The sequence below is a fragment of the Sphingopyxis sp. 10G20-10 genome (genome assembly GCF_057365075.1).
This window is the reverse complement of sequence record NZ_CP195117.1, coordinates 395,276-506,860: the sequence shown is the minus strand read 5'-3', so window position 1 is coordinate 506,860 and position 111,585 is coordinate 395,276. Positions and strand designations below refer to the sequence as shown.

At 60.9% G+C, this 111,585-nt stretch carries 118 protein-coding genes and 1 tRNA gene (2 of these 119 only partly in view); 71 read left to right on the top strand and 48 right to left on the bottom strand.

Annotated features, from left to right (window positions below; translation table 11 throughout):
- A protein-coding gene (ppc, locus tag ACR3XE_RS02480; protein WP_473699161.1) for a phosphoenolpyruvate carboxylase crosses the window boundary here: on the top strand, positions 1–127 show its 3' end. Its footprint begins 2,552 nt before the window's first position; only the last 127 of its 2,679 coding nucleotides appear in the window; its start codon lies beyond the left edge, outside the window; it ends in the stop codon at positions 125–127.
- Between the two features lie 9 nt (positions 128–136).
- Here ppc and ACR3XE_RS02475 read toward each other — a convergent pair whose 3' ends face one another.
- From ACR3XE_RS02475 to ACR3XE_RS02460, 4 genes are all read right to left on the bottom strand, one after another.
- Positions 137–664, bottom strand: a complete 528-nt coding sequence (locus ACR3XE_RS02475; RefSeq protein WP_473699162.1) for a hypothetical protein — start codon at positions 662–664, stop codon at positions 137–139.
- A gap of 102 nt (positions 665–766) precedes the next feature.
- Positions 767–1,570: an SDR family oxidoreductase gene (locus ACR3XE_RS02470; protein WP_473699163.1), complete on the bottom strand. Its 804-nt coding sequence runs from the start codon at positions 1,568–1,570 to the stop codon at positions 767–769.
- Between the two features lie 153 nt (positions 1,571–1,723).
- Positions 1,724–2,842 (bottom strand): acyl-CoA dehydrogenase family protein, encoded by a 1,119-nt coding sequence (locus ACR3XE_RS02465; RefSeq protein WP_473699164.1) that lies wholly within the window; start codon positions 2,840–2,842, stop codon positions 1,724–1,726.
- 1 nt (position 2,843) lies between these two features.
- The gene (locus ACR3XE_RS02460; RefSeq protein WP_473699165.1) at positions 2,844–4,025 is read right to left on the bottom strand and encodes an acyl-CoA dehydrogenase family protein; all 1,182 of its coding nucleotides are present in this window, start codon (positions 4,023–4,025) and stop codon (positions 2,844–2,846) included.
- Between the two features lie 172 nt (positions 4,026–4,197).
- On the opposite strand from ACR3XE_RS02460, the gene ACR3XE_RS02455 reads away from it, so the two are divergent.
- The 10 genes from ACR3XE_RS02455 (at position 4,198) to ACR3XE_RS02410 (ending at position 15,703) form a co-directional block, all read left to right on the top strand.
- Complete coding sequence (locus ACR3XE_RS02455; protein ID WP_473699166.1) at positions 4,198–5,055, top strand: SDR family NAD(P)-dependent oxidoreductase; 858 nt, start codon at positions 4,198–4,200, stop codon at positions 5,053–5,055.
- A 2-nt stretch (positions 5,056–5,057) separates the two neighbouring features.
- A complete protein-coding gene (locus ACR3XE_RS02450) occupies positions 5,058–6,512 on the top strand; it encodes an MFS transporter (RefSeq protein WP_473700261.1) in 1,455 nt (484 codons plus the stop codon).
- Between the two features lie 113 nt (positions 6,513–6,625).
- Positions 6,626–7,915: an acyl-CoA dehydrogenase family protein gene (locus tag ACR3XE_RS02445; protein ID WP_473699167.1), complete on the top strand. Its 1,290-nt coding sequence runs from the start codon at positions 6,626–6,628 to the stop codon at positions 7,913–7,915.
- Positions 7,916–8,026: 111 nt separating this feature from the next.
- Positions 8,027–9,118, top strand: a complete 1,092-nt coding sequence (locus ACR3XE_RS02440; RefSeq protein ID WP_473699168.1) for a Zn-dependent alcohol dehydrogenase — start codon at positions 8,027–8,029, stop codon at positions 9,116–9,118.
- A gap of 148 nt (positions 9,119–9,266) precedes the next feature.
- Positions 9,267–10,334, top strand: coding sequence for a phosphotransferase family protein (locus tag ACR3XE_RS02435; protein WP_473699169.1), 1,068 nt, complete (start codon positions 9,267–9,269; stop codon positions 10,332–10,334).
- Complete coding sequence (locus ACR3XE_RS02430; RefSeq protein ID WP_473699170.1) at positions 10,331–11,092, top strand: SDR family NAD(P)-dependent oxidoreductase; 762 nt, start codon at positions 10,331–10,333, stop codon at positions 11,090–11,092. Before ACR3XE_RS02435 ends, ACR3XE_RS02430 begins: the two co-directional genes overlap by 4 nt.
- The gene (locus ACR3XE_RS02425) at positions 11,089–11,895 is read left to right on the top strand and encodes an SDR family NAD(P)-dependent oxidoreductase (protein ID WP_473699171.1); all 807 of its coding nucleotides are present in this window, start codon (positions 11,089–11,091) and stop codon (positions 11,893–11,895) included. Before ACR3XE_RS02430 ends, ACR3XE_RS02425 begins: the two co-directional genes overlap by 4 nt.
- 128 nt (positions 11,896–12,023) lie before the next feature.
- Positions 12,024–13,253: a serine hydrolase domain-containing protein gene (locus ACR3XE_RS02420; RefSeq protein WP_473699172.1), complete on the top strand. Its 1,230-nt coding sequence runs from the start codon at positions 12,024–12,026 to the stop codon at positions 13,251–13,253.
- 20 nt (positions 13,254–13,273) lie between these two features.
- The gene (locus tag ACR3XE_RS02415; RefSeq protein WP_473699173.1) at positions 13,274–15,307 is read left to right on the top strand and encodes a 3-hydroxyacyl-CoA dehydrogenase NAD-binding domain-containing protein; all 2,034 of its coding nucleotides are present in this window, start codon (positions 13,274–13,276) and stop codon (positions 15,305–15,307) included.
- A 153-nt stretch (positions 15,308–15,460) separates the two neighbouring features.
- The gene (locus ACR3XE_RS02410) at positions 15,461–15,703 is read left to right on the top strand and encodes a hypothetical protein (protein WP_473699174.1); all 243 of its coding nucleotides are present in this window, start codon (positions 15,461–15,463) and stop codon (positions 15,701–15,703) included.
- Here ACR3XE_RS02410 and mmsB read toward each other — a convergent pair.
- The 8 genes from mmsB to ACR3XE_RS02370 all read right to left on the bottom strand — a co-directional run bounded on the left by mmsB (position 15,700) and on the right by ACR3XE_RS02370 (position 22,612).
- On the bottom strand, positions 15,700–16,578 hold the full coding sequence (gene mmsB, locus ACR3XE_RS02405) for a 3-hydroxyisobutyrate dehydrogenase (RefSeq protein WP_486186041.1): 879 nt from the start codon (positions 16,576–16,578) through the stop codon (positions 15,700–15,702). The two genes, ACR3XE_RS02410 and mmsB, sit on opposite strands and share 4 nt — an antisense overlap.
- Positions 16,579–16,813: 235 nt before the next feature.
- Positions 16,814–17,596 (bottom strand): enoyl-CoA hydratase-related protein, encoded by a 783-nt coding sequence (locus tag ACR3XE_RS02400; RefSeq protein WP_473699176.1) that lies wholly within the window; start codon positions 17,594–17,596, stop codon positions 16,814–16,816.
- On the bottom strand, positions 17,593–18,636 hold the full coding sequence (locus tag ACR3XE_RS02395) for an enoyl-CoA hydratase/isomerase family protein (RefSeq protein WP_473699177.1): 1,044 nt from the start codon (positions 18,634–18,636) through the stop codon (positions 17,593–17,595). Before ACR3XE_RS02395 ends, ACR3XE_RS02400 begins: the two co-directional genes overlap by 4 nt.
- A gap of 5 nt (positions 18,637–18,641) precedes the next feature.
- Complete coding sequence (locus ACR3XE_RS02390) at positions 18,642–19,787, bottom strand: acyl-CoA dehydrogenase family protein (RefSeq protein WP_473699178.1); 1,146 nt, start codon at positions 19,785–19,787, stop codon at positions 18,642–18,644.
- Positions 19,784–20,179 (bottom strand): RidA family protein, encoded by a 396-nt coding sequence (locus ACR3XE_RS02385; RefSeq protein ID WP_473699179.1) that lies wholly within the window; start codon positions 20,177–20,179, stop codon positions 19,784–19,786. Before ACR3XE_RS02385 ends, ACR3XE_RS02390 begins: the two co-directional genes overlap by 4 nt.
- A 4-nt stretch (positions 20,180–20,183) precedes the next feature.
- Entirely contained in the window at positions 20,184–20,720 is a 537-nt protein-coding gene (locus tag ACR3XE_RS02380) for a hypothetical protein (protein ID WP_473699180.1), read from the bottom strand.
- Between the two features lie 79 nt (positions 20,721–20,799).
- The gene (locus ACR3XE_RS02375; protein WP_473699181.1) at positions 20,800–21,102 is read right to left on the bottom strand and encodes an I78 family peptidase inhibitor; all 303 of its coding nucleotides are present in this window, start codon (positions 21,100–21,102) and stop codon (positions 20,800–20,802) included.
- Positions 21,103–21,112: 10 nt separating this feature from the next.
- Positions 21,113–22,612, bottom strand: coding sequence for a CoA-acylating methylmalonate-semialdehyde dehydrogenase (locus tag ACR3XE_RS02370; RefSeq protein ID WP_473699182.1), 1,500 nt, complete (start codon positions 22,610–22,612; stop codon positions 21,113–21,115).
- A 97-nt stretch (positions 22,613–22,709) separates the two neighbouring features.
- Here ACR3XE_RS02370 and ACR3XE_RS02365 point away from each other — a divergent pair, with 97 nt between their 5' ends.
- The gene (locus tag ACR3XE_RS02365) at positions 22,710–23,603 is read left to right on the top strand and encodes a LysR family transcriptional regulator (protein WP_486185887.1); all 894 of its coding nucleotides are present in this window, start codon (positions 22,710–22,712) and stop codon (positions 23,601–23,603) included.
- 24 nt (positions 23,604–23,627) lie between these two features.
- On the opposite strand, the gene hutC is transcribed toward ACR3XE_RS02365, so the two are convergent.
- Entirely contained in the window at positions 23,628–24,344 is a 717-nt protein-coding gene (hutC, locus tag ACR3XE_RS02360) for a histidine utilization transcriptional repressor HutC (protein WP_473699184.1), read from the bottom strand.
- Complete coding sequence (locus tag ACR3XE_RS02355; protein ID WP_473699185.1) at positions 24,341–25,696, bottom strand: formimidoylglutamate deiminase; 1,356 nt, start codon at positions 25,694–25,696, stop codon at positions 24,341–24,343. Before ACR3XE_RS02355 ends, hutC begins: the two co-directional genes overlap by 4 nt.
- Before the next feature lie 91 nt (positions 25,697–25,787).
- On the opposite strand from ACR3XE_RS02355, the gene hutI reads away from it, so the two are divergent.
- From hutI to hutU, 4 genes are read left to right on the top strand one after another with little or no spacing between them, the layout of a single operon-like run.
- A complete protein-coding gene (hutI, locus tag ACR3XE_RS02350; protein WP_473699186.1) occupies positions 25,788–26,993 on the top strand; it encodes an imidazolonepropionase in 1,206 nt (401 codons plus the stop codon).
- On the top strand, positions 26,990–28,513 hold the full coding sequence (gene hutH, locus ACR3XE_RS02345; RefSeq protein ID WP_473699187.1) for a histidine ammonia-lyase: 1,524 nt from the start codon (positions 26,990–26,992) through the stop codon (positions 28,511–28,513). The genes hutI and hutH overlap by 4 nt, the downstream gene beginning before the upstream one ends.
- Positions 28,510–29,331, top strand: coding sequence for an N-formylglutamate deformylase (gene hutG / locus ACR3XE_RS02340; protein WP_473699188.1), 822 nt, complete (start codon positions 28,510–28,512; stop codon positions 29,329–29,331). Before hutH ends, hutG begins: the two co-directional genes overlap by 4 nt.
- Complete coding sequence (hutU, locus tag ACR3XE_RS02335; RefSeq protein ID WP_473699189.1) at positions 29,328–30,995, top strand: urocanate hydratase; 1,668 nt, start codon at positions 29,328–29,330, stop codon at positions 30,993–30,995. The genes hutG and hutU overlap by 4 nt, the downstream gene beginning before the upstream one ends.
- Before the next feature lie 70 nt (positions 30,996–31,065).
- Here the strand turns inward: hutU and ACR3XE_RS02330 are convergent.
- Positions 31,066–31,142, bottom strand: a tRNA-Arg gene (locus tag ACR3XE_RS02330).
- 159 nt (positions 31,143–31,301) lie between these two features.
- Between ACR3XE_RS02330 and ACR3XE_RS02325 the strand changes: the two genes are divergently transcribed.
- On the top strand, positions 31,302–32,339 hold the full coding sequence (locus ACR3XE_RS02325; RefSeq protein WP_473699190.1) for a YeiH family protein: 1,038 nt from the start codon (positions 31,302–31,304) through the stop codon (positions 32,337–32,339).
- Positions 32,336–33,853 (top strand): glycerol-3-phosphate dehydrogenase, encoded by a 1,518-nt coding sequence (locus tag ACR3XE_RS02320; RefSeq protein WP_486185886.1) that lies wholly within the window; start codon positions 32,336–32,338, stop codon positions 33,851–33,853. Before ACR3XE_RS02325 ends, ACR3XE_RS02320 begins: the two co-directional genes overlap by 4 nt.
- Here ACR3XE_RS02320 and ACR3XE_RS02315 read toward each other — a convergent pair.
- Positions 33,828–34,619 (bottom strand): zinc-ribbon domain-containing protein, encoded by a 792-nt coding sequence (locus ACR3XE_RS02315; protein ID WP_473699192.1) that lies wholly within the window; start codon positions 34,617–34,619, stop codon positions 33,828–33,830. The two genes, ACR3XE_RS02320 and ACR3XE_RS02315, sit on opposite strands and share 26 nt — an antisense overlap.
- Positions 34,620–34,812: 193 nt before the next feature.
- Here ACR3XE_RS02315 and ftsE point away from each other — a divergent pair, with 193 nt between their 5' ends.
- From ftsE to ACR3XE_RS02295, 4 genes are read left to right on the top strand one after another with little or no spacing between them, the layout of a single operon-like run.
- Positions 34,813–35,544: a cell division ATP-binding protein FtsE gene (gene ftsE / locus ACR3XE_RS02310; protein ID WP_486185885.1), complete on the top strand. Its 732-nt coding sequence runs from the start codon at positions 34,813–34,815 to the stop codon at positions 35,542–35,544.
- Positions 35,545–35,546: 2 nt separating this feature from the next.
- Positions 35,547–36,452: a cell division protein FtsX gene (locus tag ACR3XE_RS02305; RefSeq protein ID WP_473699193.1), complete on the top strand. Its 906-nt coding sequence runs from the start codon at positions 35,547–35,549 to the stop codon at positions 36,450–36,452.
- The gene (locus ACR3XE_RS02300) at positions 36,449–36,979 is read left to right on the top strand and encodes a YdcF family protein (protein ID WP_473699194.1); all 531 of its coding nucleotides are present in this window, start codon (positions 36,449–36,451) and stop codon (positions 36,977–36,979) included. Before ACR3XE_RS02305 ends, ACR3XE_RS02300 begins: the two co-directional genes overlap by 4 nt.
- Positions 36,980–36,992: 13 nt before the next feature.
- Positions 36,993–37,730 (top strand): lysophospholipid acyltransferase family protein, encoded by a 738-nt coding sequence (locus ACR3XE_RS02295; protein ID WP_473699195.1) that lies wholly within the window; start codon positions 36,993–36,995, stop codon positions 37,728–37,730.
- A gap of 41 nt (positions 37,731–37,771) precedes the next feature.
- Here ACR3XE_RS02295 and ACR3XE_RS02290 read toward each other — a convergent pair whose 3' ends face one another.
- Positions 37,772–38,677, bottom strand: a complete 906-nt coding sequence (locus tag ACR3XE_RS02290) for a prephenate/arogenate dehydrogenase family protein (protein WP_473699196.1) — start codon at positions 38,675–38,677, stop codon at positions 37,772–37,774.
- Between the two features lie 6 nt (positions 38,678–38,683).
- Positions 38,684–39,790 carry a histidinol-phosphate transaminase gene (gene hisC, locus ACR3XE_RS02285; RefSeq protein WP_473699197.1) on the bottom strand — a complete coding sequence of 369 codons (1,107 nt, stop codon included), beginning with the start codon at positions 39,788–39,790 and terminating at the stop codon, positions 38,684–38,686.
- Between the two features lie 90 nt (positions 39,791–39,880).
- On the opposite strand from hisC, the gene metX reads away from it, so the two are divergent.
- Both metX and metW read left to right on the top strand, forming a co-directional pair.
- Complete coding sequence (metX, locus tag ACR3XE_RS02280) at positions 39,881–41,008, top strand: homoserine O-acetyltransferase MetX (RefSeq protein WP_473699198.1); 1,128 nt, start codon at positions 39,881–39,883, stop codon at positions 41,006–41,008.
- Positions 41,005–41,595, top strand: a complete 591-nt coding sequence (metW, locus tag ACR3XE_RS02275) for a methionine biosynthesis protein MetW (protein WP_473699199.1) — start codon at positions 41,005–41,007, stop codon at positions 41,593–41,595. The genes metX and metW overlap by 4 nt, the downstream gene beginning before the upstream one ends.
- A 5-nt stretch (positions 41,596–41,600) precedes the next feature.
- On the opposite strand, the gene ACR3XE_RS02270 is transcribed toward metW, so the two are convergent.
- The gene (locus ACR3XE_RS02270; RefSeq protein WP_473699200.1) at positions 41,601–42,248 is read right to left on the bottom strand and encodes a TetR/AcrR family transcriptional regulator; all 648 of its coding nucleotides are present in this window, start codon (positions 42,246–42,248) and stop codon (positions 41,601–41,603) included.
- A gap of 247 nt (positions 42,249–42,495) precedes the next feature.
- Here ACR3XE_RS02270 and ACR3XE_RS02265 point away from each other — a divergent pair, with 247 nt between their 5' ends.
- Positions 42,496–44,850 carry a TonB-dependent receptor gene (locus tag ACR3XE_RS02265; protein WP_473699201.1) on the top strand — a complete coding sequence of 785 codons (2,355 nt, stop codon included), beginning with the start codon at positions 42,496–42,498 and terminating at the stop codon, positions 44,848–44,850.
- A 60-nt stretch (positions 44,851–44,910) separates the two neighbouring features.
- Here ACR3XE_RS02265 and ACR3XE_RS02260 read toward each other — a convergent pair whose 3' ends face one another.
- Genes ACR3XE_RS02260 through hemC form a run of 4 tightly spaced genes read right to left on the bottom strand, consistent with a single transcriptional unit; the run spans position 44,911 to position 48,736 of the window.
- The gene (locus tag ACR3XE_RS02260) at positions 44,911–46,113 is read right to left on the bottom strand and encodes an acyl-CoA dehydrogenase (RefSeq protein ID WP_473700262.1); all 1,203 of its coding nucleotides are present in this window, start codon (positions 46,111–46,113) and stop codon (positions 44,911–44,913) included.
- Between the two features lie 43 nt (positions 46,114–46,156).
- Positions 46,157–47,071, bottom strand: a complete 915-nt coding sequence (locus tag ACR3XE_RS02255) for a mitofilin family membrane protein (RefSeq protein WP_473699202.1) — start codon at positions 47,069–47,071, stop codon at positions 46,157–46,159.
- 10 nt (positions 47,072–47,081) lie between these two features.
- Positions 47,082–47,789 (bottom strand): uroporphyrinogen-III synthase, encoded by a 708-nt coding sequence (locus tag ACR3XE_RS02250; RefSeq protein ID WP_486185884.1) that lies wholly within the window; start codon positions 47,787–47,789, stop codon positions 47,082–47,084.
- Positions 47,786–48,736 (bottom strand): hydroxymethylbilane synthase, encoded by a 951-nt coding sequence (gene hemC, locus ACR3XE_RS02245; protein WP_473699204.1) that lies wholly within the window; start codon positions 48,734–48,736, stop codon positions 47,786–47,788. Before hemC ends, ACR3XE_RS02250 begins: the two co-directional genes overlap by 4 nt.
- 63 nt (positions 48,737–48,799) lie before the next feature.
- Between hemC and tsaD the strand changes: the two genes are divergently transcribed.
- The 3 genes from tsaD to ACR3XE_RS02230 all read left to right on the top strand — a co-directional run bounded on the left by tsaD (position 48,800) and on the right by ACR3XE_RS02230 (position 52,449).
- Positions 48,800–49,834 (top strand): tRNA (adenosine(37)-N6)-threonylcarbamoyltransferase complex transferase subunit TsaD, encoded by a 1,035-nt coding sequence (tsaD, locus tag ACR3XE_RS02240; protein WP_473700263.1) that lies wholly within the window; start codon positions 48,800–48,802, stop codon positions 49,832–49,834.
- Positions 49,831–50,826: an NAD(P)H-dependent glycerol-3-phosphate dehydrogenase gene (locus ACR3XE_RS02235; protein ID WP_473699205.1), complete on the top strand. Its 996-nt coding sequence runs from the start codon at positions 49,831–49,833 to the stop codon at positions 50,824–50,826. Before tsaD ends, ACR3XE_RS02235 begins: the two co-directional genes overlap by 4 nt.
- Before the next feature lie 90 nt (positions 50,827–50,916).
- Positions 50,917–52,449 carry a lipopolysaccharide biosynthesis protein gene (locus tag ACR3XE_RS02230; protein ID WP_473699206.1) on the top strand — a complete coding sequence of 511 codons (1,533 nt, stop codon included), beginning with the start codon at positions 50,917–50,919 and terminating at the stop codon, positions 52,447–52,449.
- Here ACR3XE_RS02230 and ACR3XE_RS02225 read toward each other — a convergent pair.
- Positions 52,446–53,444, bottom strand: coding sequence for an adenosine kinase (locus tag ACR3XE_RS02225; protein WP_473699207.1), 999 nt, complete (start codon positions 53,442–53,444; stop codon positions 52,446–52,448). The two genes, ACR3XE_RS02230 and ACR3XE_RS02225, sit on opposite strands and share 4 nt — an antisense overlap.
- Before the next feature lie 65 nt (positions 53,445–53,509).
- On the opposite strand from ACR3XE_RS02225, the gene ACR3XE_RS02220 reads away from it, so the two are divergent.
- Together ACR3XE_RS02220 and ACR3XE_RS02215 are read left to right on the top strand one after the other, a co-directional pair.
- Entirely contained in the window at positions 53,510–54,250 is a 741-nt protein-coding gene (locus ACR3XE_RS02220; RefSeq protein ID WP_473699208.1) for an EI24 domain-containing protein, read from the top strand.
- Positions 54,251–54,274: 24 nt separating this feature from the next.
- Entirely contained in the window at positions 54,275–54,649 is a 375-nt protein-coding gene (locus ACR3XE_RS02215; RefSeq protein ID WP_473699209.1) for a hypothetical protein, read from the top strand.
- Here the strand turns inward: ACR3XE_RS02215 and queG are convergent.
- A complete protein-coding gene (queG, locus tag ACR3XE_RS02210) occupies positions 54,638–55,690 on the bottom strand; it encodes a tRNA epoxyqueuosine(34) reductase QueG (RefSeq protein WP_473699210.1) in 1,053 nt (350 codons plus the stop codon). The two genes, ACR3XE_RS02215 and queG, sit on opposite strands and share 12 nt — an antisense overlap.
- A 79-nt stretch (positions 55,691–55,769) precedes the next feature.
- Between queG and ACR3XE_RS02205 the strand changes: the two genes are divergently transcribed.
- The 4 genes from ACR3XE_RS02205 to msrB all read left to right on the top strand — a co-directional run bounded on the left by ACR3XE_RS02205 (position 55,770) and on the right by msrB (position 59,898).
- Positions 55,770–56,723: an ABC transporter ATP-binding protein gene (locus ACR3XE_RS02205; protein ID WP_473699211.1), complete on the top strand. Its 954-nt coding sequence runs from the start codon at positions 55,770–55,772 to the stop codon at positions 56,721–56,723.
- Entirely contained in the window at positions 56,720–57,994 is a 1,275-nt protein-coding gene (locus ACR3XE_RS02200) for an ABC transporter permease (RefSeq protein ID WP_486185883.1), read from the top strand. Before ACR3XE_RS02205 ends, ACR3XE_RS02200 begins: the two co-directional genes overlap by 4 nt.
- 111 nt (positions 57,995–58,105) lie before the next feature.
- A complete protein-coding gene (locus ACR3XE_RS02195) occupies positions 58,106–59,362 on the top strand; it encodes a cytochrome P450 (protein WP_473699214.1) in 1,257 nt (418 codons plus the stop codon).
- A 53-nt stretch (positions 59,363–59,415) separates the two neighbouring features.
- Positions 59,416–59,898, top strand: a complete 483-nt coding sequence (msrB, locus tag ACR3XE_RS02190) for a peptide-methionine (R)-S-oxide reductase MsrB (RefSeq protein WP_473699215.1) — start codon at positions 59,416–59,418, stop codon at positions 59,896–59,898.
- Here the strand turns inward: msrB and ACR3XE_RS02185 are convergent.
- The 12 genes from ACR3XE_RS02185 to ACR3XE_RS02130 all read right to left on the bottom strand — a co-directional run bounded on the left by ACR3XE_RS02185 (position 59,895) and on the right by ACR3XE_RS02130 (position 74,524).
- Positions 59,895–61,697 (bottom strand): hypothetical protein, encoded by a 1,803-nt coding sequence (locus ACR3XE_RS02185; RefSeq protein ID WP_473699216.1) that lies wholly within the window; start codon positions 61,695–61,697, stop codon positions 59,895–59,897. The two genes, msrB and ACR3XE_RS02185, sit on opposite strands and share 4 nt — an antisense overlap.
- 6 nt (positions 61,698–61,703) lie before the next feature.
- Positions 61,704–62,129 carry a GtrA family protein gene (locus ACR3XE_RS02180; RefSeq protein ID WP_473699217.1) on the bottom strand — a complete coding sequence of 142 codons (426 nt, stop codon included), beginning with the start codon at positions 62,127–62,129 and terminating at the stop codon, positions 61,704–61,706.
- Position 62,130: 1 nt separating this feature from the next.
- On the bottom strand, positions 62,131–63,651 hold the full coding sequence (locus ACR3XE_RS02175; protein WP_486185882.1) for an NAD(P)/FAD-dependent oxidoreductase: 1,521 nt from the start codon (positions 63,649–63,651) through the stop codon (positions 62,131–62,133).
- Positions 63,652–63,917: 266 nt separating this feature from the next.
- Complete coding sequence (locus ACR3XE_RS02170; protein ID WP_473699218.1) at positions 63,918–66,704, bottom strand: MSCRAMM family protein; 2,787 nt, start codon at positions 66,702–66,704, stop codon at positions 63,918–63,920.
- Between the two features lie 33 nt (positions 66,705–66,737).
- Complete coding sequence (locus ACR3XE_RS02165; RefSeq protein WP_473699219.1) at positions 66,738–67,562, bottom strand: fimbrial biogenesis chaperone; 825 nt, start codon at positions 67,560–67,562, stop codon at positions 66,738–66,740.
- Positions 67,563–67,784: 222 nt separating this feature from the next.
- On the bottom strand, positions 67,785–68,291 hold the full coding sequence (locus tag ACR3XE_RS02160) for a DUF4402 domain-containing protein (RefSeq protein ID WP_473699220.1): 507 nt from the start codon (positions 68,289–68,291) through the stop codon (positions 67,785–67,787).
- A gap of 272 nt (positions 68,292–68,563) precedes the next feature.
- A complete protein-coding gene (locus ACR3XE_RS02155; protein ID WP_486185881.1) occupies positions 68,564–69,523 on the bottom strand; it encodes a ParB/RepB/Spo0J family partition protein in 960 nt (319 codons plus the stop codon).
- The gene (locus ACR3XE_RS02150; protein ID WP_473699221.1) at positions 69,524–70,306 is read right to left on the bottom strand and encodes a ParA family protein; all 783 of its coding nucleotides are present in this window, start codon (positions 70,304–70,306) and stop codon (positions 69,524–69,526) included.
- Positions 70,303–70,974 carry a 16S rRNA (guanine(527)-N(7))-methyltransferase RsmG gene (gene rsmG / locus ACR3XE_RS02145; protein WP_473699222.1) on the bottom strand — a complete coding sequence of 224 codons (672 nt, stop codon included), beginning with the start codon at positions 70,972–70,974 and terminating at the stop codon, positions 70,303–70,305. Before rsmG ends, ACR3XE_RS02150 begins: the two co-directional genes overlap by 4 nt.
- Positions 70,971–72,833: a tRNA uridine-5-carboxymethylaminomethyl(34) synthesis enzyme MnmG gene (gene mnmG / locus ACR3XE_RS02140; RefSeq protein WP_473699223.1), complete on the bottom strand. Its 1,863-nt coding sequence runs from the start codon at positions 72,831–72,833 to the stop codon at positions 70,971–70,973. The genes rsmG and mnmG overlap by 4 nt, the downstream gene beginning before the upstream one ends.
- A gap of 66 nt (positions 72,834–72,899) precedes the next feature.
- A complete protein-coding gene (gene mnmE, locus ACR3XE_RS02135) occupies positions 72,900–74,207 on the bottom strand; it encodes a tRNA uridine-5-carboxymethylaminomethyl(34) synthesis GTPase MnmE (RefSeq protein ID WP_486186040.1) in 1,308 nt (435 codons plus the stop codon).
- A 23-nt stretch (positions 74,208–74,230) separates the two neighbouring features.
- Complete coding sequence (locus ACR3XE_RS02130) at positions 74,231–74,524, bottom strand: DUF6489 family protein (protein ID WP_473699225.1); 294 nt, start codon at positions 74,522–74,524, stop codon at positions 74,231–74,233.
- Between the two features lie 95 nt (positions 74,525–74,619).
- Between ACR3XE_RS02130 and ACR3XE_RS02125 the strand changes: the two genes are divergently transcribed.
- Genes ACR3XE_RS02125 through ACR3XE_RS02115 form a run of 3 tightly spaced genes read left to right on the top strand, consistent with a single transcriptional unit; the run spans position 74,620 to position 77,316 of the window.
- On the top strand, positions 74,620–75,327 hold the full coding sequence (locus tag ACR3XE_RS02125; protein WP_486185880.1) for a dienelactone hydrolase family protein: 708 nt from the start codon (positions 74,620–74,622) through the stop codon (positions 75,325–75,327).
- Positions 75,324–75,722 (top strand): nuclear transport factor 2 family protein, encoded by a 399-nt coding sequence (locus ACR3XE_RS02120; protein ID WP_473699226.1) that lies wholly within the window; start codon positions 75,324–75,326, stop codon positions 75,720–75,722. Before ACR3XE_RS02125 ends, ACR3XE_RS02120 begins: the two co-directional genes overlap by 4 nt.
- A gap of 16 nt (positions 75,723–75,738) precedes the next feature.
- Positions 75,739–77,316, top strand: coding sequence for an FMN-binding glutamate synthase family protein (locus ACR3XE_RS02115; RefSeq protein WP_473699227.1), 1,578 nt, complete (start codon positions 75,739–75,741; stop codon positions 77,314–77,316).
- A gap of 20 nt (positions 77,317–77,336) precedes the next feature.
- On the opposite strand, the gene ACR3XE_RS02110 is transcribed toward ACR3XE_RS02115, so the two are convergent.
- The 7 genes from ACR3XE_RS02110 to hemE form a co-directional block, all read right to left on the bottom strand.
- Positions 77,337–77,744, bottom strand: a complete 408-nt coding sequence (locus ACR3XE_RS02110) for a DUF1489 family protein (protein WP_473699228.1) — start codon at positions 77,742–77,744, stop codon at positions 77,337–77,339.
- Between the two features lie 40 nt (positions 77,745–77,784).
- Positions 77,785–78,174, bottom strand: a complete 390-nt coding sequence (locus tag ACR3XE_RS02105) for a c-type cytochrome (protein ID WP_473699229.1) — start codon at positions 78,172–78,174, stop codon at positions 77,785–77,787.
- A complete protein-coding gene (locus ACR3XE_RS02100) occupies positions 78,171–79,166 on the bottom strand; it encodes a Vgb family protein (RefSeq protein WP_486185879.1) in 996 nt (331 codons plus the stop codon). Before ACR3XE_RS02100 ends, ACR3XE_RS02105 begins: the two co-directional genes overlap by 4 nt.
- Positions 79,167–79,237: 71 nt before the next feature.
- Positions 79,238–79,960 carry a TerC family protein gene (locus ACR3XE_RS02095; RefSeq protein ID WP_473700265.1) on the bottom strand — a complete coding sequence of 241 codons (723 nt, stop codon included), beginning with the start codon at positions 79,958–79,960 and terminating at the stop codon, positions 79,238–79,240.
- Positions 79,961–80,111: 151 nt separating this feature from the next.
- On the bottom strand, positions 80,112–81,368 hold the full coding sequence (gene rho / locus ACR3XE_RS02090; protein ID WP_473699231.1) for a transcription termination factor Rho: 1,257 nt from the start codon (positions 81,366–81,368) through the stop codon (positions 80,112–80,114).
- A 193-nt stretch (positions 81,369–81,561) separates the two neighbouring features.
- Positions 81,562–82,008, bottom strand: a complete 447-nt coding sequence (locus tag ACR3XE_RS02085; protein ID WP_473699232.1) for a CopD family protein — start codon at positions 82,006–82,008, stop codon at positions 81,562–81,564.
- A gap of 8 nt (positions 82,009–82,016) precedes the next feature.
- Positions 82,017–83,066 (bottom strand): uroporphyrinogen decarboxylase, encoded by a 1,050-nt coding sequence (gene hemE / locus ACR3XE_RS02080; RefSeq protein WP_473699233.1) that lies wholly within the window; start codon positions 83,064–83,066, stop codon positions 82,017–82,019.
- Between the two features lie 315 nt (positions 83,067–83,381).
- On the opposite strand from hemE, the gene ACR3XE_RS02075 reads away from it, so the two are divergent.
- The 12 genes from ACR3XE_RS02075 to ACR3XE_RS02020 all read left to right on the top strand — a co-directional run bounded on the left by ACR3XE_RS02075 (position 83,382) and on the right by ACR3XE_RS02020 (position 91,740).
- Positions 83,382–84,200: a pyruvate, water dikinase regulatory protein gene (locus ACR3XE_RS02075; protein WP_473699234.1), complete on the top strand. Its 819-nt coding sequence runs from the start codon at positions 83,382–83,384 to the stop codon at positions 84,198–84,200.
- Positions 84,197–84,802, top strand: a complete 606-nt coding sequence (locus tag ACR3XE_RS02070) for a Maf family protein (protein WP_473699235.1) — start codon at positions 84,197–84,199, stop codon at positions 84,800–84,802. Before ACR3XE_RS02075 ends, ACR3XE_RS02070 begins: the two co-directional genes overlap by 4 nt.
- Positions 84,799–85,617: a shikimate dehydrogenase family protein gene (locus ACR3XE_RS02065; protein ID WP_473699236.1), complete on the top strand. Its 819-nt coding sequence runs from the start codon at positions 84,799–84,801 to the stop codon at positions 85,615–85,617. The genes ACR3XE_RS02070 and ACR3XE_RS02065 overlap by 4 nt, the downstream gene beginning before the upstream one ends.
- A complete protein-coding gene (coaE, locus tag ACR3XE_RS02060; RefSeq protein ID WP_473699237.1) occupies positions 85,614–86,237 on the top strand; it encodes a dephospho-CoA kinase in 624 nt (207 codons plus the stop codon). Before ACR3XE_RS02065 ends, coaE begins: the two co-directional genes overlap by 4 nt.
- Before the next feature lie 19 nt (positions 86,238–86,256).
- Positions 86,257–86,955, top strand: a complete 699-nt coding sequence (dnaQ, locus tag ACR3XE_RS02055) for a DNA polymerase III subunit epsilon (protein WP_473699238.1) — start codon at positions 86,257–86,259, stop codon at positions 86,953–86,955.
- A gap of 44 nt (positions 86,956–86,999) precedes the next feature.
- A complete protein-coding gene (hpf, locus tag ACR3XE_RS02050; protein WP_473699239.1) occupies positions 87,000–87,569 on the top strand; it encodes a ribosome hibernation-promoting factor, HPF/YfiA family in 570 nt (189 codons plus the stop codon).
- 150 nt (positions 87,570–87,719) lie between these two features.
- Positions 87,720–88,184 (top strand): PTS sugar transporter subunit IIA, encoded by a 465-nt coding sequence (locus ACR3XE_RS02045; protein ID WP_473699240.1) that lies wholly within the window; start codon positions 87,720–87,722, stop codon positions 88,182–88,184.
- A 24-nt stretch (positions 88,185–88,208) separates the two neighbouring features.
- Positions 88,209–88,547, top strand: coding sequence for a DUF1491 family protein (locus tag ACR3XE_RS02040; RefSeq protein WP_473699241.1), 339 nt, complete (start codon positions 88,209–88,211; stop codon positions 88,545–88,547).
- A gap of 193 nt (positions 88,548–88,740) precedes the next feature.
- Positions 88,741–89,424 (top strand): cell wall hydrolase, encoded by a 684-nt coding sequence (locus ACR3XE_RS02035; protein ID WP_473699242.1) that lies wholly within the window; start codon positions 88,741–88,743, stop codon positions 89,422–89,424.
- Positions 89,425–89,519: 95 nt separating this feature from the next.
- Positions 89,520–90,158 (top strand): DUF4136 domain-containing protein, encoded by a 639-nt coding sequence (locus ACR3XE_RS02030; protein ID WP_473699243.1) that lies wholly within the window; start codon positions 89,520–89,522, stop codon positions 90,156–90,158.
- The gene (locus ACR3XE_RS02025; protein WP_473699244.1) at positions 90,155–91,276 is read left to right on the top strand and encodes a M14 family metallopeptidase; all 1,122 of its coding nucleotides are present in this window, start codon (positions 90,155–90,157) and stop codon (positions 91,274–91,276) included. The genes ACR3XE_RS02030 and ACR3XE_RS02025 overlap by 4 nt, the downstream gene beginning before the upstream one ends.
- A complete protein-coding gene (locus ACR3XE_RS02020; protein ID WP_473699245.1) occupies positions 91,273–91,740 on the top strand; it encodes a GNAT family N-acetyltransferase in 468 nt (155 codons plus the stop codon). The genes ACR3XE_RS02025 and ACR3XE_RS02020 overlap by 4 nt, the downstream gene beginning before the upstream one ends.
- A 50-nt stretch (positions 91,741–91,790) precedes the next feature.
- On the opposite strand, the gene ACR3XE_RS02015 is transcribed toward ACR3XE_RS02020, so the two are convergent.
- Positions 91,791–92,249 (bottom strand): Hsp20 family protein, encoded by a 459-nt coding sequence (locus ACR3XE_RS02015; RefSeq protein WP_473699246.1) that lies wholly within the window; start codon positions 92,247–92,249, stop codon positions 91,791–91,793.
- Positions 92,250–92,461: 212 nt separating this feature from the next.
- Between ACR3XE_RS02015 and gpmA the strand changes: the two genes are divergently transcribed.
- The gene (gene gpmA / locus ACR3XE_RS02010) at positions 92,462–93,148 is read left to right on the top strand and encodes a 2,3-diphosphoglycerate-dependent phosphoglycerate mutase (RefSeq protein ID WP_486185878.1); all 687 of its coding nucleotides are present in this window, start codon (positions 92,462–92,464) and stop codon (positions 93,146–93,148) included.
- Between the two features lie 13 nt (positions 93,149–93,161).
- On the opposite strand, the gene ACR3XE_RS02005 is transcribed toward gpmA, so the two are convergent.
- The 3 genes from ACR3XE_RS02005 to ACR3XE_RS01995 form a co-directional block, all read right to left on the bottom strand.
- The gene (locus tag ACR3XE_RS02005) at positions 93,162–95,258 is read right to left on the bottom strand and encodes a TonB-dependent receptor plug domain-containing protein (RefSeq protein WP_473699247.1); all 2,097 of its coding nucleotides are present in this window, start codon (positions 95,256–95,258) and stop codon (positions 93,162–93,164) included.
- Positions 95,259–95,414: 156 nt separating this feature from the next.
- Positions 95,415–96,257: a 2,3,4,5-tetrahydropyridine-2,6-dicarboxylate N-succinyltransferase gene (dapD, locus tag ACR3XE_RS02000; protein WP_473699248.1), complete on the bottom strand. Its 843-nt coding sequence runs from the start codon at positions 96,255–96,257 to the stop codon at positions 95,415–95,417.
- Positions 96,254–96,934, bottom strand: coding sequence for a pyrimidine 5'-nucleotidase (locus tag ACR3XE_RS01995; RefSeq protein ID WP_473699249.1), 681 nt, complete (start codon positions 96,932–96,934; stop codon positions 96,254–96,256). Before ACR3XE_RS01995 ends, dapD begins: the two co-directional genes overlap by 4 nt.
- Positions 96,935–97,086: 152 nt before the next feature.
- Here ACR3XE_RS01995 and ACR3XE_RS01990 point away from each other — a divergent pair, with 152 nt between their 5' ends.
- From ACR3XE_RS01990 to rpsH, 21 genes are all read left to right on the top strand, one after another.
- A complete protein-coding gene (locus ACR3XE_RS01990; protein WP_473699250.1) occupies positions 97,087–99,522 on the top strand; it encodes a S8 family peptidase in 2,436 nt (811 codons plus the stop codon).
- A gap of 292 nt (positions 99,523–99,814) precedes the next feature.
- Entirely contained in the window at positions 99,815–100,186 is a 372-nt protein-coding gene (rpsL, locus tag ACR3XE_RS01985; RefSeq protein ID WP_089216050.1) for a 30S ribosomal protein S12, read from the top strand.
- 77 nt (positions 100,187–100,263) lie between these two features.
- On the top strand, positions 100,264–100,734 hold the full coding sequence (gene rpsG / locus ACR3XE_RS01980) for a 30S ribosomal protein S7 (RefSeq protein ID WP_473699251.1): 471 nt from the start codon (positions 100,264–100,266) through the stop codon (positions 100,732–100,734).
- 60 nt (positions 100,735–100,794) lie between these two features.
- Positions 100,795–102,867 carry an elongation factor G gene (fusA, locus tag ACR3XE_RS01975; protein WP_486185877.1) on the top strand — a complete coding sequence of 691 codons (2,073 nt, stop codon included), beginning with the start codon at positions 100,795–100,797 and terminating at the stop codon, positions 102,865–102,867.
- Positions 102,868–103,041: 174 nt separating this feature from the next.
- Positions 103,042–104,232: an elongation factor Tu gene (tuf, locus tag ACR3XE_RS01970; RefSeq protein ID WP_473699252.1), complete on the top strand. Its 1,191-nt coding sequence runs from the start codon at positions 103,042–103,044 to the stop codon at positions 104,230–104,232.
- A gap of 148 nt (positions 104,233–104,380) precedes the next feature.
- Entirely contained in the window at positions 104,381–104,692 is a 312-nt protein-coding gene (rpsJ, locus tag ACR3XE_RS01965) for a 30S ribosomal protein S10 (RefSeq protein WP_011543089.1), read from the top strand.
- A gap of 277 nt (positions 104,693–104,969) precedes the next feature.
- On the top strand, positions 104,970–105,746 hold the full coding sequence (gene rplC, locus ACR3XE_RS01960; RefSeq protein WP_473699253.1) for a 50S ribosomal protein L3: 777 nt from the start codon (positions 104,970–104,972) through the stop codon (positions 105,744–105,746).
- A gap of 2 nt (positions 105,747–105,748) precedes the next feature.
- A complete protein-coding gene (rplD, locus tag ACR3XE_RS01955; protein ID WP_473699254.1) occupies positions 105,749–106,375 on the top strand; it encodes a 50S ribosomal protein L4 in 627 nt (208 codons plus the stop codon).
- Positions 106,368–106,676: a 50S ribosomal protein L23 gene (locus ACR3XE_RS01950; RefSeq protein ID WP_473699255.1), complete on the top strand. Its 309-nt coding sequence runs from the start codon at positions 106,368–106,370 to the stop codon at positions 106,674–106,676. Before rplD ends, ACR3XE_RS01950 begins: the two co-directional genes overlap by 8 nt.
- 22 nt (positions 106,677–106,698) lie before the next feature.
- Positions 106,699–107,535, top strand: coding sequence for a 50S ribosomal protein L2 (rplB, locus tag ACR3XE_RS01945; protein WP_473699256.1), 837 nt, complete (start codon positions 106,699–106,701; stop codon positions 107,533–107,535).
- Between the two features lie 3 nt (positions 107,536–107,538).
- Positions 107,539–107,814 (top strand): 30S ribosomal protein S19, encoded by a 276-nt coding sequence (rpsS, locus tag ACR3XE_RS01940; protein WP_473699257.1) that lies wholly within the window; start codon positions 107,539–107,541, stop codon positions 107,812–107,814.
- A complete protein-coding gene (rplV, locus tag ACR3XE_RS01935; protein ID WP_473699258.1) occupies positions 107,814–108,194 on the top strand; it encodes a 50S ribosomal protein L22 in 381 nt (126 codons plus the stop codon). The genes rpsS and rplV overlap by 1 nt, the downstream gene beginning before the upstream one ends.
- Position 108,195: 1 nt before the next feature.
- Entirely contained in the window at positions 108,196–108,903 is a 708-nt protein-coding gene (gene rpsC, locus ACR3XE_RS01930) for a 30S ribosomal protein S3 (protein WP_473699259.1), read from the top strand.
- Positions 108,904–108,914: 11 nt separating this feature from the next.
- Complete coding sequence (gene rplP / locus ACR3XE_RS01925; protein WP_473699260.1) at positions 108,915–109,346, top strand: 50S ribosomal protein L16; 432 nt, start codon at positions 108,915–108,917, stop codon at positions 109,344–109,346.
- Positions 109,347–109,350: 4 nt separating this feature from the next.
- Positions 109,351–109,554 (top strand): 50S ribosomal protein L29, encoded by a 204-nt coding sequence (gene rpmC / locus ACR3XE_RS01920; protein ID WP_473699261.1) that lies wholly within the window; start codon positions 109,351–109,353, stop codon positions 109,552–109,554.
- A 10-nt stretch (positions 109,555–109,564) separates the two neighbouring features.
- Positions 109,565–109,858 (top strand): 30S ribosomal protein S17, encoded by a 294-nt coding sequence (rpsQ, locus tag ACR3XE_RS01915; RefSeq protein ID WP_473699262.1) that lies wholly within the window; start codon positions 109,565–109,567, stop codon positions 109,856–109,858.
- Positions 109,859–109,918: 60 nt separating this feature from the next.
- Positions 109,919–110,287, top strand: coding sequence for a 50S ribosomal protein L14 (gene rplN / locus ACR3XE_RS01910; protein ID WP_473699263.1), 369 nt, complete (start codon positions 109,919–109,921; stop codon positions 110,285–110,287).
- 2 nt (positions 110,288–110,289) lie between these two features.
- Complete coding sequence (gene rplX, locus ACR3XE_RS01905) at positions 110,290–110,613, top strand: 50S ribosomal protein L24 (protein ID WP_473699264.1); 324 nt, start codon at positions 110,290–110,292, stop codon at positions 110,611–110,613.
- Entirely contained in the window at positions 110,606–111,184 is a 579-nt protein-coding gene (gene rplE / locus ACR3XE_RS01900) for a 50S ribosomal protein L5 (RefSeq protein WP_473699265.1), read from the top strand. The genes rplX and rplE overlap by 8 nt, the downstream gene beginning before the upstream one ends.
- A 53-nt stretch (positions 111,185–111,237) precedes the next feature.
- The gene (gene rpsN / locus ACR3XE_RS01895; RefSeq protein WP_473699266.1) at positions 111,238–111,543 is read left to right on the top strand and encodes a 30S ribosomal protein S14; all 306 of its coding nucleotides are present in this window, start codon (positions 111,238–111,240) and stop codon (positions 111,541–111,543) included.
- Between the two features lie 12 nt (positions 111,544–111,555).
- Positions 111,556–111,585, top strand: the start of a protein-coding gene (gene rpsH, locus ACR3XE_RS01890) for a 30S ribosomal protein S8 (protein WP_473699267.1). Its footprint extends 375 nt past the window's final position; only the first 30 of its 405 coding nucleotides appear in the window; its start codon is at positions 111,556–111,558; its stop codon lies off the right edge, out of view.

Here is a 111,585-nt window from a genome sequence, read left to right as displayed (position 1 = left end):
GCCGCTCAATCTGTTGCAGATCGAGCTGATGAAGCGCCATCGTACGGGCGAAACCGACCCGCGCATCGCCGAAGGAATCCAGCTGACCATCAACGCCATCGCAACCGCGCTACGCAACAGCGGTTAGGCTTCCTAGCTAGGTCGAAATCATCAGGACTTCCCCCTTGGTCGCCTTGCCATCGGGGGTGAATGTGATCGTGAAATGATCGCCATCCTTGTCGGTGCCGGTCAGCACATCGCCCGACCGCGATACCTTCATGTCTTTTTTGGCAAACTCGGCGGCCATCCAGTCGGCGGCGGTGGACGCCGTCGCGGGCGAAGTGAAGCCGAAGCGCACGGTCGCTTTTTCCTTATCTTTCTTGCCATTGGCGTCGACGTTGACGTTGGTGACATGGCTTCCCGGATAGAGTTTGACGCCGTCGATATCGAAATCGCTGTCGATGCTGACCTTGGCAAAATCGGGGAGGTCAAAGCTGATGTTCACCCCGTCTCCGTCGAGGGTGAATTTTCCGCCATCTTTGCCCGACGTGATGCGGACTTTACCGCCATCATCACCTTTGGCGTTGATAACAACTTCGGTCGTGTCTTGCTTATCTTTATTGCTGTCATGCTGTCCGCAGGCGGCGAGTAGCATCAGCGGCAGGATCAGAATCGAACGGCTCATCGCAAATCTCCTTGGTGAGTTATATCAATAATACACCAAGGAGATGAGGAGTCAATTGTTGAGGGTTTCCGCAGCGGCCCGCTCCCCCGTCAGGCGAGAAAATCACGCGTCGATGCTGGTCCGCACATCGGCATGGGCCAATCCGCCATCGACGGTCAGCGTCTCACCGACAACATAATCGCCCGCCTTTGACGCAAGGAAGATGGCGGCGCCTGCCATATCTTCGGGCACCCCGATCCGCTTGGTCGGAATTGAGTGTGCGACGGCATCGCCATGGTCGCGCGCGGCCTTGTTCATCTCCGACTGGAAGGCGCCCGGCGCGATAGCTGTGGCGATGATGTTGTCGCTGACAAGCCGCGCCGCCATCCGTTTGGTGAGCCACAATATCGCCGCTTTCGACGCATGATAGCTATAAGTTTCCCACGGATTGAGCCGCATCCCGTCGATCGAACCAATGTTGATGACCTTCGCTGGATGGTCGCCCGCGCCACCCGCCTTGAGCAGATTGTGCAAGGCTTGGGTCAGGAAAAAGGGCGATTTAACATTGAGGTCCATCACCTTGTCCCAGCCCGCTTCGGGGAAGGTTTCAAACGGCTCGCCCCATGCCGAACCGGCATTGTTGACGAGAATGTCGAGCTTGTCCTCGCGCTTGCCGATTTCTGCGGCGAGCGCGCGGCAGCCGTCGACGGTCGACAAGTCGAACGGCAGGCCGATGACCTTGCCCGGATAGCGGCTGTCGAAATCGGCAACCGCCGCATCAACCTGTGCCACTTTCCGCGCCGAAATATAAACGCGCGCGCAGCCCGCGGCGAGATAGCCTTCGACGATCATCGCGCCGATACCGCGCGATCCGCCGGTCACCAGCGCGACGCGGCCATCGAGGGAGAAAAGGTCTTTGAGATTCATGGGCTTTGTCCTTCTAATCCCTCCCCTTCAGGGGATGGGTTGGGGGTGGGGTTTGCGAGTCAGGGCTGGGTCATCGGCCCACCCCGCTGCGGCTAGGCAGCAAGCTGCCAAGCCTCACGGCCCCTCCCCTAAAGATGGAGGGGATAAGAAAATTTAATACCCGTTCATCCGTGCCACGGCATCAATATGAAAATGGGCGTCGCCCATATATTCGGCGAGCGCACGATCGCGTTTCATATAAAGGCCGATGTCATATTCGTCGGTCATGCCGATTCCGCCGTGCATTTGCACGCCTTCGCGCACCGCCAGATTGGCGACGCGGCTGGCTTTGGCTTTCGCAACCGAGACCATCAGCTTGGCTCCGTCATTGCCTTCATCAAGCAATTGCTGCGCCTTCATCACCGTCGCGCGTGCGACTTCCAACTCACCATAAAGGTGCGCGGCGCGATGTTGCAGCGCCTGAAATTCACCGATCAGCTTGCCGAACTGTTTGCGTTCCTTGAGGTAGGTGACGGTCATGTCCATCGCGCCCTGCCCCACACCGACCAGCTCTGCCGAGGCGCCGGTGCGCGTGGCGGCAAGCAGCGTGTCGAGCAGTTCCTGCCCCTGATCCAGTTCACCAATCACGGCATCGGCATCAACCTCGACCCCGTCGAATGTCATAATGCTGGCAAGGCTGGAATCGACAAGGCGGCGCGGGTCAGCGGTCAGGCCCTTGGCATCTTGCGGCACCGCGAACAACGTCAGCCCGCCCTCGGTCTTGGCGGCCACGATGCTCATGTCGGCGACATGGCCGTGCAGCACGAAGCATTTTTTCCCGTCGAGGCGAAAGCCGTTGCCGCTGCGCGTCGCGGTGGTCGCGATGCGGTCGGGGCGATGCTTGCTACTCTCGTCGATGGCGAGCGCGATGATCGCCTTGCCCGCGGCAATGACCGGCAGCCAGCGCTCGGATTGCGTCCCACCCGCCTTCGCCAGCGCAGCGACCGCGCCGACACTGGTCGACAAAAAGGGCGAGGGGGTCAGGTTGCGGCCGATTTCTTCGAGCACGATGCCCGCTTCGGTATGACCCATGCCCAGCCCGCCATGCGCCTCTGGCACCAGCATGCCGGGCAGGCCCATTTCACCAAATTCGGCCCAAAGCTCGCGCGAAAAGCCGGTGGCGTCGGCGCTGTCACGCAGCTGACGCAGATGTTTGACCGGCGCCTTGTCTGTCATAAAGGGAGCGACGCTGTCCTTGAGCATCGCCTGGTCGTCATTGTGGTAAAGCGGCATATCAGGCTCCCGGAAGGTCGAGGATGCGTTTGGCGACGACGTTGAGCATGACTTCGCTCGTCCCGCCTTCGATCGAATTGGCTTTGGTGCGCAGCCAGCCACGTGCGCGGGCACCGCCCTTGCTGTCGTCGCTATCCCATTCGAGCGCATCGCTGCCACCGCCCGCCATCACCAGTTCGTGACGGCGTTTGTTAAGTTCGGTGCCGACATATTTCATCATGTTCGAGCTCGCAGGATGCGCGCGTCCGGTTTTCCACATATCCATGAACCGCTCGCCCATCGCGCGATAGGCAAAGACATCGACGTCGAATTCGGCCATTTCGGCGCGCAGGATCGGATCATCCAGCTCGCCCGCGTCATTGCGGCCGATCGCCTTGGCAAAAGCGCTGCCGATGCTGATCATGTCACCCCCCGCGCCGCCGCCCGAAATCATTTCGCGTTCATGGCCGAGCAGATATTTGGCGACATCCCAGCCGCGGTTCACTTCACCGACGAACTGGTCTTTGGGCACCTTCACATCGTCAAAGAAAGTTTCGCAAAAAGGACTGTTGCCGCTGATGAGCAGGATCGGTTTGGTCGTCACGCCGGGGCTTTCCATGTCGAACAGCATGAAAGTGATACCCTGATATTTATTCGCCTTGTCGGTGCGGACGAGGCAGAAAATCCAGTCGGCCTGATCGGCATAACTGGTCCAGATTTTCGATCCGTTGACCACCCAATGGTCGCCTTCGTCAGCACCAAAGGTTTGTAGGCTGACAAGGTCGCTGCCCGAGCCGGGTTCGCTATAGCCTTGGCACCAGCGAATCTCGCCGCGCGCGATCTGGCCCAGATAATGAACCTTTTGTTCTTCGGTTCCGAATTTGAGCAATGCGGGGCCGAGCATCCAGATGCCAAAGCTGTTGAGCGGCGAGCGCGCTTTGATTCGCGCCATTTCCTGCTTGAGGACCTTGGCCTGTTCAGCCGACAGTCCGGCACCGCCATAAGCCTTGGGCCAATCGGGAACCGTATAGCCCTTGGCGACGCACGCCTCGAGCCATTGTTTCTGGGCGTCATTTTTGAAAACCCAATGGCGTCCACCCCAACAGATATCATCCTCGTCGCGGATCGGTTCGCGCATTTCGGCGGGGCAATTTGCTTCTAGCCAGGCGCGGGTTTCGGCGCGGAAAGCGTCCAGATCGCTCATATTTAGGCTCCTCTTTTATGGCGCGAACCTAGGACCGTTGGACAGGTTTACGCAAGCGTCAACTTTGAGCGTTCCGCCTTCCGCTACGGCGCCGTAGCGTCATATCGAGCGGCGTTGACGCGCTGTGTCGTGCGCCTAAGCTGGGTGGCAAATCAAAACGGGAGTTGAGGATATGCGATTCGCAGGAAAGGTGGCCGTGGTCACCGGCGCAGCGTCAGGAATTGGAAAAGCGGCTGTGCTAAAACTGGCCAGCGAAGGCGCGCATGTCTTTGCATCCGACATTGACGAAGCGGGTGGACGAGCACTCGCCGCACAATCCAACGGCACCATCGATTTCATCGCCTGCGACGTGTGCAAGCCCGAACAGATCGAGGCGTTGATGGATGCCGTTGCCGATCAGGCCGGCGGCATCGATATCGTTTTCAACAATGCCGGCGCCGGCGGCGACCGCGCGCCGATTGACGAGATCAGCCCCGAAGGCTGGGACGCGACGATGAACCTGCTTTTGCGCTCGGTCGCAATGGGCATCCGCTATGCCGCGCCGCATATGAAGGGACGCAAGGGTGCGTCGATCATCAACACCGCAAGTGTTGCCGCGCTGGGGGCGGGATATTCGCCCACCGCCTATGCCGTCGCCAAGATGGGAGTGCTCCATCTGTCGAAAATCGCCGCGACCGATCTGGCCCAATATGGCATTCGCGTGAACGCCATTTGCCCCGGCTTTATCAACACCAATATCTTCACATCGTCGCTGGAAGTTCCCGAGAAAAACAAGGACGAGGCCAAGGCAATTATTGCTGGGATGAGCGAAGCCGCACAGCCCGTCGCACGCGGTGGCCAGCCCGATGACATTGCCAACGCCGTCGCCTTTCTCGCTAGCGAGGATTCGGGCTTTATGACCGGCACGCATTTGCTCGTCGACGGCGGTTTGACCATCGGTGAACGCCACGCATGGGACCCCGAAACGCCGGGCCTGTTCGATGCCCTGATTGCGATGGAGGATGCCGCCAAGGCCGGGGCATCCGCGTGACCATGACTGCCACAACGGCGGCTCCCCCCAAACATTTGCCCGTCTGGCTCAAAATGGCGCATGGCATGGGCAGCATTGCCTATGGCGTCAAAGACAATGGTTTTTCGACATTTTTGCTGTTGTTTTACAATCAGGTGGTCGGGCTTGATGCCGGAATCGTCGGCACCGCGATCATGGTCGCGCTGATTGCCGATGCTTTTGTCGACCCCGTAATCGGCGAATTGTCTGATCGCACGCGCAGCCGCTGGGGCCGCCGTTTGCCCTGGCTTTATGCCGCACCGCTTCCTTTGGCGATTATGTGGATGCTGCTCTGGAATCCCCCCGCCATGAGCGATTCGATGACCGTCGTCTGGCTGATCGGATTCGCCGTCATCGTGCGTGCTCTGGTCTCGATGTGCGAAGTGCCGTCGGTCGCCCTAGTGCCCGAACTGACCCCCGATTATGACGAGCGCACCATCGTCATGCGTTATCGCTATTTGTTCGGCTGGGGCGGCGGTCTGCTGATCATGCTGCTAGCCTATGGCGTATTTTTTGGCGGCGAGAAGGGACTCACCGATCCGGCCGGCTATTTTGGTTATGCGCTTACCGGCGCGCTATTGATGGCGGGGGCCGTGCTGTTGTCGGCGGCGGGCCAGCATCGCCGCATTGCCCGGCCCAGTGTCGCCCGTGCCGAAACCGCGACGGGGCTGCGCGCGATCCTTCACGAAATGAAGCGCACCCTGTCCAACAGCGCCTTTTTGTGGCTCGTTGCGGCGGCCCTGTTCGGGTACATCAATCAGGGCATCACCTTTGCGATGACCAATTATCTGCTCGGCTTTTTCTGGCAACTCAACCAGATCGAACTGATCGGCTATGTCGTGATGTTGTTTGGCACCATGATCGTCGCCTTCCTGCTCGTCGCCCCGCTGTCGGCGCGACTCGGCAAACGCGACGCCGCCATCTTGTCGGGGTTTCTGTCGCTGGCCATCAACAGCGGAATCTATTTCGCCTATATCGCCGATATTTTCCCCGGCCTGCCCGGAAAGCCCAGCATCGTCTGGATGTTCAGCCTGGTATTTTTCGCCAATATTTTTGCCATCCTGTTGATGATCCTGTCTGCTTCGATGATGGCCGATGTGGTCGAGGCATCGCAAAGCGAAACCGGGCGGCGGTCCGAAGGCCTGTTCTTTGCCGGATATTTCTTCATGCAGAAACTGGCGACGGGGATCGGCATTTTCATCGCCGGGCAGATTTTATCCTGGGCCGCCTTTCCATCCGACGCCAAGCCGGGGCAGGTCAGCGCCTTGGTGCTCGACGATCTGGCGTGGGGCTATATGATCTCGATCCTTATCATCGGCCTCATCGGGCTGGCGATCATGCGCAAATTCCCGATTTCGCGCGACGATCATCAGGCGCGACTCGAACTGCTGGGCGACGCCGCCCGGCTCGACACCGACGCAACCGGCGCGCATCCCTAACGGAAAAGAAGAATTGCGACCCGAAAGTCGCAATTTTCCTTCACGCAGGGGTTGGCAAGCGAGGGTGAATCGGTCCAAAGGTTTACGCGAACGTAAAGGGAAAGGAAGTTTCGATGGATTTCGACCTCACTGACCGGCAGGTCTATTGGCGCGACCGGGTGCGCGATTTCATCGAGCGCAAGGTCCGCCCCGCCGTGCCAACCTATAAGGCTCAAGACGGCGCTGGCGAACGCTGGAAAGTCATCCAGATTGTCGAGGATCTCAAGGCCGAGGCCAAGGATGCCGGTATCTGGAACCTATTCATGCCGCCGCGCAGCGCCGCACATCACCATGTCGAAGAGACGTTCGAGTTTGAAGGCCCCGGCCTCACCAACCTTGAATATGCGCTTTGTGCCGAAGAAATGGGCCGCGTTGGCTTTGCCAGCGAAGTCTTCAACTGCTCGGCACCCGACACCGGTAATATGGAAGTGTTCCATCGCTATGGCACCGCCGCGCAAAAGGCGAAGTATCTCAAACCGCTGATGAACGGCGAAATCCGTTCGGCCTTTTTGATGACCGAGCCGGCGGTTGCGTCATCCGATGCCACCAACATCGAAACCCGCATCGAACGCGATGGCGATGATTATGTCATCAACGGCACCAAATGGTGGTCGTCGGGGGCCGGTGATCCGCGCTGCAAGGTCGCGATCGTCATGGGCAAGACCGATTTCGCCGCCAAGCGGCACCAGCAACAATCGATGGTGCTGATGCCGCTCGACGCGCCGGGCGTGAACATTCTGCGCCACCTGCCTGTCTTTGGGTATGACGATGCGCCGCACGGTCATATGGAAATCGAGCTCAAAGATGTTCGCGTCAACGCCGAAGAGGCAATGCTGCTGGGCGAGGGTCAGGGCTTTGCCATCGCGCAGGGACGCCTCGGGCCGGGCCGCATCCATCACTGTATGCGCACCATCGGCACCGCCGAGGAAGCGATCACCAAAATGGCCAAACGGCTGCAATCGCGCGTCGCTTTCGGCAAAACTATCGCCGAATATAGCATCTGGGAACATCGCATCGCTCGGGCGCGCATCGACATTGAAATGACGCGCCTGCTCTGCCTCAAAGCCGCCGACATGATGGACAAGGTTGGCAACAAGGCGGCGGCGGCCGAGATTGCCATGATCAAGGTGCAGGCACCAAATATGGCGCTGAAGATCATCGATGATGCAATTCAGGCGCATGGCGGTGGTGGCGTTTCAGAAGATTTCGGCCTCGCTTCAGCCTATGCTCACCAGCGCACACTGCGGCTAGCCGATGGCCCAGACGAGGTGCATGAACGCGCCATCGCCCGCATCGAATTTGCCAAGCATAGCGAAGCGAGCGAACCCGGCTTTTCATCGGGGGATGTTGGCGCCTCGCGCTAGACAAAATGCCGTTTGTGCTGAGCTTGTCGAAGCACCGCCCTTCATTCTTCACGCAAGAAGGAACGGCCCTTCGACAGGCTCAGTGCGAACGGCCAGAGAGGATCGTTTTTCATGACCAAAGCCGCCCTGTTGATCGAACCCGGCAAACCGCTGCAGATCGAAGATGTGGTGATTGCCGATTGCGGTCCGCACGAAGTCCGCATCCGCACTGCCGCGTGCGGGCTATGCCATTCGGACCTTCACTTTATCGACGGCGCCTATCCGCATCCCCTGCCCGCCATTCCGGGACATGAAGCCGCCGGGATTGTCGAGGCTGTCGGCAGCGAAGTCCGCACGGTCAAAGTCGGCGACGCAGTCGTATCTTGCCTGTCGGCCTTTTGCGGGCATTGCGAATTTTGCGTCAGCGGGCGCATGTCGCTGTGCATGGGCGGCGACACACGGCGCGTCGCGGGCGACGCCCCTCGCATCACCCGTCCCGACGGCAGTACCGTCAACCAGATGCTCAACCTCAGCGCTTTTGCCGAAACCATGCTGATCCACGAACATGCCTGTGTGCGGATCGACCCCGACATGCCGCTCGACCGCGCCGCCGTCATCGGCTGCGCCGTAACCACCGGCGCGGGCACCATCTTTAACGCCTGCAAAGTGACGCCGGGCGAAACCGTCGTTGTCGTCGGTTGCGGCGGCGTTGGGCTGGCGACGATCAACGCCGCCAAAATTGCCGGTGCGGGGCGCATTATCGCCGCCGATCCGGTTCCCGAAAAGCGCGCGCTGGCACAAAAACTAGGTGCGACTGATGTGATCGATGCGCTGGCTGACGGAGCGGCCAAACAGATTGTCGAGATGACCAAGGGCGGCGTCGACCATGCCATCGAAGCGGTCGGACGTCCGGCTTCGGCGGCGCTGGCTGTCGCCACTCTGCGCCGCGGCGGCACGGCGACCATATTGGGCATGATGCCGCTCGCCGAGAGGGTCAGTCTGTCGGCAATGGATCTGTTGTCGGGCAAGAAATTGCAGGGCGCGATCATGGGCGGCAACCGCTTCCCCGTCGACATTCCGCGCCTCGTCGATTTTTATCTGCGCGGGCTTCTCGACCTTGATAGCATCGTCGCCGAAACCATCCCGCTCGAACAGATCAACGCAGGGTTCGACAAGATGAAGAAAGGCGACGCCGCGCGGTCGGTGATCGTATTCGATCAATGACGCGTGCGCGCGCCTCTTTCGCCCTCTCCTTCAGGGGAGGGCAGCGAGACTTGGGAGCTTGTTCCCTAGTCGCAGCGGGTGGGGGCCATCGGCCTAACGCCACCTCGCGACACCCCACCCCCACCCCTCCCCTGATGGGGAGCGGCTTATGACGCTCGATGCCCAAAAAGCCTTTAGCGGCACCGTCGCGCCCGAAGGCGCGGACATATTGGACGAGGCTAGGCTGACGGCATGGATGGAAGCGAATGTCGAAGGATTCACCGGCCCGCTGACCCAAAGCAAATTTGCCGGCGGTCAATCGAACCCGACCTATAAAATCAGCGCGCCGTCGGGCGACTATGTTCTGCGCCGCAAACCCTATGGCCCGCTCCTCCCCTCTGCCCATGCGGTGGATCGCGAGTTTAAGGTGCAGGCCGGACTTCATAAAATGGGTTTCCCGGTGGCGCGCCAATATGGACTATGCACCGATGACGATGTCGTCGGCAGCTGGTTTTACGTCATGGGCATGGTCGACGGCCACACTATCTGGGACGGCGCGATGCCGGGGTCGACCCCCGCCAATCGCCGCGCCACATACGAAGCGATGATCGACACACTGGCACAACTCCACAAAGTTGACGTCACGGCGGCGGGGCTGTCCGATTATGGCAAACCCGGCAATTATTTCGGGCGACAGGTCGATCGCTGGACCAAGCAATACCGCCTCGCCGAAACCGAAGTGATGGACGAGATGGAACGGCTCATCGCCTTTCTGCCGACCAGCATTCCCGAACAGACACGCACCAGCATCGTCCATGGCGATTATCGCATCGACAATATGATCTTTGCCAAGGATCGGCCCGAAGTGCTGGCGGTGCTCGACTGGGAACTATCGACGCTGGGCGATCCACTCGCCGATTTCACCTATGTCGCCATGGCGTGGGTCACCGAAAATGGTGGCCGGTCGGGCGTCATGGACATCGACCGCAAAGCACTGGGGATTCCGGAACTAGACGCGATGGTCGAGCGTTATTGTGCTGCGACCGACCGCGACGGCGTTCCCGACATGAACTGGTATTTCGCTTATAATTTCTTCCGCCTTGCGGGCATCATCCAGGGCATCAAAAAGCGCGTCATCGAGGGCACGGCGTCTTCACAGCACGCCAAAGACATGTCCACGCGTGTCCAGCCGCTGGCGGAAAAAGCATGGCAATTTGCACAGAAAGCAGGCGTATGAATTTATTCGATATGAGCGGCAAGGTCGCGATCATCACCGGCTCGTCGCGCGGCATTGGCCAAGCGATTGCCGAGGAATATGCCGATCATGGCGCGAAGGTCGTGATCACCAGCCGCAATATCGGACCATGCGAAGAGGTGGCGGCGGCAATCAACGCCAAGCATCCCGGCGCGGCTCTGGCCATTTCGTCGAGCCTGTCGTCGAAAGAATCGCTGCAAGCGATGATCGACGCCACGCGCACCGCCTTTGGTGCGATTGACATCTTGGTCTGCAACGCCGCATCGAACCCCCATTATGGTCCGATGGAAACGATCACCGACGAGGCGCTACGCAAGACGCTCGACCATAATATCGTCGCCCAGCACTGGCTGATTTCGATGGTCGCCCCAGAAATGCGCGAACGGCAGTCGGGATCAATCATCCTCGTGTCGTCCATCGGAGGCTTGCGCGGCTCGGCCATATTGGGCGCTTATGCGATCACCAAGGCCGCCGACATTCAACTGGTCAAAAATCTGGCGCGCGAATATGGTCCGTCCAATGTCCGCATCAACGCGATTGCCCCCGGGTTGGTCAAAACCGATTTCGCCCGCGCCTTGTGGGATAACCCCGACAATCTGAAAGCATCGACGGCGAATGCCTGTCTTGGCCGTATCGGCGAACCGCGTGAAATTGCGGGTGCTGCGGTATTCTTGGGGTCGGGAGCGTCAAGCTTTATGACCGGACAAACGGTCGTTGTGGATGGAGGTGTAGTCGTATGAGCGGAGCATTGGACGGCAAAGTCGCCATCATTACCGGCGCGGGCAGCGGGATCGGTCGCGCCAGCGCGCTACGCTTTGCCGCAGAGGGCGCGAAAGTCGTTCTGGGCGACAAGACAGAGGCGGTGCACGACACCGCCAAATCGATCATCGATGCGGGTCACGCCGCCATGGCATTGGAAATCGACGCCGGTACCGAAGCCGATGTTGCCAAGCTGGTTGCGGTCGCCATCGAAACCTATGGCGGGCTCGACATCGCCTTTGCCAACGCCGGGGTCAGCGGCGGCATGACCGGCATATTCGACCTCGGCCCCGAAGAATGGGCAGAGATATTGCGCGTCAATTTGATCGGGCCGTTCCTGATGGTCAAACATGCCGGTAAAGCAATGGCGGATCAGGGACGCGGCGGGTCGATCATCATGACCGCCAGCGTCGCGGGAATTCGTTCGGGCGCGGGCGGACCGCCCTATTCGGCTTCCAAGGCAGGGGTCATCAACCTGACCAAAGTGTCGGCGCAACAGATGACCGGCACCGGCGTGCGCGTCAACGCCATCTGCCCCGGCCTGACCGAAACCGGCATGACCAAACCGACCTTCGATTATGCCAAGGCCAAGGACGTGATGCACAAGGTCGGACGGCTCAACCCGCTCCAGCGCGCCGCGCAGCCCGAAGAACTCGCCAATGTCGCGCTGTTCCTCGCCAGCGATCAGGCAAGCTATGTCAACGGACAGGCGATTGCCGTCGATGGTGGCCTCTCGTCATCGCATCCGGTCACGCGCCAACTCACCGGCCAGACAGCCGTATAGGCCAAACCGCAGTATAGGAACGCAAACATGCAATTTCGCGAGCTGGGCGACAGCATCAAGGTTATAGAAAATGGCTGCGGCGGCTGGTCGGCCTATGCGGTCACCATTTTCAAAGGAGCGCGCATATCATGATGCATGGTCGCAGCGGACACAGCCTATTGGCGGGGATGTCAAAGAAGCGGCTCGACCGCATCCCGGCGTTTCTTGCCGCCAAATATGTCGACACCGGACGTTTGCCCCACGCCGCAACTTTGGTGTCGCGGCGCGGCGAAATCGTCCATCAAAGCTGCGTCGGCGACGCGCGGCCCGGCGAGGCGTTAAAGGATGACGCCATCTTCCGCATCGCCAGCATGACCAAACCGATTACCTCGATCGTCTTTATGATGCTGGTCGAAGAGGGCAAGGTCGCGCTCAGCCACCCGCTGATCAAATACTGCCCCGAATTTGCCGACACCGGCGTATTCGTCGCGGGCGGCGGCAATGTCCCGTTTCTGACCCGGCCACCGCTGACGCCAATTTTGATGGTCGACATTTTGCGCCACACATCGGGCCTCACCTATGGTTTTCAGGAACGCACGCCGGTCGATGCCGCCTATCGCAAGGCCAAAATTGACGATTTCGACGCCGATTATACGATGGACAGCTTCCTCGCCGGTCTCGCCAAAATCCCGTTGCAGTTCGACCCCGGCACGCATTGGAATTATTCGATGGCGACCGACGTTCTGGGCGCGGTGATCGAACGGATCGAGGGCAAGCCCTTTGCCCAGGTGCTTCAGGAACGCTTGTTCGATCCGCTCGGCATGGTCGATACCGGATTCAAGGTTTCTGCGGACAAACAGCATCGGCTGACCGACTGCTATGCCTTTCATCCGACCGAAAAAATGAAGCCGTTCGACAATGGCGACAAGAGCCGCTGGGCCAAGGACCGCAGCTTTCATTCTGGCGGCGGCGGGCTGGTATCGACGCTCGCCGATTATCATCGTTTCTGCCTGATGCTGCTCGGCGGCGGCGTGCTCGGCGGCACCCGAATCATCAGCCGCAAGACGCTCGATCTGATGACCGCCAACCACCTGCCCGGCGGCGGCGATCTGGTTCAGCACAGCATCGGCATTTTTTCCGAAGCCGAAAATGCAGGCGTCGGATTCGGGCTTGGCTTTGCGGTGACCGAAAGCCCGGCGCAAACGCTGACCCCCGGGTCGGCGGGCGATTATTATTGGGGCGGCATGTTCTCGACCGGATTCTTTGTCGACCCGGTCGAAGATCTGGCGATGGTCTTTATGACCCAGCTCATGCCCTCCTCCACCTATCCCGTGCGGCGCGAGGTCAAGACTTTGGTCCACGCCGCCATCGACGATTGAACCCATAAGAGGAAACCAAAATGTCCGAAGAAACTCCCAACTCCGTAACCCTTGAAAAGGACGGCAACGTCGCCGTCATCATCGTCAACAATCCGCCGGTCAACGCGTTGTCGTGGCACGTCCGTCAGGGCCTTTCCGATCATTTTGCCGCCGCCATCGCCGATGATGGTGTCGAGGCGATTGTGCTGCGCTGTGATGGCGCGACCTTCATCGCAGGAGCCGACATCACCGAATTTGGCAAGCCGCCCAAGGGACCGGACTTTAACGCCGTGCTCAACAGCATCGAAGCGTCGCCCAAGCCGGTCGTTGCCGCAATTCACGGCACAGCGCTCGGCGGCGGGTTAGAGACCACGCTGGTTTGCCATTATCGCGTCGCCGTTCCCTCGGCCAAATTGGGCGTGCCAGAGGTCAAGCTCGGCCTGCTGCCCGGTGCGGGCGGCACCCAGCGCCTACCGCGTGTCGTCGGTATCGAAGCCGCCGCGCTGATGACCTCGACCGGCGATCCCGTCCCCGCCGCCAAGGCCAAGGACATGGGCCTCGTCGATGCGCTGGCGGGCGAGGACAGCCTTGCCGCCGACGCCATTGCCTTTGCACGCAGTAAAATCGCCGACGGCCCGCGCCCGACGCGAGACCGGGAAATCTTTGGCGACGTCGCCGCGATCGAAGCCCTCAAGTCCAAATATGCCCGCAAATGGCGCGGCTTTGAAGCGCCCTATGCCAACCTCGCCTGCGTCGAAGCGGCCACCCGTCTGCCGTTTGAAGAGGGCATGGTTTTCGAGCGCGAACAATTTATGAAACTGATGTTCGGCAGCCAGTCGGCCGCCCAACGCCACCTGTTCTTTGCCCAGCGTCAGGCCGCCAAGATCGACGGCCTGCCCAAGGACATCAAATTGCGCGACATCAAGAAAGTCGGCGTCATCGGCGCTGGTACGATGGGCGGCGGCATTTCGATGAACTTTCTGCAAAAAGGCATCCCCGTCACCATCGTCGAGATGAAGCAGAAGGCGCTCGATCACGGGATCGGCGTCATCCGCAAAAATTATGACGCGAGCGCCGCCAAGGGTCGCTTCAAGCCCGAACAGGTCGATGCGATGATGGGCGCGCTCAGCGGCACCCTCAATCTCGACGACCTCGCCGACTGCGACCTCATCATCGAGGCGGTTTATGAAAATATGGATGTCAAAAAGGATATTTTCGGCAAGCTCGACAAAATCGCCAAGCCCGGCGCCATCCTCGCGTCGAACACCAGCTACCTCGATATTGACGAAATTGCGACCGCGACCAGCCGCCCCGGCGACGTGCTGGGGATGCACTTTTTCTCCCCCGCCAATGTCATGAAACTGCTCGAAGTCGTGCGCGGCGAAAAGACCGCCCCCGACGCGCTGGCCACCGCCATGGCAATCGGCAAGAAGATCGGCAAAGTCGCCGTGGTCGCGGGCGTATGCGATGGCTTCATCGGCAACCGCATGCTCAAACCGCGCCAGGTCGAGGCGATGAACCTGTTGATGGAAGGCGCAACGCCGCAACAGATCGACAAGGTCCATGTCGAATTCGGTATGCCGATGGGCCCGTTCCAGATGAGCGATCTGGCGGGCGTCGACATCGGCTGGCACCGCGACGAAACGCGCATCGAAAGCATCCGTGATGCACTATGCGCCGTCGGGCGCTGGGGGCAAAAGACCGGCAAGGGCTTTTACGACTATGACGCCAAGCGCCAGCCCACCCCCAGCGAAGAGGTGGCGGCGATCATCGAGGATTTCCGTTCCAAATCGAACAAGGCAAAGCGCGATATCAGCGATCAGGAAATCATCGAGCGCACGCTCTATCCGATGGTCAACGAGGGCGCACTGATCCTGGCCGAAGGCAAAGCCCAGCGCGCGTCGGACATCGATGTCGTATGGATTTTTGGCTATGGCTGGCCGGTCTATCGCGGCGGCCCGATGTTCTGGGCCGGGCTGGAAGGCACCGACAAGATTGTCGCCGCGCTGGAGAAGCATGGTTTCGACATCGCGCCGCTACTGAAAGAAAAAGCAGAGGCCAAAACGGGCTTCTGACCCCATAGATATTGAGCTTTCAAAGGCCGCCTGTCCCATTGCGGGGCGGGCGGCCTTTTCTTTGCCAATAGCGGACGATCTGCTGCGTGGCGGACCCCCGAAACAGGGTTAATGCGCTGGTAAGACCTGGCGCGCGCCGCCACCCTGACGACCATGACGCTGATCGCCGCCCTGATCCTGACCTCCGCCTCCGCCGCAGCACCCGCCGCGCCGCCGCCTGCCAACACGCGTCCGCACGCGACGGCTACCGCCACGGCCCGCGCGCGCATCCTCGCCCCCGCCCAGGTGCGGCGTATCAATGGCAGGCTCGTCGTGCAGACAGGCAGCGACCGCGCCCCGACGCAGGTGCATCGGACCAAACGCCCCGACGGCGGCGAGACGGCGGACTTTTACTAAAGCGTCTGGATGATAGCCGAAAAGTCGCGGCCGTCGCTGTCGGCGGCGACAAACTCCTCATACATGGCCCGCGCCTTCTCGCCCATCGGGACATGGGCATCGACACTTGCCGCTGCCTCCATCGCAAGGCGCAGATCCTTGAGCATCAACGCGGCGGCAAAGCCCCCCGCATAGCCATTATCGGCGGGCGAGGTCGGCCCGACACCGGGCAGCGGGCAATAACTGGTCATCGACCAGCACTGGCCCGACGAAACGCTGGCAATATCGACAAACTTCTGCGGATCGAGCCCTAGTTTCTGGGCCATTGTCAATGTCTCACAGGTCGCGATCATCGACGCGCCGAGCAGCATATTGTTACAGATTTTCGCCGCCTGCCCCGCGCCGCTGTCGCCCGCATGGATGACCGCTTTGCCCATATCCTTGAGCACCGTCTCGGCACGGGCAAAGCCTTCGTCACTGCCGCCGACCATGAAGGTCAGCGTGCCGGCATTGGCCGCCGCGATGCCGCCCGATACCGGCGCATCGACGGCCAGAAGTCCAGCCTCTGTGGCAGCGGCGGCATTGCTTCGCGCGGTGGCCACGTCGATGGTCGAACAATCGAGCAGCACGATACCCTTGTCGGCATTGGGAAAGACATCGTTCGTATAGACCGCTGCGACATGCTTGCCCGCCGGCAGCATCGTTACCACGGCTTCGGCCCCGCGCACGGCTTCGCCAGCGCTCGCCGCGCGCGCGCAACCCGCCGCGACTGCCTTGTCGAGCGCCTCGGCCGACAGATCGAAAGCGCGGACTTCATGTCCTGCCTTCGCCAGATTCGCGGCCATCCCGCCGCCCATATTGCCAAGTCCAATAAATGCGATTTTCACTGTTCTTATTCCCTCTTTTTGTGTGACCGCTGCTTCAACCACGTTCGAAAGTCGTCAATCGTATAGGAGACCAATATGATGAGGCTGATGATTGGCAGTATCCACAGAGCGACAACCCACCAAAGCAATTGCTCAAGTCCGCTGGAATCATAAGTAGCCCCGGTCTCCAAAACCATGACCCAAAGAGCCAAGTGCAAGCCGATCATTGCCCCAGCTGGACCAAGCGCTTGTCCGGCAAATAATCTCACCGCCCCTTCCACTTGCCTTCGCGTTTCTCGATAAACGCCGCCATGCCTTCGGCCCGATCCTCGGTCGCGGCCAAAATTTGGAACAAACGCCGTTCGTGGAGCAGGCCCTGATCGAGCGACATTTCAAAGGCCGTATTGACCATTTCCTTGTTCACCATCGCCGCCATCGGCGGCATAGCGGCAATGATTGTGGCCGTTTTCAGGGCTTCGTCGAGCAGGCTGTCATGCGCCACAACGCGCGCGACGAGGTCCGACCTTTCGGCCTCGTCGGCATCCATCATCCGTCCGGTCAGGCACATTTCCATCGCCTTGGCTTTGCCGACCGCACGGGTCAGCCGCTGCGACCCGCCCATACCCGGCGCAACGCCCAGCTTGATTTCGGGCTGGCCGAATTTTGCCTTTTCGGACGCGATGATAAAGTCGGCCATCATCGCCACTTCACACCCGCCGCCCAAAGCAAAACCATTGACCGCCGCGATCCACGGCTTGCGCGTCGCCTTGACGAAATGGCTCGTCCATTTGGCAAAGAAATCTTCGAGAAAAAAGTCGGCCGCCGGCTTGTCGGCCATTTCCTTGATGTCGGCCCCCGCCGCAAAGGCTTTATCACCCGACCCGGTCAGCACCAGACAGCGCTGGCTATCGTCGGCTTCATAAGCGGCAAAGGCGGCGATCAAATCGTCAAGCACCTGACTGTTCAGCGCATTGAGCGCCTGTGGGCGATTGAGCGTCACCAAAGTGACGGCGCCCTTTTGTTCAACAAGGATGGTTTCGTAACTCATAGCGGGGTCCATTTCTCATCTTCGGGAAGCGGCGCGAAAATGGCGTCGATCCATTCTTCGCTGACTGCTTCGGGGGTTGGCGGGTCCCATTTCGGGCTATTGTCCTTGTCGACAATCAGAGCGCGAACGCCCTCCAGAAAATCATGCATCGCGACGACACGTGCCCCGATGGCATATTCCTGTACCATCTCGGCGGCAAAGTCGGGCATTTTGGCCCCCTCTGCCAGCTGGCGCAGCGCGACCTTGCACGTCTGGGGCGATTTGGTGCCCAGCGTGTCGCGTTCCTTCATCGCCCATTCGCTGCCATCAGCGTCGAGCGCGGCAAGAATGTCTTCATAGCGGTCGCTGGCGAACAGCCGGTTGATCTTGTCAATATTGGGCGCAATGCGCGCTGGCGGCGCAGTAACCGAAAGCTCGCCCAAAATTCCGCCGATCCGGTCGGGGTGCGCGGCGATGCGCGCCTTGGCCTCTTCCAGATTGGCGGCAGGAAGATAATGGGTCGCCAGACCCAGCGCGAGGCATTCGGCACCGTCGAGCCGCGCCCCGGTCAGCGCCAGAAACACGCCGACGCGCCCTTCGATGCGCGGCAGGTACCAGCCGCCGCCAACATCGGGAAACAGACCGATTCCGGTTTCGGGCATCGCAAAGCGCGTGTTTTCGGTGGCAACGCGATATTTGGCGGGCTGCGATATGCCGACCCCGCCGCCCATGGTGATGCCGTCCATAAAGGCGACAACCGGCTTGGGATAAGTGAACAACAAATGGTTGAGCCGATATTCGGTGTGGAAAAAGGCGCGCGCCTCGACCCCGTCCTTCGCTCCGCTTTCCGCCAACATGCGGATATCGCCGCCAGCGCAAAAGCCGCGCCCCTCGCTATGGTCGATGGTCACAGATTCGACGCTATCATCATCGCGCCAGTCGAGCAGCGCCGCAATCATCGCGTCGCACATCGGATGATTGAGCGCGTGAATGGCCTTGGGCCGGTTCAGACTGATCCGGCCGATGCGACCGTCCTGCCCGGTGATGAGATCGTCGGTCATAGGGGTCACTGCCTCAACAAATCACGGCCAACGATCATCCGCATCACCTGATTGGTGCCTTCGAGGATCGAATGGACGCGCAGATCGCGCCAGAAGCGCTCGATCGGATAATCTTTCAAATAGCCATAGCCGCCGAACAATTGCAGCGCGTCGTTGACAATGGCGCTGCCGCTGTCTGTCGCAAGCCGCTTTGCCATCGCTGAAAAGCGCGACTTGTCGGGCGCGCCCGCCGTCACCTTGGCCGCCGCCAGATAGAGCAGCGCGCGCGCCGCCTCTAGGTCGGTGGCCATATCGGCGAGCATGAACTGGGTGTTCTGGAAATCGGCGATCGGCTGACCAAATTGCTGACGATCCTTGGTATAGCCAATCGCTTCGTCGAGGCACCGCTGTGCCCCGCCCAGGCTGCACGCCCCGATATTCAGCCGCCCGCCGTCGAGCCCCGCCATGGCAAAGCGAAAACCGTCGCCCTCCGCCCCGACGCGGTTCGCCACCGGCACCTGCACATTGTCGAGGATAACCTGCGCGGTGGGGGAGGCATTCCAGCCGAGTTTGCGCTCTTTCGCGCCAAAGCTGACGCCGTCCATGTCTTTTTCGATGACAAGGCAGCTAATGCCCTTTGCCCCCGGTCCGCCCGTCCGCACCATCGTCACATAGATGTCATTGACCCCGGCGCCCGAGATGAATTGTTTGGTGCCGTTGACGATATAGTGGTCGCCCTCCAGCCGCGCCGTCGTCTTGAGCGCCGCCGCGTCCGACCCGCTGCCCGGTTCGGTCAGGCAATAGCTTGCCATCAAATCCATCGTCACCAGTTGCGGCAGATAGCGCACCTTGATGGCGTCGTCGCCGAAACAATCGATCATCCATGACGCCATATTGTGGATCGAGATGAACGAGCTGGTCGCGGGACAGCCATAGGCCATCGCCTCCATAATCAGCGCAGCCTCCAGCCGCCCAAGCCCGATGCCGCCCGATTCTTCGGACACATAGATCGATGCAAAACCCAGCTCTGCCGCCGCCTTGATCACATCCTTGGGGAAATGCTGTTTCTCGTCCCAATCACCCGCGTGCGGCGTAATCGCATCGACGGTGAATTTGCGCGCCAGATCCTGGATCGCAATCTGGTCGTCGGTCAGTTGAAATTGGTCGGTCATTCCATGGTTCCTATTATGGCATCAGCCTCTATCTCCACCTTCCATTCGGGGCGAATCAAGGCCGACACAACCACCATTGTCGCGGCGGGGCGAATATTGGCAAAGACCGCGCCATGCGCGCGGCCCACGGCATCGGCGTCGGCAGGGTCGGTGATAAACATGCGGGTTCGCACCACATCCTCGACCCGTCCGCCCAGAGCCCTCAGCGATTCGTCGATGATAGTCAGGCATCGCGCCGCCTGCACGCCGGCATCGCCCACCGTCGAGCTTCCATCGGGGTCTATCGGGGCACAGCCGGCCACGGCGATCTGCTGTCCGACACGCGTCGCGCGGCTATACCCATAAAGTGGTTCAAAGGGAGAGGCTGAGGCGTGGCGCTGGCGGTCGGTCACAGCATCAGGCCTTGCAGCGCATATATTGGAATGGACCGGGCACCGCGCCTTCGCCATTTTCGCGGCGGATCAGCATCTGCCCCTCGACATCGAGAGTCATGACGCGGTTCCAGTTTAAGCCTTCGCCGCTGAACGCAAATTCGCCGACGATATGGCTCGCATCGCGCTCACGCACGCGTGTCAATTTGCCCACCGATTCATAGAATCGCAGGCTCGTCGCATCGATCGTTAGCAGCCCCTTGGCGTCACCATGCGTTGAGGTGCAATCGGCGACGACCAATCCCCACCGCCCCTGCACCGATGGCGGAATCTGGTTGGCGCTGCTTACAATATCGGGTTCAGCCGATGTTGGCGACGCAGGCGCAGACGAGACGTCGGCGGCACTGTCATCCCGTTCCTTCGCGTCCCAGGGAGCGGCGGGTTCGGGGTGCGCGGGGGTCGCCGTTTGCGCTGTGCCAGCATCCTCGGACTTCTTCTCGCTGCTGCACGCGCCGAGCGGCAATAGCAGCAAGACGAGCGTCATTTTAAAGCGATGGGTCATGGCAAGGCTCCTGTTCGACGCGGCCTGCCCGCGTCGGCTCCTTCTATCAATTCGCCTAACCTATCCGGGTTGCCACGCATCAACCGCAAGTGATGGTCGTGACACGATAATCATCGTCATAACCAACGGTCAGCCGGTCGGGCCGAAAGTCCATCGTCATGGCGCTGCGTGGCGGTGCCCAGCGCAGCGTCGCAGCACCGGTTTCGCGTAACAATTGCGTGCCAAGGGCGGCATTGGCGGTCTGACCGATCATCGACTGGGCGCCATCGGCCCGACAGGCGTCAGCAGGCATGGTGGCGGGAGCATCCGGCCCCGCCGCCATACCAGCACAACCCGCCAGCGAAAGGGCCAGACCTGCGGCCCCGGTCCATTTGGCAATCACCGGCTTCTCCTTATCCCATCGTCGGAATGACGAAGGCGTTGCTGCCATCGGGCGACCCGTCGGGCCAGCGCGATGTGATGGTCTTGACCTTGGTCCAGAATTTGACGCCTTCCATACCATGCTGGTTGGTATCGCCAAAACCCGACCGCTTCCAGCCACCAAAGCTATGATAGGCGACCGGCACCGGAATCGGCACATTGATGCCAACCATTCCGACATTGACGCGCGCGGCAAATTCGCGGGCGGCATGGCCGTTGCGGGTAAAGATGGCGACGCCATTACCATATTGATGCTGGCTGGGCAGCGCGAGTGCGGTTTCAAAATCGGGCGCGCGAACAATCTGAAGCACCGGCCCGAAAATTTCTTCCTTATAGCTTTGCATGTCGGGGGTCACATGATCGATCAGCGTCGGACCGACGAAAAAGCCCTTTTCATGCCCTTGCAGCGTAAAGCCGCGACCATCGATAACCAGCTCGCCGCCTTCATCGACCGCAGTCTGGATCCAGTTCTCCACCCGCTGCTTGTGCGCGGCGTTGACCACCGGACCATAATGCGCGTCATTATCGGTCGACACGCCGACGCGCAGCGCGTTGATCGCCGGAATCAGCTTTTCCTTGAGCCGCTCGGCGGTGTCTTCGCCGACGGGGACAACGACCGGCAACGCCATGCAGCGTTCGCCAGCCGAGCCAAATGCGGCACCCGACAGGTCATTGACGACCTGATCCAGGTCGGCGTCAGGCATGACGATGCCATGGTTCTTGGCTCCGCCCATCGCCTGCACCCGCTTACCGGCGGCTACGCCGCGGTTATAGACATAATGGGCAATGTCCGATGATCCGACAAAGCTCACGGCCTTGATATCCGCATGGTCCAGGATCGCGTCGACCATTTCCTTGTCGCCATGGACGACCTGCAAAATGCCTTCGGGCAATCCTGCCTCCAGCATCAGTTCGGCGAGCCGCACCGGCACAGAGGGGTCGCGCTCGCTGGGTTTGTGGATGAAGGCATTACCCGTCGCAATCGCTGGTCCGAACATCCACATCGGAATCATCGCGGGAAAGTTGAACGGGGTGATTCCGGCGACGACGCCCAGCGGCTGGCGCATCGAATAAACATCAATGCCGGGTCCGGCGCCTTCGGTATATTCGCCCTTCAGAGCATGCGGGATGCCGCAACAAAATTCGATCACATCCAACCCGCGCTGCACATCGCCGCGCGCATCGGCAATCACCTTGCCATGCTCGCTCGACAACAGATGCGCGAGCTCTTCCATATTGGCTTCGACCAAACGTTTATACTCGAACATCACCCGCGCGCGCCGTTGCGGATTGGTCGCCGCCCATGTCGGCTGCGCCGCCTGCGCCGCCGCAACCGCTTTATCAAGCAGCGCCGCATCGCCCATCGAGACCTGCGCCTGAACGCCGCCATTATTGGGGTCAAAAATTTCGCCAAAGCGCGCACCGGCACCGGCACCGGCACCGGCAACAATATGATGGTCAATCTGTCGCATGGTCATTCATCTCCACTTCCGTTGGCGCAGCAACAGACCAAATGCCCCGTCAATGCAAGGGCTAGACTCGCAGCATAGACCTGCATATTTGCAGGGGGTGAACTGGGATAACCTGCAAATCTTCTTGTCTGTCGCCCGCGAAGGCACACTCGCCCGCGCCGCCCGACAGCTGACAATCGACGCGACGACGGTCAGCCGGCGGATCGGCGCGCTCGAATCGTCGCTGCAACAAACCTTGTTCGAACGCGCCAGTGACGGCTTTCTGCTGACCGCCGCAGGCCGCGCACTGGTGCCCCATGCCGAAGCGATGGCATCGGTCGCCGCAAAAATCGACGTGGCCAGCGAAAGTGGCTCGGCGCTTTCGGGCCAGTTGCGCGTCAGCGTATCCGAAGGCTTTGGCAGCAGCTTCATCGCGCCGCGCCTTGCCTCTTTCACCGACGCGCACCCAGAACTGGAGGTTGATCTGGTCGCCTCCAGCGGCTTCCTCAATCCCTCGCGGCGCGAGGCCGAAATGGCGGTGCTGCTGGCGCGACCGCGCAAAGGCCCGCTCATCACGCGCAAGCTCGCCGACTATCGGCTCGGTCTTTACGCCCCGGCAAACCGGCCCGACTGGGCCGCGCAGACCGGCGAGGGCTTACTCGCATCGGCAGGCGTTCCGGTGATCGGTTATGTCCCCGACATTCTTTACGCCCCCGAACTCGACTATCTGGACGAGATTGAACCGGGTCTGCGCGCCACCATCCGCAGCTCGAGCATTCTCGCGCAGCGGCGGATAATCGCGGGGGGCGCGGGCATCGGTGTGCTGCCCTGTTTTCTAGCCAATGATGACCCAGACCTCGTGCGCATCCGACCCGACCAACGCATCGCGCGCAGCTTCTGGCTGGCGTTGCACCGCGACGTGGTGAGTCAACCGCGCGTCCGTGGCTTTATCGATTGGCTGGTGGCCGAGGTTCATGCCGGACGCGACATTTTGGTGCCGCCAACGGCCTGACCGACGCGCCGTAACGTCTGAGGCTCAGGCGTGGAAATGGGCGATCAAGGCGTGACGATTGCCGGGGTAAATCAGCCGCGCATAGGTGATCCGGTCAACCCCGCGCCACGTCCAGCGCTCCAACCCGATGCACGCCGTCCCCGTTTCCAATCCTAATAGACCGGCGGTTTGAGCGGGTGCATTGAGCGCCGTGATGCGATGTTCGGCCTCGGTCCAGGGCACATGCGCCAGCAACCACGAACCGGGCGGTTCCTGCGAAAAGTCAATGCTCTCCGCCTTGGGAACGGCGTCCAGATTGATCAACCGATGTTCGAGCGCATAGGGCGTTTCGTCCGCCATATGGCGGCAGTCGAGCGCCAATATTTCGCCTTCGGCACCTTTGAGAAGCAACTGGTCATCAGGCGTCGCGGTTCTGCGGACACTGGACAGGAGGTCGAGCCGATAGGCCTTGCCCTGCGCCTCCACATCCGATCGCATGTCGGGAATCTCCAGCGCAGCGCGGTGCTGCTGCGGCGTTGCGACAAAGGTTCCGGCGCGCTTGCGGCTTTCCAGCATTCCGGCCTGTACCAACGCGCGCAACGCCTTGTTCACCGTCATGCGCGAGCAGGAATATTCGGTCATCAGTTCCTGTTCGACCGGAATGCGATGCCCTGCCGGCCATTCACCCGACATGATGCGCTGTTCAATGTCGCTGCGTATCTGGCGGTGCAAAACCGGCTTGATGGGGAGCGGCTTGGTCACGCCATCAGCTTTCTGATGGTCTGCACATAGCGCGCTTCGATCGCTTCGCGCGCATGGTGGCGACCGCCGCTGACCTGCTTCACCCCTGCGCGCCACACATGATCCACCGCCTCGCGTCCGCCCGCAAAAATCATGGCATCAAGGATCTGATCACCCGTCGTCGCCGCCAGCGCCGGATGGTCAGGCCGCAGCGACAGAAGGTCCGCCGATGCGCCAACACGCAATCCCGTCTCGCCTACGCCGAGCACCTGCGCCCCGCCATCCAAAGCCGCCCGCCACAGCGTTCCTCCGGTCGACTCACCCGGTCCAGAGGCCAGGCAATTGCGCGACCGATGCGTCAGGCGCTGGCCATATTCGAGCAGCCGCAATTCTTCGCACGCATCGATGCGGACATTGGAATCAGAGCCAATGCCAAAGCGTCCACCACCCTTTTGAAAAGCGGCGGCAGGAAAGATTCCGTCGCCCAGATTGGCCTCGGTGACCGGACACAGCCCGACAACCGCGCCAGACGTGGCGATCATCTGCCACTCCTGCGTCTCGACATGGGTGGCGTGGACAAGGCACCAGCGCGGATCGACATCGACCGCATCGAACAACCATTCGACCGGACGCTTGCCGCTCCACGCCAGACAGGCCTCGACCTCGGCGACCTGTTCGGCAATGTGGATATGCAGCGGACCATCGCCTGCCAGTCCCACCAGAGCCCGCAACTGTTCGACGCTGATCGCGCGCAGGCTGTGCGGAGCAACCCCGACGCGCGCGTCGGGCAGCGAGGCAACACAGGCACGCGCGCCTTCGAGCAAATGCGCAAAACCGTCGACATCGTGGATGAAGCGGCGCTGGCCGTGTGTCGGCGGCGCGGCACCAAATCCGGAATGGGCATAAAAGACCGGCAGCAGCGTCAGGCCGATTCCGGTCTCCTGCGCCGCCTCGGCAATCGCCGCCGTCATGACCGCGGGCTCGGCATAGGGCGCGCCATCGCGGTCATGATGCAGATAATGAAATTCACCGACGCGGGTAAAACCACACTCCAGCATCTCGGCATAGGCGAGCGCCGCAATGGCGTTCAGTCCTTCGGGGTCGAGTCGGTCGACAAAGCGATACATGATGTCGCGCCAGGTCCAGAAATTGTCGTCACCCTCGCCCGCGCATTCGGCGAGCCCCGCCATCCCGCGCTGAAAGGCATGGCTGTGGAGATTGGGAAGTCCGGGCAGCGCAATGGCATGGCGCTCGTCATCGGGCTGTGGCGGCTGATTGCAGGCGATTTCCGCGATCCGGCCGTCGGTGATGGTAAGGCGCACCTCTTCGCGCCAACTGTCCGCTGTCAGCGCTTTTTCGAACCAAAGTCGCATTTATTGCCTCCAGCCTCTGGACAGATTGCCGCGCCGCGATAATTATGTATATACTTTATTGAGTCGACCCCAAAGTCAATCGGAGAAAGCGATGCGTTGCGACCGCCTGTGGATCAATGCCCGCATCGCAACCATGCGCCCCGACCGCGAAGGTTTGGGCGTCATCGAACAGGGTGCGATAGCCGCGCTAGACGGCCAGATCATCTTTGCCGACAGCATGGAGAATATGGGGCCTTTCGAGGCGGCGGAAATGATCGATTGCGACGGGCGCTGGATTACGCCCGGCCTCATCGATCCGCACACCCACCTGATCTATGCTGGCAACCGGGCGCATGAGTTTGAAATGCGGCTGGAGGGTGCGAGCTATGAAGACATCGCCCGTGCTGGCGGCGGCATCGTCTCGACCATGCGCGCCACACGCGAGGCCAGTGAAGCCGATCTGGTCGCCGCAACCCTACCCCGCCTCGATGCGCTGATTGCTGAGGGGGTCACCACAGTCGAAATCAAATCGGGCTATGGGCTGACCATAGATGATGAAATCAAGATGCTGCGCGCCGCAAAGAGGCTGGGCGAAGAACGCCAGATAAGCGTGCGCACGACCTTCCTCGGCGCCCATGCACTGCCGCCCGAATATGCCGACCGACCCAACGCTTATGTCGATCTGGTTTGCGACGAGATGATCCCGGCGGTTGCCCGCGAGGGGCTGGCCGATGCGGTCGATGCCTTTTGCGAGGGGATCGGATTTTCGCGCAAACAAGTTGCGCGGGTCTTTGCCGCCGCCCAGAAACATGACCTTCCGGTCAAGCTCCATGCCGAGCAATTGTCGAACCTGCACGGCAGCACGCTCGCCGCTGACCATGGCGCGCTTTCGGCCGACCATCTGGAGTTTCTGGATACAGACGGCATTGCCGCCATGGCCAAGGCCGGAACCGTCGCGACGCTGTTGCCCGGGGCCTTTTATTTCGTCCGCGAAACACAGCTGCCGCCGGTTCAGGCGCTCCGCGATGTCGGCGTCGCGATCGCGATCGCGACCGACTGCAACCCCGGCACCTCACCACTGACATCGCCGTTGCTGGTGATGAACATGGGAGCGACTTTGTTTCACCTGACGGTCGACGAATGTCTGCTCGGTGTGACGCGCCACGCCGCGCGCGCACTGGGGCTCCACAATCGCATCGGAACCATCGAAACCGGCAAGCAATGCGACCTCGCCATCTGGGACATCGACCGTCCCGCCGACCTTGTTTACCGCATGGGGTTCAACCCGCTCCATGCCCGCATCTGGAGTGGTCAATGACCGACATCATCCTGTCCCCCGGCGCTGTGTCGCTGGCGCAATGGCGCAATGTGTATCGGGGCGCGGCGGTCAGACTAACCCCCGACTGCGCGCCCGCCATAGCCGAAAGCGCCGCCGCCGTTGCGTGTATCCTTGCGCGGCACGAACCGGTGTACGGGATCAACACCGGCTTTGGGAAACTCGCCAGCGTGCGGATCGACGATGAGGATCTGGCGACGCTTCAACGCAACATCGTGCTCAGCCATGCCGCCGGAACCGGCGAGCCCAGCCCGGTGCCGATCATCCGCCTGATGATGGCGCTCAAGCTGGCCAGCTTTGGCATGGGCGCATCGGGCGTCCAGCCCGCCACCGTCGCGATGATCGAAGCGATGCTAGTCCACGGTCTGACACCCGTCATCCCCTCACAAGGATCGGTCGGAGCCAGCGGCGACCTCGCCCCGCTCAGCCATATGGCGGCGGCGATGATCGGGGTGGGAGAGATTTTCGTCAACGGCAAAGCAACGCCTGCCAAGGCGGCGCTGGCGGGGGCGGGGCTGACCCCGCTGACCCTCGGCCCCAAAGAAGGGCTGGCGCTGCTCAACGGCACCCAATTTTCGACTGCCAACGCGCTCGCCGGACTGTTCGAAGCGGACTTGCTGTTCCGCTCGGCTCTGGTCACGGGTGCGCTATCGACCGAGGCCGCGAAAGGATCGGACGCCCCCTTTGATCCGCGCATCCATGCACTGCGTCGTCATGCCGGACAGATGGCCGTGGGCGCTGCGCTGCGCGACCTGATGACCGGTTCGGCGATCCGCGCTTCGCATCAGGTCAACGACCCGCGCGTGCAGGACCCTTATTGCCTGCGCTGCCAGCCACAGGTGATGGGCGCGGTGCTCGACCTGCTGCGCCAGGCGGCCACAACATTGGAGGTCGAGGCCAATGGCGTGTCGGACAATCCACTGATTTTTGCCGACAGTGACGAGGCGCTGTCGGGCGGCAATTTCCACGCCGAACCCGTTGCCTTTGCCGCCGATATGGTCGCCATGGCGATCTGCGAAATCGGATCGATTGCCGAACGGCGCGTCGCGATGCTGGTCGATCCGGCCTTGTCGGGCCTGCCCGCTTTCCTGACCCCGCGTCCGGGGCTGAATTCGGGCTTTATGATTCCACAGGTGACCGCGGCGGCGCTGGTCAGCGAGAACAAGCAATGCGCCTATCCCGCCAGCGTCGATTCGATCCCCACCTCGGCCAACCAAGAGGATCATGTGTCGATGGCGGCGCATGGCGCGCGGCGGCTGGCCGCGATGGCGCGCAACGCCACCGCAGTCGTCGGCATCGAATGGCTCGCCGCGGCGCAAGGCTGTGACTTCCACGCCCCGCTCACATCGTCAGCTGCGCTCGAACGCGCCCGCGCGCTGCTCCGCGCCACCGTACCGACGCTCGACGAAGACCGTCATTTCCATCCCGACATGGAGGCTGCAACCGCGCTCGTCCGGTCGGGCGATCTGGTCGCGGGCCATGATTTGCCGGGTATCTTATGAACGATTGGCTGAGCGTCATACGCGGCGATGCGCCGTTGGTCGTTGCCTTCCCGCATACGGGAAGCGACCTTGCCGATGTCGAACACCAGTTCCGCTCGCCTTGGCTTGCACGCCGCGATGCCGACTGGTGGGTCGATCGCCTCTATGCTTTCGCAACGGACCTTGGCGCCACCATCGTGCGAACCGACATTTCGCGCAGCGTCATCGACGTCAACCGCGACCCCAAAGGGGTCTCGCTCTACCCCGGCCAAGCGACCACCGGTCTTTGTCCCATCACCACATTTGACGGTGAGCCGCTCTATGCCGATGCCGAACCCGACGAGGCCGAAATTGCACGGCGGCGCGCAGCTTGGTTCACCCCCTATCATGCGGCGCTGAGCCAAGAGATTGCGCGGCTTCGCTCGCATCATCCGCGCGTCGTGCTTTACGATGTCCATTCGATCCGCAGCCATGTCCCGCGCCTGTTCGACGGCGAATTGCCGCAATTCAACATAGGCACCGACGGTGACCGGACCTGCGACCCCGCCCTCACCAGCACGGTTGCGAAACTATGCGCCGACAGCGGCGACAGCCATGTCGTCAACGGGCGTTTTCGCGGCGGCTGGACAACGCGCCATTACGGGCGTCCCGAACAGGGCATTCACGCCATCCAGATGGAACTCGCCATGCGCGGCTATATCGACGAACCACAAACGGCCGACGAGACCAACTGGCCCACACCATTTGCCCCCGCACGGGCCGATAATATCACCACCACGCTTTCCGCCATTTTGACCGCGTGCCTGAATTTTGCAGCGCGCCCGAAAGGATCATTATGAACCGCCTCGACAACAGCCGCATCATCAAGCCCGCCACCGGAACCGAGCTGTCGGCAAAAAGCTGGCTAACCGAAGCGCCGTTGCGGATGCTGATGAACAATCTCCACCCCGACGTGGCAGAGAGGCCAGAGGAACTGGTGGTCTATGGCGGCATCGGCCGCGCCGCGCGCGACTGGAACAGCTATGACAAGATTGTTGAAACGCTCAAACGGCTGGAAGCCGACGAAACCTTGCTCGTCCAATCGGGCAAGCCCGTCGGCGTGTTCCGTACCCATGCCGACGCCCCGCGCGTGCTGATCGCAAACAGCAATCTCGTCCCGCACTGGGCAAATTGGGATCATTTCAACGAGCTCGATAAGCGCGGACTCGCCATGTACGGCCAGATGACGGCGGGCTCATGGATCTACATCGGCACGCAAGGCATTGTGCAGGGCACGTACGAAACCTTTGTCGAAATGGGTCGCCAGCATTATGGCGGCGACCTGTCGGGCAAATGGCTGCTCACCGCCGGCTTGGGCGGTATGGGCGGCGCGCAGCCACTGGCGGCGGTGATGGCTGGCGCATCGTGCCTCGCAATTGAATGCCAGCCAAGCCGCATCGAAATGAGGCTGCGCACCGGCTATCTCGACGTCGCCGCTTCGACCATCGACGAAGCCATGGCGCTGATCGAAAAAAGCTGCGCCGAAAAGAAGCCGCTGTCGGTCGGGCTGTTGGGCAACGCTGCGGAAATTCTGCCAACCATGTTCGCGCGCGGCATCCGCCCTGACCTTTTGACCGATCAGACGAGCGCGCATGATCCGGTGAACGGCTATCTGCCCGCCGGTTGGACGGTCGCCGAATGGATCGAGAAACGCGAGAGCGCGCCCGACACCGTCGCCACCGCCGCCAAGGCATCGATGGCCACACATGTGCGCTCCATGCTCGACTTTCAGGCGGCTGGGGTTCCGACCGCCGATTATGGCAATAATATAAGGCAGGTCGCCAAGGATGAAGGCGTCACCAATGCCTTCGACTTCCCCGGCTTTGTCCCCGCCTATATACGCCCGCTCTTTTGTCGCGGCGTTGGCCCCTTCCGCTGGGTCGCCCTGTCCGGCGATCCGGAAGACATCTATAAAACCGACGACAAGGTCAAAGAGCTGCTGCCCGACGATATGCACCTCCACAACTGGCTCGATATGGCGCAGGAGAATATCCAGTTTCAGGGCCTGCCAGCACGCATTTGCTGGGTCGGGCTGGGCGACCGCCACCGGCTGGGGATGGCGTTCAACGAGATGGTGGCGAGCGGCGAATTGAAAGCCCCCATCGTCATTGGCCGCGACCATCTCGATTCAGGATCGGTCGCCTCCCCCAATCGCGAGACTGAGGCGATGCGCGACGGCAGCGATGCCGTGTCGGACTGGCCGCTGCTCAACGCGCTGCTCAACACCGCCAGCGGCGCGACCTGGGTGTCGCTGCACCATGGCGGCGGTGTCGGCATGGGCTTTTCGCAGCATAGCGGCATGGTGATCGTCGCCGATGGCACGGCGGAAGCCGCAAAACGGCTGGAACGGGTGCTGTGGAATGACCCCGCCACGGGGGTGATGCGCCATGCCGATGCCGGTTATGACGACGCCCTCGCCTGCGCTGCTGACAAGGGCCTCGACCTGCCCGCCATTCTTGGCTGACAAAAAATAGTCGCCGCAGGCAAATCTCTTGATAGGAAATTCGCTAAATATCAAAGAGTTATAATGGAAATGGTGCACCCGACAGGATTCGAACCTGTGGCCTCTGCCTTCGGAGGGCAGCGCTCTATCCAGCTGAGCTACGGGTGCCGGTGAAGGCGGCCTCTAGCAAGCTGGTGGCTTGCCAGCAATGGCCTATCGCAGCGACGCGAGATCGGCCATTGCGCACGAGCCGCACTTTGTGCGAAGCGGACGCCGGAAATGCAGCGAAGGGTTCCAGCGGTGAAGCTGTCCGAAGCAAATTGGCCCATGGCCGCCGATCTATATGGCGAGATGCAGCTGGAAGCGAGCCCGCCGGCGCGACATCGCTGGCGCGATTACTTGCCCGGAATGCTCGTCACCACCGCCGCAGCGCTCGCCGCCGCTTGGCTGGCCGACCATTATGCCGCACCGCTGGTGTTGATGGGGCTGCTCATCGGCCTGTCACTCAGCTTTATATCGCAGGATCCGCGCACCCACGCCGGCCTTGATCTGATGTCACAAACGGCGTTGCGGATCGGTATCGTGCTGGTCGGCGCACGCATTACCGCCGGACAGTTGATCGATCTTGGCCCACTGCCCTTTGCCATGCTGATCGGCATCATGATCGCGGTCATGGCCATCACCGTCGGTACCGCGCGCTGGTTCGGGCAGGATCGTTATCCCGCGCTGCTGGCGGGCGGCGCGACCGCCATTTGCGGCGCATCTGCGGCGCTGGCTCTCTATTCGTTGATTGGTGAAAAGCGGGTCGATCAGGCGCGTTTTACGATGGTGTTGGTCGGCATCACCATCGCCAGCGCCCTCGCCATGACCGTCTATCCGGTTTTGGCGGCCCAGCTGGGGATGACCGATACACAGGCGGGGTTCCTGATCGGCGCATCGATCCACGACGTCGCCCAAGCCATCGGCGGCGGCTTCTCCTTCTCGCCCAAGGCGGGTGAAGTCGCCACCATCGTCAAACTGACCCGCGTCGCATTGCTTGCCCCGATGCTGATGTTCGTCGCGCTCTGGCTTGGCCGTCAGGCGGGTGAGATAGTGTCGACATCGCGCATTCCGTTGCGCCTGCCCTGGTTCATAACCGGCTTTCTGGCGATCGCGGCGCTGAATTCGCTCATCGCGCTGCCGGTGCCGGTTCGCGAGGGAGCGACCAACGCAGCGCAAGCCTTGTTGCTGCTCGCCATTGTCGCCACCGCGATGAAGGCGCGGCTCCACCTGCTTCTCGATCAGGGGTGGCGCAGTTTTGCACCGGTCATGGTCGCCACCCTCACCAGCTTTGTGCTGGGCCTTACGGCGGCGCTGGCCCTGTGAGCGACGCCCCCCCTTTCGACCTTGTCGTCATCGGCGGCGGCGTGAATGGCGCGGGTATTGCCCGCGATGCCGCCGGGCGCGGCGCAACGGTGGCTCTGGTCGAACGCTTTGACCTCGCGCAAGGCACCTCGTCGGCCTCGACCAAGCTGATTCATGGCGGGCTGCGCTATCTGGAGCATTATGAATTTGCGCTGGTTCGCGAATCATTGATCGAGCGCGAGCGGCTTTGGGCCATTGCGCCGCATATCATCCGGCCGATGCGCTTTGTCTTGCCTGACAAGCCCGGCGCCCGATCTCGCTGGCTCGTTCGCCTCGGCTTGTTCCTTTACGATCATATCGGAGGTCGCAAACGCCTGCCGTCCACAACTTCGCTCGACCTGCGACGCGATGCTGCGGGCAAAGCACTCAAGCCCAAATTCACCCAAGCCTTTGAATATAGTGACTGTTGGGTCGATGATGCGCGACTGGTCGCGCTCAACGCCGTTTCTGCCGGCCACCATGGCGCGACGATATTGACGCGCCATGACGTCACAAAAATGGAACGGATTGACGGGCTGTGGCGACTGGTCCTGACTCGTCCCGATGGCAGTAAGCGCATCCTGACTGCGCGCAGCGTCATCAATGCAGCAGGGCCATCTGTCCTCGACCTGCTGGAGCAAGCCAGGGTCAGCCATAAACTGGGGTCACGGCTGGTGCGCGGGTCGCATATCGTGGTGCCGCGCAAGACCGAGCATGATCGCGCCTATTTCGGCCAGAATGACGATGGCCGCATCTTTTTTGCCATTCCCTATGAGGAGGATTTCACCCTGATCGGCACCACCGACGCCGATCATCATGGCGATCTGACACATGTTCGCGCGAGCGACGCCGAAATCACCTATCTATGCAAAGCCGCGTCCGATTATTTTTCCGAGCCGGTGCGGGTCGAAGATGTGGTGTGGAGCTTTGCCGGGGTGCGCCCGTTGATCGACGATGGTTCGGGCAAGCCCGAGGCGGCGACGCGCGGCTATGCCATCGAGCGCGACGACGTCGATGGAAAAGCCCCGATATTGACGATTTTTGGCGGTAAAATAACCACTTACCGCCAGTTGGCCGAGGATGCGCTGACGCAGCTGTCGGACATTGTCGATGACGCACGGCACGGCTGGACACGCAGCGAGGCCCTGCCTGGCGGCAATTTCAGCCTCGATGTCATTGCGAACACACGCGAGGCGCTGGCGGCGCGCTACTCCTTTGTTCCGTCCACTGTTATGGCGCGACTATTCCGCAGCTATGGCACCGCAATGGCGCAATGGCTGGGCGATCACCATGAATGGGCCGCGCTGGGCGACGATTTCGGCCATGGACTGACCGCTGCCGAAGTGGATTATCTCATCACCCACGAATGGGCGCGCAGCACCGACGATATTCTCTGGCGACGGAGCAAATTGGGGCTGCGCTTCAGTGCAGCCGAGGTCGCGGCGCTGACCACCTATGTCGCGGAGGCGGTCAGCCGCGTGGAAGCGCCCAACTAACCGTCAACTGGGTGGCGCGGCGCGGTATGTCGAGCTTGGCCTCGCTGAAATTGACCTTTTCATTGGGCGGCAACACGCGCACTGGCGGTTTAATCGTCCAGCTATAGACGATGGTCCCCTGCGCATCGCGCAATTCGGCGAGGATAGGCGGGACACGCTGCTCGCGATCGGTCGGATTGATGATCACGCCCGATGCAGCAAAGTAAATCGTGCCATCGGCGAGTTCGCGATGGTCCTGATTGGGCGGCAGTTCGATCACCAGATCGGGCTCGCTGGTCATGCCGGGGAAGCCCAGTCCGGCGGCCCAACTGGGTAGCCCGAAATAATAAAGCCCGGCCGTCGCAGCGATCATCAGACTGGCGGCAATCGTCGCAATAATCGTCCAGCGTCGGGCCGGGTTGCGGCGCGCGCGGAGGAACGGCAGCGGTTCCTCGGCCTCAGGGGCAGGAATCGGTGCGGCTTCGGGTTGCGCAGCAAAGGCTTCAGGCGGCGGCGCGGCAACCGCAGGCTCCGGCTCGCTCGCTGAATCGGAGGTGCTCACTATGGAAGGAGGTGCCGATTCCGGTTGCGGATCTGGTGCCGGTGCAGGCGTCTGAGGTGCGACAGTCGGATCAGCGTCAACAACCGGCTCCGTGCGCGGGGCCGCAACCGGATCCTGGAACCAGCTGTGGCGGCAATTGGCGCAACGCACCGTCCGGCCATTGGCACCAATGGCGGTATCGGGCACGACATAGCGGGTATGACAGGATGGGCAGGCGAGGATCATGGCGCTCCTCTAAACACGCATCGCGCGGCGCTGGCAAGGGCTGCGTAACGCCTGTGCGTCGACCATTGGACATTTACGCAATGGCAACCGTCTTTACCTTGTCCGGCAAGCGTGCAAGAGCCACATCTATGGCCCCTGTTCTACCCTCTGCGCTGTTGCGGCTAGCCCGGCATTCTTCCTCGGGCGTGGCGTCATGAGCGAGGCAGGATTATCACGGCCGGGCGGCGCGATGGTCGAATTTGATCGGGTCGGACTGCGCTATGGTCCCGATGCCGAAGTGTTGAGCGACGTTAGCTTTAACCTGCAGCCGGGCAGTTTTTACTTCCTCACCGGCCCATCGGGCGCGGGCAAGACGTCGCTGTTGAAAATGCTCTATCTCGCGCAGCGGCCAAGTCGCGGCATTGTTCGCCTGTTCGGTGAAGACCTGGTGGCGATGCCGCGCCACCGAATGCCGGGCTTTCGCCGCCGCATTGGCGTGGTGTTTCAGGATTTCCGCCTGATCCCGCACTTGAGCGCGCGCGACAATATTGCGCTGCCGCTGCGCATCGCGGGGGTCAGCGAAGAGGATCTGGCAGGGCCGGTGGGCGAAATGTTGAGCTGGATCGGCCTCAACGACCGCGCCCATGCCCGACCGGCCACCCTGTCGGGCGGAGAGCAACAGCGCGTCGCCATCGCGCGCGCGGTGATCGCGCGCCCGCAATTGTTGGTCGCCGACGAACCGACGGGTAACGTCGATCCCGAAATGGCGATGCGACTGTTGGGATTGTTCGAGGCGCTCAACCGGCTGGGCACCACAGTCGTTGTCGCGACCCATGACATTCATTTGATCAGCCGTATCGACAAGGCGCAAATGATGCGGCTGGAAAAAGGTCGCCTTGCCGATCCCACCGGGGCGCTACGCTACCCCCCCGCCAACCGGAACTAGCGATGATTATTCCGCGCGTTCCCGTCCAGCATCGCCGTTTGCTCCCCGATCGCCGCCTGTCGGGTCCGACACCGTGGGTCATGGCGGTCCTGATGATGCTGACCCTGCTCGCCGCCGCCGCCGGCGTCACCCTGTGGCATTCGGCGGCTAATATTAGCAGTGCCATTGCCGGACGCGTGACGGTGCAGATCGTCACCGCAAACCCCGAAACCCGCGCCGAGCAGGCAAGTCGCCTGCGCCGCAAGGCCGCGAGCCAACCCTATGTCCGCGCCGCCCGTGCGGTGAGCCAGGACGAGTTGCTGGCGACGCTTGGCCAATGGTTTGGCGGTTCGGGCGGCGATGATCCGGTGCTCAAGTCGCTGCCACTGCCTGCGCTCATTGATATTGATTTTCTGGGCGGCGATCGCGGCAATCATCTGGCGCGATTGCAGGCGCTTGTCGATGAGGAGGCACCGGGCGCCCGCGTCATCCCGCACGCCGAATGGCTGGGTCCGGTGGAGCGGCTGATCCGATCGCTCGCATGGATTGCCGTGGCGATGGTCGTGCTGATGACACTGGCGAGCGGCGCCATCGTTATTATGACCGCGCGCGCCGCGCTCGGTACCCATTTTGCTACGATTGAAATGCTCCATCTGATCGGTGCTACCGACCGCCAGATTACCCGGTTGTTCCAGCGCCGCATTGCTATCGATACCGCCTATGGCATCCTGCTCGGCACGCTGGCTGGTGGCGTGATGCTGTTCCTGATCGGCTGGCAAGTGTCGGGCGTCACGTCAGGGCTGGCCGCAACCGCCACAATGGACGCTGGCGGCTGGCTGCTCTTGCTGGCGTTGCCGCTATTGGCTATCGCGCTCGCAGCGCTCACCGCGCGGTTGACCTTGCTCGCCGCGCTCAAGAAGATTTTATGATCAAACGCTTGATTTCCCTTATTTTCCTGGCGTGGGTACTGGGCTTTGCCTGGTTCGCCCTGCTGCTCCCCCTGCCCGCCGCTCCGGCCAAGACCGACGCGATTGTCGTGCTTACTGGCGGACCCGGCCGCATCGACCGCGCGCTCGAACGGCTGGAGGCGGGCGATGCCAAGCGATTGCTGATCAGCGGCGTCGACAAGGATGTGAAACCACGCGAACTCGCCGCCGAATATCATCGGCCGATGCGCCTGTTCAACTGCTGCATCGCGCTGGGTTTTGAGGCTGAGGATACGCGTTCGAACGCCACAGAGGTGGCCACATGGGTTGCGCGGCGCAACTATCGCAGCATCCGGCTGATCACGACCGACTGGCATATGCGGCGCGCCGAATATGAAATCGAACGCGCTGTGGGCGACAAGGTGACCATCTTGCCCGACGCGGTACGCAGCCAGCCATCACTTGGCACTTTGTTCCGCGAATATCATAAATATCTCGCGGGGCTGGCTGGCGGCCTTCTGGGTCTATGAAGCGCACGACATCATGAGATTTTTTGTCGCGCTCGTCCGGTCTATCCTGTTCTGGATCACCTTTGTCCTGATGAGCAGCATCAGCTCAATCGGCGGCGTGATCGCCTTGCCCATCTCGCACAAGGGGACGGTCTTCTTTGTCCGCAGCTGGGCGTGGGTCCATCGGCAGGCGTGCCGATTCCTGCTGGGTCAGCACATTGTAATCGAGGGCGAAATGCCCGACATTCCGGTGCTTTACGTGTTCAAACATGAATCGGCGTTCGAGACGATCGAGCAACCTTTGTTGTTCAAATATCCGGCGGTGTTCGCCAAGGAAGAATTATTCTCGATACCGGTATGGGGACAGGCGGCGCGCTTTTACGGCCTGATCCCGGTCAATCGCGACGGCGGTTCGGCGGCTATGCGCGCGATGCTGGCCAACGCCCGCGCCGCGCTCGACAAGGGCCGCCCCTTGTGCCTTTTTGCCGAAGGAACGCGCGTCCCGCACGGTGAAGCGCCGGGGCTGCGCGCCGGATTTGCAGGTCTCTATCGGATGCTCAAGGTTCCAGTGATTCCGGTCGCGGTCAATTCGGGGCCGACTTATCCGCCGCGCAAATGGGTCAAATGGTCGGGCACCATCACCTATCGCGTCGGCGACACCATCCCGCCCGGCCTGCCCCGCGACGAAGCAGAGGCCCGCGTCCGCGCCGCCATCAACGCGCTCAACCCGCCCGAAGCCTTGCTGGCCGAAGCGACCCCGACCAGCGACTAAGGTTCAGATACCGCTCTCTATCAAAAGCGGGCGGCCCATTATCAATGTTTGCGACCGAAATCGGGGGCCGGATCGTCCTGCCCTTCGGCGATAATCGAGCGACGGATGGTGCGCGTGCGCGTGAACCAGTCTTCCAGCTTGTCGCCATCACCGCGGCGGATCGCCTGTTGCAACACGGTCAGATCCTCGTTGAAGCGCTGCAGCGTCGCCAGCACCGCGTCCTTATTGGCCAGGAACACATCGCGCCACATCACCGGATCGCTCGCCGCAATGCGGGTGAAATCGCGAAAGCCACCCGCCGAATATTTGATCACTTCACTCTCGGTGACCTCTTCCAGCTCGCTGGCAGTGCCGACGATTGTATAGGCGATCAGATGCGGCAAATGGCTGGTCAGCGCGAGCACCATGTCGTGGTGAGCCGCGTCCATCGTCTCGACCTTGGCCCCCAGCGCTTCCCAGAAATGGGTGAGCGTCGCCACCGCATCGGCGGGCGCGTCAGGCGCGGGGGTCAAAATGCACCAGCGCCCGTCGAACAGACTGGCAAAGCCCGCTTCGGGGCCGCTATTCTCTGTTCCCGCGACCGGATGCGCGGGGATGATAATATGGTCGGGCAATTCGCGCCCCAACACAGAAGCCACCCCGGCTTTCGACGAGCCAACGTCTGAAATCAGCGCTTTTTCGGACAATCCGGTGGCTATGGCTTGCGCCGCTGACGCCATGGCACCAACCGGCACCGCCAATATGACCAGATCGGCGTCAGTGACCGCCGTCGCCGCATCATCGGCGATGGTGCACAGCCCGATCCGCCGCGCTGCTTCGCAAACCGCCGGGTCGGCATCAAAGCCGGTTATCGTAACATCAGACAGATGCTCGGCCACGGCGCGGGCAATCGATGAACCGATCAGCCCCAGCCCGATAACCGCCAAGTGCTTGATATCATGCACCATACAGGATCAATCACCCACGGCGGCGCGAACCGCCGCTGCAACGCCGCGTGTTTCGGCTTCGGTGCCGATAGTAATGCGCAGCGCGTTGGGCAGCCCCTGACCGGGCAGCCAGCGCACAATATAGCCTGCGTCCATCAGCGCCAGATTGACCGCCTCAGCCGATACCGCGCCCTCGAACAGGACGAGCAGGAAATTGGTCGCCGATGGGATAACGCGCACGCCATGATTGCCCAGCGTCCCCAGTTCCTGCGTCAACCAGTCGCGCCACTGCTTGTTATGGGCGCGGCTGTTGTCCACAAACTCATCGTCGTGAATCGCCGCAACCGCCGCCGCCTGACCGCAGCGGGTGACGTTGAACGGCGCCCTGATCCGGTGCAGCGCATCGATCACTTCAGCGCTGGCATAGCCCCAGCCGATACGTTCTGCGGCAAGCCCGTGAATCTTGGAGAAAGTACGCGTAACCAACACATTGGCCGCGCTGGCCGCTAGGGCGAGCCCGCCGTCATCGTCTTGCGGATCGAGATATTCGGCATAGGCCTGATCGAGCACAAACAGCACATCGGCAGGAAGGCCGGCGTGGAGCCGTGCCACCTCTTCGCGGGAAGCCAGCGTGCCGGTGGGATTGTTCGGGTTGGCCAGATAAACAACGCGCGTCTTGTCGGTCATCGCGGCGAGCAGCGCATCGACATCGGTCGCATAGTCGCGGTCGTCGGCCTCCACCGGCACCGCACCAACACGCCGCGCCGCGATCTCGTAAACGACAAAGCCGTACCGAACATAAAGCACCTCATCGCCCGGTCCGGCATAGGCACTGGCGGCCAGGTGGAGCAGCTCGTCCGATCCGGTGCCGTAAATCACCCGCGCCGGATCAAGCCCATATTTATCGGCAATCGCCTGCCGCAGCGCCATCGCGCCGGGGTCGGGATAGCGCGCCAGATCGTCTGCAGCGGCCCGAAACGCCTCACGCGCGGCCGATCCGGTGCCCAATGGATTCTCATTCGCACTGAGTTTGACCAGCGGACGACCGTCCGCACCGCTCGACTTGCCGGGCACATAAGGGGCGATGCCGCTGATCCACGGCTTGGGGTTCAATATGGGGGTCTTGTCGGTCATAGGGCGGCGTTTAACGACTGGCGGCGCTGAGTCCAGCCTGTAGCGCTTCGCGTTGACAGCCGCGAGCGCGCCGCTTAGCCCCGCTCAGCCATGGCCACCGCATTGCACCAAATCCGCCACAAGGGCGTAACGATCGCATCGCCGCTGTCGCTCGACAGCGGGCAGACACTGTCAGAGGTCACCATCGGCTATGAAAGCTATGGCACGCTGAACGCCGATCGATCGAATGCGATCCTGATTTGCCACGCCCTGACCGGCGATCAATATGTCGCAAGCCCGCACCCCGGCACTGGTAAGCCGGGATGGTGGACGCGCATGGTCGGGCCGGGCAAACCCATCGATACCAACCGCTACTTTGTCCTCTGCGCCAATGTGCTGGGCAGTTGCATGGGGTCTAGCGGCCCCGCCAGCAACGACCCCGCGACCGGCGAACCCTATGGGATGCGCTTTCCCGTCATCACCATTGCCGACATGGTGCGGGCGCAGGTCATGTTGCTGGATCATCTGGATATTTCGCGACTTCATGCCGTCGTCGGCGGGTCGATGGGCGGGATGCAGGCACTTGTCTGGGCCGCCCGTTATCCAGGGCGGTTGGCCTCGGCGATCATCATTGCCAGCGCCGCGCGCCATTCGGCGCAAAATATCGCCTTTCATGAGGTGGGACGACAGGCAATCATGGCCGACCCCGATTGGCAGGACGGCAGCTATTACACCAGCAACCGCACACCCGCCAAAGGGCTAGCGGTCGCCCGCATGGCCGCGCATATCACCTATTTGTCCGAAGCGGGGCTGACCGAGAAATTCGGGCGACGGTTGCAGGCGCGTGACATTAAGAGCTTTGGCTTTGACACCGATTTTCAAGTCGAATCCTATTTACGCTATCAGGGACTGGCTTTTTCAGACCGCTTTGATGCCAATGCCTATCTGTATATCACCCGCGCGATGGATTATTTCGATCTGGCCGATCCGCATGACGGGCGGCTTGCAGGGGCCTTCGCCGACTCACGCGATGTACGCTTCGCGCTCGTCAGTTTCGACACTGATTGGCTCTATCCCACCGCCGAATCACGCCGCATTGTTCAGGCACTGCAAAGCGTCGGCGCGTCGGCAAGTTTTGTCGAACTGTCGGCGCCTTTTGGCCATGACAGCTTCCTTCTCGACGTGCCCGACCTCGACAGGTTGGTTGCGGGCTTTTTGACCGCGGGCCACCAGACATGACGCTGCGCCCCGACCTAGCGATTATCGCCGCTGCCGTTCCCGCTGGTGCGCGCGTGCTCGACATTGGCTGCGGTGATGGCACACTGATGGCGGCCTTGCGCGACGACAAAGCTATTGATGCCCGCGGGCTGGAGATCGACGCCGCCAATGTCACCGCCGCCATGGCGCGCGGACAGGCCGTAATTCAAGGCGATGCCAATCATGATCTGGCCGATTATCCCGACGATGCCTTTGACTATGCGATATTATCACAGACATTGCAGACGACAGAGCGGCCGGACCAGATTGTTGCCGAATTGATGCGGATCGCGCCGCGCGCCTTTGTTAGTTTCCCCAACTTTGCCCATTGGCGGGTGCGGCTCGCGCTGCTGTGGAGCGGGCGGATGCCGGTGACGCGCCTGTTGCCCGTCGCATGGCATGAAACCCCCAATATCCACCATGTCACTGTGAATGATTTTCGCGAACTGGTGCGCGAGCAGGGAATTGGGGTCGAGGCGGCCTGGTATCTGTCTGGCGACAGGCCGACCAGCGCCGCTGCTGCCAACTGGCGCGCCGAACATGCCATTTTCCTGCTCAGTCGCGCATAAGCGGGTCAGGACTGACCCTTGTTGGAAGCCAATCCATGCGCAAGAAGGTCATTGGCGACGCGGGCGACGTCCTTGATATCTGCGTCATTGTCCCACAACCCATAGCGCAGGCCCAGAAACACGTTCATCCCGCCAATGGCCCAGGCGTGTATTTCACCAACGTCGGGACGAATTTCGCCGCGTGCGGCTCCGGCCTCCAGCCTTTGGCGGATGCGATCGACCGTGGTTTCATAATGTTCACGATAGGCGGCGTAATCGACGAATTCAGCCTCGTCGATGATGCGATAAATTTCCTTATGCTGGCGAACAAAGTCCAGAAAGGATTCCAAACCAATCCGTTCGGCGGCAATCTCGTCAGGGGCCTCCTGCACCAGCGGCGTCACATGGTCGCGTAACTGACCACTCATATAGCGCACCAGCCCCTGGAAGATTTCTTCCTTGGAATCGAAATAGGTATAAAAACTGCCGAGCGCCGTTCCCGCACGCCGCGTTATCCCGCTGATCGAGGCATCGTGAAAACCGCGGTCGCCAAATTCAATCGCTGCCGCGTCGAGCAATTTGCGCAAAGTGCGGCGTCCGCGTTCGGTCCGCGGTACCTTGTCATGACCGGAGGTGCCACCGTCACCTGTCGACGTTGATTTTGACTGACCCATCAGCGTTTTGCCCCTTCATATCCGTACCGACACGGCTCGTTTCTCCGACGCTGACGGCCCCGATAGCCATGTATAGATTGGCTATCACCGTGGTATTTTCGCATCACTTGTCGGCAATTCATAGTGATTTCACTTTAGAAGTTGAAAGTTGGTTCACCTTTCATTATTGGGCACATGTCAGCTTGGCAAGGGCCAAGTCATATTATCTGAGCGTCGGACATTCACCGACCGTTTGTGGAGAGACATCATGCGCCATTTTTTCCGTCCGTTGCGGATTGCCTGCCTTGCATCCAGCGCCCTTGGCCTGCTTGCCGTGGCGCCCGTTGCCCTTGCTCAGGATACGCAGAGCGCCAGCGCCGATGACGGTGACGGTACTACGATCATCGTCACCGCCCGCCGCCGCGAGGAAAGCCTGCAGGACGTGCCGATCGCTGTCACTGCCTATTCGGGTGAAGCGCTTCAGCGTAGCGGTGCGCTCGACATCACCGACTTGGGTCAAACCACCCCCAACACGACGCTAGAGGCATCGCGCGGCACCAATTCGACGCTGTCGGCTTTCATCCGCGGTGTCGGCCAGCAGGATCCCGTGTCGGGTTTCGAACAGGGTGTCGGCATCTATCTTGACGATGTGTATCTCAACCGTCCGCAGGCCGCCGTGCTCGACATTTATGATGTCGAACGGATCGAAGTGCTGCGCGGCCCGCAGGGCACACTCTATGGCCGCAACACCATCGGCGGCGCGGTCAAATATGTCACCAAGCCACTTCCGCAGGATTTCTCGCTCAAGATTAAAGGCACCTATGGCAGCTATAATCAAGCCGACGGCGTCCTCACCGTTTCAGCGCCGCTTGGGGATATAGTGCGGGTCGGCGGATCGGTTGCCCGGTTGTCGCGCGGCGGATTTGGCGACAATCTGACCACCGGTCTCGAAAATTACAACAAGGATCTGTGGGCCGCGCGCGGCACCGTTGAACTGGGCGGCTATGGTGCGCCGGTCCTCATTCGCATCTCGGGCGACTATACCAAGGACAAGAGCAATCCGCGTGGCGGCCATCGCTTGATTCCCGGGGCTGCGTCCGGCGCTCCGGTGCTCGACGACGTGTTCGACACGCGCGGCGGGCTCAATGACCCTAAGCAGGAAATCGAGGCTTACGGCCTGTCGATGAATGTCACGGCGGAACTCAGCGATAATGTTACGCTGCGCTCGATCAGCGCTTGGCGCAAAGATGACACCGCGACACCGATCGATTTCGATGCGCTGCCTGCCGTCGACCTCGACGTACCGGGCTTTTACCGCAACGAACAGATCAGTCAGGAATTCCAGCTGCAATATGAAAGCGACCGCCTGCACGGATTGGTCGGATTCTATTATCTCGACGCCAGCGCCGACACGCTCTTTGATGTCCGCCTGTTCACAACCTTTGCCGGCTTCACAGCCTTTACCGAGGCCGATGTCGACACCCAAACCTATGCCGTATTTGGTGATTTCACTTATGATATCACCGACCAGCTCAGCCTGTCGCTCGGCGGCCGTTATACCTGGGACAAGCGCACCGCTTCGATCCTGCGGCAGAATTATCTGGGTGGCGGTTCGCCCGCCTTTGGCGGCGCTGGCATCCTGTTTGGGGCACCGAGCACCGATTTCGAAGGCAGCCGCAGTTTCAACAAATTCACCCCGCGCGCTTCGCTGAGCTTCCAGCCCAATTCCGATACCAATTTTTACGCCAGCTATTCGCAAGGCTTCAAAGGCGGCGGCTTCGATCCGCGCGGTCTCGGCGTCAACGCGCCGACCACCAACCCCAGCGGGGTCCCCAGCGATGCCGAAGTTGCTTCGTTCCTCAGCTTCCGGCCCGAAAAGGTCGAAAGCTATGAGGTTGGTTATAAGGGCCGTCTGCTCGACGGCGCGCTCAACGTCGCCCTCGCGGGTTTCTATGCCGATTATACCGATGTCCAGATCCCTGGATCGGTAGCCTGTAATGTCGGCGGAATCGCAACCTTCTGCGGTGTCGTTTCTAACGCAGGTAAAGCGAGCTTCAAGGGCGTCGAACTCGAAGCCAATGCCCGCCTCGGTCGCGATCTGGCCGCTGTGGGCGACCGGCTTAACTTGTCGGGTTCGCTGGGCTTTATCGACGCGCAATATAACCAGTTCATCACCAACATCGGCGGTGTTCCGACAGATGTTGCTGATTTCCGCGAAGTGCAGAATACACCGAAATGGACCGCCAGCAGCACGCTTGCCTATGCAACGCCGGTTGGTGACGGCGATGTGAATTTCAGCACGACACTATCCTATCGCAGCAAGACCTATCAGTTCGAAGTCCCCAATCCTTATATCGATCAAAAGGGCTTTATGCTGTGGGATGCCAATCTGGTTTACAACGCCCCCGGCGACCACTGGAGCATCGGGATCCACGGCAAGAATCTGGCGAACAAGAAATATAAGACGTCAGGCTATACCTTCGTCGTCGCGGACCCCACCACTGGCGCGATCATTCCGGGAGCGAACGGGCTGCCGCAAGCATCGCTGGGCAAAGAAGGCACACTGACCGCATTCTACGGCAATCCGCGTCAGGTGTTTGTCACCGGCACGATCAAATTCTGACGGAAAGTCTCTCCTCCTGATGAACAAGGGGCGTCGCGCGTTGCGGCGCCCCTTTTCATATCAGGAAAAGGCGCTGATGCCGGTAACCGCGCGGCCCAATATCAGCGCATGGACGTCATGCGTCCCTTCATAGGTGTTCACCGTTTCCAGATTCACCGCATGGCGGATGACATGATAATCGGCTGAAATCCCGTTTCCGCCGTGCATGTCACGCGCGACGCGCGCCATGTCGAGCGCCTTGCCGCAATTGTTGCGCTTAATCAGGCTGATCATATCGGGGGCCACATGGTCCTCATCAATCAGCCGGCCCACCCGAAGCGCGGCCTGCAAGCCCAGCGCAATCTCGGTCAGCATATTAGCGAGTTTCAGTTGCACAAGCTGGTTGGCAGCGAGCGGACGCCCGAACTGTTTGCGGTCGAGCGTGTATTGGCGCGCCGCTTCGTAACAAAATTCTGCCGCGCCCATCGCGCCCCAGCCAATTCCGAAGCGTGCGCGGTTGAGACAGCCAAACGGGCCTTTGAGCCCCGACACATGCGGTAACAAGGCATCCTCTCCGACGGTCACACCGTCCATGACGATTTCGCCGGTTATCGATGCACGCAAGGATACCTTGCCCTCGATCTTGGGCGCCGACAGGCCTTTCATGCCCTTTTCAAGAATAAAGCCACGAATCGCGCCATCATGCGCGTCGGATTTGGCCCAAACGATAAATACATCGGCGATCGGCGCGTTGGTGATCCACATTTTCGCGCCGTTGATCCGGTATCCGCCCTCGATCTTTTCGGCGCGGGTCCGCATCCCACCGGGGTCGCTCCCGGCATCGGGTTCGGTTAAACCAAAACATCCGACCAGATCGCCGCTTGCCAAACCGGGCAGGAAATGTTGCTTCTGCTCTTCGCTGCCATAGGCGTTGATCGGGTGCATCACGAGCGAACTTTGCACCGAACAGGCCGACCGATAGCCCGAATCGACGCGCTCAACCTCGCGTGCGATCAGCCCGTAACTCACATAATTCAGCCCCGCGCCGCCATATTCAGGAGCAATCGTCGCACCAAGCAGCCCCAGCGCGCCCATTTCGGTCATAATCTCGCGATCAAACCGCTCGTCCAGAAAGGCCGATGTCACGCGCGGCAGCAATTCTGCCTCGGCATAGGCGCGCGCGGTGTCGCGCACCATCCGCTCTTCGTCGCTCAACTGGGCGTCGAGCAGGAAAGGATCAAAGGGGTCGAGCGCCACGACGCTCTGCGGATCGGCATGGGCCATCATACGGGCTTTCTATTCCGCTGCTGGCTGCGCAAGGCCGCCGTCAGTTCGGGTTGTTGGTCTTTTTCGCGGGCAAGGCCGCACTCGGATTGTCACGCGGTTCCAATATCGCGGCGGTCTCGATGAGGTCAAGCGCACGGCGCGCCTCATGATAGCGGCGGGCATCGATCAGCCAGTCCTTCGCCGCATCCTTGCCCGGCATGGCATCGACCTCTTCGATGGCCTTGTCCACCTGACCACCACTCAGATAACGCCGCGCCCGATCGAGCCGCTCCGATGCGCGTGTCGACAAGGTTCCAGCCGGACGAACCACAAATAACTCAGACAGTTCGCGGCGGAATCCGGTCCACAGGCTGCCGCTGCCCTCTGTCCGGCCGACCAATTGCGGGGCCAGTTCATCCAGCCTTGCGCGCAATTGTTCCAGCGTAATCGGATCGCGCGCTGTTTCAATAATAGTCTTGACCGCATTGGGCTGATCATCGCCAAAGCGCAGGCGCAACTGGGCATCCAGATAGCCCAGGGACAGCCCGCGATCGAGCGCACGGCGCACCGCAAAGGCCACTAAAAGTCCCTCGGCGCGCGAGGCATTGCCCGAAACCGATTCGGCCTCCAGTGTAATCCGCGACAGGCGCTGTTCCAGCTCGGCAACGCGCACAGCTAGCGCATTGGCGCCGTCGACCGGCGCCACGACCAATGCCTGCCGCGACGTATTGGCGTCAGCTGCCTGCTCTGAATCAACCGCTGTCGCCGTGGCGGCATCGGGTTCCGTCGAATTGTCGGCCAGCTTCTCCGCCACCGGCGTATCGTTCGTCAACAGACGCGTCATCGCCCAGCCGCCGCCAATCACGCCAATAATCAACAGGACGACGGCACCAATGATCAACGTGCGCGTCGATGTTCCCGTCGATTGGCTATGCGATTCCACGCGCCCAGACTTGTCGCTGCTATCAATTGCCATGTTTCACTCTTTAACGACCCCATTTTTCATCCTTGTGGCACAAAGCGCAAGCCAGCGCCAACATTGCTGTGTCATTAGGCTGCAACGCCGCAAAACAGCCATTCCAGCCCTCACCAGCCGCAGCCGCAGCCGCCGCGCTGATCGCCACCACCGTCAAATGAGCACGCGACTGGCCCACCAACTCCGCCATATGGGCCGTAGCGCGCGGCGAATAAGCCATCAGCACAGCTGGAGCGGCAATCATCTGGTGCCAGAGAGGTGGCGGCTCCACCGGATCAAGGGCATAGCAGGGGCGAGCGACCAGCGTCGTCGCGCCGGGATCCAACGCGCTATGTTCACGGCCACAAAGCCACAAAATTCTTTGTTTCCCAGTGTCTTGTTTATACGTCATGGCGTCAACCAAAGACTGACCATCGGCCTCGCCAACCATCACCACGTTCAACCCTGACGCCCGCGCCGCCGCCGCTGTGGCTTCGCCGACCGCATAGCAGGGCAAGTTTTGAAGATGGGCAAGCCCAGCCCCGCCGAGCCGAGCCGCCTGTGCGCTAGTCAAAAGCAGACTGTCAAAACAATCCGCACCGTCGTGCGTCCAACCGATTGCACGCGCCGCAAAAAGCGGGGCCAGATGGGCATCAAGCCCCATGTCGCGAGCGCGCAGCAAACTCGCCTCTCCCCCTGGCAAAGGCCGGGTGATGACCAACGGCAGATTTTGGCTCATGGAGAGAAAAGTGCACGAATTGAGGCTGAGCCGGCAGAAAGCATCTGCTGCGCAAGCCGCCCCGCATCGGGTTCAACCGCAATGATCGCCGTATCGGCAACGCAATCACCGCCATCTTCAGAGAATATTTCGGCGGACAGCCATAATTGCCCGTCACGCAACCGCGCATGTGCCGCAACGGGAGACCGGCAATCGCCGCCCAGCGCGGCCAGAAATGCGCGCTCTGCCGCAACCGCCGCGCGCGTCGGTGCATGATCGACCGCCGCGAGCAGCGCCTGGATGCGCGCATCTTCGGAGCGACATTCGATGCCAATGGCGCCTTGCGATGCCGCAGGCAGCAGCGTCTCTATTGACTGCGCCGTCCCGACATCCGCCATGCCCAGCCGATCGAGCCCGGCCGCGGCGAGCAATGTCGCATCGACCTCTCCAGCCGCAATCTTACCCAGCCGCGTCGCAACATTGCCGCGTAAAAGGGCAATCGCCAGATCGGGCCGATGCCGCTTGATCTGTGCCGCGCGGCGCGGGCTGCTCGTCCCGAACCGCGCGCCTTGCGGCAAGTCGGCGATGGTCACGGCGTCCCAATCGGCACGAACCACCAACCGGTCACGCGGATCAGCGCGCTCCAGCATCGCAGCCACGGAAAAGCACGGGTCGCGCACAGTTTCCACATCTTTCAGCGAATGAACCGCAAAATCGATGGTTCCGGCATCAAGTGCCGCGTCCAACTCGCGCGTCCACAGCGCCTTGCCCCCGACTTCGGCGAGCGCACGGTCCTGAATGCGGTCGCCGGTGGCTGTCATCGGGACAATTTCAATCGATTGCGCCGCCAACCCATGCGCGCGAACCAGCGCAGCGGCGGCCATTTCGGCCTGCGCTACCGCCAAAGGCGACGCCCGGGTGCCAAGGCGAAGTGGCTGATCGGGTGAAGGGGAATTCTGCTTGGTCATCACCTTGCTGCTAGCGCGGCTTGCCCTGTCGATAAAGGGGCGGGTATGGAGAAACGTAATATTATGACTCTCATCCTCGGCCTTGAATCAAGTTGTGACGAAACTGCGGTGGCGCTGGTGGACAGCGACCGGCGCATTTTGGCGCATCATATCGCTGGCCAAGAGGCCGAACATCAACCCTTTGGCGGGGTTGTTCCCGAAATCGCGGCGCGCGCGCATGTTGAACGCCTGACGCCTCTTGTCGAGGGCGTTCTCGCCGATGCGGGGGTGCCGCTGTCGGCCGTCGACGCCATAGCCGCGACCGCAGGACCAGGGCTGATCGGCGGCGTCATGGTCGGGCTCGTCACCGGCAAAGCCCTCGCTCATGCAGCGGGCAAGCCCCTGATCGCGGTTAATCATCTGGAAGGGCACGCGCTGTCCCCGCGACTCACCGCGCCCGATCTGGACTTTCCCTATCTGCTCTTGCTGGTGTCGGGCGGCCATTGCCAGTTGCTGCATGTAAGCGGAGTCGGCGTCTATCGCCGCCTCGCAACAACCATCGACGACGCGGCGGGCGAGGCTTTTGATAAAACAGCGAAATTATTGAATTTGGGCTATCCGGGCGGACCAGAGGTTGAACGCGCCGCCGCCAAGGGCAACCCGCGCGCCGTCGCGCTGCCACGTCCTTTGGTCGGTAGCAAGGAACCCCATTTTTCCTTTGCCGGTCTCAAAAGCGCGGTTGCCCGTGCCGTCGCAACCGGCGCGAACAGTGTCCCTGATCTCGCCGCCTCGTTTCAGCAAGCGGTGGTCGATTGTCTGGTCGACCGCAGCCGCCTTGCACTCGCCGCCAGCCCCGATGCCACGGCCTTTGTTGTCGCGGGAGGCGTCGCTTCCAATGGCGCGATTCGCGATGCGCTCAGCGATCTTGCCGGCGAATTTCATCGCCCCTTTGTCGCGCCGCCGCTGTGGCTCTGTACCGACAATGGCGCGATGATTGCCTGGGCGGGGGTTGAACGCTTTGCCGCCGGACTGACCGACCCGCTGTCGGTTTCGGCACGCCCGCGCTGGCCTCTGGACCCAGAGGCCGAGCTGGTACGCGGTGCAGGAGTGAAGGCATGACGGCACGTTTCTCTCACTTCGGTGTCGTCGGCGGCGGTGCTTGGGGCACCGCACTGGCACAGATGCTGGCGGCTGACGGAGCGCCGGTTCGCCTGTGGGCGCGCGAGGCCGATGTCGTTGCCGCTATCAACCGCGACCATATCAACGCAACCTTCCTGCCCGATTGCCCGCTTTCCGCAACGCTCAGCGCGACGACGGAATTGCCCGATCTTGCAACCTGCGACGCTTTACTCATCGTCGTGCCCGTCCCCTTTCTGCGCGATGTCCTCGCCGTACTTCCCGCTAGCGAGGCGCCACTTATCCTGTGCAGCAAGGGTATGGAGAAAGGCAGCTTTGCCTTTCCGATCGACATGGCGCACGAGGTTCAGCCTAGGCGCGCCTGCGCCATTTTGTCTGGCCCGACCTTTGCCCATGAGGTTGCCGCCGCGCTGCCCACCGCGATCACCCTCGCCGCCAACGACGCCGATCTCGCGGACGATCTTGCCCGCGCGCTCGCGCGACCGCACTTCCGACCCTATGTCAGCCGCGATGTCATCGGCGCCGAAATCGGCGGCGCGGTCAAAAATGTCCTCGCTATCGGCTGCGGCATTGTCGACGGAGCGGGGCTGGGCCTCAACGCGCGCGCGGCGCTTATCAGCCGCGGTTTTGCCGAAATGACCCGCTATGGCATCGCGCGCGGAGCAGAGGCCGAAACGCTCGCCGGTCTGGCCGGGCTGGGCGATCTTGTGCTGACCTGCACCTCGGCCAACTCGCGCAACTATGCGTTGGGGCTGGGGCTGGGGCATGGCACACCTGCTGCCGAATTGCTCGCTGATCGCCGCACCATTGCCGAAGGCGCCTTCAGCGCGCCGGTTATCGCCGCTGCCGCCCGCAACGAGGGCATAGATATGCCGATCATATCGGCGGTCGCCCAACTGGTGGCCGGCGATGCAAAAGTCGACGCCGTTGTCCGCGCGCTGCTCGCGCGGCCGTTGCAACCCGAAATCCGATGACCAGTGATCAGGCCTCTCCAGTGAGACAATTGCCAGCATGTCTGCGCCACGCTAAACCTTGTCATGCGAGGACGAGAGGGGACGCCACGCTTGACTGACACACAAAGCGCGCCTGCGTCATCGCCTCCAGCCTCTGCGGGTGATGCCGACGCCGCCGCTCTGGCAAAGGGCGGGCGCACCAATTTTCTGGGCTTTATTCTACGCCTCGTTGCGCGGTTGCCCTTTCTCTATTTTGCCGGACGTTGGTATGGCGCCGAAGCGGTGGGCCGCTTTGCCTTTGCCGTACTCGTCGTCGAACTGGTCGCGCAACTGGCCACATTGGGTCTGAAGCGCGGACTGGCCGAGCAATTGAGCGCACCCGATGCCGACCCCCGCACGGTGGTGTGGGACGGCATGTTCGTTGCGTTTCTCGCCTCGGCGCTGGGGTCGACGGTTCTGATGCTGTTTCCCCAGTTCATGTTTCCCGGCGGTCATATCGCCGGTTTTGACCGCTATCTGCCGCTCGTCATCTTTGCGATTGCCGGCACCGATATCGCACTCGCCGCCTGCGCCTATCATTATGATATCGGGGCGACGGTGCGCGCGCGGTCGATTGTCGAGCCATGGGTGATCAGCTTTGCCGCCTTTGGCTTTGCCTTTTATTCGCTGCGCGAGGGGCTGATACTATCTTATGTCGCGGCGATGCTCGCCACATTCGCGACCGCGCTGGTTCCGATGCTGCGCCACTATGGTCGCCCGGTGGGTTGGCACCCTCACCCAGCCAAGCTCATCCACGTCACGCGCCGAAATCTGCCGCTTGCCGCTGCAGATGCCATCGAATGGGGGACACGGCGGCTCGACCTGTTCATTCTCGGCCAATTCACTTCGCCGACCATTTATGGTGTCTATTACATGGCACAGCAGGTCGCGTCATTGCCGCAGAAGCTCAAAACCAGCTTTGAACCGATCCTCGGCCCGGTCATCACACGCAACCTCGCCGAGAAGCGTCTCTCGGCTGTCGCTGCACAGGTCAGCCAGGTCGGATTCTGGATCATCGCCGCGCAAGCGGGCGTCGCTCTCGCGCTGGGCATCCCCGGCGAAGCGGTGATGGGGCTCGTCGGTCCGGCCTTTGTCAGCGGGACCGGTGCGCTCGCCTTTTTGCTCGCCGCCGAAGTGGTCGCCGCCACTGCCGTGGTCAGCGAAGCGGCGCTGGTTTATGTGGCGCGCCATCGTAATCTGGCGATCAGTCTCGCGACCCTCGCCTTGCAAGCCATCCTCAGCGTCGCGCTGATCAAATTCGCGCAATATCGCGGGCTCCCGCCCGAATATTATGCTGCTGCTGTTGCACTGGCGCTGATGCTTGCGCTCGGCTTTGCCTCGGTGGTCAAGGCACGACTGCTGGCCAAATTGCTGGGCGCACCGGTCAACAGTATGCGCTGGGCTCTGGTGTGGGCCACGTCTGGCGCTGCGGTTCTCGGCTGGGGGGCCACACAACTCCCCGAATGGGCCGAGCTGCTGATCGGAGTCCCGCTCATCCTTGCCATTTACAGCTGGCTTATCTGGACTCGCGGATTTGGCCCAGCCGACCGCGCGTTGTTCGCCAGCGGCAAAAAGGCCAATGACGCGGCGGGAGAACCCGCTTAACCCAAACGCTGAGCGACGATCGAGGTTAGGTCCGTTTGCGCGCGCGGGCCGACTTGCGCGATGATCTCACGGGCGCACAAAGACCCGATGGTCAGGCAATCGGTGATCGAACGACCCTCGGCATGGCCCGACAGGAAACCGGCGGCGAAGAGGTCTCCGGCGCCTGTGGTATCAACGACTTGGTCGATGGGTTCGGCGGACACTTTATGGCGTTCGCCGTCGCTAACCGCGATGGCGCCCTGTTCGCCGCGGGTTACGACGAGCAACGGTACCTGCGCCGCCACTTTGTCCACGGCGGTGTCGAACTCCTTTTCGCCGGTCAGCGCCGAAATTTCCACTTCGTTGGCGAATAATATGTCGATCAGGCCGTCCTGGATCAGTGCGCGGAAATCATCGCCATGGCGGTCGATGACAAAAGCGTCTGACAGGGTGAAAGCGACCTTGCGCCCGGCACCGCTTGCCACATCAATGGCGCGGCGCATCGCGGCGCGCGGCTCTTCGGGGTCCCACAAATAGCCTTCGAGATAGAGGATGTTCGCATCGGCAATCATCGCCTCGTCGAGCGCGGTCGCGGGCAAAAATTGCGAGGCACCCAAAAAGGTGTTCATCGTCCGCTGGCCATCGGGGGTGACAAGGATCAGGCAGCGCGCCGTCGGCGGTTCGCCTTCGCGCGACGGGGTGGTATAATCGACTCCCAGCGAGGTCAGATCATGGGCAAAGACCCGTCCGAGCTGGTCCGCCGCGACCTGCCCGATGAATCCGCAGCGCCGGCCAAGCGCAGCCAGTCCGGCCAATGTGTTCGCCGCCGATCCGCCCGACATTTCCACCGCCGGCCCCATCGCGCCATACAGACGCTCGGCCTCGCCCGCATCGATCAGGCGCATCGACCCCTTGGTCAGCCCCTCCGATGTGATCAGCGCATCATCGGCGCGTGCGAGCACATCGACAATCGCATTGCCAATGGCAACAACATCAAAACGGGCGGCGTTGGTCATAAAATATCCAGTCGAGCAAGAAAATGTCGTGCGGGCTTTAGGGAGAGCGAAGGGCTAAGGCAAGCATGGCGCTTGACGCCGCTGCCCCGGGCAACGCATCGCTGTCGGCTATGACCCGCGCCATCACCGCCTTTTTCCTCGCGCTCGGCGATTTGCCGCGCCCGCATGTGCTGCGCCTGCTGGCACAAAGCCTCGCGCTTACCTTGCTGGTGATGGGAGTTGCAGGGGGTGTGCTCTTCTATTCCGCACGCTGGGCATTGGCCCAATGGCCCGGGCTTCAGCCGATCGAGAGCAATGCTGCTGGCGCGCTCGTCGCGATTGCCTTGGTTGCACTTGCATGGCTGGCGTTTCGCGGAGTGGCGATTGCGGTCATCGGCCTGTTTGCCGACGCCATTGTCGCCGAGGTCGAGACGCGCCACTATTCCGACATGGCGGCGCGGGCCGTGGACGTCGGCTGGCAACAAAATATCCGCCTCGGCCTCGCGTCCATCGCGCGGTTGATCGCGGGAAATTTGCTCGCTTTGCCTTTCTATATCCTGCTGCTTGTTACCGGAATCGGGACGCCTTTGTTCGCGCTGGCGGTCAACGCCATATTGCTGGGCCGTGATCTGGAGGCGATGATTCTGGCGCGCCATCCCGCTGCGCCGCGTCTTGGCCGCGCAGCACGATGGGCGCTCGGCACACTGTCCGCCGCAGCTTTTCTGGTTCCCGTCGCCAATTTATTGGCACCGATGCTCGGCGCGGCTATGGCCGTGCACATGATCCATTTGCGCGAGGCCGGTGCCACCGGCAAAATCTCCCGATAAATCAACCTTGAAGTGCGAGCAGCCATGATCCGTCCAACCCGCCTGATGACGATATTACTATTGGGCGCCAGCCTGGCCGGATGCGCCGCCGCCGGGGCGCCTCCACCGCGAACGCCCACGGTAAAGCTGCCCCCCGCCACACGCCCCAGCGGCGTCGATGACAGCACGCTAACCGGCCGCTCTGCCGAAGCGGTCAGCCGCCTCTTTGGCCCTGCGCGCCTTGACGTCAGCGACGGTCCGGGGCGCAAACTGCAATTTGTCGGCGCGGCCTGCGTTCTCGATGTCTATTTCTATGCCAGACGCAAAGGATCCGACGCGGTCGCCACCCACGCCGATGCCCGCACCCCCGATGGCCGCACAGCCGAGGTCGAAAGCTGCATCAACGCGCTACGACGCTAATTGATCGAGCGCCCATTGCGCCGCGTCGGCGACCATCGCGATTTCGTCCTCGACCAAGGTTGAAAGCAAGGGCACCAGCCCCGCATCGCCGCTATTCCCTGCCGCAATCGCGGCATTGCGCACCATCCGCCCCCGCCCGATGCGTTTGATCGGCGAACCGGCAAAGACACGGCGAAAATCGGCATCGTCGAGCGCCAATAAATCGGCGAGCGCGGGCGCAACCAGCTCTGCGCGTGGCAGGAAAGCGCGATGCGCGGCAGCGCTTTGGGCAAATTTGTTCCACGGGCACACGGCGAGGCAATCGTCACAGCCATAGATGCGGTTGCCGATGGGTTTGCGAAATTCCTCCGGAATCGGGCCGTCATGCTCGATGGTCAAATAAGAGATACAGCGCCGCGCATCGACCCGATAGGGCGCAGGAAAGGCATCGGTCGGGCATGCGGTCTGACACGCCGAACAGCTGCCGCACCGGTCACGTCCCGCCTGCGAGGGAGTCAGGTCGAGCGTCGTATATATGGCACCAAGAAACAGCCAGCTGCCATGATCGCGGCTCACCAGATTGCTATGCTTGCCCTGCCAGCCCAACCCGGCGGCCTCGGCCAGCGGCTTTTCCATCACCGGCGCGGTATCGACGAACACCTTGAGCTGGGTGTCGGGAACTTCGGCAATCAACCAGCGCGCCAGCGCCTTCAGCGCCTTTTTCACGACGTCATGATAATCGGCACCCTGTGCATAAACCGAAATCCGCCCGCGATCGCGTTCTTCGGCGAGCGCAAGAGGGTCATGGGACGGCGCATAGCTCATCCCCAATGCGATGACCGACCGGACTTCGGGCCACAGCCCTGCCGGCGAGGCCCGTTGTTCGGCGCGCCCTTCCATCCAGATCATGCCGCCATGACAGCCCTCGGCCAACCATTGATGTAGCCGCGCTCCCGCCTGTGGTGCGGCATCGGCGACGGCAATTCCGCAGGCCGCAAAACCCAGTTCCACCGCCGCATCGCGCAGCCTTTCTTCCAACACTGGCAAGCTTTCTGAAACCATTGGCCGTTAATTCTCCGCTTGTTTCGCGCGCCATTTCTTCGCATGGCTAGCCGATGGTAATGGACACAGGAACAGCAGCTTGACCGAATATTGCGTCGAGGCAAGCGGCCTCTCCAAATATTTTGACAGCTATAAAGCGGTCGATGATGTGTCGCTTACGGTACCGGTGGGCAGCATTTGCGGCGTACTCGGCCCCAATGGCGCGGGCAAGACCACCAGCATCCGTATGATGCTGGGTGTCATCGATCCCGACGAGGGCGAAAGCCGTTTGTTCGGCGATCAACTGCCGCGGGCCGTGCGGCATCGCATCGGTTATCTGCCCGAAGAGCGCGGCCTTTATCCCGGCATGAAAGCGCGGGAAGCGATTGCCTTCATGGGCGCGCTGCGCGGGCTCGATTGGGCCGAGGGACGCCACCGCGCCGCCACCTTCATGGGCGAACTCGGGCTTGATCGCGTCGTGGACGAAAAAATCCGTAAATTGTCCAAGGGCATGGCCCAGATGGTTCAGCTCATCGGATCCATCGTCCACGCCCCCGACCTGATCGTCCTCGACGAACCCTTTTCGGGACTTGATCCGGTCAATCAGGAACGACTGGAAATGCTGGTGCGTCGCGAACAGACGCGCGGCGCGACCATATTATTTTCAACCCATGTCATGGCCCATGCCGAACGATTGTGCGACCGGCTGGCGATCATCGCGGGTGCCAAGCGACGCTTTGAAGGCACAGTGGAGGATGCGCGCGCCCTGCTTCCCATGCAGGTGCGTTATACACCACGCCACAGCGACGATAGCGCCGCCGTCGCAGCCATCCTGCCCGCCGATGCCCAGCGAGTGGGCGAAGGCTGGCAATTTGCCATTGACGACAAGGGGGTCGAATCTTTGCTCGGCAAGATCACTGCCAGCGGCCTCGGGGTCGCGGGGCTGTCGATTGCGCGCCCTGCCTTGCACGACGCCTTTGTCCATATCGTGCGTCAGGTCGATGCCGGATATGACGCAAGCGCCGACCTTTCCGATGCGGAGGCGCTGGCATGACCCCTTTTCTTCGCAGTATGTTCGTTGTCGCGCGCCGCGATTTTCTGTCGATTGTCGCGACGCCGACCTTTTTCATCTTCCTGCTCGCGCCGCTGTTCATGCTTGCCATGGCACTGGCGGGCGGGCTCGGTGCCTCGCAGCTTGCCGACAGCGCGCGGGGCGCCGGACGCATTGTCGCAGTGGCCAACCCGGTCGATGCCAAAGCCTTACACGCCGCCGATACGCGTTTGCGTCAGGCGCTTGCCGGATCGAGCCGTCCGGCCACGCTGGAAATTCGCATCTTGGGCAGCAAGGACAGCGACCCGAAAGCCATCGCCAAGGAAAAGGGCAATGACACCTATGCGGTGATGAGCGGACCGCTTGCCTCCCCGCGCATCATCGAGCGCAATCGCGACGGCTCATCGGGGCGCTATCTGGTTTTGCTCGCGACCGAAGCGCTGCGCACGCGCGAAAGCGCCACCCCCCTCCCCGTCGTCAAACCGCAGTTCGAATCGCAGGCGGGGAATGGCCCCAGCGTCGCCGCCCGCCAATCGATCGGCTTTGGTGCGGTTTTCGTTATTTTTCTGCTGACCTTGCTGCTCGCCGGTCAAACCGTCAGTTCGCTGGCCGAGGAAAAGGGGAACAAGGTCATCGAGATCCTCGCCGCCGCCGTTCCACTCGAAAGCGTGTTCCTCGGCAAATTGCTCGGTATGCTCGGCGTCGCGACGTTGTTCATCCTGTTTTGGGCGATCATGGCTGTGGCGGGAGGCGCCATCTTTGCCCTGCAGGCCGACCCCGCCACTTTGGCCGCGAACAGTGCCCAAGCGCAGCAGATGATGAGTGGTCCGCTGGCTACACTTCCCGCCCCGGCAACCGGATGGCCCTTTTTCATCATCATCAGCTTCCTTTATTTTATCATGTCATTTCTGTTGCTTGGCGCTGTATTCCTTGGCGTGGGTGCGCAGGCAGGGACGGTGCGCGAAATCCAGATGCTCAGCCTGCCGATCACCATCTTTCAGGTCGGGGTGTTCAGCCTTTCGTCGGCTGCGGCCAGTGCGCCGGGGTCAACGCTGGCCATGATCGCGCAGATTTTTCCCTTCTCGTCGCCGCTGGCCATGGCTGCGCGCGCGGCAAGCGACCCATCGCACGCCGTTCACCTGATCGCCCTTGGTTGGCAGGCGCTGTGGGTCGGGCTGGTCCTTGCGCTATCGGTGCGGCTGTTCCGGTCTGGCGTGCTAAGCGGCCAGAGCAGCTGGAAATTCTGGCGGCGTCGCGACCGTCTGTCGAAATAAGCGCCGGGTTGGTCCTGGCTTCATTGACAAAGTTGTTAATAGTGGCATTCTGCAACGGAAATCCATCGTCTGTCGATCAGACGGGGAACGCTGTTGTGGAAGGACGCTCCTATGGCCACCCAGATCCGGGTCGAACCCGAAACTATCAACCCGCTCGATGTGTCGCGCGCCGAAATGTGGGCGGAGGATCGCTGGCAGGAACCAATGGCGAAATTGCGCGCCGAACACCCCATTTACTACTGTCCCGAATCCAAATTCGGTCCTTATTGGTCGGTGACAACCTATAAGCCGATCCAGCATGTCGAAGCGCTACCCAAGATTTTCTCTTCCTCATGGGAATTGGGCGGCATCACCGTCGCCGGTGACGGGGTCGAACATTTGCGCGAGGGAGAGATCCCGATGCCGATGTTCATCGCCATGGATCCGCCGCAGCACAGCGCCCAACGCCGCACCGTCGCCCCCGCTTTCGGCCCCGCCGAGACCGAGCGGCTGCGCGCCGACACGCTCAAGCGCACCAGCGATGCCCTCGACAAACTACCGGTCGGAGAGCCGTTCGACTGGGTGCAGAAATTGTCGATTGATCTCACGACCCAGATGCTCGCCATCCTGTTCGATTTTCCGTGGGAAGACCGCCATAAACTGACCCATTGGTCCGATGTTCTGGGCGATATTGAAAATGCCGACACGCTCGAACAGCGTCAGGCGCGCCTCGCCACCGCCTTTGAAATGGGGGCGGCTTTCAAAGAGTTATGGGACAGCAAGGCCAAGAAGCCGGGCGAGCATGACCTGATTTCGGTCATGCTGCAATCGGACGCGATGCGCCATATGAGCGAGCATGAATTCATGGGCAATCTGGTGCTGCTGATCGTCGGCGGTAACGATACGACCCGCAATTCCATGTCATCCTATGCCTATGGGCTGAGCCAGTTTCCCGACGAGCGGCGCAAGCTGGAAGAGAATCACGACCATGATCTGGCGGTCAATGCGATGCACGAAATCCTGCGTTGGCAAACGCCGCTCGCGCATATGCGCCGCACCGCGACCGAGGACACAGAGCTGTTCGGGCACCAGATCAAAAAACATGACAAGCTCGCGCTTTGGTATGCCTCGGCGAACCGCGATGAGAGCGTCTTTCCCGATGGTGACAAGATCATCGTCGACCGCGAGAACGCCCGCCGTCACCTCGCCTTTGGCTATGGCATCCACCGCTGCGTTGGGGCGCGGGTGGCCGAGCTACAGCTTACCGCGCTCATATCGGAAATGCAGCGCCGTCGCCTGCGCGTCAATGTCATCGCCGAGCCCGAACGCGTCCCCGCCAGCTTTGTGCATGGCTATAAAAAAATGATGGTCGAGCTGGAACGCTATTAACGCCGCCGGTTATCCACATGTAACCTTTCGGCCCGTTCTTGCGTATAATGACTATGATAAACCGTCGATTCCTGTTCGCCGGTGCCGCAATTGGCGGTGCCATGCTTGTCGCCCCGATGCTGTTCGCCGCCCCGCGACCCAAGGCTGCACCCGGCTGGCGGCTCACCGACGCACAATGGAAATCGCGTCTGACGGCACCCCAATATGCCGTTTTGCGCGAAGCTGCGACCGAGCGCCCGTTCAGCAACGCATTGAATGACGAACATCGCGCCGGCACCTTCTTGTGCGCCGCCTGCAAACTGCCGCTGTATAGCAGCAAGACCAAGTATGAGAGCGGGACCGGCTGGCCGAGTTTCTGGGCACCGCTCAAGGGCGGCATTGCCACCAGCACCGACTATGCCATCGGCGTCCCGCGCACCGAAGTGCATTGCAGCCGCTGTGGCGGGCATCTGGGCCATGTTTTCAACGATGGACCAAAGCCGACAGGCAAGCGCTATTGCATGAACGGCACCGCCCTGACCTTCCGCCCCGCCTAATTTCCGGGCGGAGCGATGCGATAGAGACGCGCCGCTGACCCGGCGGGTAATACGACCGGTTTCAACCACACAGGCGCCTGACCGGCACGCAGCATCGCCGCCAGGCTGTGCGGTCGTGTCTTGGCGATATTGCCAATTTCGGGCTGCTCCGGACAAATAAGCAGCCAATGCGCTTTGGTCGAACGCACGATGGTTTCGGCCGCCTCTGGCTTCGCGGCAAAGCTGCTGATCACACGATTCATCGCCGCATGATTGCGATGATGACCCGTCGCGACGACCGCATGGGGTGTATAGGCGAGCACCATCGGGCCAATGTCGATCGCCGACAGCACCAGCCCCGGCGGTTGCCCCGCCAAACCCTTCAGATCCACGCGCGTCGGACAGGCCGACAGCAGGTGCCCGCTCTTCTTGACCGGCTCTGTCAGCACCGCTGCCGCCGCCATGGAAAGTCCGCCCAAAACCGGCGGAACAACCAACAACACTGCCAGCGACCCGGCAATGCGCGCCAGTGCCGACACCTGCGCCCTGGCATGACGCCATAACGCCCATCCGGTCACGGCCAGTGCGGGCAGCGTGTAGATATGGGTGACAGCGGTGGTGCGCGCGACCAGCATCGACAGCATCACACTGCCCAGCAAAATCAACAACATATCGCCCCAACGCGCGCGCAGCGGCCCGGCAGGCAGTTTCCACCACCACCGCAGCGCCAGCAATAACCCGACCAGCGATGGCACCAACAACAGCGCGATCTGCACGGGCTGCTGGCGAAACACCGGCTGACCTTCGAACACATTGACGTACCAATATTGGCGCACCAGCGGCTCCAGCGCCCCGAACGGTCCCGCGAGGCAGGTTGGCCCCTGCCAGACAAACACCGCCGCACCCACCGCACCCGCAAACGCCAGCGTGCCAAGACGCAGGCGCCAGTCGTCGCGATCGCGCAGCAAGGCGCCGCCCGCCAGCAAAACCGAGGCGGCAACAAAGGTCGCGAACAAATAGGGCGCCGACCAGGCATCGCACCAGTCACCGCGCACCCCTGCCACCCCGCGCGTCGCCAACAAAAGCAAAGGCGCAAAAAGCGCCAGTCCTGCGACATAGGCAAAAAGCCGCGGCGCGGCAGTACGGTCGCGTAACCAGGCGAGCGCAAAAACGCCGCCGAAAATAAAGACATAGGGCAGCGCCTCAAGCGACACAGCCAGATGCAGGCTCATCACCAGCCCGCCGAGCAACCCATTGCGGCGATTGGGGTGCCCAAGCGCTATGGCCAACATCGCCGTCGACAGAATCGCCTGCCAATTATGGTGATCGATGCGTAGCGGCACGAAATAATGGAGAAAGGAAACGCCTGTGGCGGCCAGAAACAGGCCAATGGGCACAATGCGCGCGTCGTCGCTCAGGCGGCGCAATACCAGCGCAATCATCGCAAATAACGGCATCAGCAACAGCGGCGGATAGAGCGCAATCGCCCATTGCTCCGCCAGAACCGGCTCCAGAAAGAGGCGCAGCATCAGGATCAGACCGGCAATTTGCGCATCAATCAGCCGCGACCAGTGCATCAGCCCGCCAGTGGGCGGATTGATACGGTGCTGGCTGACGTCAAACCAGTTTTGTCCGGCCAGCAAATCGCGCACCTGCACCAGACGAAGCGCATCGTCGCCATCGCGAAACGCCATGGTGTGAATCGCCGCCCATGACTGGGCGACCATCACCGCCATCACCGCAAGCGCGAGGCCGAGCGCCCATAACAGGTCGCCGCACCACGCTCGCGGGGCCGACGAGAAAGCGGGCGTGCGCGTCATCGCCGCTCAGCGCGCCGCGAAAACAATGGTTTTGCGCAGCACATAAGTCGTTTGAAAGCTTAGGATAATCGCCACAAGCTTGGCGATACGGGCGTCAAAGCCCCAGGCATCGCCAATCGCCACAATTGCGACTGTCAGCCCCAATCCGGCGAGCGCCGATCCCAGAAACAGCGCCTTTTGGCGGGTCCGGTCAGACCCGGCAGTTTTTGCCGCATCGACAAAGACGAGACGCGTGGAAATCAGCCAGTGAACAGCGATTCCGGCCGAATAGCTGATCGCCGATGCCAGTGCCGCGCCCCATCCGGTGGAGAGCAGCGCGAGGAAAAGCCCCATATCGGCGGCCAGCGCCGCACCACTTGCACCGACATAGCGCAAATAGACGATCTGGTGCAGCCGCGCGACACCACGCCGCCAAAGCGTGCCCCCCGTCATCTCAGGCGGCTTTGCCAACACGGCTCGGTACGTCACGCACCGATGCCAGCGCCGCTTGCTCACCCTCGGTGCCGCTTTCATGATATTCGGCGTCCTCGTTGACGCCCCATATGTTGTAAACCCGCGTCCCGGCGACAATATTGCGCACGGTCAGCATCGCGGTCATCATCGCATGATCCTGATTATTATAGCGGTGCATCCCGTTGCGCCCGACCATGTGCAGCGTCGGATGCCTGGCCTCCAGCTCAGCGCGCATGGTTTCGACATGCAGGGCATAGTCATCGTCATAGACCGGATAGGCCTTTTCCTGCCGCACCACCGCGCCGCCGACGACATCGTCAGGGCTACACAGCCCCAAAATCGCCATTTCCTTGGTCGCCAGCGCGATCAGATCGTCATCGCTTGACGACCAAAGCCCGTCGCCTTCAAAACAGAAATATTCAAGGCCGACACAGGCGATCGCCGGATCCGGCACCATTTCGGGCGACCAGCTGCGGAAATTCTGCACGCGCCCGACCTGCACCTTGTCATCATGGATATAAATCCAATTATCGGGGAACAGATCCTCCGACCGGATTTTGAGCGCGACGGTCAGAAAGTCGCGATATTTCAATTGCGGGGCCGCATGCAACGCACAGTCGGGCAGCGGATGGACACGTGCCGCCAGCTCGCGCATCGGCGCCGAACTGATGACATGCTCCGCATCGATGACCATGGCTTTGCCGTCGGCATCGGTCGCCGTAACCCGCCAGCGTCCGGTTTTTTGGTCCTGCGTCAATTGCTTGAGCGCATGGCCCATCACAACATGGTTGCCGCCAGCGACGACCTTGTCGCGCGCCGCATCCCACATCATCCCCGGCCCCAGCCGCGGGTAACGAAAGGTTTCGAGTAGGGTTTTGTTCTCCATGCCATCATTGGGGCGCTTGTTCAGCCCCAGGCTGCGCTTCAGCCCGTCGATCACGGCGGCGCCCAGACTCAAACCCTTGATGCGCTGTGCCGCCCAGTCGGCCGACATTTCATCGCACGGCATCCCCCACACTTTTTCGGTGTAGGTCTTGAAAAATATGGAATAAAGTTTCCGTCCGAACTGATTGATCGTCCAGTCTTCAAAACTACGAACATTGCGGTTGGGCAGCATTTTCGACTTGGCATAGCTGATCATGCACAGCGTCGAACGAAATATGCCGAGGTTCCACAGGGCTTCAAAGGCACGCAGCGGATAGCTGTAAAATTTGCCCTCATAATAGATGCGGCTCATCCGTGGGCGCTGGATGAAGTCATCGGGCAAAATTTCGTTCCACAGGGCGACGACCTCTTCGCTTTTCGAAAAAAAGCGATGGCCGCCAATGTCAAAGCGAAAGCCCTCATGTTCGACCGTACGGCTTATCCCGCCAACATAGGTCGGATCCTTCTCGATCACCGTCACCGAATAGCCCTCTTTGGTCAAAAGATAGGCGGCGGTCAGGCCGGCGGGGCCGGCTCCAACGATGGCCACATCGGCACTGGTTGCTGATTTCGCCATAAAATATGTCCCTCTTGGCCGCACCTGTCACGGCTTCTCCTCCGCTTTCGGACATCATGGTTAAAGGCTGGTTAAAACGGGCTATCGTCGGGCATTTTCCGTCAGCGCCATCCGCCTTTATCAACCGTCACCCCGGACTTGATGCGGGGTCCATGGCCTAGGGGTGCGGCGTCAGGCCATGGATGCTGAAACAAGTTCAGCATGACGAGAGGGCGGGGATGGCGGCGACTTCAAACCCGATCCCAGACACCGCAACACCCAAATAGCTATGGCAGACCGCTCGCCATCGCGTCGTCCGGCGGGCCGCGCGCGCTGACGCCGTCTTCGGGGACCGCAGCTGTGCTTGCCAATCCGCGCGCGATGGGTTTGAGCGCCAGTGTTCCCAGCTTGACCCGCGCCTTTGCCTTGCCCGGCTGCGCCACCGTCGTAAAGCCGGGGTCGAGGCGTAATATCGCCGCCGAATCTTTGCCGATACGCACCGTGTATCGGCCATAAGCCACGCTTTCGAATAGGAAATATCCGTCAAACTCGGTCAATGTGGTGGCGCGGACGCGGCCTTCGGCATCGACCAGTTCCAGCGTCAATCCTTCGATCGGATTGCCACCATCGCGGATCATCACCCCGTCAATTTCGCCCGCCGCCACCATCGGCAACGCGACATGGATCGCCACACCGGGACGCGGCGTGACAACAACACCGGGCAAAGCGGGCTGAACATAAGGGTCGGGCAGGCTGCCCGCGTCGATTCCGATCATCACCGGACGGAACGGCTCCAGCCCGTCAACCATCGCCTGCCCCTGTGCGTCAGTGGCCGCCTCGACAAAGGCATTTCCGGCGGTCAACGGCACATCGGGCATCGCTTCTTCGTTCGGCTGACGAATCCCGTCGCCATTGTCGTCCATCCACACCTCGACGGTCACCTGGCCGCGACTGGCAAGCTTCTCGCTCGACACGCGCCAACCGCCAGCCGGTTTGGGGCCAAGGCTGAACGCAAGCGAAAGCGAGCCCGCGACCGACCCGTCGCTGGCCACTTCGCCATAGGCGCTAAGCTGGAATCGTTTGAATCGCTTGCTATGCCCCAGCCCGACGCGAAAACGGTCGAGTCCGCGGTCATAACCCAGCTCGGAACGCCATTCGCTGTCGCCCTTGCCGGCCCATTCGCCGATCACTGTCATCCGCGTGTCGGCATTTTGTCCCGACAGCGAAAAGCGCGCCTCGCCGCGCAGGCGAACGCGTCCAATGCGGGCGTTGGCAAGCAGCGATGCGGTGAGATTGGCGGGCGGATCGGGGCCAAAGGGTGTTTTGGTACGCGTCCAGTCGAGCTGACCGGTAAAAGTCATGGCGCGAAAACTCGCCGACGCACGCGCCGACGCTTCCAAACTGGAAATGCCCGACTGGCGGTCGATCTGCCGCACATCAAAATGAAGCGGCAGCACGGTGCGGCCCAATTTGACCGACTGATCGAGCGAAATTGAATATAGGCCGTTCACATTATTGACAAATCTATCCGACACAAAACCGTTCCAGCCGCGCATCGCATCGGCGCGGATATAGGTTTCGCCAAAGGCGGCGAGCCAGTTGGCACGCACGGCCATGCCACCGTCGCTGGCATAGGCGCCCGCAACCTCAAGCAATGTGGGGCCGATCGAACGGCGTAGCGCGGCTTCGCCATAAGTGCGCCGGATATTCTCGATCACCAGACTATGCGCATAGACGGCGACTGATGTGCGCGTATCGAGTCCGCGCTCGATCCCCGCGCTCCCGCGCCAGCCCCGCCGATACGCAGCCCGCCCGCCACTGAGGTTGAGAAGATCGGCATTTTCCTGTGCAACACCGGCCCAATACCAGGTCTGCTGCGGTGGGATCGAGTCCATCCCGACCTGCATCTGTTTGATTTCACGTCTGATCTGGCCTTGCGGGCCATAGAGCACGATCTCGAACCGGTTCGAGCCATATTGCAGCGGAATATCCAGAAATTCATAGCGTCCGGCGGCATCGGGGCTGGTAAAGGCCAGCAACTGCCCGTTGCGATAGAGTTCGGCATCCCAGCCTGCCGGAAGGTCGCCGCGAAAGTCTGTCTTGTCGAAACTATCCGGGCGTTCAACGGGTCGGTTGGTCAGGACGGCGCCGCGTCCGGGGGCGGACTGCGAGACCAGCCCCGTCGATAGCAGGCTGACATCGCCCAGCGCATAATGGGTGGCATGCAGGGGGCCGAGCAAATTGCCGCCGGGATCGGTGCGATAGGCGCGGATCCGCAGGCTGTCGGGTACCCCCTTGTCGTCGGATGACAGTCGGGCATCGAAACTGTGGTTGAACAGCTCGCCAGCGGCAAATATCTCATATCGCGCCTGAAAATTGGCCCCGCCGCGCTTGTCGGAGACGGCAGCGGTCGAAGCAACGACGTCCACCGACGGCGTCTGCCATGTCTGATAGGGCCGCGTCGCCTGCGGCAGGCTGGCGAGGTCGAACTGAACCTTCGGGCGCAGGCCCGCGGCGCGCGCGCGGCGTTCGGCGGCGAGCTGAAACGGCAGCTTTTCCTTTGATTCAATTCGCAAAACCGCGTTGGACAGGTCGGGAACGATGGGCAGGGTCAGCCATTCGGACAATGTGGCAACCTGCACGCACCAGCCTTCGGGCGTATCGCGGATGGTGGTGGGCGCGATGGCGAAACTGCGGCTGCCGATGCGCGCTTCGCCTTTATCGCGGTCAATCAGGACGCTGCGACGCTCATCGAACACCCAGCCCGTTGCGCGGCGCAACTTTTTGTCGACGCGCACCGCCAGATCGAGCGCGAGCACGACATCGCCGAGGTCCACGCACACACCCTGCGGTGTCTGATACCCGCGCACCCCGTCGCCGAGCCGATATTGCCCCGATCGCAGGTCGAACAGCCAGCTATCGTCGACATTGGCCTTCCAACCGGCTTTTGCCACGGTCGCCATCGGGGCCGGGGCAGTCGGCGCGGAAACGCTTTCAGCGCCAGCCGGGGCGGACCCGACCAGCGCCAGACCGGCCAACAGGGCCAGCCGCCATCGACAGAGGGACGCGCGCATCGCGGCGGCCTCTTTTGTCGCCCCGCCCGCGCGTCAGTTCACCACCCGATCAGCGGCATCAATCGTGCCTCCGCCAAATTCGCGGTCCTCGGTATAGCGGATATGGACCGGCCCTTTGAGCGTCGCCGCCAGCTCTGGCGGCACCCGCAAAGATACCTTACGGTCTGTAACTTCAGGATAAACCGCGATCCCACGCGCCAGCAACAGCGGCTCGGCTACGCCCGGCCGCGTCACTTCGATATCGCCATAGACCGACCGGGTGCCGGTACGCGTCAGGTCAAAGTTAAAGGCGGGCTCGCCTTTCTCATCACTCACCCAGGCTTTGCCGATATGCGCCTCGGCCCCCAGATCGCCAACGCGGATAATCACCGGAATCGTGATGCCATAGATTGGCGTCAGCGAGATCGCGACACCGCTCGTCTGTCCGGCGGCGCGGGCGGTAGCCGGAACGGCATCAGGTACGGCGCGGAACAGCATATGGGCGCGATATTCGCCCGGCGCAGTGCCATCGGGCACGCGCACCCCGATGCGGATGACCTGCGGCTGATTGGGCGGCAGGACGACGCGGCGCGGGCTAAAGCGGATCATGTCGAGCGCCGCCTTTTCTTCCGGATTTGCGGCCTCTTCGGCCACGTCATCAAGCCCGCCAGCGGCGGTCATGCGTTTGATTTCGAGCGAGATGCGATAGGTCGCGGGCTCAGACCCGATATTGTTGAGCACCACTTCGGTGCCGCGCGATCCGTCGAGTACGACCCGCGTCGGCGCGACGAGCAGATCGCCAGCCGCGTGCGCCGGAGCATTAGCAGTGGCCAGCGCAGCGCACAGGAATAGCGGTAAGGCTTTGAAAAGTCGGTACATGGATACGATCCCCACAATCGTTGGTGCAGGGCGACGGACGCCGCCCCATTGGTCGCATCCCTGTTGCGCTTATATGGTTGATAATCTGCTAACCATGTTCGCGATCTTAACCTTTTCGCCACGCTTTTTGGACGCGCACGAAAAAAGGGTCGCCAAAGCCAAAGCTCCGGCGACCCCTTTCATCCGGCAGGCAGGTCGCAGCCTGCCGACCCCTGACAGGGCTTATTGGTAGTTGGCAGTCACGTTAAACGTGCCCGAATAATCGCCAGCTTCCTGGTTCGCGCCCACGCTCAGCGTGCCACCAACCTGAAAGCTACCGCCGACAGTGCCCGGGCCATTGGTCAACGTCACCGACGAAGCCGAATAGCTCAGCGCCGCACTCATCGTGCTGCTCGCTGGTCCATTAAGCGTGACGCTGCTGGCGCCGCCAACCAGAACCACGGCATTATTGGTGCCCTGGATGTCGAAATTGGCAGCAGTGGTCGTTCCGGTGCAGGTCAGACCCGAACCGCACGTGGCCGCGCCAGCGTTCGATACGACAACCGTCGACGCGGTGGTGCCGCTGATGATCGTTGCGAACTGCAGGTCACTGGTATTGGTCAGCGTGATCTGGCGAAGGATCTTCGCCTTGGCCGTACCCGTCGCCGAAGCAGCCTGTGCCGCCGGAGCAATCGCCAGAGCGGCGACAACGGCGCCAACCAAGGCGCCCTTCATTCCAAATTTGCGCATATTATTGGTCCCTCAAAAAACATTAAGCGAATGGAAATCCCACCCCATTCGCCATCGCTTTTAAGGGACCAGTGGTTCAGCTTTTGCGTGCAACCATAGTTAACAGCGGGTTAGGACTTAACTCTTCAACAGACAATATATGCTTTTATTTTCAATAACTTACCCTGCTATTGAGATAAGAAAATCCGCGCCCAACTTAACGCCCGCGACCCACAATGACACAAATTTAACCACCGACCCGACCCGAATCAATCAGTCGTTAAGCACGGTTTTCAGATCGCTTCGCCGCTCAATCGCTGACAAATCATATCAAGCTGGTCGAGCGACGCAAATTTCAACGCCAGCGCCCCGCGCCCGCCCCCGGCATAGGTGATGGCAACGCCAATCCCCAACAGCTCGGACAAATGCCGTTCCACGGCTACTATGTCAGGATCGCGCGATACTCCGGCCGATGCGCGATGCTCCGCCCGCTCGGGCCGCTTGTCCGCTCGCACCAGCGCTTCGACCGCGCGCACAGAAAGCCCGTCCCTAACGACCCGCTGCGCCAGCGCCTCGACATCATCGGCACCAATCAACGCGCGCGCATGGCCCATCGACAGCCTGCCATCGACAACCATCGCCTGTACGCCATCGGGCAGGTCGAGCAGCCGCAGCAAATTGGCGATATGGCTGCGCGACTTGCCGACCAGCTTCGCCATCGCGTCCTGGCTGTGTCCATAGTCGTCGATCAGCCGCCGATAGGCGCCCGCTTCTTCAATCGCATTCAGGTCCTGCCGCTGAATATTCTCGACCAGCGCAATTTCATAAGTCGCAGCATCGTCCAGATCGCGCAGCAGCGCCGGAATCTGATGCAGCCCTGCCCGCTGCGCCGCACGCCAACGGCGTTCGCCCGCAACCAGTTGAAATCCCTGACCATCGGGCGCGCGCCGGACAATAATCGGTTGCAACACACCGCGTGTGCCAATCGAGGTCGCCAGCTCGGTAATCGTCGCCTCGTCAAAATGACGCCGCGGCTGACCCGGTAAGGGATGGATGGAACCGATGTCGACATGCTGGATATGGTCACCCGTCGTCGTCGCACCGCCGCCCTGCCCCGCAACCGGCGCTTCGACTGCCGCGTCACCAAATAAGGCATTGAGTCCGCGCCCTAGTCCCGATGGTCGCTTGCGCGCCGGTGCCTGCGCCTCTGGCGTTGCATGGCTACTGTCAATTATATCTTTTTTTTCCGTCATTTAGGCCGCTTTCCGAATGCCCGGCAGGCGGTCGATCATCTCGCGCGCCAGCGCGATATAGGCCAGAGACCCGGGGCAGCGATGGTCATAAATCAGCGCCGGCAAGCCATGGCTCGGCGCTTCCGACAGGCGCACATTGCGCGGAATGACGGTCGAAAAAACTACCGGCCCCAGACATTCGCGCACATCATCGGACACTTGGTCGGTCAGTCGGTTGCGGCGATCGAACATGGTCAGCGCCACCCCCAGAATCGACAGCTGCGGATTAAACTTCCCGCGTACCCGTTCGACCGTGGTGAGCAGCTGGCTCAACCCCTCGAGCGCAAAAAACTCGCATTGCAACGGCACCACCAAAGATTCGGCCGCAATCAAGGCATTGAGCGTCAACATCCCCAGCGACGGAGGGCAATCGATCAGGCAAATATCCCACTGTCCCGCTTCGGCCGTTCCCAACGCATTTTGCAGCCGATGCAGACGATCAGAAAATTCGACCAATTCAATCTCGGCTCCCGACAGGTCCACTGTCGCCGGAACAATGTCGAGGCGCGGAATCGCGGTCGGTATCGCACATTCGGCCAGTGTGGCATCCCCGCGCAGCAGCTCGTAACTGGAGAGCGTCCGCACTGCATGGCCAATCCCCAGCCCGGTCGAAGCATTGCCTTGCGGATCAAGGTCGATGATCAACGTCCGCCAGCCCGTCGCGGCCAAAGCCGTCGCCAAATTAATCGCAGTTGTGGTTTTTCCGACCCCGCCTTTTTGGTTCGCCACGGCTATGCGGATCATTTTTTCCCTCGTTTCTGCCCCGGAACCACACCCTGACCGACCAAAATCGCGCTATCGGGGTCAGTGACGCTCTGTTCCACGTGAAACAATGTCTGCCACGAAGCCGGCAGCAACGCCAGTTCCTTAACCGCATTTTGTCCTTTTGGCAGCAACCAGCGCGTTGATTTGGTGGAAAAGCGCGCCGAGAGGCTGATCAGCTTGTCGAGAGGTGCAAAAGCGCGCGCGCTGATCGTCGCCATCGGATGGGTTGGCAGCGCTTCCAGTCGCGATTCCACCACACGCACGCGCGACCCCAGCGCCAACGCCGCGACCACCTCATTCAAAAAGCCACAACGCCGCTTGCGCGATTCCACCAACCAGATGGGCCGCTCCGACAAGATCGCAACGACCAGCCCCGGAAGCCCCGGACCGCTACCGAGGTCGAGCCAGAGACCCTCCCCATCGCGCTTGTCAATGCTTAGCAGTTGCGCGCTGTCGACAATATGACGAACCCAGAAATGCGGAACGGTCGAGGCAGAGATCAGATTTTGTTGGCTATTCTCGGCCACCAACGAGGCTGCAAACAGCTCGAGTCGCGCCCACATTTCTGCCGTTGGGTCGAATTGCGTGGCCAACCAGTCGCGCGCCTCCGCTTCTCCGTCCAGCTTTGGCAGGATATCATCGCTCATGCGGCGCGACGGCGGCTATGGACAAGGATTGCGGTTAGCGCGGCAGGGGTAACCCCGTCGATCCGCGCCGCCTGCCCCAATGTTTCAGGCCGTGCTTTGGTCAGTCGCTCGACCATTTCGCGCGACAACCCGCCAATTGCAGCAAAATCCAACGCCGGATCGAGCGCAATCGCCTCATTGGCCGCCAAAGCGCGCAACTCTGCCTCTTGCCGCGCGACATAGGGCGCATAATGGGCATCCTCGACAATTTCGTTCAAAATGGTCGGGGCCACATCGGCAAGCTCGGGCGCCAATATTGTCAGATGTGACAGCGCTACGCCGGGTAGCCGCAGCAAATCAATCCGCGTCCGCGCCACACCATCGCCCGGGAGTGCCACGTCCAGCCGCACATAATCGGCGGTGGTGACAGAAGCCGCCAAGCTGGCCTCGGCTTTCCCGCGCGCGCTTTGCCGTTCAGCAAAAAGTTGCGCCGTCGCTGCCGTCACCAGTCCCAGATCGATCCCCAGCGGCGTCAGCCGCGTCGCAGCATTGTCGGCGCGCAGACGCAGGCGGTATTCGGCGCGCGCGGTGAGCATACGATAAGGCTCGCTCACCCCCTGCAGTACCAGGTCATCGACCATGACTCCAATATAGCTTTGCGCGCGATCGAGGATCAGCGATGCCTTATTCTGTACCGCCAGTGCCGCATTGGCACCCGCGACCAACCCTTGCGCCGCCGCCTCTTCATATCCCGTCGTGCCATTGATTTGCCCCGCGCACCAAAGCCCGGAAATCGCGCGCAATTGCAACGTCCTGTCGAGCGCACGCGGGTCGATATGGTCATATTCGACCGCATAACCCGGCACGACCATTTCGACCGTTTCCAGCCCCTCCATCGTTCGCAACATGGCGAGCTGGACGTCGGCGGGGAGCGAGGTCGATATCCCGTTGGGATAGACGAGATGCGTATCGAGCCCCTCGGGCTCCAGAAACACTTGATGCCCGTCACGGTCGGCAAAGCGGTGGATCTTATCTTCTATGGACGGGCAATAGCGCGGGCCTGCCGCTCCAATCGCGCCGGTAAACAGCGGCGAGCGGTGGAGGTTATCGGCAATGATCTGATGCGATGCGGCGTTGGTGCGGGTGATCGCGCAAAAAATCTGCGGCACGGTGCGCGCTTGATTCCATAGCGAACAGGTCCAGCTTCCGCCGTCCGAAGGCTGCTCCTCCAGCCGCGCCCAATCAATCGTCCGTCCATCGAGCCGCGGCGGCGTTCCCGTCTTAAGCCGCGCCATCGGCAAGTCCGCCGCGCGAAGTTGCGCCGCAAGCCGACTCGCGCCAGCTTCGCCAATACGCCCGCCCTCAAAGCGCTCCTCGCCGCGAAACAGGCGTCCGCCGAGGAACGTACCCGTCGCGAGCACCACCGCGTCTGCCGCAAGGCGGCGTCCATCGCCAAGTTCCAGCCCGGTAACACGCAATCCGTCATCCGAAAGCCTTAGCGCCGCCGCTTCCCCCGCGATGGTGACAATGCCCGATTCGTCCGCAAGAAAGTCCTGAACGGCTTGGCGATACAGCGCGCGGTCGGCCTGGATGCGCGGTCCCTGCACCGCCGCGCCCTTGCTGCTGTTGAGCATCCGATAATGGATGGCCGCGCGGTCAGCGGCGCGCGCCATCCAGCCATCGAGAGCATCGACCTCGCGCATCAAATGGCCCTTGCCCAGCCCGCCAATCGCGGGGTTGCACGACATGACGCCAATCTTATCGGGCTCGAAACTGACCAGCGCCACCCGCGCGCCCAGCCGTGCCGCAGCGGCGGCGGCCTCGGTCCCGGCATGCCCACCGCCGACGACGATGACATCAAAAGTTGCGCTGCTGTCCATGATAAGAGCGGCCTTTAGGGGATTGGCACAAAGGCGTCAAAGCCTGTCGCTGTTTCACGTGGAACATCACTTCCCGATGCAGAACCGCCCGAACAAAGTGTCGAGCATGTCCTCAACCCCCGCACGCCCGGTAATGCGGTCAAGCGCGACAGTCGCGAGCCGCAGACGCTCGGCGAGCAGGATCAGATCGTCGGCCTCACGCGATGCGGGGTCGACCACCAGCCAGGCCATCGCCTCGGACAAAGCGGCGCGTTGGCGCTGGCGCAGCGCCGCTTCGCCTTCGCGCGGCAACAGCGCGCGCGCCTGCGCAACGATTGCCGTGTGCAGCCGGTCCATCCCCTCGCCCGTCGCCGCCGACACTATCAAGTCACACTGTGCCGCCTGCGCTTCGGCTTCGGCATCGCCGCGCCATCGGTCAACCTGCGCCGCGATGCGCAGGCAATGCGGATGATCGGGAGCGGTATCGGGCGCGCCCAGCCACAGCAAAATATCCGCGCGGGAAACGGCCTCCTGCGCGCGGTCTATACCAATCGCCTCGATCGCATCGGCACCTTCGGCGCGCAATCCGGCGGTATCCGAAAAGCGCATCGCTATCCCGTCGAGCGCCAACGGGGTTTCAATGACATCGCGTGTCGTTCCTGCAATCGGCGACACAATCGCCAGTTCGCGTTGCGCCAAAGCATTGATTAATGTTGATTTTCCGGCGTTTGGTGGCCCTGCGATAACCACCGAAAGCCCCTCGCTGATCGCCTCCGCTGCCGGCCTCGCCAGCCAGCCATCAAGGTCGCGCGCCAAAATGGCCATCCCTGCAACCATTCGCTGCGCGACCGCGTCTCCAACTTCGACATCATCCTCGTCGGCAAAGTTCAGCTCGGCCTCGGCCCCCGCCGACAGCGCCAAAATCTCTGCCTGCCAACGGTCCACCGCGCGCGATACATGCCCACTCGCCATCCCGAGTGCCTGCACCCGCTGGCTCTCGGTCTCGGCGGCAAGCAAGTCGGCCAATCCCTCGGCTTCGGCGAGGTCGATGCGGCCATTGGCAAAGGCTCGGCGGGTAAACTCCCCTGCCTCGGCGCGGCGCAATCCCGGCATTGCCGCCAGCACCGCGTCGACCACCGCCACCACGGCGCGGCCGCCATGCAAATGCAGCTCGGCCAGGTCTTCGCCGGTCGCCGTCGCCGGACCGGGAAACCATAAGATCAGTGCGCGGTCGAGAGGTGCCCCATCGGCGGGTCGGGTCAGTGTTGCCAATGTGGCGCGGCGCGGCTGCGGAACTTTATCGCAAAGCGCCTCTATAGCATTGCAAGCGTCAGAGCCGCTGATCCGCACGACGGCAATCGCCGCCGGCGGCATCCCGCTCGACAGCGCAAAAATAGTATCATTTGCGCTGTCGGGGCTCAGCTTTTGCGTCCTCGCGTGGGTTTATCGTCGCTGCTCTCACTGGGCTTGCGCGCGTTGCCCATCATCCCGCCGCCAAATTGACCGAGCAAGGACTGGATCAAACCCATCCCCGCCTCGCCCATCGGAGCCCAGCTTTTGACCATGCCCTCGACCAGATCCGGGGTGATGCCCTTTGCCATCAACTCTTTGACCCGCGACAGATAAATGTCATGCAGCGGCTCCAGATCGGGCAACCCGAACAATCGCCGCGCCTCCTCTGGTGTGCAATCGACCTCTATATTGAATTTCACAATGCTTCTCCCGTCGCTTGCTGCTTGAGCATAACCCCTTGCTGCTGCTAGCTTCGCGCTTTCCATCCCCTTTGGCAAGCTTCAGGAGCCCTCCCATGTCCGCAACCTCCGCGACCAACACAACCATTTCCGCGCTTGCCGACGAGGGCCAGATCCCCGCCTATGTCGCGCGACCCGATGGCCCGGCGACAAAAGCGATTATCGTCATTCCCGAAATCTTTGGCGTCAACGCAGGGATTCGCGCCAAATGCGACGATTGGGCGGCCAAGGGCTATCTGGCGATGGCCCCCGATATTTTCTGGCGCTTCGCCCCCGGGGTCGAACTCAACCCCGATGTCGAGGCCGAACTCAACGAAGCCTTTGGTTATTTTCAGCAATATGACGCCGACAAGGGCGTCAAGGATATCGAAGCCGCGATCCGCTGGCTCCACCATGGGGGCGCAGCCAAGGTTGGGTGCGTCGGATTCTGCTTGGGAGGACGGCTCGCCTATATGGCGGCGGCGCGAACCGATATTCACGCATCGGTCGGCTATTATGGCGTGATGATTGATCAGATGCTGGGCGAAAGCCATGCCATCGCGCACCCGTTGATGCTTCATATCCCCACGGCGGATCATTTTGTCGGCCCCGAGGCGCAGACCAAGATGCACGAGGGACTCGACCCCCATCCCAAAGTCACGCTCCACGATTATGCCGGGCTCGATCATGGTTTTGCAGCGGCCAGTGGCGACCGCCGCGATGAGGCCGGGGCAAGCCTAGCCGACGCGCGCACCGAGGCTTTTTTTGCCGAGCATTTGGCATGACCGCCGCGAAAGGCATTGCCGTCTGGCACGACTATATGGCGAAGGGCGGCGATCCGCAGACGCTGCGGGCGATGCTCGCCGAAGATGCTGTCTTTCACTCGCCCGTCGTCCACACACCGCAAGTCGGCCGCGACAAGGTGTTCGCCTATCTCCACGCGGCGAGCCATGTGCTCGGCGGGGATAGTTTTGCCTATGTTCGTGAGATTGTCGACGAATCCGAAGCAATGCTGGAGTTCACCTGCACCGTCGATGATATTCACATCAATGGCGTCGATATCATCCGCTGGAATGACGACGGATTAATCAGCGATTTCAAAGTGATGGTTCGTCCGCTCAAAGCGATCAACAAGCTTTGGGAACAGATGGCGGCGATGCTGAAAGCGCAGGCTCAATAACAACAAGGATTTGGCTATGACACGGTTTCTGGCCCCGATATTGTTGCTGCTGGCTGTGCTCGGCGGCGCGCTCTGGTGGCCCGCCCGCTGGACCCTAATCATCAGCGTTCCGCTGCTCCTCATCGCGCTATATGACCTAGTCCAGACGCACCATTCGCTCCGCCGCAACTATCCGCTTATCGCGCGGATCCGCTGGATGTTCGAAGCGTTGCGACCCTTTCTGCACAGCTATATCGTCGAAAGCCCGCTCGATGGCCGACCCTATGACCGCAACGAGCGCAGCCTGATCTATGCCCGCGCCAAGCGCAACCTCGACGTCCATCCTTTTGGTACCGAACTCGATGTCTATTCCGAAGAATATGAATGGATGGGCCACAGCATGGCCCCCTCGGTAAAACCCGACCGCACCCAGCGCGTCCATGTCGGCAGCAGCCAGTGCAAAACCCCCTATGATGCCGCTTTGCTCAACATTTCGTCGATGAGCTTTGGCGCGCTAGGGGCCAAGGCGATCGAGGCGCTCAACCTCGGCGCCGCAAAGGGCGGCTTTTATCACGACACCGGCGAAGGTGGCCTCAGCCGATATCATCGGTCTCACGGGGGCGATCTGGTGTGGGAATTGGGCAGCGGATATTTCGGATGTCGCGACAGTCAGGGCCGTTTCGACCCCGAACATTTCCGCGATACTGCGCAAAGCGATCAGGTGCGAATGATCGAGATCAAATTGAGTCAGGGCGCCAAACCGGGCCATGGCGGGGTATTGCCGGGCAGCAAGGTCACCAAAGAAATTGCGGCGGCGCGCCATGTGCCCGAAGGACAGGATTGCGTATCCCCTGCGGTGCATACGGCCTTTTCTACCCCACTCGAACTGCTTGATTGGGCCGCGAAATTACGTGATTTATCAGGGGGTAAGCCGGTCGGAATCAAATTCTGCGTCGGCCAGCCGCACGAGGTTTATGCGGTGATGAAGGCGATGCTCGAAAGCGGCATTCGGCTCGATTATATTGTTGTCGACGGGGGCGAAGGCGGCACGGGTGCGGCACCGGTCGAATTTTCAAACCGCATCGGTATGCCGCTGCGCGAAGGGCTGATATTGGTGCGCAACGCTCTAGTCGGATGCGGGCTGAAGGACGAAATCAAGCTCGCCGCTTCAGGCAAGGTCCATTCGGGCGCCGGCCTCGCGAACAACGCTGCGCTTGGTGCCGATTGGTCGAATGCGGCACGCGCCTTCATGTTCTCGCTGGGCTGCGTCCAGTCGCTGCAATGCCATACCGACAAATGCCCGACCGGCGTTGCGACCCAGAACGCAAACCGCCAGCGTGGGCTGGTGGTCGAGGATAAGGCCGCCCGCGTCGAGAATTTTCAGGCGGCCACCGTCTCCGCGCTATGGGACATCACTTGCGCGATGGGCCTGAAGACGCCGTGGGACATCAAACCGCACCATCTGTCCGAACGGATAAATGCAACGCGGTCGGACTCAATCGACCGCATCTATAAATTCTATGATCGCAATATCTTAATCGACGATCCGGAATCGACAAGCGCCGGGCGTCATTGGGCGATGGCCCGCGCCGACAGTTTTCGGGCGGCCTATTGAAACGACAGATAGCGTCAGGCTTAGATCAATTTAAGTTCAGCCAGCTCGCGATAAAGATGCGGCGGCAGGTCGCCCTGCCCGCTCTCGTTCTCGACTCCGCCCGGTGCATCGGCATCCGACAGATATCGCCATCCCTGATGCGCCCGCTTGGGAGTCGGCGGCAATATCTCCACCTCGGCGGCGCAGACGATATCGATCCGTCCGTCTTTGCGGTCTTCAAAACGCAAAATCTGTTGCCGTGCGACAATGCGATGTTTGATGATCCAGTGGATCGAGCCGCCAACCAGCTCATCCATACGTTTGGGCCGCATCCGCGTCGGCACCCGCAGCACGCCATCGTGCACCCGCTTGTCCACCCGCCGTGCAAAGGTTTCGACATGCGCGCACCCGACGGCGACCTTGGTGAGATGAAGTGGGGGCATAGACATAGAAGATGGGCCGAACCCGGGCCTGTTCAAGTAGACAAGGCTAGCGATCGCGGGCGAGATAGGCGACGAGCGCCGCACGTTCCTCATCACGGTGCAGACCGAAATATTGCATTTCATTGTCCGGAACCACAGCCTCCGGATTGGCGATGAAGCAGTCAAGCAAGGCGCGCGTCCAGACCTTTTCGCGCGCCGCGAAGCGGCGAAACGCAGGCGAATAGGTGAAATCCGGGTCAGAGGCGATGCGTCGACCAACGATGCGGTCGAGGTTCGGACCGGTCAGCCCACGTTCGTCCTTGTTCAAGCTATGGCAGCTGTAGCACCGTTGAAAAGCACGCTCCCCCGCGGATGGGGCCTTGCCCGGAGCAACAGGTGCCGCGAGCATCGCCGTACCCGCCGCCAGCACCGCCATGATCAAGGCTGCACGCGTCATTCGGTCGTTGTGACCACCATCAACCGGTCAGTCCCCGATTCAGGCAGATAGACTTTGCCAGGGCGGCCCAATATCTGGCGCACTTGGGCGTCGGGCGCGCTCCCCGGATAGGCCGTCCAGCTTTCGGCGACGGGATCAAAATCGAGCGTTGCATTGGCGGCGAAATCGCTGACCCAGATATGATCACGCTCATCAACATAAACGGCATAGGCCTTGGGGGCCTCCCCCGGAAGCGGCCATATCTTCCAACTCTTGTCCGCCGGACGATAACGATAAAGTTCGCCGCTATTCCATCCCGTTACCCACAAATCGCCCTTGCTGTCGGCCCATACCCGGCGCAATCCGGCACCGGGCGTCGGCGGCTCGATCACGTCGATGGAACCCGACGCGCTGTCGATCCGCGCGAGGTGACTGCCGGCAAGCGAGACATACCAGACCGTCCCGTCGGGCGCAGTCGCGATACCATAGGGACCCCGCCCCTTAGGATCTTTCCACACATCAACCTTACCGCTGGCTGTATCCACACGACCGTAAATTCCATTCTGGCCGGTGAACCAGTGGGTACCGTTGCCATCAAAGGCGCCGGTGTTGAGATTGGTATAGCCGGTGTCTTCCGGAAGTTTCCACACGTCGATCTTACGGGTTTCCGGGTTAAAGCGAACGATCGCATTCTGTCCGCCGTCGGTGATCCACGCCATCCCGTCCGGACCTTGAATGACTCCATGGGGCGCCGAATCGGGGCCGAGAGGCACCTGTTCGATCTCGCCGGTCACCGGGTCGAGGATGCCAAGCGCGCCCTGACGCTGCGCTGTGTACCAGATCTTGCCGTCGGGCGCTGGCGCCGCATCGTGCGGACGCGCCCCTTTGGCGAGATCGAAAACCTGAACCTTGGCGGCTGCTTGCACTGTCGGCGGAGATGTCGATTCCTCAGCACATGCCGCACTAGACGCCATCGCCGCTATGAATAGCGCGGTCAAAATACGGTGTTTCATTTCCGCCTCGCCTTTCTCCGGCCCCCGCCAGACACCAGCTTATGCAAAAGCGGCAGCGATGCAAGTTATCCTCAGCCCAGCAACGTGCCCAAACCGACGTGCGGATCGACCCAGCCATCGACGATCATCTTGACCGCGACGTACAGGATGACGACCAGCCCGATATAGGCGATCCAACGATATCGCTCGATATATTTGGCGATGACATTGGCGGCGAGGCCCATCAGGGCGACCGCAAAAATCAACCCGACGATCAGGATTCCAGGATGGTCGCGCGCCGCGCCCGCGACGCCGAGAACATTGTCGAGGCTCATCGAAACATCGGCGACGGCGACGGCCCAAGCGGCTCCGGCAAAGCTTTTCGCCGAGCGAACACCCGAATGATGATCGCCATCAACCTCGGGCGATCCGGTCGATTCCCCGTCATGGCGAAGCTCGCGCCACATTTTCCATGCGACCCAGATCAGGAGTAATCCGCCGACGAAAATCAGGCCGACAATCTGCATCAACTGGGTCACGACCAACGCAAAAATAACCCGCAGCACCAGCGCCGCCAGGACACCGATCAGGATCACTTTTTTGCGCTGTTCAGCGGGCAATCCGGCGGCCAGCGCGCCGACGACGATCGCATTGTCACCCGCCAGCACCAGATCGATCATCAACACTTGCAAAAAGGTTGCAAAAGCTGCCGGTTCGGTAATGTTCGAAAAATCATTGACGATATGACCCCAAATTTCGGCGGGGCCGCCAAAGCCGGCCGCGGCCGTTGTGACTTGGGCTAGCACGTCAAAAATCACACCATATCTCCAATTTAGCGGACGCCTGATATGCGATCATAGCGGGCGCCGCCGTCGGCATCCTGTCATTGATAGCAAGGCGCGCGACAAATTCCATCACGATGATGAAATATGCGGCCATCCGCGCCCGCTTCGCACCGACGCGGCGTTACTGGTTCATGCTGTCAAAGAAATCTTCGTTGGTCTTCGAATCCTTGATCTTGTCGAGCAGGAATTCCATCGCGTCGATCGTTCCCATCTGCATGAGAATGCGGCGCAGCACCCACATTTTCGACAGCTTGTCCTTTTCAACCAGCAATTCTTCCTTGCGGGTGCCCGACTTGCCGACGTCGAGGCTGGGGAAGATGCGCTTGTCGGCAACTTTGCGGTCGAGGACGATTTCGCTGTTGCCGGTGCCCTTGAACTCTTCGAAAATCACTTCGTCCATACGGCTGCCGGTATCGATGAGCGCGGTAGCGATGATCGACAGCGATCCGCCTTCCTCGATGTTACGCGCCGCACCAAAGAAGCGCTTGGGACGTTGCAGCGCGTTGGCATCGACGCCGCCCGTCAGCACCTTGCCCGAGCTTGGGACGACGGTGTTATAGGCGCGGCCCAGACGGGTGATCGAATCGAGCAGGATGACAACATCCTTTTTATGCTCGACCAAACGCTTGGCTTTTTCTATAACCATTTCAGCAACTTGAACGTGGCGCGTTGCGGGTTCGTCAAAGGTTGACGAAACCACTTCGCCGACGACGCTACGCTGCATATCGGTGACTTCTTCGGGACGTTCGTCAACCAGCAGCACGATGAGGTAAACCTCGGGATGATTGTCGGTGATCGCCTTGGCGATATTTTGCAGCAGCACCGTTTTACCCGTGCGCGGCGGCGCGACGATCAGGGCGCGCTGGCCCTTGCCCTGCGGGCTGACGAGATCGATGACGCGCGCCGACTTGTCCTTGACTGTCGGGTCGAGTGTATCGAGCGACAATTTGCTGTCAGGATACAGCGGCGTCAGATTGTCGAAATTGACGCGATGGCGGACGACATCGGGGTCGTCGAAATTGACGCTGATCAGCTTGGTCAGCGCGAAATAACGCTCGCCGTCACGCGGCGCACGAATTTCACCTTCGACGGTGTCGCCGGTTCTGAGGCCAAATTTACGCACCTGGTTCGGCGAGACATAAATATCGTCGGGACCGGCGAGGTAATTGGCCTCTGACGAGCGCAGAAAACCGAAACTGTCGGGTAAAACTTCGATCGTGCCTGCCCCGATAATCTCTTCGCCTTCTTCGGCGAGTTCTTTGAGGATCGAGAACATCAGATCCTGCTTACGCAGGGTCGAGGCGCCTTCAACGCCCAATTCTTCCGCCATTTCAACAAGCTGGGCGGGCGATTTGGTTTTGAGGTCTTTTAAATGCATGGGTGGATTCCGGGATAATATTAGGGGGGAAGAAACGAGAAAAAGTCTAAATTAATAGGGCTGGCACTGATCCGGTCGGGGGACGACCGTTTTGATCTATCGACGCCAAGGCGCGACACCCGGCCAGCGGGTTGATTGCGCCCCTATCCCTGCCGCGCGGCCAAGTCAATCAAGGTGCGACGATTTACGGCTTTCAGGGGCGGACGATCACCAGAATAACGATGATAGCAGCAACAACTCCAGGTACTTCGTTGAGCAGTCGAAGGCTCTTTTCGCTCATCGGTCGCAATCCTTTGGCGAGCTTCTTCGCATAGCCGATCATCCAGCCATGATAGCCTGACAGGCCAATCACCAACAGAAATTTGGCGATGAACCAGGGCTCGCCCCAATAATGCCCGTTGAACGCCAGCATCAGGCCGAGAATCCAGACGATAATCAGCGACGGATTGAGAATGATACGCCGCAGCCGGTCTTCGCGGTCGATCCACAATTTATCTTCAGCGGAACCCACCTCGCACGCTTGGTGATAGACAAAGAAGCGCGGCATCATGAAGAAACCCGCCATCAGGAAAATGACGAAAATGACATGCGCCGCTTTGATCCACAGCATCGTTACCCCCAGAAAACCAGTCCAATCCATGATATCGCTCACCCGTTCCGCACGCGCCCGACCAGATGTTCGACATGGGCGATGGGGGTGTCGGGGACGATCCCATGGCCAAGGTTGAAGATATGGGGGCGTGTCGGGAACGCGACAAGGATGCGATCAATCGCAGCATCGAGCGCCGCGCCGCCAGCGACGAGAGCCAGCGGATCGAGATTGCCTTGCACCGGCAAACTTTCCGGCAGTTCCGCATCGGCCCAAACCGGATCGACCGTTTCATCGAGTCCGATTGCATCGACCCCGGTCTCGCGGGCATAAGCCGCCAGTTTTCCGCCAGCCCCTTTGGGGAAACCGATAATCGGCGTATCGGGGTGAAGTGCCTTTAACCGCGCAACAATATTGGCATTGGGAGCGATAACCCATTGTTCGAATTGCGCCGGGCTGAGGCTACCGGCCCAGCTGTCGAACAATTGTACCGCCTCGACACCATTTTCGATCTGCCCCGCCAGATATTCGACCGTCAGATCGGTGATCGCATCAATGATCGACTGAAAAGCCCTAGGGTCGGCCTGCGCCATACGTCTTGCCGAGGACTGATCCTTAGAACCTTGTCCGGCAACCATATAAGTGGCGACGGTCCAGGGACTGCCGGCAAAGCCGAGGAAGCTGGTCTCAGCGGGCAAAGAGGCCGCGACGCGCTCCACGGTCGCATAGATAGGCTCGAGCCGCTGTGGGGCTGCTTCCAGCGCCGCCAGTGCATGATCGACGAGTGGTGGAGCCAGCCGCGGGCCTTCGCCGGTCTCGAACCATAGTTTCTGGCCCAGTGCATGGGGAATGACCAATATGTCGGAAAACAGGATCGCCCCGTCAAAACCGAAACGGCGAATGGGCTGCAACGTCACCTCGGCTGCTGACTCGCTGTCATAACAAAGCTCGAGGAATCCGCCTTTGGTCTCCCGAAGCGCGCGATACTCGGGCAAATAGCGCCCGGCTTGCCGCATAAGCCACAGCGCTGGCCGCTCCTGCTTCACTCCGTAGAGGGTCGCCATCAGCTTTTTGGGAGACGCCATCGGGGCCGCTCTTTCTTTATCCATATCTATTTATAAAATATTGTGGTGGTTTGTTGGGGGTGCGGAAAAGGCGGCTTTAGGCGGCAGCGTCGGCTTTGCCAACAGCTTGACTCGCTGCAGCCGTATCACAGCCACGGAGTCGCATAAACTTATCCGCCTTATGCACAGGGTGGGGATGAATTGCGCAAGCTGTGGACAAGTCGCCGGTTAGAATCGGCACGGTGGGTGATGCTTTGTCCCTGACCGAAACACACAGGCATTTTCCACAAGCTTATCCACAGCATGCCTTAGTGGATCGCTGCTTGCCTTTTGTTGGCATGGAGCGGAATAATGGTTCCGATGAGCCGTCTTCACCTTCACCTCATATCCGATTCCACCGGCGAAACGCTGGAAAATATCGCCAAGGCGGCGATTGCACAGTTTGATGATGTCGAAGTGGTGCGTCATTTCTGGCCGATGGTGCGATCGGAATCGCATCTCGACCGCATCATTGCCGAAGTGCAGGCCAGCCCCGGAATGATCCTGTTCACCTTGGTCAACGGCGATTTGCGGCTGAGTCTGGAACGTCGGGCCAAGGCGCTCGACCTGCCGCTTGTCCCCGCGCTTGATGCGGTGACCGACGCATTGTCGCAGATGCTGGGGCAAGAGGCTAAGGCGCGGCCCGGACGTCAGCATGTGCTCGATGCCGCCTATTTTGCGCGGGTCGAGGCGATCCAGTTCACCGTTGCGCATGACGATGGCATTGGCTGGGACAATTGGGAACAGGCCGACATCGTGCTCGCTGGGGTGTCGCGCACGTCGAAAACTCCAACGAGTATCTATCTGGCCAATCGCGGCTTCAAAACCGCCAATATCCCCATCGTTCCCGAATCGCCTCCGCCGCAGGCGCTGTTTACGCTCAAGCGCCCGATGGTTGTCGGGCTCACCACCGGGCTAGACCGGCTTGTGCAGGTGCGCCGCAACCGGCTGTTGTCGCTCAATCAGGCCCCCGAGACGGCCTATGTCGACGATGCACAGGTCAAGGCCGAACTTGCCTATGCGCGGCGGATGTTTGCCGACAATGGCTGGCCGGTGATCGACGTCACGCGCCGTTCGATCGAAGAAACCGCCGCAGCGGTGATCAAGCTGGTCGAAGATCGCGGGACAGCGGCGGCATGACGGCATCATCGCTTGTCCTCGCTTCGCAAAGCAGCGGGCGTGCCGCGATGCTACGCGATGCCGAGCTGACTTTTGACACGATCAGCGCCCAAGTTGATGAAGATGGGCTGACGGCGGCGCTGCAGGATGCGGGCCATAGCGCGCGTAACATCGCCGATGCGCTGGCCGAGGCCAAAGCGGTCAAAATATCGCGGCGCATAGCCGGAGCGACGGTCATCGGGGCCGACCAGACGCTCGCACTGGACGATGGAACGATGTTATCAAAACCGGCCGATCCGGCGATGGCCCGTGCGCAACTGGCGCAACTTTCGGGTCAGCGCCACCGGCTGTATAGCGCGGCGGTGGCGGCGCGCGATGGCCAGCCTATCTGGCGCGCGGTTGGGCAGGCCGAACTGTGGGTCCGGCCCTTGTCAGCAGCCTTTATCGACGCTTATGTGGACAGCGAATGGGACGTCATCCGCTGGACCGTCGGATGCTATGCGATCGAGGGAGCTGGCGTGAAATTATTCGATAAGGTGGTGGGCGATCCGTGGACGATTATCGGCCTGCCCATGCTGCCGTTGCTCAGCTGGTTGCGAAGTAGCGGACAGGTGGAAGGATGAGCACCGCAGCCCCCTATGCCGAGGTGATCGGCGACCCGATCAGCCATAGCAAATCACCGCTCATTCACCGTTTCTGGCTCGACGCGCTAGGCATTGATGGCGATTATCGTGCGCATCATGTCGTTGCTGCCGACCTTGCTGCCTATCTGACCGAGCGCAAAGAGGATCCGGCGTGGCGGGGTTGCAACGTCACGCTGCCGCACAAACAGGCGGTGGCCGACCTGGTCGCCGATCCGGGAGAAGTGCGCGATAGCATCGGAGCGATGAATACGGTTCTGCGCGCGCCCGACGGCAGCCTCAGCGGCACCAATACCGACGCGGGCGGCTTTTTCGGACCGCTCGCCGGGCAGGATTTTGCGGGCCGCGAAATTGCCGTGATTGGTGCGGGCGGGGCCGCGCGCGCAGTCCTTTTCGCTCTGGCGCGGATGGAGTGCGGCCCTGTGACCGTCCTCAATCGCAATGTGCTCAAGGCCAGTGCCTTGCTCGCGCGCTTCGGGCTGAAAGGCAGTGCCTTGCCGCTCGATGGCCGGTTGCCGCCAGCGGCGTTGCTGATCAATGCCAGCAGTCTGGGCATGACGGGCCAGCCCGCGCTCGATATCGATCTTGGGACGCTGCCCGACGATGCTATTGTTTATGATCTGGTCTATGTGCCGCGCGAAACCGCCTTGCTGCAGGCGGCAGATGCGCGCGGGCTGGCGACCATAGACGGACTCGACATGCTGATCGGACAGGCCGCGCTGGCGTTCGAACTTTTCTTTGGCGCCGCGCCGCCAGAGGATAGCGAAGACGAATTGCGCGCGCTGCTCAGCCGATGAGGCATATCCGGCGTCCCTTGTGGCGGCTGCGGAGGCCCTTTGTCATCGGGCTGACAGGATCAATCGGGATGGGCAAGTCGACCGTCGCCAAAATGTTCATTGATGAAGGCGTGCCGGTATTTGACGCCGATGCCGAGGTGCATCGCTTGCAAGGACCGGGCGGCGGGTTGGTTACGGCCATTGAGTCGCGCTTTCCCGGCACCACCGGTTCTGGCGGCGTCGACCGCGCCGCCCTCGGACGCTGTGTTCTGGGCAACCCGCAAGAGCTGGCGGCGCTCGAAGCGCTGGTCCATCCTGCGGTTAGGCAGGCGCAGCGGCAATTTATAAAGCAACATCGCACCAGACGGGTGGTCGTTCTCGACATTCCCTTGTTGTTTGAAAAGGGTGGAGCGCGCAAAGTTGGCGCGATTGCCGTCGTTTCGGCCCCGCTTTGGGTGCAGCGGCGTCGGGTGTTGGCGCGGCCGGGAATGACACCGGCCAAATTCAAGGCGATCCTTCGTTTGCAGGTGCCCGACCGGATCAAGCGCGCACGCGCCGATTTCGTCATTGATACGGGCCGTCCGAAAAGCGTCACGCGTCGTCAAATTCATGTGATCGCCTCTTGTTTCCGGCGCCGATAGGGTCAATATTGATATCTCGATGAGAGAAATTATTTTCGACACAGAAACGACCGGGCTCGATCCAAAAAGCGGGCATCGGCTTGTTGAAATCGGCTGCATCGAGCTGGTGGACCGCCGCGAAACCGGACAAAATTTTCACGCCTATTTCTGTCCCGAACGCGACATGCCGGCCGAGGCCGAAGCGGTGCATGGTTTGTCGATCGGATTTCTGTCGGACAAACCCTTGTTTCATGAGCGCGCAGAGGAATTGCTCGAATTTTTGGGCGATGCCCCGCTGGTCGCGCATAATGCGCCCTTTGACTTTGGTTTCGTCAATGCCGAACTGGCGCGGATCGGCCGTCCGGCGCTCGATCCGTCGCGTATGTGCTGCACGGTACAAATGGCACGCAAGCTGCATCCGGGGGCCAAGCATAATCTGGACGCTCTGTGCGTGCGTTACGGCATCGACCGCAGCCATAGAGTTAAGCATGGTGCGTTGCTCGACGCCGAACTGCTGGCGCATCTTTATATTGAAATGACGGGCGGGCGGCAGATTGGTCTTGGCCTCGCGTCGGGCGATGGTGATCCGTCGGTCGCCGACTTAGCGCCAGCCGCAGCCGCCAAACCCGAGCGCGCCTTTCGTGAACCGCGCCCGCACGCGGCCTCGGCAGGTGAACTCGCGCGTCATAGTGAATTTGTCGCAGGGCTGAACCAGCCTCTGTGGCTCGATACCGTGTGATGATGACTCCCGCGTCATCGATTGGCCCTTGTAGGAGAATATAAATGGAAATCCGTGTCTCTGGTCACCAGATCGAAACCGGCGAAGCGCTGCAAGAGCATGTATCGGACCGAATGAACGCGATATCCGACAAATATTTTGCCCGGGCGATTGGCGCTCATGCCACCTTTGGCAAAGGACCGCACGACAGCTTTCAATGCGACATTGTAGCGCATGTGATGCAGGGGCTTGTGCTGAAGGGCCATGGACAGGCGCAGGATGCGCATGTGGCATTTGAAACAGCGGCTGAGAGGATTGATAAGCAACTTCGTCGCTATATGCGCCGGTTGAAAGATCATCATGCGCCCAATCAAATGTCGCCATTGGCCGAGGAGATTCAGGAGAATGCAAGCTATACCGTTTTTGACGGTGGCGGTGAGGATGATCCGGGCGACGCACCAGCAATTATTGCCGAAACGCGGGTCGATATTCCTTCAGCAAGCGTTTCTGACGCAGTGATGATGCTGGATTTACGCGATACAGGCGCTTTGTTGTTCGTGAACAGCAAGACGGGTGCCCATAATATGGTCTATCGTCGGCGTGACGGGACGATTGGCTGGGTCGAACCGCAATAGGGGCTGGATTTTGTCTCTCATCCGCCCTATTGGCCGCGCCCAACATGTCCGAGCGTGATGCTTCGGGCCGTCATGATTGATCCATATTCTGTGCCAGCTGGCCAACCGCGGCATTGAAGCCCCGGTGTAAAACTGATTTGACCGAAAACCATGAACCTTTCTCAGCTCCTTTATCCGGCCACGGTGCGCGCCCATGTGGCGATCGATTCCAAGAAAGCGCTTTTTCCGCTGCTGGGTGATTTGGCGAGTCGTTCGCTCGGGCTTGATTCGGGTGAGGTGAGCGAAGCCTTGCTCGAGCGCGAGCGACTGGGCTCTACCGGATTTGGTCGCGGTATTGCGTTGCCTCACGCCAAATTGGCCGACCTGTCGGGCGTGCGCGGCCTGTTTTTGCAACTGCAGCGCCCGATCGATTTTCAGGCGGTTGATGGTCTGCCGGTCGATCTGTTGTTCATTCTGTTGTCGCCCGTCGATGCGGGTGCCGATCATCTGAAAGCGCTGGCAGGCGTATCGCGGATGCTCCGCAACGAGATGGTGGCCGATCGCCTGCGCGGCGCCAATAATGACGAAGCGCTTTATGCCTTGCTAGCCGACACCGAAGCGCGTGACGCGGCCTGACGCGCGATTAATCGGGGCGCGGCCATGGCGCGCCTGACCAGCCGTTTCCTCGTCGATTTGCTGATCCGCAACACCCAGTCTGCGGGCGGCTTTGCCACTGTTTTGGCCTCAGGCGATGACCAATCGGGCACAATGTTGATCCAATGCCGTGATCGCGACGGGCTTGGCCCCCTGCTCGAGCGCCGCTTCAGCGCCGATGGCCGCTATATATGGGAAGATATTGGGCCGTCGGCCACAAAAGACGGAGTCGAATCAGCCGTTTACTATAATCGGCGCCGAAAATCGGATCCCGATCTTTGGATTATTGAACTGGATGTCGCAGATGCGCCACGGCTGGTCGCCGAATGGGCGCAATTGACTTGACTTTGCTGCAGCGCACAATAAATGGCACACATCATTAACGCGTAGGTCGTTCTGCGGGTTCCTCAGGAAAAATTTTTCCAGAGCCTGGTTTAGAGTTCGGACACGCAGACGGATGATGACCACAGGCGGTTCCTATGAATCTCTCCCCGCCTGACAGGAAAATGGTTCATCGGCCGCATTTTTGACAGACATCATGAGTCGTATTTTGAACGTTGCCAGTGTGGCGGCGGTGGCAATGACTGCTGCATCCATGTTGGTTCTCGCGGAACCCGGTTTCGCATCGGACATCAGCATCGACGCCAATGTCCCAACTTTGCTTCCCTCCCTCGCCGACGATTCGGCGGATAAGTCGAATCAAGAATCGACGGATATTGTAAATCCCGGCGACCTGGAATCCGACCTATCGTCGGACGCGACGGAAACGCCGGACGTGATTGTCGAGCCCGAAGAGGCTCCGATCACAGCCAGCACATTGGCCGAACTGGTTGCTGCAACGCCACAGCCAGACATGATTGATTCTGAACTGCGCTGCCTTGCCGGTGCGGTTTATTTTGAATCGCGCGGCGAATCGCTGGCCGGTCAGCTGGCCGTGGCGCGTGTGATTATCAACCGCACCGAATCGCGCCGCTATCCCAACAGCTATTGCGGCGTTGTCACCCAACGCAGCCAGTTCAGCTTTGTACGTGGCGGCAAAATGCCGAAACTGCGCGAATCGGGTCGCCCCTGGGCCAAGGCTCTGGCGATTGCCCAGATCGCCCGCGCCAACAGTTGGCAGAATAAGGCGCCCGGTGCGCTCTATTTCCATGCTCGCCGCGTTTCGCCGCGCTGGCGCAAGACGCGCGTCGCACAGATCGACAATCATATCTTCTATCGCTGATCCAATTTGATCGCTGGAATATAAGGGGCGGCCGCGCGACAGCATGGCCGCCCCCTTTCATTGCCAAGCCTGAAATTCTGCCGCATGATGCGCGAATGACACGTATTTTTTCTGCCTTTGTGGCACCGCTCGCGGTCGGATTTCTGGCACTGGGTGGCTGCGCGACCCAGGTTCCGCCGGTCTCGGTCACCCGTTTTCATAGCGACGCCGTAAACGGCTGGTCGGCTGGCAAGGCCTATGTTGTCGATGCTGCGCCGCTGGCCGACACGACTAGCAGCACCGAGGCTATTCCTTCCGAGCTGGAATGGGACAGCTATCGGGTCGCGATCGAACGTCAGTTGCAATTGCAGGGGCTTGTCGCAGCGAGCGATAGTGGTGCGGCGACGGCGCCGCTGCGTGTTCGAATCGGCCTTCATCGTGTGGAGCGCGTGCGTGGCGGGGGTCGTTCGCCGGTTTCTGTGGGCGTGGGCGGCTCCACTGGCGGCTATCGGTCGGGTGTCGGTCTTGGCATCGGCATTAATTTGGGTGGCGGCGCGCGCGAAATGACCGACATCAAGCTGATGGTGCGAATCGATGACGCCGCTAGCGGGCAGGCTTTGTGGGAAGGCCGCGCCGAAACCGCGGTTCCGAACAAGGCGCCTGCCGCACAACCAGCGCTCGCCGCAGCAAAATTGGCCGAAGCCTTATTCAAGGACTTCCCTGGAGAATCGGGACGCACTATCAGCGTCCCATGAGCATCACCATCAACGCCGCTTTTGACAGCGGCAATATCGTCGTCGACTGGATCAAGGGCACACAGGCCCGCCTGTCGATCCGCAAAGACCGGGAATCCGATTTCTATCAGTGGTTCCACTTCCGCGTAAGCTGTGAGGTCGGGGACAGATTAGAGCTGACCATCGCCGATCTGACCGATTCGGCTTTTGCAGGCGGCTGGCCCGACTATGCCGTGTGCGCCAGCACCGACCGCGAACATTGGTTCCGCCTCGATACCAGCTATGACCCGGAACAGGATGGCGGCGCGCTGACCATCCGCCACACCGCCGAATCGCCCATTTTGTGGCTCGCATACTTCGCTCCCTATTCAATGGAACGGCATCACGACCTCGTATCCTCGGTCACCGAATGCGAAGGCGTGACCTATCGCTGTTTGGGGCATAGCCTGGAGGGGCAGCCGATCGACTGTCTCGAAATGGGCGAAGGCGACACCCAGCTTTGGCTTTATGCGCGCCAGCATCCGGGCGAGAGCATGGCCGAATGGTGGATGGAAGGCGCACTGGAAAAGCTGACCGACCCGGCCGATCCGCATGCGCGGGCGCTGCGTCAAAAATGCCGCATTCACATCGTCCCCAATATGAATCCCGATGGGTCGTGTCGCGGCCATTTGCGGACCAATTTTGCCGGAGTGAATCTCAACCGCGAATGGGACAATCCCAGCGCCGAGCGTAGCCCCGAAGTGCTGTGCGTGCGTAATGCGATGGACGACAGTGGCGTTGATTGGGCGATGGATATCCATGGCGACGAAGCCATTCCCGCCGTCTTTCTGGCCGGATTCGAAGGAATCCCGTCGGTCAAGCCCGACCAGTTGAAAGCTTTTATTTCCTATCGTGATCGGTTGGCCGAGCGCACTCCCGATTTTCAGACCGAACTCGGCTATGGAGAAACGCCGTTGGGCAAAGCGAATTTGTCGATGTCGACAACCCAGCTTGCCGAGCGATTTGGCGCCGTGTCGATGACGCTGGAAATGCCGTTCAAGGACAATCGCGAACTGCCCGATCCGGTGCAGGGCTGGTCCCCCGAACGCAGCAAATTGCTCGCACACGCCTGCATCGAAATACTCAACGAATTTCTGTGACGGACGGTTGGCAGATTGCGGCTGACGATCTGTCGACTGCCGACATTCGCGGGCTGCTCCAACAGCATTTCGATGCCATGCTGGCGAGCTCGCCGCCGGGAAGCTGCCATTTTCTGGATTTTGACGGGCTCAAAGGCGCGGACGTAAGCTTTTGGTCGATACGAGAGAGCGGTCATTTGGCAGGGTGCGGGGCGCTGCACCAGCTCGATCAAAGCCATGGTGAAATCAAATCGATGCGAACCGCCGATGCGTTCCAACGGCGCGGCGTGGCGGCGCATATGCTCGACCATATTTTTGGGGTAGCACGGGCACGCGGATATGAGCGGCTCAGCCTTGAAACCGGGTCCGGAGAAACTTTCGCGGCGGCGATCAGCCTGTATCGTCGCTTTGGCTTTGTCGATTGTGGTCCGTTCGGTGATTATCGTGAAGATGTCTTCAGCCGCTTTATGACGCGCCCGATCTGATCCGAAGAGGAGGCGAAGGGACTCGCCTCCTCTCGTCATCATGCGCCCGTTCAGGCGGCCTTTTTCTTGCTTTCGATCACCGGCTGTTTGCCGCCAATCGCGATCTTCTGCGGCTTCATTGCTTCGGGTACTTCGCGCACCAGATCGATGGTCAACAGGCCGTCGGCGAGGTCCGCCTCGGCAACGCGGACAAAGTCGGCGAGTTGAAAACGGCGTTCAAAGGCGCGTGTAGCAATGCCGCTATGCAGCAATTGCCGCCTTTCCCCGTCGGCGGTTTCCGCTTTGCGACCGGAAACGGTCAGCATATTCTGTTGCGCGACGATGTCGATTTCGTCCGATTTGAATCCGGCCACCGCAAGGGTGATACGGAAATGCTCGTCGGCGATTTTCTCGATGTCAAAAGGAGGGTAGTTTTCTGCCCCTGAGCCGCTGTTCTCCAGAAAATCGAACAGGCGGTCAAAGCCGACAGTGCTGCGGCGATAGGGGGTCCAGTCAAAATTATTACGCATGGGTCATTCCTTCCATTGAAGCGAATTATCGTCAGAATGCGCCCGGTTGGGCCGCATCCATCCAGTCCCGAAATTGGCGACCGGATGGTATAAATCTGGAGAGTATCCGGCAGAATTCAAGAGCGATCGTATTCCTGACTCTGCCCTCTCGCCCCTGCGGCGGGATCAGGCTATGGACGGCGAACATTATCGCTCCAGTCAACAGGACCACCATGCCCACGCTCATCCTTCTTCGTCACGGCCAGTCGCAATGGAATCTCGAAAACCGCTTCACCGGATGGTGGGATGTCGACGTCACCGCCAAGGGTGTCGAAGAGGCGCGCGCCGCCGGTGTGTTGATGCGCGACAAGGGTTTGGCGCCTGATACCTGCTTCACTTCGGTGCAGACGCGCGCGATCAAGACGCTCAATCTGGCGCTCGAGGAAATGGGGCGGTTGTGGTTGCCGGTGACCAAGGACTGGCGCTTGAACGAGCGGCATTATGGCGGGCTGACCGGACTCGACAAGGCCGAAACGGCGGCCAAGCATGGTGACGAACAGGTCAAAATCTGGCGCCGCAGCTTTGACACGCCGCCGCCGCCGCTCGCCGCCGATTCGCCCTATAATCTGTCAAAAGATCCGCGCTATGCCGGGATTGCGATTCCGAACACCGAAAGCCTGAAAGACACGATTGCGCGTGTCCTTCCCTATTATGAGGCGACTATCGCGCCCGAATTGCGCGCCGGAAAAACCATCCTGATCTCGGCGCATGGCAACAGCCTGCGGGCGCTGGTCAAGCATCTGTCGGGGATCAGCGATGCCGACATCACCGGGCTGGAAATTCCGACCGGACAGCCGATCATCTATGACCTTTCCGACGACCTGACGGCGCGTGAGCGTTATTATTTGAAGGACCGGTAATCAGGCGAGCGGGTTAAAGCGTTCCGCTGACCGTCAGTTCAAACAACTGACCATATTTGCGCCGTCGGCTTTCCGAGAAAGCCACGGGGCCGAGACGACGATTGACAAAGACGGTGCGGTCCAGCGCATCTTTCGACCCGGCGAGATTTTGAAACGATGCCTTGACCGTGAAGCCGGCGACATTTTTATGTTCGATAAACAGGGTGACGAACGGGCCAACAGAAAATTCATGATTGATGGAATCAAGGCGTATTCCGGGGCTGTACTGTTCGGCATAATATTTGACTCCCCATGCGATCTGGCTGCCGGGAATGTCGTCTCGCAGAGTGAGGTCAACTTGATATTTTTGCCCATAGCTTTGGTTGCGCCATAGTCCGGTCAATGGGTCGCGGACGCGATTGCGGCGCAAAGTGATGTCGCTATCGATGCGCGCGCCCTTCCACCCTGCCGGATCAAGCAGCAAGGTCGCTTTTGAACTCAGCCGATACTGGTTGGCGCCGGGCAAATTGCCGCGCCCTTCGGTGGTCGGTGACAGGGGAATCTGGTCGACCAGATCCTGCGCATAGGCATAGGCGACGGCAATCGACGCATGGCCCCAGCGGCCCAGATCTTGCACGACTTCCAGTTCGGTGCGGTTGACGATCGGCGGGACCAGTCTGGCATTGCCACCATTGCCCTGATTGTTTGCGACATCGACCGAGCTTGCAAAATCGAGAAAATCGAGCTGGTCGACGCGACGTTGGATAAAAAAATTGATCGTCGTTTTGGGCGTGACTTTCCACGCGAGCGCGACCTTGCCCTTGGGGCGGATAAATTGGCGCGTGAGTCCATTTGGCCCTGATGAACTGAGCTCGCTATATTCGGCCCCCAAATTGACCTGCGCCGAAAGATTGCTGGCAAGCGATCTGCCCCAGGTCAGCGATAGCTCGCTTCGCTTTTCTTCCACTTTGGTTAGCTCCCCGCCGAACAGGATGGGCAGGAAGCTGCCGTCGGGCTGTAATTCGGCGAGTTCGGCCTCGACGTCGAGGCTGTTATAGACGCCTTCCAGCGCGACTTGCCAGTCGGTGCCGCCGCTGGTGCGCCAGCCATATTCTCCACGTAGGATCGATTCGGCTTCGCGTGAGCCACGGGTGAAACGGTTCCCGCTGCGTTCGCCGATTTCGCTATCAATGACGAAGCGGCTGACCGTCGGGCTATGTTCGTCGAACTCATGGAGGCCAATCAGTTTCAACCGTCCGCTGCCCAGCCCCAGCTCATAATCGCCGCCAATGTCATAATTCCACTCATGCTCATTATAATCATAGCGTTCGCGTACCGTGCCAGCGCCGGGTTGTTCCGACAATCCGCTGGTTGCCTGATCAATACGGACCAGCTGGCCGCCGAGATTCAGATTCCATTTATTGCCATTGGCGGTGGTCCGCGAAAGCGCCGTCGATACTCGGGGCCGATCGCCAAAATAATGCGCAAATTCGTCGCGGGTGAATTGCAGGACTCCATTGCCGTCAAACACCTTCTCTGGCCCCCAATGGCCATTGCGGTTCGTGCCAGTGTGAAGGCTGATCGTCACATCGGTGCCGCCCAGGTTACCCGTCGTGGAAATCTCTCCGTTCAACCAATTGTCGGGTAGCCGCGGCCGAAAATCCGGATTCCACAGGATCGTAGTCTTGAACTTACCGCTGTGGCCACCGGCAACCATAATGACATTTGCGACTTGCCCCGTCAGCCCGGGGACGTTCAGGCTCGCTCCGTCAACAATGTCGATATAGGCGACCTGATCCGCCGTGACCCGTGACAAGGCGGTGCTAGCACTCGTGGATTTACTGGCGATGCGTTCGCCATTGATCAGTATATTTTGTGTGGCCTGACCGAGGCCGCGATTACCGCCATTGGTGTCGGTAACGATCTGGAATCCGGGGATTTTTTTTATCATGTCGAGCGCGGTGCGCGGAGAGAATTGTGCGAAGTCGGCGGGGGTATAGCGTTGCGCAATTTGGTCCGAAGCCACAGTGGCGGACGCCGCATCACCGGCATCGTCCTGCGCCCATGTTGCTGTTGGCATAGCCAGCATTAAGGCCAGGGCCAACGACGACCCGATAGTAACATCCTTCATGTAAACCCCTTTGTGTGTTACTGCTATGTTACAGTATAGCAGTAACGTCAATCGGGTGCGGCGATGGTCAGGATCTCATCGTCGGAAACTTCGCACAGATTAACGCGCGGGGCTGCTAGAGGGTGGGGGCGTCAGAGAGAGGGGGCTAAGTGCCAATCAGTCGCGGAGCAACTCGTTGATTCCTGTCTTGGCACGCGTTCGTGCATCGACGCGCTTGACGATGACCGCGCAATAAAGCGACGGGCCGGGGCTGCCGTCGGGCAGCGGCTTGCCGGGCATGGCACCCGGAACGACCACAGCAAAGGGCGGGACTTCGCCCATGAAGATTTCGCCGGTCGCACGGTCGACGATCTTGGTCGAGGACCCCAGATAGACGCCCATCGACAGCACCGCGCCCTCGCGCACGATCACGCCTTCGGCAACCTCTGCCCGCGCGCCGATGAAAGCGCCGTCTTCGATCACCACCGGACCCGCTTGCAAGGGTTCAAGCACCCCGCCGATCCCAGCGCCGCCCGACAGATGGACATTGGCGCCAATCTGCGCGCAGCTGCCGACGGTGGCCCAGGTATCGACCATCGTGCCTTCGCCGACGCGCGCGCCGATGTTGATAAAGCTGGGCATCAGCACCGCGCCTTTGCCGATATGCGCGCCCTGTCGGACGACCGCGCCGGGAACGGCCCGAAAGCCGGCCTCGCGGAATCGATTCTCGCCCCAATTGGTAAATTTGGACGGGACCTTGTCCCACCAGCGCGCGCCGTCAGGTCCACCCTCGATCAGCGTCATATCGTTGAGGCGAAAGGACAGGAGCACCGCTTTTTTCAGCCATTGATTGACCTGCCACAAGCCGTCGGGCTGGCGGCTTGCGACGCGAAGGCTGCCATCATCCAGACCGGCAAGCGCGGCCTCGACGGCATCGCGTTCGGCGCCCTTGCTGTTGATCGTCAAACTGTTACGCGCATCCCATGCGGCATCAATGGTGGCTTGCAAGTCGGCGGTCATAGGGTCCTCATCGGTAATGCTAATGTTTCAAGCCAGTCGGTCAGGTCGGTCGCGCGAAAATCAACCCTGTCGGGTTGGTGGTCGCGATGGCCACTTTCGGACCCGTTGTCCAGCCACAGAGTCGTCATCCCCAGCGCTTTGGCAGGGGTCAGGTTGCGCGCCATATCCTCGACAAACAGGCTGCGGGTCGGGTCGACGTCATGGCGCGCGATCATCCTGTCATAGGCCGCTGCGTCAGGCTTGGGCGTATAGCCGGTGGCGCGAATGTCGCAGATACCCTCGAACAAATCACCGATCCCGCGGGCATCCAGCACCCGTTGGGCATAATCGGCATCGGCGTTGGTAAAGATCAGCCGCCGACCCGGCAGCTGTTCAAGCCCTTCGCGCAACCGCGCGCAAGGCTGCAACCGGTCGAGGCTGATGGAATGAACATCGACCAGAAAATCTTCCGGCTCGACGCCATGATGCGCCATCAACCCCGCCATGGTCGTACCATGGTCGTGAAAATAGCACTTCTGGACCCGCCGCGCCTCTACGGCATCGCATCCCAGCAAGCGCATGATATAGGCTCCCATGCGCGCATCAATCAGCGCGAACAGATCGGCTGTTGGCGGATAAAGCGTGTTGTCGAGATCAAAAATCCAACAGTCGATATGGTCAAGTTCGGGATGGGGCATAGCCGCGACCTATCCGCTTGACCGGCGACGAACAAGGCGTCAGCACTGATTCACGGCTTGGCAAGGCGTTTCCGTTTAGGCTGCGCGCTATGCTTTCGTTAAAGCGCGCCAGGGAAACTCCCGTGCGTAATGGCGGACAAGGGAGGGCGGTCATGCATCAGTTTGGCAACGATAAGCGTGGAGCATCATCACGGCTTTGGCTGGTCGGTTGCGCGAGCCTTGCGGTGCTCTCGCTCGCCGGTTGCGGCGGCGGAGGTGGGGCGAGGCCGAACCCGATCGCTGCGCCGCCCCCCGCTCCCGCGCCCACGCCAGCACCAACTCCAGCACCAACTCCAGCGCCGACTCCAACGCCAACTCCGACACCGCCCCCGCCTACAGGTTTTGACTTTACGACCGCCGAAACGGGGCGTTCGGACGGGGTCAATTATCATGGCGCGATCACCGCTTATCAGGCTGGAGCGACGGGCAAAGGCATTCTTGCGGCGGTCATCGACAGCGGAATCGATGTCGATAGCCCGGAATTTGCCGGACGCATTTCATCGCAATCAGCCGATGTCGCAGGGGCTCGCGGCATCGACGCAGAGGATGATCATGGCACCAATGTCGCGCAAATATTGCTCGGCGGAAAAGACGACAAAGGCACATTTGGCATAGCCTTTGAGGCGGATTTTCTGGTGTTGCGCGCTGACCGCCCGGGAAGTTGCGCCACCGAAGATCCCGATGATGATGAAAGCGGTTGTCGCTTTCCAGAGGATGCCATTGCCACTGGCGTTGACCGCGCCGTCGCTGCCGGTGTGCGGGTGATTAATCTCTCGCTTGGCGGCGGGGATCCGCCGGGGTCACAGCTGCGCGCCGCGATTGCTCGCGCTACTGCGGCGGGGGTCATCATCGTCGCTTCTGCAGGCAATGAAGGCGACACGACCGCCAATGGAAATGACCCGACCAACCCGGAACCCTTTGGCCAAGGGCTGTTAGAGGCCGGTGGTGATCTGGTCATCCTTGCCGGTTCGGTCGATGACAGCGGCACATTCTCCGACTTCAGCAACCGTGCAGGGAACTTTTCCGCCAACTTCCTGTCCGCGCTCGGCGAAGGCGTGTGCTGTGCCTATGAAAATGGCGTGCTGAAAACCGAAACCCGCCCTGATGGCACCTTTGTCTTTCTGCTCAACGGAACAAGCTTTTCCGCGCCGCAGATTGCCGGTGCAGTGGCCTTGCTCGCGCAGGCTTTCCCCTCCTTGTCGAGCCAGCAGATTGTCAGCTTGCTCTATCAATCTGCCCGCGATGCCGGTGCGACGGGCAGCGATGCCGTGTTTGGCCAAGGCATATTGGATATTGCCGCCGCGTTTCAGCCGGTCGGCTCTACGTCGCTGGCCGGAACAAGCACGGCGCTGCGCCTTGATCAACCCTTGGGCATCCTTGGCGGACCGATGGGAGATGCTGGATCGCAGTCTTCGGACGGCACCGTTGGATTGGTGACCGACGGATTTGGACGCGCCTTTGCGGTCGATTTCTCGCGCGCGCTGGTCCAGCGGCGACCGCAACGTCGATTGTTCGCGGCGCTCAGCGGCACCATCCGCCAGCAACAGGTTGCGACCGGCGATCTTTCGCTATCGCTGACATCGACGCCCGGCCGGACCAGTCTGGTTCCGGACTCGCTTGCTGCCCTGACAACGCGCGATGCCGACCGCGCCCGCACGCTGGCCGCATCGGTCATCACCCGCCTCGACGCGCATACCCGCGTCGGTTTGGCCGCTGGCCGTAGTGTCAGCGGCATGGTCGCGGGCGAACGCGGTGAGCGTGGGGCCGCCATGTTGGTCAGCGATTCGGCGGGCGAGGGCATAAGCATTGCCGCCAGTCCGCGTTTCGGCACGCTGCTGCGCCATAATCTGGGTAAGGGGCAGGCGATTACCCTGACCGCCGAGGGCGGCTGGGTCGGCGGATCGGCGTGGCAGGAAGATCCGGTGCAACGGCTGCAATATCGCCGCGACAGCCGCTATCAAATGATCGGCGCGGGCTGGGACGGCGCGGTTGGTCCCGCGCATCTGGCCGCCGGCGCGGCATGGCTTCGCGAATCGGACAGCTTGCTCGGCGCGCGGCTCGGCGCGTTGTTTGGTGCTGGCGGGGCAACAAGCTTAGTGGCCGACGCCAGCATCCGTACCGACCTGCCGCATGGCTGGCGATTGGCGGCAGCATGGCGCCAGATGTGGACGCGCCCCGACCGCGCCGGACTGGTCGCTGGCGGGCAACTCACCTCGAACGCCTTTTCGATTGATGCGAGTAAATGGGGTGTCTTGCGTGCCGATGATCGCGCCGTGCTGCGTTTGTCACAGCCATTGCGGGTCAGCTCCGGCGGCCTCGGCCTCTCTTTGCCGATTGCCTATGATGCGGCCAGCGGCACCGCCGAATTTGGCACGCGCACGTATAATCTGTCACCCACCGGGCGCGAACTGGCGCTCGAGGCGAGCTATCTTGTCCCGCTTTTCGGCGGCGATCTGACCGCGAACAGCTGGTGGCGACGCGATCCGGGTCATATCGCTGCCCTGCCTGCCGATATTGGCGGTGCAGTGCGCTTTACCCTCGGGTTTTAGTCGCCAAGATTCTTTTGTTAGAAAATTACCCGGCCCTTGACCGGGACGGGAATCACGCGTAGTGGCCCGCTCGACCGGAAACGGGGCTTTGCCGCCGCTTTTGGTTACAACAGCGCTTGAACATTGCTGGCGCGGATGGAGCCTCCGGGGGTCGAATGGGATCAACCGGGGTCTTTTGCTGTTACAAGGTCGCCCTTTTCTGCGGTTTTTCGCAAGGAATGGGCGGTGCTGCATCCACCGCGGTAGAGTAACCGTTCGCTTTGATGGGCGAACATTTTAAGGTGAAGCATTCATGCCCACGATCAACCAGCTGGTCCGCAAGGGCCGGACTCCGCAAAAGGCGAAGTCCAAGGTTCCGGCGATGGAGGCAAACCCGCAAAAGCGTGGCGTTTGCACCCGTGTCTATACGACGACCCCGAAAAAGCCGAACTCGGCATTGCGCAAAGTGGCCAAGGTCCGCCTGACCAACGCGCGCGAAGTCATTTCCTACATCCCCGGCGAAGGCCACAACCTCCAGGAACATAGCGTCGTGCTGATCCGTGGCGGTCGTGTCCGCGATCTTCCCGGTGTGCGCTATCACGTCCTGCGCGGCGTGCTCGATACACAGGGTGTGAAGGACCGCAAGCAGAGCCGTTCGAAGTACGGCGCCAAGCGTCCGAAGTAAGGCCGCCGCTTTTTCTGGTGAAATTGATCATCCCAGGTCGCTCATGCGCCGGGATGCTGTTGTAAGAGGAATTATCTATGGCTCGTCGTCGTCGTCCTGAACGTCGCGAAATCCTGCCGGATCCCCGTTTCGGTGATATCGTGCTGTCAAAATTCATGAACAGCGTCATGCTGGACGGAAAGAAATCGACCGCCGAAGGCATCGTTTATGGTGCTTTGGAATCGGTTGAAGCCCGCGCCAAGAAAGAACCGGTATCGGTCTTTCATGAAGCGCTTGCGAATATCCGCCCGAACATCGAAGTGCGCAGCCGCCGCGTCGGTGGTGCGACCTATCAGGTGCCGGTCGAGGTTCGCCCCGATCGTGCGCAGGCCCTCGCCATTCGCTGGCTGATCACCGCTGCGCGCAACCGCAGCGAAACGACGATGGCCGCGCGCCTGTCGGGTGAGTTGCTCGATGCGTCGAACAATCGCGGCAATGCAGTGAAGAAGCGTGAAGATACGCACCGGATGGCCGAAGCCAACCGCGCCTTCTCGCATTATCGCTGGTAACTTTTCTTCCGATATCGAGGGAGGCCCAGCCGGCCTCCCTCCAGCACTAAGGAATCTGACATGGCACGCAGCCATCCGCTCGACAAATATCGCAACATTGGGATTATGGCGCACATCGACGCCGGTAAGACCACGACCACCGAGCGCATTCTTTATTACACCGGCAAGTCCTACAAGATCGGCGAAGTCCATGACGGCGCCGCGACGATGGACTGGATGGAGCAAGAGCAAGAGCGCGGCATCACGATCACGTCGGCTGCGACGACTTGCTTCTGGGACGATCACCGGATCAACATCATCGACACCCCCGGGCACGTTGACTTCACTATCGAAGTCGAACGTTCGTTGCGCGTGCTCGATGGCGCGGTCGCCTGTTTTGATGGCGTTGCCGGCGTTGAGCCGCAGTCCGAAACCGTGTGGCGGCAGGCCGACCGTTATGGCGTGCCGCGGATGTGCTTCATCAACAAGCTCGACCGCACCGGTGCGAATTTCGAATATTGCGTTCAGTCGATCATCGATCGTCTGGGTGCGCGCCCGGCCGTGCTCTATATCCCGATCGGGATCGAGGCAGACCTGCTGGGTCTCGTCGATCTGGTGAACAACCGCGCCATCATCTGGAAGAATGAAGCGCTGGGCGCCGAATTCTTTTACGAAGATATTCCGGCCGACCTCGTCGACAAAGCCGCTGAATATCGCACCAACCTCATCGAAATGGCTGTCGAGCAAGACGATGATGTGATGGAAGCCTATCTGGGCGGTGAAGAGCCTGATGTGGCGACGTTGAAGCGTTTGATCCGCAAGGGCACGCTGAACCATGCGTTCGTCCCCGTCTGCTGTGGCTCGGCGTTCAAGAACAAGGGCGTTCAGCCGCTGCTCGACGCGGTGGTCGACTATATGCCGTCGCCGCTCGACATTCCTGACGTCGAAGGCCTGAAGCTTGACGGCGAAACCAAGGATTCGCGTCCGCCCAAGGACGATGCTCCGCTTTCGCTTCTGGCTTTCAAGATCATGAATGATCCGTTCGTCGGCAGCTTGACCTTTGCCCGCATCTATTCGGGCACCCTGACCAAGGGCACCTATTTGAACTCGGTCAAGGACAAGAAGGAAAAGATTGGCCGCATGTTGTTGATGCATGCCAACAGCCGCGAAGACATTGATGAAGCCTTTGCGGGCGACATCGTGGCGCTGGCGGGTCTTAAGGAAACGACGACGGGTGACACGCTGTGCGCGTCGAGCGCGCCGATCATCCTTGAACGCATGGTCTTCCCTGATCCGGTGATCGAGTTGAGCGTTGAGCCCAAGACCAAGGCCGACCAGGAACGGATGGGCATTGCGCTCAACCGTCTGGCCGCCGAAGATCCCAGCTTCCGCGTGTCGACTGATCATGAATCGGGTCAGACGATCATCAAGGGCATGGGCGAGCTTCACCTCGACATTCTCGTCGATCGCATGAAACGCGAATTCAAGGTCGAGGCCAATGTCGGTGCGCCGCAGGTGGCGTATCGCGAATCGCTCGCCAAGGCCGTTGACGTTGATTACACCCACAAGAAGCAGTCGGGTGGCTCGGGCCAGTTCGGTCGCGTCAAGGTGACGGTTGTGCCCGGCGAACGGGGTTCGGGCATTGTTTTCAGCGACGAGATCAAGGGCGGTAATATTCCGCGCGAATATATCCCGTCGGTTGAAAAGGGTATGCGCGACTCGGCTGACAATGGTCATATGATCGGCTTCCCGATCATCGATTTCGAGATCAAGCTGACGGACGGCGCTTATCATGACGTCGATTCGTCGGCACTGGCGTTCGAAATCGCGGGTCGTGCAGCGATGCGCGAAGTGGCGGCCAAGGCCGGCATCAAGCTGCTTGAGCCGGTGATGAAGGTCGAAGTGACGACGCCCGAGGATTTCATGGGTGACGTTATCGGCGATCTGAACAGCCGTCGCGGCCAGATTCAGGGCACGGACAGTCGGGGCAATGCCCAGATCGTCGAAGCAATTGTGCCGCTGGCCAACATGTTCGGTTATGTGAATCAGCTGCGCAGCTTCAGCCAGGGGCGCGCCAATTATTCGATGCAATTCTCGCATTATGAAGAAGTGCCGACGAGCGTCGCCGAAGAAGTGAAAGCGAAGATGGCATAAGAGTCATACCGAGCGAGACAAGTTTCGGCGTCGTCGGAACAGAGTTTCGCCCTGTGGGGCTTGCCCTCTTCATCAAAGCCGATTAAGGGCGGCGCCTGTTTCAGCAGGCGGTCGTACCGACTGAGTAATATCTGAGCAATTGAACACGCCAGACGAAGGACAAGGGTTAATATCATGGCCAAGGCAAAATTTGAGCGGAACAAGCCGCACTGCAACATCGGAACCATCGGTCACGTCGACCATGGCAAGACCTCGCTGACCGCAGCGATCACCAAGGTGCTCGCCGAAACGTCGGGCGGTACCGCTGTTGATTTCGCAAACATCGACAAGGCTCCCGAAGAGCGCGAGCGCGGCATCACCATTTCGACGGCGCACGTCGAATATGAAACCGCTGCACGCCACTATGCGCACGTCGATTGCCCGGGACACGCCGACTATGTGAAGAACATGATCACCGGCGCGGCGCAGATGGACGGCGCGATCCTCGTGGTGTCGGCTGCTGACGGCCCGATGCCGCAGACCAAAGAGCACATCCTGCTCGCCAAGCAGGTCGGCGTTCCGAACATGGTCGTATTTCTGAACAAGGTTGACCAGCTGGACGATCCCGAACTGCTCGAACTGGTTGAGCTGGAAATCCGTGAAGAACTTTCGAAGCGTGATTATGATGGCGATAACATCCCCATCATCGCCGGTTCGGCTCTCGCTGCCCTCGAAGGCAAGACCCCTGAAATCGGTTCGGAAGCCATTCTGAAGCTGATGGAAGCTGTCGACAGCTGGATCCCGCAGCCGGAGCGTCCGCTCGACAAGCCCTTCCTGATGCCGATCGAAGACGTTTTCTCGATCTCGGGTCGTGGTACGGTTGTGACCGGTCGCGTTGAAACCGGTGTAGTCAAGGTCGGTGAAGAAGTCGAAATCGTCGGCATCAAGGACACCAAGAAGACCGTCGTGACCGGCGTTGAAATGTTCCGCAAGCTGCTCGATCAGGGCGAAGCTGGCGACAACATCGGCGCGCTGATCCGCGGTGTTGGTCGTGAAGAAGTCGAGCGTGGCCAGGTTCTGGCCAAGCCGGGTTCGATCACCCCGCACACCGAGTTCACCTCGGAAGTTTATGTCCTGTCGAAGGACGAGGGCGGCCGTCATACGCCGTTCTTTGCGAACTATCGTCCGCAATTCTACTTCCGCACGACGGACGTCACCGGCGAAGTTATCCTGCCCGAGGGCACGGAAATGGTTATGCCGGGCGACAACGTTCAGCTGTCGGTCAAACTCATCGCTCCGATCGCCATGGACCAGGGTCTGCGCTTCGCAATTCGCGAAGGTGGCCGCACGGTCGGCGCAGGGGTTGTGGCTTCGATCACAAAGTAATATAGGCCGCGAGCCGCACGGGTCAGACTGATTCGCGCGGCTCGCAGTTTTTTGAAGTTTTAATGGTCGTTCCGGCTTCCATCAGGAAATCCGGGTCGGTCCATTTCGGCTCTTTCGCATTGTCAGACGGGATTCGACTGGAATAGTCATGGAAACGCAGAACATCCGCATTCGCCTTAAGGCCTTCGACCATCGTGTGCTCGATCAGGCCACCACCGACATCGCCGATACGGCGCGTCGCACGGGTGCTTTGATCCGCGGCCCAATCCCGCTGCCGACGCGCATTGAAAAATTCACCGTGAACCGCGGCCCGCACATCGACAAAAAGTCGCGCGAGCAGTTTGAAGTTCGCACCCACAAGCGGTTGCTCGATATCGTGCAGCCCACCCCGCAGACGGTTGACGCGCTGATGAAGCTCGATCTTGCCGCGGGCGTGAACGTAGAAATCAAGCTCGCCTAATCGTCAGATTAGGAGAGCGCAGCCCCCGCGCAGGCGGGGGCCTCTGTCGTCAAGGTGCTTCGGTGCCGACCAATTCCGGTTAGACCCGGAATGACGAACAAGAGGGCGATACCGCCGGTTGCTTCCTTCGGGAGGCATGTACGACCGGGCTGCGTCCCCCGTCTCGCCACTGCTCCTTCGGGATGGTGGCACCTCAGCCCGGACGGGGCGATGCATCACAATTTGGGCTGGCACGCCGCGCGGAATGGTCCGCCCGGCCTCTGTGAGGAGTTTGATCATGCGGACTGGCGTGATCGCGAAAAAAATGGGGATGACCCGCCTGTTTCAGGACGATGGACGGCATGTGCCGGTCACCGTGCTGAGCCTCGAAGGCTGTCAGGTCGTTTCCGTGCGCGACAAAGAACGTGATGGCTATGTGGCCGTCCAATTGGGTGCTGGCACTGCGAAGGCGAAGAATGTCGCCAAGCCGCAGCGCGGCGTTTTTGGCAAGGCCGAAGTTGAGCTCAAAGCCAAGCTGGTTGAATTCCGCGTGTCCGATGACGCCACGCTGGACGTCGGCGCAGAGCTTTCGGCTGACCATTTCGTCGCCGGCCAGATCGTCGATATCCAGGGCGTGACGCAGGGCAAGGGCTTTGCCGGCGCGATGAAGCGTTGGGGTTTCGGCGGTATGCGCGCAACCCACGGCGTTTCGATCAGTCACCGTGCCCATGGTTCGACCGGTAACCGTCAGGATCCGGGTCGCGTCTTCAAGAACAAGAAGATGGCCGGCCATATGGGCGCACGCAATCGCACCCAGCAAAATCTGGAAATCGTCCGCACCGACGTCGAGCGCGGCCTTATCTTCGTCAAGGGATCGGTTCCCGGGTCGAAGGGTGGCTGGCTGATGGTTCGCGATGCAGTCAAGCTGCCGCGTCATCCGGAGGCTCCCTATCCGGGCAGCGTCAAGAGCGCGGCCAACGCCAATCAAGAAGCCCCGGCGGATGCGCCTGCGGATACCCCGGTTGAAGAAACCGTGGTCGATGCAGCCACCACCGACGGCGCACAGGAGTCCTGATCATGAAGGTCAAGGTTCAATCCATCGACGGCAAGGCCGGCGCAGACATCACGCTCAGCGATGATGTTTTCGGTGTCGACCCGCGCGCCGACATTCTGCACCGTGTTGTCAGCTGGCAGCTTGAAAAGCGTCGCGCTCCGGCTCGCGCCGCACGCGAGCGCAGCGATGTTGCCCGCACCGGCAAGAAGTTCGGTAATCAAAAAGGTGGCGGTACGGCCCGTCACGGTGATCGTGCAGCCCCGATCTTTATCGGCGGCGGTAAGGCACATGGCCCGCGGGCTCGTGTCTTCGGCCACTCGCTGAACAAAAAGATCCGCACGCTGGGCCTGAAAATGGCTCTGTCGGACAAAGCCAAGGGCGGCAAGATTGTTGTTCTCGACTCGTTCGAACTCAAGGATGCCAAAACCAAGGCACTGGCCGGCAAGCTCGACAAGCTGGAGCTTGGTAGTCGCGCGCTGTTTATCGACGGCGATGCGGTGCACGAAAGCTTCGCGATGGCGTCGGCCAACCTCATCGGTATCAACGCGATGCCGGCGATGGGCGCCAACGTCTATGACATTTTGCGCGCCGACACGCTGGTCCTGACCCGCGCAGCGGTCGAAAAGCTGGAGGCACGCTTCAATGGCTAAGGCAACAACCGTAGATGCACGGCATTATGACGTGGTCCTGGCACCAGTGATCACTGAAAAATCGACCCTGCTCAGCGAAAATAACGCGGTGGTGTTTCGGGTTGCGAACGACGCAACCAAGCCCGCCATCAAGGCCGCCGTCGAGGCGCTGTTCAATGTCAAGGTGGTGAGCGTCAACACGCTGAACACCAAGGGCAAGACCAAGCGTTGGAAGGGCAAGCCCTACACCCGTAGCGATGTCAAAAAGGCGATCGTCCGTCTGGCCGAAGGCCAGTCGATAGACGTGACCTCAGGCGTCTGACGGTCAGGGAAGGCAGAAAAAAATGGCACTCAAATCCTATAATCCGACCAGCCCCGCACAACGCGGCCTGATCCTTGTTGATCGGTCCAGCCTGTGGAAGGGCAAGCCCGTCAAGGGTCTGACCGAAGGCAAGAACAAGACCGGTGGCCGTAACCACAAGGGTCATGTGACGTCGCGCGGTATCGGTGGTGGTCACAAGCAAAGCTATCGCATGATCGACTTCAAACGTCGTAAATGGGATATGCCCGCCACGGTCGAGCGTTTGGAATATGACCCCAACCGCACCGCCTTCATTGCGCTTCTGGCTTATGAAGACGGCACCCGCACCTATATCCTCGCACCGCAGCGCCTTGCGGTTGGCGACACGGTGCTGGCCGCCAAAAAGACCGACGTAAAGCCGGGCAATGCGATGGAACTGTCGCAGATGCCGGTGGGTACGATCGTTCACAACATCGAGATGAAGCCCGGCAAGGGTGGTCAGATCGCTCGCGCCGCCGGCACCTATGCACAGGTTGTTGGCCGTGACCGTGGTCTTGTCATCGTCCGCTTGAACTCGGGTGAGCAACGCTACATCCGCGGCGATTGCATGGGCACGGTGGGCGCTGTGTCGAACCCCGACAATGGCAACCAGAATCTGGCGAAAGCCGGTCGCAACCGCTGGGCGGGCAAACGCCCGCTGACGCGTGGTGTTGCAAAGAACCCGGTCGATCACCCGCACGGCGGTGGTGAAGGCCGGACCTCGGGCGGTCGCCATCCGGTGACGCCATGGGGCAAGCCGACCAAGGGTGCTCGTACCCGCTCGAACAAATCGACCGACAAGATGATCATCCGGTCGCGTCACGCCAAGAAGAAGAGGTAAGCCATGGCTCGCTCGATCTGGAAAGGTCCTTTCGTGGACCTGCATCTGCTCAAGAAAGCAGAAACGGCGCAGGACGGTGCCAAGAACACACCGATCAAAACCTGGTCGCGTCGCTCCACCATTTTGCCTCAGTTCGTGGGGCTGACCTTCAACGTCTATAACGGCCGCAAATTTGTGCCGGTGTCGGTGAACGAAGATATGGTCGGCATGAAGCTCGGCGAATTTGCGCCGACGCGCTTCTTCCCCGGCCATGCGTCTGACAAGAAGGGCAAACGGTAATGGGCAAGGCAAAATCCCCCCGTCGCGTTGCAGATAATGAGGCGCTGTCGGTCGGCACGCAGATTCGCGGTTCGGCTCAAAAGCTGGGCCTCGTTGCCGCGCTGATCCGCGGCCGCAAGGTCGAAGACGCGATGAACGTCCTCTCTTTCTCGACGAAGGCGATGGCCGTTGACGTCCGCAAGGTGCTCGCAAGCGCGATCGCCAATGCGGAAAACAACCATAACCTCGACGTTGATGCGCTGGTCATCAAGGAAGCGAGCGTCGGCAAGTCGCTTTCGATGAAGCGCTGGCACGCCCGTGGTCGCGGCAAGTCGACCCGGATCGTCAAGCCGTTCAGCCGCATCCGCATCGTCGTGCAAGAACAAGAAGAAGAGGCGTAAGATGGGTCAGAAGAGCAATCCGATCGGTCTGCGTCTGCAGGTCAACCGCACCTGGGACAGCCGCTGGTTCGCCGAAGGGCAGGACTATGGCCGTATGCTGGTCGAGGATCTGAAGATCCGCAACTTCATCTTCAAACAGCTTCCGCAGGCAGCGATCTCCAAGGTCGTTATCGAGCGTCCGGCCAAATTGTGCCGCGTTTCGGTTTATGCTGCACGCCCCGGTGTCATCATCGGCAAAAAGGGTGCGGACATTGAAAAGCTTCGCAAGCAACTGGGTGCGATGACGGACAGCGACGTGTCGCTGAACATCGTCGAAATCCGCAAGCCCGAAGTCGACGCCAAGCTCGTCGCGCAAGGCATTGCTGATCAGCTCGAACGCCGCGTTGCTTTCCGCCGCGCCATGAAGCGCGCCGTACAATCGGCGATGCGTCTGGGCGCCGAGGGCATCCGGATCAACTGTGCGGGCCGCCTTGGCGGTGCCGAAATCGCGCGCACCGAATGGTATCGCGAAGGCCGGGTTCCGCTGCACACGCTGCGCGCCAATGTCGACTATGCCGAAGGCACTGCCCACACCGCTTATGGTGTTTGCGGAATCAAGGTGTGGATCTTCAAGGGCGAGATTCTGGGTCATGACCCGATGGCAACCGATCGTTTGATGCTGGACGCGCAAACGTCGGGCGTGCGCCCGGCGCGCGATGACCGCCGCTAAGGACTGCTGACATGTTGCAACCGAAAAAAACCAAGTTCCGCAAGGCTTTCAAAGGCCGCATCCATGGGCTCGCCAAGGGCGGAACCGACCTGAACTTTGGCTCTTATGGGCTGAAGGCGATGGAACCCGAGCGGATTACCGCTCGTCAGATCGAAGCGGCCCGCCGCGCGATCAGCCGCGCCATCAAGCGTCAGGGCCGTTTGTGGATCCGTATCTTCCCCGACGTTCCCGTGTCGTCGAAACCTGCCGAAGTCCGCATGGGTAAAGGCAAGGGCGCGCCGGAATTCTGGGCCGCGCGGGTCAAACCGGGTCGCATTTTGTTTGAACTCGACGGCGTTCCCGGCCCCGTGGCCGCGCTGGCGTTCGAACGCGCTGCGATGAAGCTGCCGATCAAGACCAAGGTTGTTGCCCGTCTCGGCGACACCTCGCATCTGGAGGGTTGAGGTCATGTCCAAGACCGAAGATTTCAAAACCAAGACCGACGACCAGCTCGCCGAACAGCTTGGCGAATTGAAGCGCGAAGCATTCAACCTGCGTTTCCAGGCGGCGACCGGCCAGATGGAAAAAGCATCACGCGTCAAAGAAGTGCGGCGTTCGATCGCCCGCATCAAGACGCAGCAGACCGAGCGCGTGCGCTCGGCCGCGAAATAAGGAGGCTGTCATGCCAAAGCGCATTCTGACTGGCACGGTGGTGTCCGACAAGGGCGACAAGACTGTCGTGGTGAAGGTCGAGCGGAAGGTTAAGCACCCGCTCTATGGCAAGATCATCCGTCGCTCGAAGAAATATCATGCCCATGACGAAGATAATTCGTTCAAGGCAGGGGAAACGGTTCGCATCGAAGAAACGAAACCGATCTCCAAGCTGAAAACCTGGAAAGTGCTCGACAAGGTCGACACCCACAGCAAGCCAGCTACCGCAGCCCCAGCAGCGGCTCCTGCCGCCGCCGAGGCCTGACACAAGTTTCACGGAACCGTCGGGGTTGCCCGATAGGCCAAAGAAGAAGGAAGTGCATCGATGATCCAGATGCAGTCACAATTGGAAGTCGCTGACAACAGCGGTGCCAAGCGCGTCCAGTGCATCAAGGTGCTGGGCGGGTCGAAGCGCCGTGTTGCTGGCGTCGGCGATGTCATCGTCGTGTCGATCAAGGAAGCGCAACCGCGCGGCAAGGTCAAAAAGGGTGACGTGCATCGCGCCGTCATCGTTCGCACCCGTAAGGATGTGCGCCGCGCCGATGGTTCGGTCATCCGCTTTGACACCAATGCCGCTGTTCTCGTCAACAAGAGCGAAGAGCCAATTGGCACGCGCATCTTTGGCCCGGTCGTGCGCGAACTGCGCGGTCGCGGTTTCATGAAGATTATCAGCCTGGCACCGGAGGTGCTGTAATCATGGGTATGGCAAAAATCAAAAAAGGCGACACCGTCGTCATCCTGTCCGGCAAGGACAAGGGCAAGACGGGCGAAGTGACGCAGAGCCTGCCGAAAGACGGCAAGGTTGTGGTCGCTGGTGTCAATATCATCACCCGCCACAAAAAACCGACTCAGGCCAATCCGCAAGGTGGCCTCGAACGGTCCGAAGCGCCGCTGTATGTCAGCAAGGTCGCCATCGCTGATCCCAAATCGGGTAAAGCGACGCGCGTGCGCTTTGAAACCGGCAAGGACGGCAAGAAAGTCCGTGTGGCAGTTAAGTCCGGGGAGACGCTCAATGGCTGATAAATACACCCCCCGTATGCGGAGCCGCTATGACGAGGTGATCGTGAAAGCGATGACCGAGAAGTTCGGCTACAAAAATGCGATGGAAGTGCCTCGTATCGAAAAAATCGTCCTGAACATGGGCGTTGGCGATGCGGTGCAGGACAAGAAGAAAGTCGATGTCGCTGCTTCCGAAATGGAGCTGATCGCGGGCCAAAAGCCGGTGATTACCAAGGCGAAGAAATCCATTGCCGGCTTCAAGCTGCGCGAAGGTATGCCGATCGGTTGCAAGGTGACCCTGCGCCGCGAACGCATGTATGAATTTCTTGATCGGCTGATCACCATCGCGATGCCGCGTATTCGCGACTTTCGCGGGGTTTCGGCGACGAGTTTCGACGGTCGTGGCAACTATGCCATGGGCCTGAAGGAACAGATCATCTTCCCCGAAATCAACTATGACCGCATCGATCAGGTGCGCGGCATGGATGTAATCGTGACCACCACGGCTCGCACGGATGACGAAGCCCTTGAACTGCTCCGGCTGTTCGGCTTCCCCTTCCCGATCGAAGTCGAAGAAAAGGCAGCCGCCTGACTCCCCCGCAAAGGGACCAGGCCGTGCAAACCAGAGGAAAGAGAACTTAAGTCATGGCGAAACTGAGTTCAGTGAACAAAAATGAACGTCGCAAGAAGCTGGTGAAGAAATATGCCGGCCGTTATGCGAAGTTGAAGCAACTGGCGAACGACAAGTCGCTCGACGAGGGCGAGCGTCTGATCGCGCGCCTCAAGATGGCGGAAATCCCGCGCAACGGAAACCCGACCCGCATCCGCAATCGTTGCGAGATGACCGGACGTCCGCGCGCATATTATCGCAAATTCCGGCTGTGCCGCATTCAGCTGCGCGATCTGGCCAACAAAGGCCTGATCCCCGGCGTTGTGAAGTCGAGCTGGTAAGGAATACGCAAGATGGCAATGACCGATCCTCTGGGTGATATG

What these genes read in the sequence shown, in the direction of transcription:
- ACR3XE_RS02475 (WP_473699162.1), bottom strand. Translation starts at nt 664, where the DNA reads ATGAGCCGTTCGATTCTGATCCTGCCGCTGATGCTACTCGCCGCCTGC.
- ACR3XE_RS02470 (WP_473699163.1), bottom strand. Translation starts at nt 1,570, where the DNA reads ATGAATCTCAAAGACCTTTTCTCCCTCGATGGCCGCGTCGCGCTGGTG.
- ACR3XE_RS02465 (WP_473699164.1), bottom strand. Translation starts at nt 2,842, where the DNA reads ATGCCGCTTTACCACAATGACGACCAGGCGATGCTCAAGGACAGCGTC.
- ACR3XE_RS02460 (WP_473699165.1), bottom strand. Translation starts at nt 4,025, where the DNA reads ATGAGCGATCTGGACGCTTTCCGCGCCGAAACCCGCGCCTGGCTAGAA.
- ACR3XE_RS02455 (WP_473699166.1), top strand. Translation starts at nt 4,198, where the DNA reads ATGCGATTCGCAGGAAAGGTGGCCGTGGTCACCGGCGCAGCGTCAGGA.
- ACR3XE_RS02450 (WP_473700261.1), top strand. Translation starts at nt 5,058, where the DNA reads ATGACTGCCACAACGGCGGCTCCCCCCAAACATTTGCCCGTCTGGCTC.
- ACR3XE_RS02445 (WP_473699167.1), top strand. Translation starts at nt 6,626, where the DNA reads ATGGATTTCGACCTCACTGACCGGCAGGTCTATTGGCGCGACCGGGTG.
- ACR3XE_RS02440 (WP_473699168.1), top strand. Translation starts at nt 8,027, where the DNA reads ATGACCAAAGCCGCCCTGTTGATCGAACCCGGCAAACCGCTGCAGATC.
- ACR3XE_RS02435 (WP_473699169.1), top strand. Translation starts at nt 9,267, where the DNA reads ATGACGCTCGATGCCCAAAAAGCCTTTAGCGGCACCGTCGCGCCCGAA.
- ACR3XE_RS02430 (WP_473699170.1), top strand. Translation starts at nt 10,331, where the DNA reads ATGAATTTATTCGATATGAGCGGCAAGGTCGCGATCATCACCGGCTCG.
- ACR3XE_RS02425 (WP_473699171.1), top strand. Translation starts at nt 11,089, where the DNA reads ATGAGCGGAGCATTGGACGGCAAAGTCGCCATCATTACCGGCGCGGGC.
- ACR3XE_RS02420 (WP_473699172.1), top strand. Translation starts at nt 12,024, where the DNA reads ATGATGCATGGTCGCAGCGGACACAGCCTATTGGCGGGGATGTCAAAG.
- ACR3XE_RS02415 (WP_473699173.1), top strand. Translation starts at nt 13,274, where the DNA reads ATGTCCGAAGAAACTCCCAACTCCGTAACCCTTGAAAAGGACGGCAAC.
- ACR3XE_RS02410 (WP_473699174.1), top strand. Translation starts at nt 15,461, where the DNA reads ATGACGCTGATCGCCGCCCTGATCCTGACCTCCGCCTCCGCCGCAGCA.
- ACR3XE_RS02400 (WP_473699176.1), bottom strand. Translation starts at nt 17,596, where the DNA reads ATGAGTTACGAAACCATCCTTGTTGAACAAAAGGGCGCCGTCACTTTG.
- ACR3XE_RS02395 (WP_473699177.1), bottom strand. Translation starts at nt 18,636, where the DNA reads ATGACCGACGATCTCATCACCGGGCAGGACGGTCGCATCGGCCGGATC.
- ACR3XE_RS02390 (WP_473699178.1), bottom strand. Translation starts at nt 19,787, where the DNA reads ATGACCGACCAATTTCAACTGACCGACGACCAGATTGCGATCCAGGAT.
- ACR3XE_RS02380 (WP_473699180.1), bottom strand. Translation starts at nt 20,720, where the DNA reads ATGACCCATCGCTTTAAAATGACGCTCGTCTTGCTGCTATTGCCGCTC.
- ACR3XE_RS02370 (WP_473699182.1), bottom strand. Translation starts at nt 22,612, where the DNA reads ATGCGACAGATTGACCATCATATTGTTGCCGGTGCCGGTGCCGGTGCC.
- ACR3XE_RS02355 (WP_473699185.1), bottom strand. Translation starts at nt 25,696, where the DNA reads ATGCGACTTTGGTTCGAAAAAGCGCTGACAGCGGACAGTTGGCGCGAA.
- hutI (WP_473699186.1), top strand. Translation starts at nt 25,788, where the DNA reads ATGCGTTGCGACCGCCTGTGGATCAATGCCCGCATCGCAACCATGCGC.
- hutH (WP_473699187.1), top strand. Translation starts at nt 26,990, where the DNA reads ATGACCGACATCATCCTGTCCCCCGGCGCTGTGTCGCTGGCGCAATGG.
- hutG (WP_473699188.1), top strand. Translation starts at nt 28,510, where the DNA reads ATGAACGATTGGCTGAGCGTCATACGCGGCGATGCGCCGTTGGTCGTT.
- hutU (WP_473699189.1), top strand. Translation starts at nt 29,328, where the DNA reads ATGAACCGCCTCGACAACAGCCGCATCATCAAGCCCGCCACCGGAACC.
- ACR3XE_RS02325 (WP_473699190.1), top strand. Translation starts at nt 31,302, where the DNA reads ATGGCCGCCGATCTATATGGCGAGATGCAGCTGGAAGCGAGCCCGCCG.
- ACR3XE_RS02315 (WP_473699192.1), bottom strand. Translation starts at nt 34,619, where the DNA reads ATGATCCTCGCCTGCCCATCCTGTCATACCCGCTATGTCGTGCCCGAT.
- ftsE (WP_486185885.1), top strand. Translation starts at nt 34,813, where the DNA reads ATGAGCGAGGCAGGATTATCACGGCCGGGCGGCGCGATGGTCGAATTT.
- ACR3XE_RS02305 (WP_473699193.1), top strand. Translation starts at nt 35,547, where the DNA reads ATGATTATTCCGCGCGTTCCCGTCCAGCATCGCCGTTTGCTCCCCGAT.
- ACR3XE_RS02300 (WP_473699194.1), top strand. Translation starts at nt 36,449, where the DNA reads ATGATCAAACGCTTGATTTCCCTTATTTTCCTGGCGTGGGTACTGGGC.
- ACR3XE_RS02295 (WP_473699195.1), top strand. Translation starts at nt 36,993, where the DNA reads ATGAGATTTTTTGTCGCGCTCGTCCGGTCTATCCTGTTCTGGATCACC.
- ACR3XE_RS02290 (WP_473699196.1), bottom strand. Translation starts at nt 38,677, where the DNA reads ATGGTGCATGATATCAAGCACTTGGCGGTTATCGGGCTGGGGCTGATC.
- hisC (WP_473699197.1), bottom strand. Translation starts at nt 39,790, where the DNA reads ATGACCGACAAGACCCCCATATTGAACCCCAAGCCGTGGATCAGCGGC.
- metX (WP_473699198.1), top strand. Translation starts at nt 39,881, where the DNA reads ATGGCCACCGCATTGCACCAAATCCGCCACAAGGGCGTAACGATCGCA.
- metW (WP_473699199.1), top strand. Translation starts at nt 41,005, where the DNA reads ATGACGCTGCGCCCCGACCTAGCGATTATCGCCGCTGCCGTTCCCGCT.
- ACR3XE_RS02270 (WP_473699200.1), bottom strand. Translation starts at nt 42,248, where the DNA reads ATGGGTCAGTCAAAATCAACGTCGACAGGTGACGGTGGCACCTCCGGT.
- ACR3XE_RS02265 (WP_473699201.1), top strand. Translation starts at nt 42,496, where the DNA reads ATGCGCCATTTTTTCCGTCCGTTGCGGATTGCCTGCCTTGCATCCAGC.
- ACR3XE_RS02260 (WP_473700262.1), bottom strand. Translation starts at nt 46,113, where the DNA reads ATGGCCCATGCCGATCCGCAGAGCGTCGTGGCGCTCGACCCCTTTGAT.
- ACR3XE_RS02255 (WP_473699202.1), bottom strand. Translation starts at nt 47,071, where the DNA reads ATGGCAATTGATAGCAGCGACAAGTCTGGGCGCGTGGAATCGCATAGC.
- ACR3XE_RS02250 (WP_486185884.1), bottom strand. Translation starts at nt 47,789, where the DNA reads ATGAGCCAAAATCTGCCGTTGGTCATCACCCGGCCTTTGCCAGGGGGA.
- hemC (WP_473699204.1), bottom strand. Translation starts at nt 48,736, where the DNA reads ATGACCAAGCAGAATTCCCCTTCACCCGATCAGCCACTTCGCCTTGGC.
- tsaD (WP_473700263.1), top strand. Translation starts at nt 48,800, where the DNA reads ATGACTCTCATCCTCGGCCTTGAATCAAGTTGTGACGAAACTGCGGTG.
- ACR3XE_RS02235 (WP_473699205.1), top strand. Translation starts at nt 49,831, where the DNA reads ATGACGGCACGTTTCTCTCACTTCGGTGTCGTCGGCGGCGGTGCTTGG.
- ACR3XE_RS02225 (WP_473699207.1), bottom strand. Translation starts at nt 53,444, where the DNA reads ATGACCAACGCCGCCCGTTTTGATGTTGTTGCCATTGGCAATGCGATT.
- ACR3XE_RS02220 (WP_473699208.1), top strand. Translation starts at nt 53,510, where the DNA reads ATGGCGCTTGACGCCGCTGCCCCGGGCAACGCATCGCTGTCGGCTATG.
- ACR3XE_RS02215 (WP_473699209.1), top strand. Translation starts at nt 54,275, where the DNA reads ATGATCCGTCCAACCCGCCTGATGACGATATTACTATTGGGCGCCAGC.
- queG (WP_473699210.1), bottom strand. Translation starts at nt 55,690, where the DNA reads ATGGTTTCAGAAAGCTTGCCAGTGTTGGAAGAAAGGCTGCGCGATGCG.
- ACR3XE_RS02200 (WP_486185883.1), top strand. Translation starts at nt 56,720, where the DNA reads ATGACCCCTTTTCTTCGCAGTATGTTCGTTGTCGCGCGCCGCGATTTT.
- ACR3XE_RS02195 (WP_473699214.1), top strand. Translation starts at nt 58,106, where the DNA reads ATGGCCACCCAGATCCGGGTCGAACCCGAAACTATCAACCCGCTCGAT.
- msrB (WP_473699215.1), top strand. Translation starts at nt 59,416, where the DNA reads ATGATAAACCGTCGATTCCTGTTCGCCGGTGCCGCAATTGGCGGTGCC.
- ACR3XE_RS02185 (WP_473699216.1), bottom strand. Translation starts at nt 61,697, where the DNA reads ATGACGCGCACGCCCGCTTTCTCGTCGGCCCCGCGAGCGTGGTGCGGC.
- ACR3XE_RS02180 (WP_473699217.1), bottom strand. Translation starts at nt 62,129, where the DNA reads ATGACGGGGGGCACGCTTTGGCGGCGTGGTGTCGCGCGGCTGCACCAG.
- ACR3XE_RS02175 (WP_486185882.1), bottom strand. Translation starts at nt 63,651, where the DNA reads ATGGCGAAATCAGCAACCAGTGCCGATGTGGCCATCGTTGGAGCCGGC.
- ACR3XE_RS02170 (WP_473699218.1), bottom strand. Translation starts at nt 66,704, where the DNA reads ATGCGCGCGTCCCTCTGTCGATGGCGGCTGGCCCTGTTGGCCGGTCTG.
- ACR3XE_RS02165 (WP_473699219.1), bottom strand. Translation starts at nt 67,562, where the DNA reads ATGTACCGACTTTTCAAAGCCTTACCGCTATTCCTGTGCGCTGCGCTG.
- ACR3XE_RS02160 (WP_473699220.1), bottom strand. Translation starts at nt 68,291, where the DNA reads ATGCGCAAATTTGGAATGAAGGGCGCCTTGGTTGGCGCCGTTGTCGCC.
- ACR3XE_RS02155 (WP_486185881.1), bottom strand. Translation starts at nt 69,523, where the DNA reads ATGACGGAAAAAAAAGATATAATTGACAGTAGCCATGCAACGCCAGAG.
- ACR3XE_RS02150 (WP_473699221.1), bottom strand. Translation starts at nt 70,306, where the DNA reads ATGATCCGCATAGCCGTGGCGAACCAAAAAGGCGGGGTCGGAAAAACC.
- rsmG (WP_473699222.1), bottom strand. Translation starts at nt 70,974, where the DNA reads ATGAGCGATGATATCCTGCCAAAGCTGGACGGAGAAGCGGAGGCGCGC.
- mnmG (WP_473699223.1), bottom strand. Translation starts at nt 72,833, where the DNA reads ATGGACAGCAGCGCAACTTTTGATGTCATCGTCGTCGGCGGTGGGCAT.
- ACR3XE_RS02125 (WP_486185880.1), top strand. Translation starts at nt 74,620, where the DNA reads ATGTCCGCAACCTCCGCGACCAACACAACCATTTCCGCGCTTGCCGAC.
- ACR3XE_RS02120 (WP_473699226.1), top strand. Translation starts at nt 75,324, where the DNA reads ATGACCGCCGCGAAAGGCATTGCCGTCTGGCACGACTATATGGCGAAG.
- ACR3XE_RS02115 (WP_473699227.1), top strand. Translation starts at nt 75,739, where the DNA reads ATGACACGGTTTCTGGCCCCGATATTGTTGCTGCTGGCTGTGCTCGGC.
- ACR3XE_RS02110 (WP_473699228.1), bottom strand. Translation starts at nt 77,744, where the DNA reads ATGTCTATGCCCCCACTTCATCTCACCAAGGTCGCCGTCGGGTGCGCG.
- ACR3XE_RS02105 (WP_473699229.1), bottom strand. Translation starts at nt 78,174, where the DNA reads ATGACGCGTGCAGCCTTGATCATGGCGGTGCTGGCGGCGGGTACGGCG.
- ACR3XE_RS02100 (WP_486185879.1), bottom strand. Translation starts at nt 79,166, where the DNA reads ATGAAACACCGTATTTTGACCGCGCTATTCATAGCGGCGATGGCGTCT.
- rho (WP_473699231.1), bottom strand. Translation starts at nt 81,368, where the DNA reads ATGCATTTAAAAGACCTCAAAACCAAATCGCCCGCCCAGCTTGTTGAA.
- ACR3XE_RS02085 (WP_473699232.1), bottom strand. Translation starts at nt 82,008, where the DNA reads ATGGATTGGACTGGTTTTCTGGGGGTAACGATGCTGTGGATCAAAGCG.
- hemE (WP_473699233.1), bottom strand. Translation starts at nt 83,066, where the DNA reads ATGGATAAAGAAAGAGCGGCCCCGATGGCGTCTCCCAAAAAGCTGATG.
- ACR3XE_RS02075 (WP_473699234.1), top strand. Translation starts at nt 83,382, where the DNA reads ATGAGCCGTCTTCACCTTCACCTCATATCCGATTCCACCGGCGAAACG.
- ACR3XE_RS02070 (WP_473699235.1), top strand. Translation starts at nt 84,197, where the DNA reads ATGACGGCATCATCGCTTGTCCTCGCTTCGCAAAGCAGCGGGCGTGCC.
- ACR3XE_RS02065 (WP_473699236.1), top strand. Translation starts at nt 84,799, where the DNA reads ATGAGCACCGCAGCCCCCTATGCCGAGGTGATCGGCGACCCGATCAGC.
- coaE (WP_473699237.1), top strand. Translation starts at nt 85,614, where the DNA reads ATGAGGCATATCCGGCGTCCCTTGTGGCGGCTGCGGAGGCCCTTTGTC.
- dnaQ (WP_473699238.1), top strand. Translation starts at nt 86,257, where the DNA reads ATGAGAGAAATTATTTTCGACACAGAAACGACCGGGCTCGATCCAAAA.
- hpf (WP_473699239.1), top strand. Translation starts at nt 87,000, where the DNA reads ATGGAAATCCGTGTCTCTGGTCACCAGATCGAAACCGGCGAAGCGCTG.
- ACR3XE_RS02045 (WP_473699240.1), top strand. Translation starts at nt 87,720, where the DNA reads ATGAACCTTTCTCAGCTCCTTTATCCGGCCACGGTGCGCGCCCATGTG.
- ACR3XE_RS02040 (WP_473699241.1), top strand. Translation starts at nt 88,209, where the DNA reads ATGGCGCGCCTGACCAGCCGTTTCCTCGTCGATTTGCTGATCCGCAAC.
- ACR3XE_RS02035 (WP_473699242.1), top strand. Translation starts at nt 88,741, where the DNA reads ATGAGTCGTATTTTGAACGTTGCCAGTGTGGCGGCGGTGGCAATGACT.
- ACR3XE_RS02030 (WP_473699243.1), top strand. Translation starts at nt 89,520, where the DNA reads ATGACACGTATTTTTTCTGCCTTTGTGGCACCGCTCGCGGTCGGATTT.
- ACR3XE_RS02025 (WP_473699244.1), top strand. Translation starts at nt 90,155, where the DNA reads ATGAGCATCACCATCAACGCCGCTTTTGACAGCGGCAATATCGTCGTC.
- ACR3XE_RS02015 (WP_473699246.1), bottom strand. Translation starts at nt 92,249, where the DNA reads ATGCGTAATAATTTTGACTGGACCCCCTATCGCCGCAGCACTGTCGGC.
- gpmA (WP_486185878.1), top strand. Translation starts at nt 92,462, where the DNA reads ATGCCCACGCTCATCCTTCTTCGTCACGGCCAGTCGCAATGGAATCTC.
- ACR3XE_RS02005 (WP_473699247.1), bottom strand. Translation starts at nt 95,258, where the DNA reads ATGAAGGATGTTACTATCGGGTCGTCGTTGGCCCTGGCCTTAATGCTG.
- dapD (WP_473699248.1), bottom strand. Translation starts at nt 96,257, where the DNA reads ATGACCGCCGACTTGCAAGCCACCATTGATGCCGCATGGGATGCGCGT.
- ACR3XE_RS01995 (WP_473699249.1), bottom strand. Translation starts at nt 96,934, where the DNA reads ATGCCCCATCCCGAACTTGACCATATCGACTGTTGGATTTTTGATCTC.
- ACR3XE_RS01990 (WP_473699250.1), top strand. Translation starts at nt 97,087, where the DNA reads ATGCATCAGTTTGGCAACGATAAGCGTGGAGCATCATCACGGCTTTGG.
- rpsL (WP_089216050.1), top strand. Translation starts at nt 99,815, where the DNA reads ATGCCCACGATCAACCAGCTGGTCCGCAAGGGCCGGACTCCGCAAAAG.
- rpsG (WP_473699251.1), top strand. Translation starts at nt 100,264, where the DNA reads ATGGCTCGTCGTCGTCGTCCTGAACGTCGCGAAATCCTGCCGGATCCC.
- fusA (WP_486185877.1), top strand. Translation starts at nt 100,795, where the DNA reads ATGGCACGCAGCCATCCGCTCGACAAATATCGCAACATTGGGATTATG.
- tuf (WP_473699252.1), top strand. Translation starts at nt 103,042, where the DNA reads ATGGCCAAGGCAAAATTTGAGCGGAACAAGCCGCACTGCAACATCGGA.
- rpsJ (WP_011543089.1), top strand. Translation starts at nt 104,381, where the DNA reads ATGGAAACGCAGAACATCCGCATTCGCCTTAAGGCCTTCGACCATCGT.
- rplC (WP_473699253.1), top strand. Translation starts at nt 104,970, where the DNA reads ATGCGGACTGGCGTGATCGCGAAAAAAATGGGGATGACCCGCCTGTTT.
- rplD (WP_473699254.1), top strand. Translation starts at nt 105,749, where the DNA reads ATGAAGGTCAAGGTTCAATCCATCGACGGCAAGGCCGGCGCAGACATC.
- ACR3XE_RS01950 (WP_473699255.1), top strand. Translation starts at nt 106,368, where the DNA reads ATGGCTAAGGCAACAACCGTAGATGCACGGCATTATGACGTGGTCCTG.
- rplB (WP_473699256.1), top strand. Translation starts at nt 106,699, where the DNA reads ATGGCACTCAAATCCTATAATCCGACCAGCCCCGCACAACGCGGCCTG.
- rpsS (WP_473699257.1), top strand. Translation starts at nt 107,539, where the DNA reads ATGGCTCGCTCGATCTGGAAAGGTCCTTTCGTGGACCTGCATCTGCTC.
- rplV (WP_473699258.1), top strand. Translation starts at nt 107,814, where the DNA reads ATGGGCAAGGCAAAATCCCCCCGTCGCGTTGCAGATAATGAGGCGCTG.
- rpsC (WP_473699259.1), top strand. Translation starts at nt 108,196, where the DNA reads ATGGGTCAGAAGAGCAATCCGATCGGTCTGCGTCTGCAGGTCAACCGC.
- rplP (WP_473699260.1), top strand. Translation starts at nt 108,915, where the DNA reads ATGTTGCAACCGAAAAAAACCAAGTTCCGCAAGGCTTTCAAAGGCCGC.
- rpmC (WP_473699261.1), top strand. Translation starts at nt 109,351, where the DNA reads ATGTCCAAGACCGAAGATTTCAAAACCAAGACCGACGACCAGCTCGCC.
- rpsQ (WP_473699262.1), top strand. Translation starts at nt 109,565, where the DNA reads ATGCCAAAGCGCATTCTGACTGGCACGGTGGTGTCCGACAAGGGCGAC.
- rplN (WP_473699263.1), top strand. Translation starts at nt 109,919, where the DNA reads ATGATCCAGATGCAGTCACAATTGGAAGTCGCTGACAACAGCGGTGCC.
- rplX (WP_473699264.1), top strand. Translation starts at nt 110,290, where the DNA reads ATGGGTATGGCAAAAATCAAAAAAGGCGACACCGTCGTCATCCTGTCC.
- rplE (WP_473699265.1), top strand. Translation starts at nt 110,606, where the DNA reads ATGGCTGATAAATACACCCCCCGTATGCGGAGCCGCTATGACGAGGTG.
- rpsN (WP_473699266.1), top strand. Translation starts at nt 111,238, where the DNA reads ATGGCGAAACTGAGTTCAGTGAACAAAAATGAACGTCGCAAGAAGCTG.